Consider the following 115,343-nt stretch of genomic DNA (forward strand, 5'->3'; position numbering starts at 1 on the left):
GTAGCGGCGGCAACGGTGAACGGTTGGTGGAAATTGGCCAGCAGGCCCGGCCCTTTCGCGGGTAAACCCGCTCCTACGGGCTGTTGCAGGGGCGGCCTTGTGTTGCGTTAGGGCCGCAAAGCGGCCCTACGGCACCGTTATTCCACCAGTTCGACCAGCACAGTCCCTTCGCTGACCATGTCCCCCTCCAGGCAGAACAGCGCCTTCACTGTGCCGGCATGCGGCGCACGAATGCTGTGCTCCATCTTCATGGCCTCCAGTACCACCAGCGCAGTACCGGCTTCCACCACCTGCCCAGGTTCGACCAGCACCCGCACGATACTGCCGTTCATGGGCGCACCCAGCCCACCCTGATGGCTGTGGCTGGCTTCGGCCTCGGCAATCGGGTCGAAGGCTTCGATGGCATGCATTTCGCCATCCCAGTGCAGGTACAGCGTGCCACCCCGACGGATTGCCAGATGCTGGCGACGCACGCCGTTCTGGTCATGCACCAACTGCTCACCTTGCAGCTGCCAGGTAGAAGCAGCGCTGCGTTCCAGGGCCACTGCCTGATCGTGCCCAGCACTCACCAGATGCAAGCTGCTGCGTGCCGGCAGGCCCAAGCGCAGTCCATTACGCCCGCTCCACGGCGAATGGCGATCGTCTTCGCGCTGATGCCCCGCCTGGCCCTGCAGCCAGGCTTCGGCTGCCGCCTCCCAAAAGCCAGCCGGCAGCGCACGTGCCGCCGGCAGCAGCACATCCTGGTGGCGGGGAATGAAGCCGGTGTCCAGCTCTGCCGCCGCGAACGCAGGGTGCGCGAGAATGCGGCGCAGGAAGGCGATGTTGGTCTTCAACCCGCCAATGGCAAACTCGTCAAGCATGGCCAGCAAGCGCAGGCGTGCCTGTTCGCGGTTTTCACCCCAGGCAATCAGCTTGCCCAGCATCGGGTCGTAGAACGGCGACACCACATCGCCTTCGCTGACCCCACTGTCCACCCGCCGACCTTCGCCAGGTGCCGATTCACGGTACAGCGCCAATTTGCCGGTCGCGGGTAAAAAATCGTTGGCCGGGTCTTCGGCATACAGGCGCACTTCGATGGCATGGCCGATCAGCGGCACCTGTTCCTGTGTGATCGGCAGGGCTTCGCCGCAGGCCACGCGAATTTGCCAGGCAACAAGGTCCAGGCCGGTGATGGCCTCGGTGACCGGGTGTTCCACCTGCAGGCGGGTGTTCATCTCCATGAAGAAGAATTCGCCACGTGCATCAAGCAGAAACTCCACGGTGCCAGCACCCACGTAACCGATAGCCTGGGCGGCACGCACCGCCGCTTCGCCCATGGCCCGGCGCAGTTCGGGTGACAGGCCGGGGGCAGGGGCCTCTTCCACTACCTTCTGATGGCGACGCTGAATGGAACAGTCGCGTTCGTTAAGGTACAGGCAGTTACCGTGCTGGTCGGCAAACACCTGGATTTCGACATGGCGTGGCTTGAGCACGTACTTTTCCACCAGCATGCGCGCATCGCCGAACGACGACTGTGCCTCACGCTGGGCCGACGCCAGGGCGTCGGCCAACTGGCTTTCTTCCTCGACCACTTTCATGCCCTTGCCGCCGCCGCCAGCGCTGGCCTTGAGCAGCACCGGGTAGCCGATGCGTTCGGCCGCGGCGCGGAAGGTGTCCAGGTCCTGGGCCTCGCCGTGGTAGCCCGGAACCAACGGCACGCCGGCGGCCTCCATCAGCGCCTTGGCTGCCGATTTGCTGCCCATGGCGTCGATGGCGCTGGCCGGTGGGCCGAGGAAGATCAGCCCGGCCTGCTCGATGGCGCGGGCGAAACCTGCGTTCTCGGACAGAAAGCCATAACCTGGGTGGATGGCCTGGGCGCCGCTGGCCTTGGCGGCGGCCAGCAGCTTGTCGACCAGCAGGTAGCTTTCGGCAGCCTTGGTGCCGCCCAGGTCGACGCGGATGTCGGCTTCGCGGCTGTGACGGGCGTCACGGTCGGTGGCGCTGTGCACGGCGACAGTGGTCAGGCCCATGGCCTTGGCGGTGCGCATCACCCGGCAGGCGATTTCGCCGCGGTTGGCGACCAGCAGGGTGGTCAAAGCGGGGCGGCTCATGGGCGCGGCTCCTTCTTGTCAACGGTTTGCCAGGCAGGGCGGCGTTTTTCCAGGAAGGCGCGCAGGCCCTCCTGGCCTTCGGCGCTGACGCGGATGCGGGCGATGGTGTTTTCGCAGTAACGGCGCAGGGCCGGGCTGAGTTCGCCGTCGTCCACTTCGCGCAGCAAGTCCTTGGTGGCGCGCAATGCTTGTGGGCTGTTCTGCAGCAGGTTGCTTACCCAGGCTTCGACGTGGTCGTCCAGTTCGCTGGCCGGGTACACCTCGGCCAGCAGGCCCAGCTCGCGGGCGCGCACGCCAGTGAAACGCTCGGCGGTGAGGGCGTAGCGGCGCGCGGCGCGTTCGCCAATGGCCTTGACCACGAACGGGCTGATGACCGCCGGGGCCAGGCCGATGCGTACTTCCGACAGGCACAGTTGGGCGTCTTCGGCGCCGATGGCCATGTCGCAGCAGCTGATCAGGCCCAGCGCGCCGCCAAAGGCTGCGCCTTGCACCACGGCCAGGGTCGGGGCCTTGAGGCGATGCAGGGCGTACATCAGCTCGCCCAGTTCGTGGGCATCATCCAGGTTGGTGTTGAAGTCCAGTTGCGCCGACTGCTGCATCCAGGCCAGGTCGGCACCGGCGCTGAAATGCCGGCCACGGCCACGCAGCAGCACAAAGCGCAGGCTGGCGTCTTCGGCCAACTGGTCGATGGCCACGATCAGCTCGCGGATCATCTGCGCGTTGAAGGCGTTGTTCTTGTCCTCGCGGCTTAACCACAGGGTGGCAAAGCCGCGCGGGTCGCGGATCACTTCAAGGGTGCTGAAATCGCTCATGGGTCACATCCGGAAAATGCCGAAGCGGCTCTGTTCGATCGGCGCGTTCAGCGCGGCAGACAACGCCAGGCCGAGGACGTCGCGGGTCTGTGCCGGGTCGATGACGCCGTCGTCCCACAGGCGGGCGCTGGAATAATAGGGGTGGCCCTGACGCTCGTACTGGTCGAGGATCGGCTGCTTGAGCCTGGCTTCGTCTTCGGCACTGAATGGCTGGCCGCTGCGTTCGCTCTGCTCGCGCTTGACCTGGGCCAGCACCCCGGCGGCCTGTTCGGCGCCCATCACGCCAATCCGTGCGTTGGGCCACATCCACAGGAAGCGCGGGTCGTAGGCGCGGCCGCACATGCCGTAGTTGCCGGCACCAAAGCTGCCGCCGATGATCACCGTGAACTTCGGCACCTGGGCGCAGGCCACGGCGGTGACCAGCTTGGCGCCGTGCTTGGCGATGCCGCCTTCTTCGTACTTCTTGCCGACCATGAAACCGGTAATGTTCTGCAGGAACAGCAGCGGGATGCCGCGTTGGCAGGCCAGTTCGATGAAGTGCGCACCTTTTTGCGCGGCTTCGGCGAACAGGATGCCGTTGTTGGCCAGGATCGCCACCGGGTAGCCATGCAGGTGGGCGAAACCGCACACCAGCGTGGTACCGAACAGCGCCTTGAACTCATCGAACACCGAGCCATCGACCAGGCGGGCGATCACCTCGCGCACGTCGAACGGTTGCTTGGCATCGGCCGGCACCACGCCGTACAGCTCATCGGCCGCATACAGCGGTGCCACCGGTGCCAGGCGTTGTAGCTTGCCCTGCTTGTGCCAGTTGAGGTTGGCCACGCTGCGCCGGGCCAGGGCCAGGGCATGTTCGTCGTTGTCGGCATAGTGGTCGGCCACGCCGCTGGTGCGGCAATGCACATCGGCGCCCCCCAAGTCTTCGGCGCTCACCACTTCACCGGTGGCGGCTTTTACCAACGGCGGCCCGGCGAGGAAGATGGTCGCCTGCTGGCGCACCATGATCGCTTCGTCGGCCATGGCCGGCACGTAGGCGCCGCCAGCGGTGCACGAGCCCATCACCACGGCGATCTGCGGGATGCCTTGCGCGCTCATGTTGGCCTGGTTGAAGAAGATGCGCCCGAAATGCTCGCGGTCGGGGAACACTTCGTCCTGGCGTGGCAAGTTGGCGCCGCCGGAGTCCACCAGATAGATGCACGGCAGGTGGTTCTGCAGGGCGATGGTTTGTGCACGCAGGTGCTTCTTCACCGTCAGCGGGTAGTACGAACCGCCTTTTACCGTGGCGTCGTTGGCCACAATCATGCATTCCACGCCTTCCACGCGGCCGATGCCGGCAATCACGCCCGCCGCTGGCACGTCTTCGCCGTACACCTCATGGGCGGCCAACTGGCCGATTTCGAGGAACGGCGAGCCCGGGTCCAGCAGGCGGTCGATACGCTCGCGCGGCAGCAGTTTGCCACGCGAGGTATGCCGTTCCTGGGCCTTGGGCCCGCCGCCCTGGGCAACCTGGGCGAGCAAGCCGCGCAGGGCCTGGACCTGTTCGAGCATGGCCGCGCTGTTGACGGCAAATTCTGCCGAACGCGGGTTGATCTGGGTGTGCAAGGTAGCCATGTGCGCCCGTCCCTTATGTTCAGCGGGTTTCGTTGAACAGTTCGCGGCCGATCAGCATCCGGCGGATTTCGCTGGTGCCGGCACCGATTTCGTACAGTTTGGCGTCGCGCAACAGGCGCCCAGCCGGGAATTCGTTGATATAGCCGTTGCCGCCAAGAATCTGGATCGCCTCCAGGGCCATTTGCGTGGCGCGCTCGGCGGTGTACAGGATCACCCCGGCAGCATCCTTGCGGGTGGTCTCGCCACGGTCGCAGGCCTGGGCCACGGCATACAGGTAGGCGCGGCTGGCGTTCAGCTGGGTGTACATGTCGGCAATCTTGCCCTGGATCAGCTGGAACTCGCCGATGCTCTGGCCGAATTGCTTGCGGTCGTGGATATACGGCACCACCAGGTCCATGCAGCTTTGCATGATGCCGGTCGGGCCGCCGGACAGCACCACACGTTCGTAGTCCAGGCCGCTCATCAGGACGCGCACGCCGCCGTTAAGCTGGCCCAGAATGTTCTCTGCCGGCACTTCCACGCCGTCGAAGAACAGCTCGCAGGTGTTGGACCCACGCATGCCCAGCTTGTCGAACTTGTTGCTGCGGCTGAAGCCTTTCCAGTCGCGCTCGACGATGAACGCGGTGATACCGTGCGCACCCTTGTCCAGGTCGGTCTTGGCGTAAATCACGTAGGTGTTGGCGTCGGGACCGTTGGTGATCCAGGTCTTGCTGCCGTTGAGCACGTAGTGATCGCCGCGTTTTTCTGCGCGCAGTTTCATCGACACCACGTCGGAGCCGGCGTTGGGCTCGCTCATGGCCAAGGCGCCGATGTGCTCGCCGCTGATCAGCTTGGGCAGGTACTTGAGCTTCTGCTCATGGGTGCCGTTGCGGTTGATCTGGTTGACGCACAGGTTGGAATGGGCGCCGTAGGACAGCGCCACCGAGGCGGAGCCACGGCTGATTTCTTCCATCGACACCACATGGGCCAGGTAGCCCAGGCCAGCGCCGCCGTACTCTTCCGGTACGGTGATGCCCAGCAGGCCCATGTCACCGAACTTGCGCCACATGTCGGCGGGGAACAGGTTGTCGTGGTCGATCTGCGCGGCCCTTGGGGCCAGTTCAGCGGCGACGAAGGTGCGCACCTGGTCGCGGAGCATGTCGATGGTCTCGCCCAGGGCGAAGTTCAGGGAGGGGTAATGCATGCTGGGGCACCTTCTTGTTCTTGGAAATTGGGTAACACCGTAGCTCAAAGCCTAATCGCCGACCCCTGTAGGAGCGGGCTTGCCCGCGAATGCGTCAGCAGGACCACCGTCATTGCCTGGGTGATCGCATTCGCGGGCAAGCCCGCTCCTGCAAGGGTCGGCGTCATGCCGGAGGTTCCGGTATCGTTCATCACCTTTACGTTAACGTAAACCTGCTGGGAGGCACTGTCAATCCACTCGTCACCTTTACGTAAACGTAAATCTGCGCCAGAGTATTCCCGCTTGCTTCAGCCGTGCCCAAAACAACCACAAGAAGGGACACCCATGAGTCAACCGAGCTATACCCGCGGTCGCCAGGACCGACCCTTGCTGACCCAGACCATCGGCCAGGCCTTCGATGCCACCGTGGCCCGCAGTTGCGACAGCGAGGCCCTGGTGTCCCGCCACCAGGGCCTGCGTTACAGCTGGCGGCAGTTGGCCGAACAGGTCGAAATATATGCCCGCGCCCTGATCGCACTGGGCGTGAACACTGGCGACCGTGTTGGCATCTGGTCGCCCAACTGCGCCCAGTGGTGCATCTTGCAGCTGGCCAGTGCCAAGGTCGGTGCCATCCTGGTCAACATCAACCCGGCCTACCGTGTGGGCGAACTGGAATACGTGTTGCGTCAGTCCGGCTGCCGCTGGCTGGTCTGCGCTGAAGCCTTCAAGACGTCTGATTACCACGCCATGGTGCAGGCGCTGGTGCCTGAGCTGGCCAGCGCCCGGCCTGGTGAGCTGGCCAGTGAATGCCTGCCCCAGTTGCGTGGCGTCATCAGCCTGGCCGCCAACCCGCCTGCCGGTTTCCTGCCCTGGCACGCACTGGCCGAGCGGGCAGGGCAGACGTCTGCCGAAGCCTGCACAACCCGTCAGCAAAGCCTGCAATTCGACCAGCCGGTGAACATCCAGTACACCTCCGGCACCACCGGTGCGCCCAAAGGGGCCACGCTCAGTCACTACAACATCCTCAACAACGGTTTCATGGTGGGTGAAAGCCTAGGCCTGACGGCCCGCGACCGTATGGTGATCCCGGTGCCGCTGTACCATTGCTTCGGCATGGTCATGGCCAACCTCGGCTGCATCACCCACGGCAGCACCATGATCTACCCCAACGACGCCTTCGACGCCGAGCTCACCCTGCGCGCCGTGGCCGAGGAGCGTGCCAGCATCCTGTACGGCGTGCCGACCATGTTCATCGCGATGCTTGATCACCCCTCGCGTGCGCAGATGGACCTGTCCACCCTGCGCAGCGGCATCATGGCCGGCGCCACCTGCCCGATCGAGGTGATGCGCCGGGTCATCGACCAGATGCACATGGCTGAAGTGCAGATCGCCTACGGCATGACCGAAACCAGCCCGGTGTCACTGCAGACCGGCCCGGACGACGACCTGGAGCTGCGCGTGACCACCGTCGGGCGCACCCAGCCGCAGCTGGAAAACAAACTGGTGGACGCCGATGGCTGCATCGTCGCCCGCGGCGAGATTGGCGAGCTGTGCACCCGCGGCTACAGCGTGATGCTGGGCTACTGGGACAACCCCCAGGCCACGGCGGATGCCATCGACCCGGCCGGCTGGATGCATTCGGGTGACCTGGCGGTGATGGACGAGCAGGGCTATGTGCGCATCGTTGGGCGCAACAAGGACATGATCATTCGCGGCGGCGAGAACATTTACCCGCGTGAGCTGGAAGAGTTTTTCTACACCCACCCGGCAGTGGCCGATGCGCAGGTGATCGGCATTCCGTGCAGCCGCTATGGCGAAGAGATCGTCGCCTGGATCAAGCTGCACCCTGGGCACAGCGCCACGGCCGAGGAGCTGCAGGGCTGGTGCAAGGCGCGCATTGCCCACTTCAAGGTGCCGCGGTATATCCGTTTTGTCGACGAGTTCCCGATGACGGTGACGGGGAAGGTGCAAAAGTTCCGGATGCGTGAGATCAGTGTGGCGGAGATTGCGGCTGCATCTGCGGGTTGATGTGCTGGCGCGGCCGGCCTCTTCGCGGGTAAACCCGCTCCTACACCGACCGCGCCGCATTCAAGGCCGGCACGGTCCCTCGTAGGAGCGGGTTTACCCGCGAAGAGGCCGGCCCGATCAATGCAAGATCTTCACCTTGCCAAGCACCTGGTCATCCTCAACCTCTCAACGAAGCAGTGGAGATCGCTGTTCATGCCGGTGCCCTGGTCTACCCTTAAGCTTTCACCGGTGGCTCCTGACTCGGCGGGTCACCAACCGTCGGCGGCACGGTCGGCTTGATCGGCAGCTCGTCCGGGTCTTCTTCCGGTACGGGTGGCGGCAAGCTTGGGTCGTCGATGTTGGGATCGGGGGTTTCCGGTGGAATGGGAATGTTCATGGCCTGACCTCGCGTGGGTGGGTGAAGAGGTGCTGTAGGCTCTGACCGCTGGCAGCTGCCGTTCGCTCAATTATTTTGAACCCCCCGCCTGTGCCCGGCTCTGAACCCTTACCGCCACCAGCCTGAGGGAGCAAGGTCGATGTCACGAAACGAGCCCTTTGAAAGCGTGCCCATGGCGAACGATCACCCGGACCAGGCCATTAGCCTGGCCCAGGCGCTGTTGGCGCCACGCATCGTGATCGAAGACACCCAACCTGTGCTCGACGCTGGCAGCTTCGCCGCCAAGGCCGTCAGCGGCCAGCCCGTGACAGTCAGCACCAAGGCCTACAGCGACGGCCACGACCGCCTGGCGGTGATGCTCAACTGGCGCCAGGCGCACAGCAGGCGCTGGCATTGCGTGTCGATGCAGGCGGCGGGCAACGACCTGTGGCTGGCCGAATTCACCCCCACCGAGCTGGGCCCGCACTTGTTCAGTATCGAGGCCTGGATCGACCCGTTTGCCACCTATTGCCACGACCTGGAGAAGAAGTACCACGCCGGCGTCGAGGTAAAACTGGAATTGGAAGAAGGCCGTTTGATGCTGGGCAAAGGCATCGAGCTGTGCAGCGGCGCCCTGCGCGAAGAGCTCGAGGCCGTGCAACACCGCCTGGCCACCCTCAGTACCGATGACCAGGTAGCCGTCTTTCTCGACCCGACCACCGCCCGCCTGATGGGCGAAGCCGAACATCGCAGCTACCTGACCCGCAGCCCTGAGTTTCCCCTTGATGTCGACCGCCCGGCCGCCCTGTTCGCCAGCTGGTACGAGCTGTTCCCGCGCTCGATGACCGACGACCCGCAGCGCCACGGCACCTTCAACGACGTGCACGAACGGCTGCCGATGATCCGCGACATGGGCTTCGACGTACTGTACTTCCCGCCCATCCACCCCATCGGCATGCAGCATCGCAAGGGCCGCAACAACGCCCTCAAGGCCGAGCCGGGCGACCCGGGCAGCCCTTATGCCATCGGCAGCCCGGAGGGCGGCCACGAGGCCATTCACCCGCAACTGGGCAGCCGCGATGACTTCCGCCGTCTGGTGGCGGCGGCGGCGGAACACGGCCTGGAAATCGCCCTCGATTTCGCCATCCAGTGCTCCCAGGACCACCCCTGGCTCAAGGAACACCCGGGCTGGTTCAGCTGGCGCCCGGACGGCACCATCCGCTACGCTGAAAACCCGCCGAAAAAGTACCAGGACATCGTCAACGTCGATTTCTATGCGCCGGAGGCCGTGCCCTCGCTGTGGCTGGCCCTGCGCGATGTGGTGGTCGGCTGGGTCGAGGAGGGCGTAAAGACGTTCCGCGTCGACAACCCGCACACCAAGCCGCTGCCGTTCTGGCAATGGCTCATCGCCAATGTGCGCAGCCAGCACCCCGACGTCATCTTCCTTGCCGAAGCCTTTACCAAACCGGCGATGATGGCGCGCCTGGGCAAGGTCGGCTACGCACAGAGCTATACCTATTTCACCTGGCGCAACCACAAGCAGGAGCTGCGCGAATATTTCGAGCAGCTCAACCAGCCGCCGTGGAGCCAGTGCTACCGGCCCAACTTCTTCGTCAACACGCCGGACATCAACCCGTTCTTCCTGCACACCTCCGGCCGCGCAGGTTTTCTTATCCGTGCCGCGCTGGCGACCATGGGCTCAGGCTTGTGGGGCATGTATTCGGGCTTCGAGCTGTGTGAGGGCACGCCGTTGCCGGGCAAGGAGGAGTACCTGGATTCGGAGAAGTACGAAATCCGCCCACGCGACTTCACCCAGCCCGGCAACATCATCGCCGAGATCGCCCAGCTCAACCGCATCCGCCGGCAGAACCGCGCCTTGCAAACCCACCTGGGTGTGGCCTTCTTCAATTGCTGGAACGACAACATCCTGTACTTCGCCAAGCGTACGCCCGAGCGTGACAACTACATCCTGGTGGCCGTCAGCCTCGACCCGCACAACGCCCAGGAGGCGCATTTCGAGTTGCCACTGTGGGAGCTGGGGCTGGACGACAACGCCGAAACCCAGGGTGAAGACCTGATGAACGGCCACCGCTGGTCGTGGTACGGCAAGACCCAATGGATGCGCATAGAGCCCTGGCACCTGCCGTTCGGCATCTGGCGCATCGAGAAAGCCGGGTAAAACCGGTCTGTAGCCTTTTCCCCTGTGGGAGCGGGCACGCCCGCGAACACCGGCAGAGCCGGTGCCAAGCACCGCGGTGGCTGATTCGCGGGCACGCCCGCTCCCACAGCGATGGTGCAAGAAGGGTAAACATGCAATTGAAAGGAGTCGCACATGGCCAAGCGTTCCCGCCCGGCAGCCTTCATCGACGACCCGCTGTGGTACAAGGACGCCGTCATCTACCAGCTGCACATCAAGTCGTTCTTCGACTCGAACAATGACGGCATCGGCGATTTCGCCGGGCTGATCAGCAAGCTCGACTACATCGCCGAGCTGGGCGTCAACACCCTGTGGCTGCTGCCGTTCTATCCCTCGCCACGCCGTGACGATGGCTACGACATCGCCGAATACAAGGCCGTGCACCCCGACTACGGCAGCATGGCCGACGCCCGCCGTTTCATCGCCGAGGCCCACAAGCGCGGCCTGCGGGTGATCACCGAGCTGGTCATCAACCACACCAGCGACCAGCACCCGTGGTTCCAGCGCGCCCGCCACGCCAAGCGCGGCAGCAAGGCGCGTGAGTTCTACGTGTGGTCGGACGATGACCAGAAGTATGACGGTACGCGCATCATCTTCCTCGACACCGAAAAGTCCAACTGGACCTGGGACCCGGTCGCCGGCCAGTACTTCTGGCACCGGTTCTATTCCCACCAGCCGGACCTCAATTTCGACAACCCGCAGGTGCTCAAGGCGGTGATCGGCGTCATGCGCTTCTGGCTCGACCTGGGTGTAGATGGCCTGCGCCTGGACGCGATCCCTTACCTGATCGAGCGCGACGGCACCAACAACGAAAACCTCGCCGAAACCCACGACGTGCTCAAGGCGATCCGCGCCGAGATCGACGCCAACTACCCCGATCGCATGCTGCTGGCCGAAGCCAACCAGTGGCCGGAAGACACGCGCCCGTACTTCGGCGAAGGCGACGGCGACGAATGCCATATGGCCTTCCACTTTCCGTTGATGCCGCGCATGTACATGGCCTTGGCCATGGAAGACCGCTTCCCGATCACCGACATCCTGCGCCAGACCCCGGAAATCCCGGCCAACTGCCAGTGGGCGATCTTTTTGCGCAACCATGATGAACTGACCCTGGAAATGGTCACCGACCGCGAGCGCGACTACCTGTGGAACTATTACGCCGAAGACCGCCGCGCGCGCATCAACCTGGGCATTCGCCGGCGCCTGGCGCCCCTGCTGCAGCGTGACCGTCGGCGCATAGAGCTGCTGACCAGCCTGCTGTTGTCGATGCCCGGCACGCCAACCCTGTATTACGGCGACGAACTGGGTATGGGCGACAATATCTATCTGGGTGACCGCGATGGCGTTCGCACACCCATGCAGTGGTCGCCAGACCGCAACGGCGGTTTTTCCCGCGCCGACCCGCAACGCCTGGTGCTGCCGCCGATCATGGACCCGCTCTACGGTTACCAGACGGTCAACGTCGAGGCGCAAAGCCACGACCCGCATTCGCTGCTGAACTGGACCCGGCGCATGCTGGCGGTGCGCAAGCAGCAGAAGGCCTTTGGCCGCGGCAGCCTGCGTACCCTCACGCCCAGCAACCGGCGCATCCTTGCCTATATCCGCGAGTACACCGACGCCGACGGCAATACCGAGGTCATCCTCTGCGTGGCCAACGTGTCCCGTGCCGCCCAGGCTGCCGAACTCGAATTGTCACAATTCGCCGACAAAGTACCGGTGGAGATGCTGGGCGGCAGCGCGTTCCCGCCAATCGGCCAACTGCCGTTTCTGCTGACCTTGCCACCTTATGCCTTCTACTGGTTCCTGCTGGCCAGCCGCGATCGCATGCCCAGCTGGCACATCCAGGCCACCGAGGGGTTACCCGAATTGACCACATTGGTACTGCGCAAGCGCATGGAAGAACTGCTGCAAGCCCCCGCAAGCGATACGCTGCAAAGCACCATCCTGCCGCAGTACCTGCCCAAGCGCCGCTGGTTCGCCGGTAAGGAAGGGCCGATCGATGCCGTGCGCCTGTGTTACGGCGTACGTTTCGGCACCGCCACCACGCCGGTGCTGCTCAGCGAAATCGAAGTACTCAGCGACGGCACGGCTACCCGCTACCAGCTGCCGTTCGGCCTGCTGCGTGAGGAACAGATCCACACCGCACTGCCGCAGCAGCTGGCGTTGTCGCGGGTGCGCCGTACCCACCAGGTTGGCTTGATCACAGACGCCTTCGTCCTTGAGCCGTTCATTCACGCTGTGATGCAAGCCTGCCAGGATGGCCTGCGTCTGCCGTGTGGCGACAGTGAGGGTGAATTGCGCTTTGAATGCACAGAGCAGCTGGCCGGCCTGGCGCTCGATGACGAGAGCGAAGTGCGCTACCTCAGTGCCGAGCAGTCCAACAGTTCGGTGGTCATCGGCGACCGCGTGGTGCTCAAGTTGATCCGCCGGGTCAACCCGGGCATCCATCCAGAGCTGGAAATGAGTGCCTACCTGACCGCCGCCGGCTTTGCCAATATCTCGCCGCTGCTGGCCTGGGTCAGCCGGGTGGACGAGCAACACGCGCCGCACCTGCTGATGATTGCCCAGGGTTACTTGAGCAACCAGGGCGATGCCTGGGGTTGGACCCAGAACACGCTGGAACGGGCCATCCGCGACCAGATGGAGCCCACCCGCAACGACGCCGAAGCGCACACTGACGCGTTGGCCGAACTCAGCGGCTTTGCGGCCTTGCTTGGCCAGCGTCTGGGCGAGATGCACCTGCTGCTGGCCGCCCCCACCGAAGACCCGGCCTTCCAGCCGCGCCCCAGCGATGCGCGGGACAGCGAGCGCTGGCGTGCACAGATCAGCACCGAACTGACCCACGCCCTCGACCTGCTGGCGCAGCATCGCGACACGCTGGACAGCGACAGCCAGTCCTTGGTCGACGACCTGCAGCAACAGCGTGACGGCCTGGCCCAGCACATCGACACCCTGAGCAAGCAGGCTCAGGGTGGCCTGCTGATGCGTGTGCACGGCGACCTGCACCTGGGCCAGGTGCTCGTGGTGCAGGGTGATGCCTACCTCATCGATTTTGAAGGTGAACCCGCCCGGCCCCTTGAAGAGCGCCGGGCAAAACACAGCCCCTACAAGGATGTCAGCGGCGTGCTGCGTTCCTTCGACTATGCTGCTGCGATGATCTTGCGCAGCGCGTCTGCGGTGGACCTTTCCGAGCCGGCGCGGCAAGCCCGGCAGCGGGTTGCCCGGCAGTACCTGCACCAGTCCCGGCATGCCTTTGTCGAAGCCTATGGGCTGGCCACCGCCGCCATGCCTCACGCCTGGCAGCACGCCGAGGGCGAGCGCGCGGCGCTGGAACTGTTCTGCCTGGAAAAAGCCGCCTACGAGATTACATACGAAGCCGAAAACCGTCCGAGCTGGCTGGCCGTGCCTTTGCATGGTCTGCATGGACTGATCAGTACCTGGGGAGAGTCAGAATGAACGTTACAACGCGTGAAAACGGTGGCCTTCGGCAACGGGACCTCGACGCCCTGGCCCGCGCCGAACACGCCGATCCTTTTGCGGTACTCGGCCCCCACGGCGACGGCGCAGGCGGGCAGGTGGTCCGCGCCTTTCTGCCCAATGCCCTGAAAGTGCGCGCTCAGGCCCGGGATGACGGGCGGGTCCTTGCCGAAATGGAGCAGGGCAGCCTGCCTGGGTTGTTCAGTGCGCACCTCGATGAGGCACAGCCCTACCAGTTTCATATCGTCTGGGCCGGTGGCGAACAGGTTACCGAAGACCCCTACAGCTTCGGCCCGCAACTGGGTGACATGGACCTTCACTTGTTCGCGGAAGGCAATCACCGCGATTTGTCCGGGCGCTTCGGTGCCCAGCCGACTCAGGTCGATGGCATCGACGGCGTGTGTTTCTCGGTCTGGGCGCCGAATGCCCGGCGGGTGTCGGTGGTGGGTGATTTCAACAACTGGGATGGCCGCCGCCACCCCATGCGCCTGCGGCATGGCGCGGGGGTGTGGGAGCTGTTCATTCCGCGCCTGGGCGTGGGCGAAACCTACAAGTTCGAAGTGCTTGGCAAGGACGGCATACTGCCGCTGAAGGCCGATCCGCTGGCCCGTGCCACCGAGCTGCCGCCGAGCACGGCGTCCAAGGTAGCCGGTGAACTCAGCCACGCCTGGCAGGATCATGACTGGATGGCGCAACGCGCCCAGCGCCATGCCTACAACGCGCCGTTGTCGATCTACGAGCTGCACCCAGGGTCATGGCGCTGCGAGCTGGACGAAGCGGGCGAAGTCGGGCGTTTCTACAACTGGCGCGAGCTGGCCGAACGGCTGGTGCCCTATGTGCAGGAACTAGGCTTTACCCACATCGAACTGCTGCCGATCATGGAACACCCGTTCGGCGGCTCCTGGGGCTATCAACCACTGTCGATGTTCGCGCCCACCTCGCGCTATGGCAGTGCCGAGGATTTCGCCGCGTTCATCGACGCCTGCCACCAGGGAGGCATTGGTGTGCTGCTGGACTGGGTGCCGGCGCATTTTCCCACCGACGAACATGGCCTGGCGCGCTTCGATGGCACTGCGCTGTACGAATACGATAACCCCCTGGAGGGCTACCACCAGGACTGGAACACGCTGATCTACAACCTCGGCCGCAATGAAGTGCGCGGCTTCATGATGGCTTCGGCGCTGCACTGGTTGAAGCATTTCCACATCGACGGCCTGCGCGTCGATGCGGTGGCCTCGATGCTGTACCGCGACTACTCGCGCAAGGCTGGCGAATGGGTACCCAACCGTCACGGCGGGCGCGAGAACCTGGAAGCCATCGACTTCATCCGCCACCTTAACGGCGTCGCTGCCCACGAGGCCCCGGGTGCGCTGATCATCGCCGAAGAGTCCACCGCCTGGCCTGGGGTCAGCCAGCCTACCCAACAGGGCGGCCTGGGTTTTGCCTACAAGTGGAACATGGGCTGGATGCACGACACCCTGCACTACATCCAGAACGACCCGGTGCACCGCACCTACCACCACAACGAGATGAGTTTCGGGCTGATCTATGCCTATTCCGAGCACTTCATCCTGCCCATTTCCCATGATGAGGTGGTGCACGGCAAGCATTCGCTGATCGACAAGATGCCCGGCGACCGCTGGCAGAAGTTCGCCAACCTGCGCGCCTACCTCACCTTCATGTGGGCACACCCGGGCAAGAAGCTGCTGTTCATGGGTTGCGAGTTCGGCCAGTGGCGTGAGTGGAACCACGACAGCGAACTGGACTGGTACCTGCTGCAGTATCCCGAGCACCAGGGCGTGCAGCGCCTGGTGGGCGACCTCAACCGCCTGTACCGCGAAGTGCCGGCGCTGCACGAGCAGGATTGCCAGCCGCAGGGCTTCCAGTGGCTGATCGGTGACGACGCGCAAAACAGCGTGTACGCCTGGCTGCGCTGGAGCAGCAGCGGCGAGCCGGTGCTGGTGGTGGCCAACTTCACCCCGGTACCCCGTGAGGGTTACCGCATTGGCGTGCCGTTCGGCGAGCGTTGGCAGGAGCTGCTGAACAGCGATGCCGAGCTGTATGCCGGGTCGAACGTGGGTAATCTGGGGGCGGTGGCCAGTGAGGCAGTGGCCAGCCACGGGCAGCCATTATCGCTGGCCCTGAACCTGCCGCCGCTGGGGGTGTTGATCATGAAGCCCGCCTGATCGGTTGGCTGTACGGGCCCCTTCGCGGGTAAACCCGCTCCTACGCAGGCCGCACCCGGCGGTGATCGTTGTAGGAGCGGGTTTACCCGCGAAGAGGCCGGCCCTGCCTACCACCGCATCCGCACCAAGGCTGGCAATCAAACCGTTCAGTTCATTACCCGCGCCACCAGCCGCCACTGGCGCCGCTTGGGGGCTTGGTGATGAGGCCCGCCTGATCGGTTGGCTGTACGGGCCTCTTCGCGGGTAAACCCGCTCCTACGCAGGCCGCACCCGGCGGTGATCGTTGTAGGAGCGGGTTTACCCGCGAAGAGGCCGGCCCTGCCTACCACCGCATCCGCACCCCAAGGCTGCCAATCAACCCGTTCAGGTCATTGTCATCCACATCGCTGCTGTAATCGGCGCTGACGAACATGGCCACCGAAGGCGTCACCCGCGCCACCAACCCCAACCCTAACTCCACGGTAGTCGAGTAGCGCGAGCTGGAAATCTTGTCGACCTGGTCCAGCTTCACCTCATCGGCATTGCTGAAGTCATACCACACGTTGGTCCGCACATAGGGTTCGATGGGCATGCCGCGCACTTCGTAGCGCCCGGACAACTTGGCACCGACCCGGCCGCTCCAGCTCGGCTGGCTATCGAAGGCTTGCAAGGTCTCCTCCTGCACCTGGTTGCCAGGGAAGAACTGCTGGTTGATCAACTGTGCCTGGGGCTCGATGACCCAGTTGCCACCCAGGCGGATCGGGTAACCGCCCTCTACCGAGAAGGTCATTGCGTGGCCACTGTCGTCCAGGCGCTGGCCGTTTTCGCCACGGCCCATCACGTCGATCCGCGAGCCCATGGCCACGGCATCCAGGTGCCAACCCTGTTCGTGGGTCATGCTCCAGTACACCCCCAGGCTTTCACCGCTCAAGTTCACCGCTTTGCGCTGCTTGTCGCCCAGCAGAGGGCGCGCGCCTTTGAAGCTGCTTTGCAGGTTGTTGTGCCCCACGAAAATCCCTGCGCGGTGCACATCGCCCGCTGCAGTTTCACGCACGAACAGGTCCGGGCCGATCATCAGTTGCTGGCTGGGCGCCTCCAGCTGTGCTGGGGGCAGCGCGCGGCCGCGCGCACGGGTGGGGAAGAACTGCGCCCACTGACTGGCAATCAGGTCCGGTGCCGGCTGCTGGTGGCGTTCGCTCATTTGCTGCGAAAACGCATTGAGGGTGCCGAGACTCAACCCACTGGCACTGAGCGGGTCGAGCGACAGTTGCGCCGCCACGGGTTGCTGCAGAAAGCCGGGGGAGGTGGGGTCACCCTGCAGTTCGTACGCGATCGTTTCCACCGGGGTTGCCAGAAGCAGCGACGTGGAAACCGCGTAGAAAATGCTGTCGAAGCGCGAGGGGTTCGAGGTGCTTTTCATGGCGGATCTCCTTTGTTTTTGTGGTGCAGCCCGAGAACCTGGCCTGTTGTCACGAGCTGTACGGCAAAAACAGTGGGCGACCCAAACCAGCGCGCCAGTTATCGCAAACGCGCACGAAGGCGCGAGCTAGAGGCCCGGCGCAAGTTTTTTACAGCTTGGTATCGTTCAGCTAAGGAGAGGTCACCGCTTGCGTCAAGAAAGCGTGAAGGAAGTGTTCAAGGTATGTCGTAACGCTCAACCTGTTGTTTTATTGGTAAAAACAGCAGGGTATAGCGGGGATCGCTATTTGCCGTGCCGTGGCTATGAAGAATGATTGCTAAAGGCGCACTTCCACTGCCAGCGGCAGATGATCTGACAGGTGCGACCAAGGTTTGTGCCCCAGAATCCGCGGCCCATGGCTTTCGGCATTACGCAGGTAAATGCGGTCCAGTCGCAGCAGTGGCAGGCGGGCAGGATAGGTGCGGGCGAGGTGGCCGTGGTGGCGTTCGAAGGCTTCGTGCAAGTCGCATTGCAGGCCAAGGGTGCGGTTGCCGTGGCTTTTCCAGTCGTTGAAGTCGCCGGCGATGATCACCGGGGCGTTGGCCGGCAGGGCGTCCAGCAGTTTACGCAGCAACTGCAGCTGCTTTTGCCGGTGGCTTTCCAGCAGCGACAGGTGCACGCAGACCGCATGCACCTGGCCTTGCCCCGGCACCTCCAGCACACAGTGCAACAGGCCGCGGCGTTCGGGGCCGGTGATCGACACGTCCAGGTTGCGGTGCTCGATGATCGGGTATTTGGACAGCAGCGCATTGCCGTGGTGGCCGTCAGGGTAGACCGCATTGCGGCCGTAGGCAAAGTCGCTCCACATGCTGTCGGCGAGGAATTCGTACTGCGAGGTCTGTGGCCAACCGGGGTAGCGCGCGGCGTGGCGGTCGTGGCTGCCGAGCACTTCCTGAAGGAAGACAATGTCGGCCTGGGTGCTGCGCACGGCCTCGCGCAGCTCTGGCAAGATAAAGCGCCGGTTGAAGGCGGTGAAGCCCTTGTGGGTGTTCACCGTCAGTACCCGCAGGCGTTTCACGGCTGGGGCCTGGCTGACGCTGGCGAAACCATTACTGCCGGCTTCGAGGCTCACAAATCCTCCTGAAGTTGACCCTGCCTTACTGTCGCCGCTAAAACCTGTGGCAGCGGGCAAACCCGCTCCCACAGGTATGGCGTAGCGATCAAAACGTAAGACCTGCCTGGGTTATCACGGTTCACTCCTCGTCGCGCTGCAACACCATCAGCAGCATCGACCGGCCCTTCACCTCGAAGGTACTGTCGAACTGCAGGTGCTGCCCCTTGCGCAACTCCGGCCGGTCGGTATCGACCAGGCAGCTCCAGTAATCGCCTTCGGGCACGGCCGGCAGCTTGAATGGCACCACGTCATGGTGGGCATTGACGATCAGCAGCACGGTGGCCTCGGCACCTGGCCGGGCGATACCGCTGACCTGTGCCCGACCATCTATCAGCATGCCCAGGCAACGCCCGTGTGGGTCTTCCCATTGCTCAACACTCATCTCGTTGCCATCGGGTGCCAGCCAGGTCACGTCCTTGACCCCAATTGCCTCATTGTAGTCACCCACCAGAAAGCGTGAGCGGCGCAGCACCGGGTAGGCCAGGCGCAGACGCGTCAGGCGCTTGACGAAGGCCAGCAGCTCCTGGCCTTCCTCGTCCAGGTCCCAGTTCACCCAGCCGATCTCGCTGTCCTGGCAGTAAGCGTTGTTGTTGCCGTGCTGGGTGCGGCTGAACTCGTCGCCGGCAACGATCATTGGCGTGCCCTGGGCCAGCAGCAGGGTTGCGAAGTAGTTGCGCATCTGGCGCATGCGCAGGGCATTGATCGCCGGGTCGTCGGTCGGCCCTTCGACGCCGCAGTTCCACGACAGGTTGTTGTCGGTGCCGTCCTGGTTGTTTTCGTCGTTGTCTTCATTGTGCTTGTGGTTGTAGGACACCAAGTCGCGCAGGGTGAAACCATCGTGGGCGGTGATGAAGTTGACCGAGGAATAGGGCCGGCGCCCGCGGTTGTTGAACATGTCGCCCGAGGCGGTCAAGCGTGCGGCAAAATCGGCCAGCTGGCCTTCGTCGCCTTTCCAGAAGGCGCGTGCGGTATCGCGGAAGCGGTCGTTCCATTCCGCCCAGCCCGGGGCGAAGTTGCCCACCTGGTAGCCGCCGGGGCCGCAATCCCATGGTTCGGCAATCAGCTTGACCTGGCTCAGCATCGGGTCCTGGCGGCAGGCGACCAGGAAGCCATGACGCTCGCTGTAGCCATCGTGGTAACGGCCAAGGATGGTCGCCAGGTCGAAGCGAAAGCCATCCACGTGCATTTCGCCGGCCCAGTAGCGAAGCGAGTCGGTGACCAACTGCAGCACGCAGGGGTGGCTCAGGTCCAGGGTGTTGCCGGTGCCGGAGTCGTTGATGTAGTAGCGCTTGTCGTCCGGCATCAGGCGGTAGTACGAGGCGTTGTCGATGCCGCGCATCGACAGGGTCGGGCCGCGCTCGTTGCCTTCGGCGGTGTGGTTGTAGACCACGTCCAGGATCACTTCGAGCCCGGCGTCGTGCAGGTGCGCGACCATCTCCTTGAACTCGGCGATCTTGCCGCTGGCCAGGTAGCGCGGGTGCGGGGCGAAAAAGGCGATGCTGTTGTAGCCCCAGTAGTTGTTCAGGCCCTTGTCCAGCAGGTGCTGGTCGTTGACGAAGGCGTGAATCGGCAGCAGCTCGATGCTCGACACGCCAAGGTCCTTGATGTGCTTGAGCAACTCGTCGTTGGCCAGGCCGGCGAAGGTGCCGCGCAGTTCTTCAGGCACAGCCGGGTGGCGCATGCTGATGCCGCGGGCATGCGCTTCATAAATGATCGTGCGCTCCCATGGGATCTGCACGCGCTGGTCGCGGCCCCAGGTGAACGCTGGGTCGATGACCTTGCATTTGGGCACGAAAGGCGCGCTGTCGCGCTCGTCGAACGACAGGTCACCGTCCGGGTGGCCGATGGTGTAGCCGAACAGTGCCTCGGACCATTTCAGGCTGCCGACCAGTTGCTTGGCATACGGGTCGATCAGCAGTTTGTTGGGGTTGAAGCGGTGGCCGTTTTCCGGCTCGTAGGGGCCGTACACCCGGTAGCCATAGACCAGGCCGGGGTGAGCGTCGGGGAGGTAGCCATGGTAGATCTCATCGGTGTATTCGGGCAGCTCTATGCGCTCGATTTCCTGCTCGCCGGTGGAGTCGAACAGGCACAGCTCGACCTTGGTGGCGTTGGCCGAGAAGAGGGCGAAGTTGACCCCAAGGCCATCCCAGGTGGCGCCGAGGGGGAAGGGCATGCCTTCGCGGATGCGCGATGGTGCGACCGAGCGGGTTTTCTTTGGGGTGCGGGGGCTCATGACGATCCTCGAGTGGCCGTGATGGAAGGGGAATTGTGCTGTCCTGCATTGGCCACTTCGCGGGTAAACCCGCTCCTACATGCGCCTGTGATGAACCTGTAGGAGCGGGTTTACCCGCGAAGAGGCCCGGACAGGCTTAACCGGCAGTAGGCTTTTTCACCGCCCGGGGCTTTTTCACCGCAGCGGGCTTAACCCCCGGCAGGGCAGCCGCCTTGGGTTCTGCAGGCGCCTTCGGCTTGGCCGCTGCTTTCTTGCGCGGGGCTGCCTTGGGCGCCAGTGCTTCGGCCTCGGCCAGCTTGCGGGCCATTTCCCAGTGGCGCTCTTCTTCCCCTACGGGCTTACCTTCGGATTCCCAGATCTGGTAGGCAAATTCGCGAATACGCTTTTCATCGACACTCATCATGACGCTCCTGATGCTCAAGATTGTTGTATCAACACGTTGACCGGAAACTCCGCCAGCACGGCGCTCAACAGCAACTCCTTTGAAGAGCTGACCGCCGCACAGGCGAAAAGTCCCGTCGAGTTGGCAGGTGACAAGGCAAACGGCAATACCAGCCGGGTGTCGTCCCAGTTCTGCGCCGGGATCAACGGTGTAGCGGCACCTCCGAGCAGGCTGCTGGCCAGGCGCGGGGCGACGACGATGGCGTGCTCGCCTTCCCCCAGGCGAGCAAAGGCAATGACTTTGTCAGCGTGCCGGCCCTGTACGGTCAGTGGCAGGTAGGCACCGCGGCGGAACAGCTCGGCGTGGGCCTGGCGGCAGTCCAGCACCCGGGCGATCAAGGCCTGTTTGACGCGGCCGTCGCGCCAGTGCGCCAGCAGCTCGGCTGCCGGCGTGGCGTCGTCCAGCGTGCGACGCCTCGACGCGTAGTCCACGGCGCGGCGGTTGTCCGGGTCGACCAGGCTGAAGTCCCAGTATTCGTTGCCCTGGTAGAGGTCGGGCACACCGGGTGTGGTCATGCGCAACAGGGCCTGGACCAAGCCATTGAGTGCGCCGGGGCAGGCCAGCAACTGCGCCGCGTCGGCCAGCGACTTGCGCAGTTGCTGGTTCTCGCTGTCCAGCAGCAGGCCGTCGAGGTAATGAGCACAGGCGGCTTCGTAGGCCTCGTTCGGTGCGCTCCAGCTACTGCGCAGCTTGCCCTCGCGCAGGGCCTTCTGCTGCCACTGGCGAACACGCTCGGCGTATTGGCGCAGGGCATTGTCGTCGTTCAGGTCGAGGTCCAAGGGCCAACTGCCGAGCAGGGTTTGTAGCAGCATCAACTCGTCGCCGGGGCTGGGTGCCAGCCCGTCGTCCAACTGCGCACGCAGAGGGGCGGCCAGCTCACGCCAGTGCTCCACCCGGCTGGCCAGCCACGTGCCGCGCTCGCTGAGTACGGCCAGGCGTGCACGCGTGTCTTCGCCGCGCTTGTGGTCGTGGGTGGCGGTGGTCAGCAGGTTGTCGGGGAAATCGCGCAGGCGCCGCTGGGCCTCGTTGTGGAAATGCATGGGGGGGGCGCTGAAGCGCTCGGCCTCAAAACCCACGTCGTTACGCGACAGCAGCCGCGCGCTGCGGTAGAAGGCGGTGTCTTCCACGGCTTTGGCGGCGCTGGGCGCAGTCAGTTGCTGGAAGCGCACGCAGGCGTGGCGCAGTTGCTTGCGGGCGCGCCCCGGTGGCAGATGCCGCCAGGCTTGCCCGCCCAGCCACCGTTCAAGTTGGTCCAGTAGCGGCCAGTCAGCTTCGGCAAGGTCTTGCCGGGCGTTGGTCAGGGCCTGCTGGAAGAACGTTTCGTCCTGCGCCGGGCGCCCGCAGGCATTGAAGTAGGTTCGGTAAACCGGGTAATGCGCCACCAACGCCTGCAAGGCCCGGCGAATCGCGCCCAGGGTCAGGTCACGGGTCATCAGGTCGTTGCGCGCCACCTGCAACAGTGCCTGGGCCACTGACTCGCAGTCACCGGCCAGGCTGGCGTTGAGCACCAGGTGACGGGCCTGGCGCACTTCTTCGGTGAACGCCGGGCGCTCGCTGACGTTGCTCCACAGTTCGCTCAGCGGCGCTTCGCCGGCCGGATCATGCTGCAGCAGCGACACCTGGTTCATGAACTCGTAGCCGGTGGTGCCGTCGGTAAGCCAGTCGCGGTGCAGGTGCTCGTCGGCACCCAGGATCTTTTCCACGTACAGGGGGAAGTGCTCCAGCCCTGCATTCAGCGGCCGCCGCGCCAGCAGGCCATCAACCCGCCGGCGCAGTTTGCGGCAGTAGCCACGCGGGTCGGCAAGGCCGTCGATATGGTCGATGCGCAGGCCGTCCACCAGGCCACGTTCGATGAGTTCGAACAGCTTGGCATGGGTGGCTTCGAACACCACGGCGCGCTCCACGCGCAGGCCGCCCAGCTCGTTGATGTCGAAGAAGCGCCGCCAGTTGATGTCGTCGGCGGCGGTGCGCCAGCTGGCCAGGCGGTAGGTCTGGCGCTCCAGCAGCAGGTGCAGGCGCTTGAAACCGGCCTCGCTGCGGCTGTCGAAGGCCACCAGGGCCGATTCGAGGTCGGCACCTTCGCGCACCAGGCGTGCCAGTTCGGCTTGGAGTGGCAGGCTATCGGCCAGCGGGGTGGCCGAGTCGCCCAATGCCGTGAAGCGCTCGGCCAACACCTTGAGCGCAGGCTCTGGGCTGAGCGCGAGAATCCAGCCGTAATCGACCGGACAGATCGGGAAACGATGCGCGTAATGGGCCACTTGCAGCAGCCCCTGCTGTTTGTCGAACTGCAGCGGTATCTCACCCTTCTTGAGCGCCACGCCGTAGTCGCTGCCGAGGAACGGCAACAGCAGTTGCCCGGCCAGCAGTGGGTCGCTGGAGTGCCACTGGATGTCGAAGAACGCTGCATACGGGCTGCGCCGTCCCCAGGCCAGCAGGCTTTGCCACCAAGGGTTGTCGGCACCGCCCACGGCCATGTGGTTGGACACCGTGTCGAGGATCAGCCCCATGCCATGCTGGCGCAGGGCGGCGACCAGGCGCTCCAGCGCGGCCTCGCCGCCCAGCTCCGGGTTGACGCAGGTAGGATCGACCACGTCGTAGCCATGGCGCGAGCCAGCGCGGGCCTTGAGGATGGGCGAGGCATACAGGTGGCTGATGCCCAGCTGGGCGAAATACGGCACCAGCGGTACAGCGTGATCGAGGGTGAAGTCGCTGTGAAATTGCAGGCGCAGGGTCGCGGTCAGTGGCTTCATCGGTCACGCTCCCACGCCTGTTCGCGGGCCTGGGCCAGCAGCTCCAGGCGCCGTGCGGCGTCCTCATCGTCGAGCAGTTCGCGTACTGGAAGGGCAAAGCGCCGCCGCCAGTTGGGATGGCCATTGGTGGTGCCCGGCAGGTTGGGTTGCTCGTCGCAACCCAGCAGGTCTTCCAGCGGTACCAGCACCAGCGGCGCACGGGTATGGCCAACGAAGCGGATGGCCGCATCGATCAGCGCGTCGTTGTCCTTCAGTTCGCCGTAGTTGGCCTCCAGGATGCGGCGCAGGCCGTCGCGTTCTTTCTGACGCTCGTGTCGCCAGTGCAATTCGGCAGCAGCATCAATCAGTTGCAAGCGGTGTCTCCAGTCGATGTCGCGGTTTGCCAGCCAGCCGGCCAGTGGCGCCAGGTCGTGGGTGCCGGTTGTGGCCAGGGCGTTGTCTGGCCAGTCGAGAATCGGCTTGAACTGGCCCGGCTGGGTCTGCTCGAACGGCAGCACGCGCATGCCCAGCACCGCCTTCTCGGCCAGCTTTTCACGCAGGCTGTCGGGCACGGTGCCCAGGTCTTCGCCGAGGATGATCGCCTGGTGACGCACCGACTCCAGCGCCAGCAGGCGCAACAGGTCGTCTAACGGGTAGTCGAGGTAGGCGCCTTCGCTGGGTTTGGCCCCCTGTGGGATCAGCCATAGCCGGCGCAGGCCCATCACATGGTCGATGCGCAGGCCGCCAGCGTGGGTGAGGTTGGCCCGCAGCATCTCGATAAAGGCGCGATAGCCATTGCGCTTGAGGCCCTCGGGCGAGAAGGCGCAAATGCCCCAGTCTTGCCCGACGTGGTTGAGGATGTCGGGCGGCGCACCCACGCTCAGGCCGGCCAGCAGTTCGTCCTGGCGGCTCCAGGCCTGGCTGCCGGCACCGTCGGCGCCCACCGCCAGGTCGGCGATCAGGCCCACGGCCATGCCATTGCTGCGGGCCGCTTCGTGAGCACGTTGCAGGCCACGTTCGGTCAGCCACTGGCAGAACGCGTGGAACTCGACCTTGGCCGGGTAGGCATTGGCTAAAGCCTCCACTTCCGGGTGGTAGGGGTCATGCCAGGCTTTGGGCCAGTTGCGCCAGTCGGCACCGAGACCGTGCTCCACCGCCTGGGCCTGCAGCACCTCGAAGCGGCAGTGGTGCTCCAGGGTCTGGCCGCCGGCTTCGCGGAAGCTGTCAAAATCAGTGCGTAGTGGGTGGTCGCCTTGGCTGAAGCCTTGATAAAGCGCTTCAAGCAAACGCAGCCGGGCGCTGGCGGCGCGTGGCCAGTCGACCAGAGGGCGCTGCTCCAGCTCTTCGAGTTGTTGCTCCAGCCCGCAGGCTTCGATGGCCATGCGCACCTCCCGTTCACCCAGCAGGGCTGCGGGGCTGGTGTACAGGGTGTTGAGCAAGAGGCGACTGGAAGGTGAGTAGGGGCTGTAGTGTTCCTGGTCGATGGCCGACAGGGCGTGAATCGGGCTGATAGCCAAGGCATCGGCGCCGCGCTCGGCGGCCGAGCGGGCCAACTGCTCCAGCGCCAGGCAGTCGCCGAAGCCACCATCGCCGGGGCGGCGCAGGCTGTACAGCTGCACTGCCAGGCCCCAGTAGCGTGGTGGCGGCTGTTGCACCTTGTCTTCCAGGCTGTGGCAGCGTGTTGGCGCCACCGCAACGGTGAAGCGGCGGCTGTCGATTTCCACCTGGTGATAGCCGATGGGCAGCTCGCCGGGCAGGCGCGCCTGGTCATCGAGGCTGAGGGTGACCGAGGTGTGATCTTCCAGGGTGCAGTGGGCCACGCTGGCGGCACTGAAGTAGCGCGCCAGCGCTAGCGGCTGGCCTAGGTCGGCGGTCAGCAAAGGCGGCAGGTGTTCGCTGTCTTCGGCGGTTTCCACCGCACGCAGGCTGGCGGCAACGGCCGCGTCATCGCCGGCCGGGTGGCCAAGGCCTTCGAGGACGTTGCGCAGCACGTCGTCGCTGACACGCTGGGGCCTGGCATTGGCGTCAATCCAGTCGCGGTTCAGCCCGACGCTGGTTGCCAGACGGTGCAGGGCGGTTTCGCTCATGGGCGCTCCTGGGCAGGGGGAAGCAGGCTGACCACGCAGCTGTAGGCAGCCAGGTGGGTATCCGGGTGGCGGGTGTCGCTGCTGTCGAACAGCCGTGTGGATGGCGCGGGCAGTTCGACCGCCTGCGGGGTGTCGGCCAGGTTCAGGTCGATGCGCAGAGTGTTGCCGTTGCCCAGCTGCCAGCGCGCGGTCAGCGCTTTGTCAGCGTGCACCTCGGCGCCCAGCGCACGGCTGCCGGGCAAGTGCGGGATGATGTGGCGGCGGCGCAGGTCGAGCAGTTGCTGGTAAAGGCCGTGCCAGCCGGCGATCACCGCTTTGTTCTGCGGGCGTGAGGACGCGAACGTCTGTTCGGCGTTGGGGTCGGGAATGTGCTCACGCTGCTCGGGGTCGGCGAACGCGGCGAAGTGGGCGAACTCGCCACGACGGCCTTCGCGGACGGCGTCGGCCAACGCGTCATGGAAGTCGGTAAAAAACAGGAACGGCTGGCAGCTGCCGGCTTCGTCGCCCATGAACAGCAGCGGAATCATGGGGGCCAGCAGCAACAGGCCGGTGGCTGCACGCAAAGCTGGCGCGGGGCATAGGCGGGTCAGGCGCTCACCCAGCGCGCGGTTGCCGACCTGGTCGTGGTTCTGCAGGAACAACACGAAGGCACTGGGCGGCAAATGCCCGCTGGGTTCGCCGCGTGGTTTGCCATGCCGGTTGGCCTGGCCCTGGAACACGAAACCTTCGCCAAGGCACCGGGCCAGTTGGTCGATGGGGCGATGCTGGTAGTCGGCGTAGTAACCTTCGGTTTCACCAGTCAGCAGCACGTGCAGGGCATTGTGGCCGTCGTCGTTCCACTGGGCATCGTAACCCTGTTCCAGCAGGCCTGCCTGGTTGTGCTCGTTCTCCAGCACCAGCCACACGTGCCGGCCCGGTTCTACGGCGGCGCGTACCCGTTGGGCCAACTCGATCAGGAAATCGGGCTGGTCGATGGCATGCACGGCATCCAGGCGCAGGCCGTCGCAGCGGTAGTCGCACAGCCACATCAGGGCATTCTGGATAAAGTACTCGCGCACCTGCGAGCGGCGAAAGTCGATGGCCGCACCCCAGGGTGTCTGCCGGTCTTCACGGAAGAAGGGGCTGGCGTACTGGTGCAGGTAATTGCCGTCAGGTCCGAAGTGGTTGTACACCACATCGACCAGCACCATCAGCCCGTGGCCGTGGGCCTGGTCCACCAGTGCGCACAGCTGCTCGGGGCTGCCGTAGGTGTTCTGTGGGGCGTAAGGGAGTACGCCGTCGTAGCCCCAGTTGCGTTCGCCGGGGAACTGCCCCAGCGGCATCAATTCGATCGCGCTGATGCCCAGTTCGGCCAGGCGCGGCAGTTGCCGGGCAACCCCGGCGTAACCCCCGAGCAGGCCGACATGCACCTCCTGGATCACGGCCTCATGCCAAGGCCGGCCCAGCCACGGGTGTTGCCAGGCATAACCGGCCACATCCACGACCTGGCTTGGCCCGTGTACGCCGTCGGGCTGGTAGCGCGAGGCCGGGTCGGCCACCTGCAGCTCACCGTCGATACGGTAGTGGTAACGGTCACCGGCCTTGCATGGCACCACGCCGCTGTACCAACCCTCATCATCCGGCAGCAGTTCGATGGCCGGCTGCTGCTCCAGTTCCACGCTCACGCTGCGCGCATCCGGCGCCCAGAGGGCGAAGCGCGCCGACGTGGCGTCCAGCAAGTGTGCGCCATGTCTGTGCATCTTCTGACCCCCGCTCAGTAGTGGCTCAGTTGTGTCTGCTTGACCAGGTCCTCGTACAGGCGGGCATAGGGTTCAACCGCCTGGCACCAGTTGAACGGCTGGGTCATCGACAGGCAGCGCATGGCGTTCAGCAGGTCCTTCTTGCCGTAAACATAGAAGGCGCGGCTGAGTGCCTCGCGGTAGCTCTCGACGGTGGACTCGTTGAACAGGAAGCCCGTTACGCCGCACTCGATGGTGTCGGCCAGGCCGCCGGTATTACGTGCTACCGGCAGCGAGCCGAAGCGTTGCGCGTACATCTGGCTGAGGCCGCACGGCTCGTAGCGCGATGGCATCAGCAGGAAATCGCTGCCGGCGAACATGCGCCGGGCATCGGTTTCATTGAAACCAATACGCACACCGATGCGGCCCGGGTGACGCAGCGCCAGCTCGCGCATGGCCTGTTCCTCTTCCGGCTCGCCGCGGCCGATGATCGCGATCTGCCCGCCTTGCTCGACGATGTAGTCGGCCACGCCCAGGGTCAGGTCCAGGCCCTTTTGATAGACCAGCCGCGACACCACGGCGAATAGTGGGCCTTCGGAATCGTCCAGGCCGAACAGTTCGCGCACCTCCTGGGTGTTACGCGCTTTGCCCTCCCAGTCATTGATGCTGAAGTTGTGTTGCAGGTGCTTGTCGGTGGCCGAGTCCCAGCTTTCGTCGATGCCGTTGGGGATGCCACCGAGCAGGCCTTGCTGGGCCTTGCTGGCGAGGAAACCGTCCAGGCCGCAGCCGAATTCCGGGGTGGTGATTTCCCGGGCATAGGTGGCGCTGACTGTGGTGATGTGGCTGGAGTAGGCCAAGCCGGCCTTGAGGAACGACAGCTTGCCGTAGAACTCCATGCCTTCTTGCTGCATGGCATGTTCGGGTATCGCCAGCTCCGGGCTGCAGCCGCGGCTGTACACCCCTTGGTACGCCAGGTTGTGGATGGTGAACAGCGTGGGCGTATTCAGGCCGCGCCAGTGCATGTAGGCCGGGGCCAGGCCGGCGGGCCAGTCATGCGCGTGCACCACTTCTGGCGTCCAGTGGATCTTGCCTTCGCCGGCAGCGATTTCGGCGGCAGCCAGGCCCAGGCGGGCGAAGCGGATGTGGTTGTCGGGCCAGTCGCGGCCATTGTTGGCACCATAGGGTGTGCCGTCGCGCTGGTACAGTTCGGGGCAGATCAACACATAGATGACCAGGCCGTCGGCCATGTCCATGCGCCCGATCTTGCAGGGCGGCAGGGCCGCATGGCCGCCCAGTTCACCCACGATATGTATAGGGTTGTCGCTTTCCATCACCTGGCGGTAGCCGGGGATAAGTACCCGCACATCGTGCAGGTGCGCCAGGGCACGGGGCAGGGCTGCGGACACGTCACCCAGGCCACCGGTTTTCACCAGATCAGCGATTTCCGAGGTCACGAACAGAATCTTGCGCATGTTCGGGTTTTGCTGGCGCTGGGCGCCGGGTGCCTTGCCTGTCGTGGCGAAATCCGGGGTGAGCGGCTCGCGGTTATCCGGTTTGAAAGCGTCTACGTGAGGCTCGACAGCGGCACTGATCATACTTCTCTCCGTCCCTATGCTTGGTCGGGTGCTGGCACCCGTGGCGATGTTTCGTGCTGGTTCTCTCTAGTTTGAATCTGCTTAGTGCGTTCCATGCCCCAGGGTCGTGCGCGCAGGCACTACGCGATCAGCATTCCGGCCGAAGGCGCTTGGACTGGTTGGGGTGTGTGGGCCGAGGATCGGGAATAGCCCAATGCGCCTGGCCTACTTATGTTCATGACCTGCCGGGTTTCCTGAAAGTTCGACTTTTTTGGGGTCACTCTTCCGTTGAGCAAATGGCGGGCCGAAAACTGAGTGTAGGAGAGAAAGTGCTAAAAAGGTGACCCACTGGTCACTATTGTTATGTGCGCAATAGACGCAAACGTTGGCGTTTGTGACGGGTTGTGAAAAGGGGTGGGCGAGTGTGGGGCAGAGGGGTTTCGAGCTGCGCCAAATTGTGGCTCGTTCCGCGCAATGCACCTTTTGGGTGCGTAAGCGCAAGCGTGGCTTTAGGCTGCGAAGAGGTGGGTATGGGCGCAGGATTCTGCTTTCAGTGCTGGCCCTTTTTGGGCACAAGGCCGCTTCGGTTGCCCGATAGGGTTCAAGGACGGCGACTGGATTCAGGATCGGGTGGGAGCCATGCAGCTCCCACAGGCGAAAAAGGAATCGATCAGAGGCTGACCGCTTTATCGCCAGCGCGCTGTTGCGCCAACAGCAGGTTCAACTGGGCGACCTGCTGACGCAGCTGGTCACGTTCGTCCTTCAGTTTACGCAGCTCATCACGGCGCACGGAGACATAGAGGGTCTGGGGTGGGGTTGCTGGCATCAATGTACCCATGAGCACACCTCGCGGTTTTGGCTGGTGACAAGTCAAAGCGTAGACGCTTCACGCGGGGCGCATTCTGAATTCTTTCACCGGGCTTGGGAACTTTTTTGTTTATTGTGGTCTTGCCGTTCGTCGCTGAACCCTCGGGCGGCATGCTGGACTAATCTGAAAAGCTGGACTGTCGTCATCCATTTCGAAAAGGGAGCATTGGCTCATGCAACTGGGAATCATCGGGCTGGGCCGTATGGGCGGCAATATCGCAAGGCGCCTGATGCGCGCCGGTCACCGCACCGTGGTGCACGACCGCAACCGTGAAGCCATCACCGGCCTGGAGGGCGAAGGCGCTCAGGGTGCGCATGACCTCGGTGCACTGGTACAAAAGCTGAAAGCGCCGCGCGCGGTATGGGTGATGCTGCCGGCTGGTGACGCCACCGAGCAGACCATCGCCCAGCTGGCCGAAATGCTGGAGCCGGGCGATGCGATCATCGACGGCGGCAACACCTTCTACAAGGACGACATGCGCCGCGCTGCAGAACTGGCCAAGCGCGGCCTGCATTATCTGGACGTCGGGACGTCCGGCGGCGTGTGGGGCCTGGACCGCGGCTACTGCATGATGATCGGCGGCGAAAAGGACGTGTTCGAGCGCCTGGAACCGCTGTTCAAGGCGCTGGCACCGGGCGTGGGCGACATCCCGCGTACCCATGGCCGCAGCGGCGAGCACCAGCGTGCCGAGCACGGCTACATCCATGCCGGCCCACCCGGCGCCGGGCACTACGTGAAAATGGTGCATAACGGCATCGAGTATGGCCTGATGCAGGCCTATGCCGAAGGCTTCGACCTGCTGCGCAGCAAAGGCGGCAACGAGCTGCCCGAAGACCAGCGCTTCAACCTGAACGTGGCCGAAATTGCCGAAGTGTGGCGACGCGGCAGCGTGGTGACCTCGTGGCTGCTCGACCTCACCGCCGATGCGTTGGTAGCCGACCCTCAGCTGTCGCAATTCAGTGGCTCGGTGTCCGACAGTGGCGAAGGCCGCTGGACCATCGACGCCGCCGTCGAGCAGGCGGTGCCGGTGCCGGTGTTGTCCAGCGCACTGTTCGCGCGCTTCCGTTCGCGCCAGCAACAGGGCACCTACGGTGACAAGATCCTCTCGGCCATGCGCCTGGGCTTCGGTGGCCACGTCGAGAAGAAAGGCGAATGACTAAACAAACCCTTGCGGCCGCCCCTCCTTGTACCCTGTTCCTGTTCGGCGCCAATGGCGACCTGGTCAAGCGCCTGCTGATGCCCGCGCTGTACAACCTCAGCCGCGACGGTTTGCTGGACCGTAACCTGCGCATCGTCGGCGTTGACCATAACCCGGCCAGCGCCGAGGACTTCGCCGCGCGCCTGCACGCGTTCATGGTCGAGCGTGACAAAGGAAGCGAGGGCAGCGCCAAGTGCCTGGACGAGAAACTATGGGCCCGCCTGGCCAAGCGCCTGGATTATCAGACGGGCGACTTTCTCGATCCGGCCACCTACCAGGCCCTGGCCAGGCGCATCGACAAGACCCGCCACGGCAATGCCATTTTCTATCTGGCCACGTCGCCGCGCTTCTTCCCCGAGGTGGCGCAGCGCCTGGGGCAGGCCGGCCTGCTGGACGAGTCTGCCGGCGGCTTTCGCCGGGTGGTGGTTGAAAAACCGTTCGGCACCGACCTGGCCAGCGCCGAGGCGCTCAACGCCTGCCTGCTGAAGGTGATGGGCGAGCGGCAGATCTACCGCATCGACCATTACCTGGGCAAAGAGACGGTGCAGAATATTCTGGTCAGCCGCTTTTCCAACGGCCTGTTCGAATCGTTCTGGAACAATCACTACATCGACCACGTGCAGATCACCGCAGCGGAAACTGTCGGTGTCGAGACCCGGGGTGCGTTCTATGACAGCACCGGCGCCCTGCGCGACATGGTGCCCAACCACCTGTTCCAGTTGCTGGCGATGGTGGCCATGGAGCCGCCGGCCGCGTTCGGCGCCGATGCGGTGCGCGGTGAAAAGGCCAAGGTGGTCGGTGCTATTCGCCCATGGTCGGCAAAAATGGCCCTGAAGAACTCCGTGAGAGGCCAGTACAGCGCTGGCAAGCAGGGGCGCAGGCCGTTGCCAGGCTACCGGCAGGAGGCCAACGTCGCGCCGGATAGCCAGACCGAGACCTACGTGGCGCTGAAGGTGATGATCGACAACTGGCGCTGGGCCGGCGTGCCATTTTACCTGCGCACCGGCAAGCGCATGAGCGTGCGTGACACCGAGATTGCCATCTGCTTCAAGCCCGCACCGTATGCGCAGTTTCGCGAGTCGGAGCTGGAACGGCCCAAGCCCAACTACCTGAAAATCCAGATCCAGCCCAATGAAGGCATGTGGTTCGACCTGCAAGCCAAACGGCCCGGGCCAGAGCTGGTGATGGAGAATGTCGAGTTGGGTTTTGCCTACAAGGACTTCTTCAAGATGACCCCGGCCACTGGCTACGAGACGCTGATCTATGACTGCCTGACCGGTGACCAGACCCTGTTCCAGCGGGCTGACAACATCGAAAACGGCTGGCGAGCGGTGCAGCCGTTTCTCGATGCCTGGGCCCAGGGCGGCGAAGTGCATGAGTACTCGGCTGGCGAAGATGGGCCTGAGGCCGGCAATGAATTGCTGACCCGCGACAAGCGGGAGTGGCACCGGTTGGGGTGAGAGTTTTGCAAGCCTGTGCCGGCCCTTTCGCGGGCAAGTCCGCGCCTGCAGGGCATTCCATTTCCCTCAGGCACCTGCTAAGAGGCCAGCACAGGCAACCACACAAAGGAGACTCGATGCCTGCCCATATCGAAGATTACGCCCTGCTGGGCAACTGCCGCAGTGCGGCGCTGGTCAGCCGCGATGGCGCGCTGGACTGGCTGTGCCTGCCACGCTTCGACGCCCCCGCCGTGTTCGCGGCCCTGCTGGGCAACGAAGAAAATGGCCGCTGGCGCCTGGCCCCTTGCGACCCGGTAACGCACAGCAGCCGCCAATACCTGGGCGACACCCTGGTGCTGGAAACCACCTGGGTCACCGCCAGCGGTCGTGCCCGGGTGCTCGACTTCATGCCCTTGGGCGAAGTCAATTCGGTGGTGCGCATCGTCGAAGGCTTGTCTGGCGAAACCCATTTCGAAATGGACCTGGTCATGCGCTTCGACTACGGCCGCAGCGTGCCCTGGGTGGAACGGCTCGACCCACTGACCCTCAGTGCCGTCGCCGGCCCTGACCGTTTGATCCTGTGCAGCACCGTGCCCCCGCAAGCCCGCGACCACCATACCGGCTGCCGCTTTCGCGTCAGCATGGGCCAGCGCCAGGTCTTCAGCCTGCGTCACCAGCCCTCGCACTTGCCGGTGCAGCCTGACTGCAACAGCGACCACGCCCTGGCAAACACCTGTGAGCAATGGCAAGCCTTCGCCGACCGCTGCCCGCAGGTAGGGCCATATACCGCCCTGGTGCGTCGTTCGCTGCTCACCCTCAAGGCCATGACCTACGCCCCCACCGGCGGTATTGTCGCTGCCGTCACCACTTCGTTGCCTGAGCGTGTGGGTGGCGAGCGCAATTGGGACTACCGCTTCTGTTGGCTGCGCGACGCGACCATGACCCTGCTGGCCTTCATGAACCTTGGCTACTTCGACGAGGCCCAGGCTTGGCGTGAGTGGCTGCTGCGCTCGGTGGCCGGCAACCCCGAGCAGATGCAGATCATGTATGGCCTGGCTGGCGAGCGTGACCTGCAGGAGTACACCTTGCCGTGGTTGGCCGGTTATGAGCATTCGCAGCCGGTGCGGGTGGGCAACGCCGCCTCGGCGCAGAGGCAACTGGACATCTATGGCGAACTGGCCGATGCGATGACCCAGGCGATCAAGGGCGGGTTGCCGCGCCACCCGCGCAGCGCCGCCATTTCGCGCTTGATATTGCCTTATGTCGAACGCATCTGGCGCGAGCCGGACGAGGGCATCTGGGAAGTGCGTGGCGGCCGGCAGCAGTTCGTGCACTCCAAGGTGATGGCCTGGGTCGCCTTCGACCGCGCCGCAGGGCTGGCCGACACCACAGAAGAAGGCCGCGAGCGCGGGCAGCATTATCGCCAGGTGGCGGACGAAATTCACCGCGACGTGTGCGAGCACGGCCTGGACCCCAGCGGCCGGTTCTTCGTCCAGGCCTATGGTTCGACCGAAATGGACGCCAGCCTGTTGCAGATCGCCCTGACCGGCTTCCTGCCGGCGGATGACCCACGCTTCATGCGCACCCTGGAACAGATCGAACAGCGTCTGATGAAGAACGGCCTGTTGCTGCGCTATGACAGTGACAGCTGCAGCGACGGCCTGACGCCGGGAGAGGGCACCTTCCTGGTGTGTTCGTTCTGGCTGGCTGACGTCTATGTATTGCTGGGGCGCCAGGCCAAAGCCGAAGCGCTGTACCAACACCTGACCGGCCTGTGCAACGACCTCGGCCTGCTGGCCGAACAGTACGACCCGGCCGGCCAGCGCATGCTCGGCAACTTCCCCCAGGCCTTCAGCCAGATAGGCATCATCAACACTGCGCTGAATCTGCACCGCGCACAGTGCCCGGCACGTGACCGGGCGAGTTGTGGGTAGCGAATGAGTGGGGCGACTGCCTTGCTCAAACGCTAGAACCGTGTGGGGGCCCCCGTAGGAGCGGGTTTACCCGCGAACACCGGCAAAGCCGGTGCCATACACCGCGTCGCATGCTTCGCGGGTGAACCCGCTCCCACAAATCGATACGCCTGTGATTACCCGGCTGTTTGAGGCCGCCTGATATAAAACTGTGAAACGACCGGAGTAGACTAGGCCAAACACCCTTTCGGCACGGAGCATACATGGGCATTCGCGGTACTGACCGGCAGATCGACAATATCGAGTTCAATGTCAGCGACATCTCACGGAGCAAGGCCTTCTATGGCAGTGTATTTGGCTGGGCGTTCACCGACTACGGGCCGACTTACACCGAGTTCAGCGATGGCCGGTTGACGGGGGGCTTCACCACAGGTGAGCCGGTGCGCCCGGGCGGGCCGCTGGTCATCCTGTACGCTGACGACCTGGAGGCCACGCAGCAACGGATCGAAGCTGCCGGGGCGAAAATCAGCCGGGCGACCTTTGCCTTCCCCGGCGGGCGGCGCTTTCATTTCATCGACCCGGACGGTTATGAGCTGGCGGTGTGGACGGCCCAAGCTTGATGGCCAATCACAAGATCGAAATCCGCCGACGCAATATCGAAAAAATCCTGCAAGCGGCGGAAAAGGTGTTTGCCGAGAAGGGCTACGGCGCCACCTCCATGGGGGATATCGCCGAACAGGCGGCGTTGCCACGCTCCAACCTGCATTATTACTTCAGCACCAAGGACGAGCTGTTCCGCGCGGTGCTGCAGGACCTGCTGGATGTGTGGAAGCAGGACGCCCTGTGCTTCGAGAACTTCGACGACCCGCGTGTGGTACTGACCAGCTACATTCGGGCGAAGATGGGCCATTCGCGCTCGCGGCCGCTGGGCTCGAAAATCTGGGCCGAAGAGATGCTGCACGGGGCGCCGGTGCTGGGGGTGAACCTCGACGAAAGCCTGGTGCCCTGGGCGAAGATGAAAGAAGCCAAGATCCGCTGCTGGGTGGAAGAGGGGCGTATTCTGCCGGTAGAGCCTTCGGCGTTGCTGTACATGATCTGGGCGTCTACCCAGCACTATGCTGACTTTGGTTACCAGGTGCAGTTGCTCAACGGCGGCGAGGTGCTGTCTGACATGGCCTTCGAGAATGCGGTGCAGACGGTGACCAGCGTGATCTTGCGGGGAATAGGGCTGGAGCCGTGATCCGGCATTCCAGGTGGACGTGGTCTTTTTGTGGTAGCGGCCTTGTGTCGCGATTGGGCCGCGAAGCGGCCCCTCGATGTCTGCATTGCGGCAAAGATTGCGGGGGCCGCTGTGCGGCCCAATCGCGACACAAGGCCGCTCCCACAGGGATCGCGCCAGCTTTTAGAAATTGAGCAAGACAGATGCTCCCACAGGGGCCGCGTCAGCTGTTCAGGCGGTGACCCGCTTCAACTGGCCTCACGGTAGGGGTTACGCGGATCCTGCGTCCAGTTCAGGTACGGCTTGCCGGTGTCCTGCGCCTCCATTTCGATGCAGTTTTCCACCGGGCAGGTGATCTGGCACAGGTTGCAGCCTACGCATTCCTCTTCGATCACACTGTAGGCATGCGTGCCGTCAGCCTTCAGCGTGCTGGCAATCGCCTGGTGCGAGGTGTCCTCGCACGCAATGTGGCAGCGCCCGCAGCCAATGCACGCCTCCTGGTCAATGTGCGCGACCGACTTGTAGTTGATGTCCAGGTATTTCCAGTCGGTGGTATGCCCCACCGCCTGCCCGCGGAACGCTTCGACAGTGGAATGCCCATGCTGGTCCATCCAGCGTGCCAGGCCGTCCTGCATGTCCTCGACGATACGGAAGCCATGCAGCATCGCCGCCGTGCACACCTGCACGGCGCCACTGCCCAGGGCCATGAACTCGGCGGCGTCACGCCAGTTGCCGATGCCGCCAATGCCACAAATCGGCAAGCCCCGCGTTTCCGGGTCGCGGGCGATTTCCGCCACCATGTTCAAGGCGATCGGCTTCACTGCCGAACCGCAGTAACCGCCATGGGTACTCTGGTCCCCGACAATCGGGTGGGCCACCATGCGGTCCAGGTCGACGCTGGTGATCGAGTTGATGGTGTTGATCAACGACACGGCATCGGCCCCGCCTCGGTGCGCGGCACGGGCCGACTGGCGGATATCAGTGATGTTCGGCGTAAGCTTCACGATCACCGGCAGCGAGCAGTAGGTCTTGCACCAGCGGGTGACCATTTCCACATATTCCGGCACCTGGCCGACGGCCGCCCCCATGCCGCGTTCCGGCATACCGTGCGGGCAACCGAAGTTCAGCTCGATGCCATCGGCACCGGTGGCTTCCACCAGCGGCAGGATGAACTTCCACGACTCCTCTATGCACGGCACCATCAGCGAGACGATCAATGCGCGGTCGGGCCAGTCCTTCTTCACCTGGGTGATTTCACGCAGGTTGATGTCCAGTGAGCGGTCGGTGATCAACTCGATATTGTTGATCCCCTGTACCTGACGGTTGGGGCCATAGTGCGCCGAGTAGCGCGACGACACGTTGACCGCCGCAGGGTCTTCGCCCAGGGTCTTCCAGACCACGCCGCCCCAGCCGGCCTCGAAGGCGCGGACCACGTTGTAGGCCTTGTCGGTTGGCGGTGCTGAGGCCAGCCAGAAGGGGTTGGGTGCCTTGATGCCGGCAAATACGATAGACAAGTCGGCCATTTACGCTGCCTCCACGTTGAGCATGAGTTGGGCATGGATGGCTTCGGCGGCCAGCTTGCCGTGTTGCACGGCCTGCACGGTAAGGTCCTGCCCCAGCGCGGTGCAGTCGCCGCCTGCGTACACGCCCGGTAGGCTGGTCTGCAGGTTTTCGTCCACGCGGATGCGCTCACCCTCGCGGGCCAGTTGCGCAGCCACCGGGTCGCCGAGGCTGGCATCGTCAAAGCGTTGGCCAATGGCCTTGAAAATGGCGTCCGCAGCCAGCTCGAAGGTTTCGCCGGTATCGCGCAGGCGGCCTTCCGCCAGCTCGGTGCGGGCAAAACGCATGCCGCGGACCTTGCCGGTGTCATCCAGCAGTACGGCATCAGGGCGGGCCCAAGTGTGCAGGCGCACCTGGTTGGCTTTGGCAATGTCCTGCTCGTGGCCGGTAGCACCCATGTCGGCGTGGCCACGGCGGTACACCAGGTTGACGTCGCGGGCCCCCAGACGGCTCATCTGCACGGCCATGTCGATGGCCGTGTTGCCAGCACCGATCACCAGGCAGCGGTCGGCCAACGGTAGCTGGCTCAGGTCATCGGCCTGGCGTAGTTCACGGATGTACTCGGTGGCGGCGAGCACGCCGGGTGCTTCCTCGTCGGGCAGCCCTAGCTGGCGCACGGCATTCAGGCCGAGGCCCAGGAACACCGCGTCGTACTGATCGCGCAGTTCGCCCAGGCTGAGGTTGCCACCCAAGCGCTGGCCATGGCGGACTTCGATACCGCCAATCCCCAACAAGAAATCCACTTCACGCTGGGCATAGTCGTCTACCAGCTTGTAGCGGGCGATGCCGTACTCGTTGAGGCCACCGGCCTTGTCGCAGGCCTCGAAAACCACCACGTCATGGCCGTGCATGGCCAGGCGGTGGGCGCAGGACAGCCCTGCCGGGCCGGCGCCGACCACGGCGATACGCTTGCCGGTGGCTGCCGAGCGCTTGAATGGGTGTGCGCTGAACTGGGCGTTGTCCAAGGCGTAACGCTGCAACTGGCCGATCAGCACCGGCGCGCATTCCTGGGCATTGTTGCGCACGCAGGCTTGCTGACAGAGGATTTCGGTGGGGCACACGCGGGCGCAACTACCGCCAAGGATGTTGGCCGAAAGAATGCGCTCGGCGGCGCCTTGCAGGTTTTCGTCACTGATGCGGTGTATGAACGAGGGGATGTCAATTTCGCTGGGGCAAGCGTTGACGCAGGGGGCGTCGTAGCAGTACAGGCAGCGTGCACTTTCCAGGGCGGCCTGGCGCGCGGTGAGGGGTGGGGCCAGGTCGCTGAAGCGCTCGGCCAACTGTTCGGCGCCGGCCCGGGGGCGCGGCAAATGGTTCAGGGCGTTGGTCACGGTTGTAGCCTCTCTATTTTTTTTGGTGCAGGCGACAGGTATTGCGGTCGATTCTGGGGCCGCTCCCACAGGCGATCGAGGTCCTTGTGGGAGCAATTGTCTTGCTCAATTTCTAAAAGCTGGCGCGATCCCTGTGGGAGCGGCCTTGCGTCGCGATGGGCTGCACAGCAGCCCCAATGGCTTCAGCGCTGAACAGGCATCGGCCGCTGATGCTCGGCCCGGCGCCCCAGCACCTCATACACCGCCGGGTACGCCGGCCGTTCCACATACCGCCCCGCACCCGGCTCGGCGCGCAGGTCGCCATCGGCCCAGAGCACCTTGCCCTGGCTGATGGTGTGGCTTGGGATGCCGCGCACGGTGCGGCCTTCGAAGATGTTGAAGTCCACCTGCTGGTGGTGGGTTTTGGCGGAGATGGTGCGGGTGCCCTGCGGGTCCCACAGCACCAGGTCGGCATCGGCACCCACGCGGATAGCGCCCTTGCGCGGGAACAGGTTGAAGATTTTCGCCGTGTTGGTAGAGGTCAGCGCGACGAATTCGTGCATCGACAGACGCCCGCTGTTGACCCCGGCATCCCACAGTACTGCCATGCGGTCTTCGATGCCGGCGGTGCCGTTGGGGATGCGGCTGAAGTCGTCGCGGCCCATGGCTTTCTGCTCGGCGCAGAAGCAGCAGTGGTCGGTGGCGGTGGTGTGCAGGTTGCCCGACTGCAAGCCGCGCCACAGCGCCTCCTGGTGCTCGCGTGGGCGGAACGGCGGGCTCATCACATAACCGGCGGCGGTGGCCCAGTCCGGGTCACGGTAGACACTGTCGTCCAGCAGCAGGTGACCGGGCAGTACCTCGCCATACACCGGCTGGCCCTTGCCTCGGGCATAGGTGATTTCATCCAGTGCCTCGCGGCTGGAAATGTGCACCAGGTACAACGGTGTGCCGAGGGTTTCGGCAATGCGGATGGCGCGGCTGGCCGCTTCACCTTCAACCTGCGAGGGGCGCGACAGCGGGTGGGCTTCCGGCCCGGTCATGCCCTGGGCGAGCAGTTTTTTCTGCAGGTGGTACACCAGCTCGCCGTTTTCGGCATGCACGGTGGGCACCGCACCCAGTTGCAGGCAACGCTCGAAGCTGGCCACCAAGGTATCGTCGGCGGCCATGATCGCATTTTTGTAGGCCATGAAGTGCTTGAAGCTGTTCACCCCGTGCTTGGCCACCAGCTCGCCCATCTCTTCGGCCACCTGCTCGCTCCACCAGGTGATGGCGACGTGGAAGCCATAGTCGCTGGCGCTTTTCTGCGCCCAGCCACGCCAGGTGTGGAAGGCCTCCAGCAACGACTGCTGCGGGTTGGGAATGACGAAGTCGATGATCGAGGTGGTGCCGCCAGCCAGGCCCGCAGCGGTGCCGCTGAAGAAGTCCTCGCTGGCCACCGTGCCCATGAACGGCAACTGCATGTGGGTGTGCGGGTCGATGCCGCCGGGCATCAGGTACTGGCCGCTGCCGTCGAGGATCTCGCAGTCGGTGGGCGGTTCGAGGTTTTGCCCGATGGCACGGATCAGGCCATCGGCACACAGGACATCGGCGGGATAACGCTCTTCGTGGGTAACCACGGTGGCGCCACGGATCAACAGGGACATGCCGTTTTCCTCGCAGGCTGACCGGTCTTGGCCGGTTCTTTGCATTGTCATGGATGCCAGGGCGGGCAGGGTGGTCAATCCTGTCAGGCCTGACAAGATTCGAGGCTAGATGCTGATTCTGGATTCAGCAAGAAAATTTTCCCATTAAATCTTTGGTTTTTAAGTTGCTGATATTTAAAGGAAAAAATTAACGAACGAATGGGCGGCGGGGTTTTCAGGGTATTTGACTAACTTGACAAGATGAAAATCTGGTCGAGATTTCTAAGCACAATTCCGCGTGCGAACTCCGGTCATCGAATCAGCCTGATGAGCGAAAAAATAGAAGAAAAAACTGGAGAAGGGCCTATGCAACAGAGCAGATCGGAAGTGGTCGAGCAAGATGGCCTGTTCGAGCTGTCCGAGGGCAGCGATGTTCTCGACAGCCCGCGCTACAACCCCGACATAGCACCGACCAAGGTGCACCAGCGCACCTGGAACAAATGGCACATCACCGCCCTGTGGGTGGGGATGTCCATCTGCGTACCCACCTACACCCTCGGCGGTGTCCTTACCGCCTACTTCGGCCTCAGTGTTGGCGAAGCGCTGCTGGCGATCCTGCTGGCCAACGTTATCGTGCTGATACCGCTTACCCTCAATGCCTTTCCCGGTACCAAGTACGGCATCCCGTTTCCGGTGCTGCTGCGTTCGTCGTTCGGCATTCTTGGCTCCAACGTACCGTGCCTGATCCGCGCGGTGGTTGCCTGTGGGTGGTTCGGTATTCAGACCATGTTCGGCGGGCTGGCCATTCACCTGTTCCTGGGTTCGGTGTTTGACGGCTGGAAGGCGCTGGGCGGGACAGGCGAGGTGATTGGCTTCATGATCTTCTGGTGCCTGAACCTGTGGGTGGTGCTGCGCGGCGCCGAGTCGATCAAGTGGCTGGAAACGCTGTCGGCACCGCTGCTGGTGGCAGTGGGCGTCGGTCTGCTGTTCTGGGCCTTGCCGCACATGTCGATGACCGAACTGTTGGCACAGCCGCCCAAGCGCCCAGAAGGGGCGAGCGTGGTCAGTTACTTCTGCGCCGGGCTTACGGCCATGGTCGGCTTCTGGGCCACACTGTCGCTGAACATTCCCGACTTCAGCCGCTACGCCCGCAGCCAGAAGGACCAGATTCTCGGGCAGATCTTCGGCCTGCCGCTGACCATGTTCCTGTTCGCTGCGCTGGGTGTGGTGCTGACCGCCGCTTCGGCGTCGCTGGTGGGCGAGACGGTGTCCGACCCGGTCAGCCTGATCGGCAAGATTCAAAGCCCGTTCTGGGTGGCCCTGGCCATGGCGCTGATCGTGATTGCCACGCTGTCGACCAACACCGCGGCGAACATCGTGTCGCCCACCAATGACTTCCAGAACATTGCCCCACGCCTGATCGGCCGAAGCCGCGCGGTATGGCTGACCGGCTTTATCGGCCTGGCGCTGATGGGGCATGAACTGCTGAAGAAACTGGGCCTGATTGTCTCCGACCTTAGCCTGGAGAGCGTGTATTCCAACTGGCTGCTGGGCTATTCCAGCTTGTTGGGGCCCATTGCCGGCATCATGGTGGTGGACTACTTCCTGATCCGGCGGCAGAAGCTGGACCTGGCCGGGCTATACCGCGACGACGTGTATCCCGCGTGGAACTGGGCCGGTTTTGCCGCCTTCGCCTTGCCAGTAGGGCTGACGGTAATGGCGATTGGCAACAGCAGTTTCAGCTGGTTCTACGACTATGGCTGGTTCACCGGCTCGTTGCTGGGCGGTGCACTGTACGCCGCGCTTGGCGGTTTGGCGGCACGCAACCCGGTGCGGTTGGTCAAACCCTTGCCTTGAGGCCTCGAAGAGGCCCGTACAAACAATAAGAAGCCTGAAGGAGAAGCCCGTGACCCCCGTCAAAGAGATCCTGAAGACCAACGCCCGTCACGTCGACAGCACCCGCCTGTGGCAGTCGCTGATGGACCTGGCCCGGCTCGGCGCCACTGCCAAGGGCGGTGTCTGCCGCCTGGCCTTGACCGACCTCGACCGCCAGGCCCGCGATCTGTTCGTGCAGTGGTGTGAGGCGGCCGGTTGCTCGGTCAGCATCGACGCTGTCGGCAACATATTCGCCCGCCGTCCGGGCCGTAACCCCAAGCTGCCGCCGGTGATGACCGGTAGCCATATCGACACCCAGCCCACCGGCGGCAAGTTCGATGGCTGCTTCGGGGTGATGGCCGGGCTGGAGGTGATCCGTACCCTCAACGACCTGGGCGTGGAAACCGACGCGCCGCTCGAAGTGGTGGTGTGGACCAACGAAGAAGGTTCGCGTTTTGCGCCGTGCATGATGGGTTCAGGGGTGTTCGCCGGCAAGTTCACCCTGGAAGACACCCTGGCCAAGCGCGATGCCCAGGGTGTCAGCGTTGGCGAAGCGTTGAACACCATTGGCTACGCCGGTCCGCGTGCCGTGTCGGGGCACCCGGTGGGGGCGTATTTCGAAGCGCATATCGAGCAGGGTCCTATCCTTGAGGACCAGGCCAAGACCATCGGCGTGGTCCTCGGCGCGCTGGGCCAGAAGTGGTTCGACCTGACCCTGCGCGGTGTTGAAGCCCATGCCGTCCCTACGCCGATGCACCTGCGCAAGGACGCCCTTGTGGGGGCAGCCGCTGTGGTAGAGGCGGTCAACCGCACGGCGCTTGCCCACCAGCCCCACGCTTGTGGCACGGTGGGTTGCCTTCAGGCGTACCCGGGCTCGCGTAACGTGATCCCGGGCGAAGTGCGCATGACCCTCGACTTCCGCCACCTGGAGGGCGAGCAGTTGAATGCGATGATTGCCGATGTGCGCGGGGTGATCGAGGCGACCTGTGCCAAGCATGGCCTGAGCCATGAGCTGGTGCCCACGGCCGACTTCCCGGCGCTTTACTTCGACAAAGGCTGTGTCGACGCCGTGCGCGAGTCGGCCAAGGCGCTGGGCCTGCCGCACATGGACATCGTCAGTGGCGCGGGGCATGACGCGATCTTCCTGGCCGAGCTGGGGCCGGCGGGGATGATTTTCGTGCCGTGCGAAAACGGCATCAGCCATAACGAGATCGAGAACGCCACGCCCGATGACCTGGCGGCGGGCTGCGCAGTGTTGTTGCGGGCGATGCTGGCGGCGTCGGAGGCAATTGCCAGCGGGCGGCTGGCGGCCTAGGCACTGGCCTCAAGACGGCCGTTACGGCCAAGGTGATAGCGCTGCAGGTCCTGCGCCAGGGTCAACTGCCCGCTGTAATGGGCGAGGGCCTCGTCGCGCACGGTGTCGATGTGCGGGCTGCGCCGTGGGTCGTTCTGGTAGCGGGCGCTGAAATGCGTCAGTACCAGGTTGCGCACGCCAGCGGCCTCGGCAAAGCGTGCCACCTCAGCGGCGGTGCTGTGGCCGAACGTGCCCCCGGTGCGTTCGACCACCGCCTGGGTGAAGGTGGCTTCGTGCACCAGTACATCCGCCCCCCTGGCGACGGCTGCCAGCAGCGCTGGTTTGTCGTTGTCCCCGCACACGATCACCCGCTGGGGCGGACGCGAAGGGCGCAGGTAGTCGTTGCCGTTCAGCAGTTGCCCATTGAACGTCACGGTCAACCCCTTGGCCAGCTCGCCCCACAGCGGACCACGCGGTATGCCCTCGGCGTCCAGGCGCTGGATGTCCAGGCGTGGCTCAGGGTTGATTTCGGTGAATACGAAACCCACGCTGGGCACCCGGTGCGACAGTTGCACGGTGGTCACCTGCAGGGTCTCGCTGCGCCATGCGATCAGCGCTTCCACGGGCAACAGGCGTAGCTCGAACGGCAGGAAGGTGTCGCTGGCAATCAGGCCCTGGCGTACCCAATCGTGCAGTACGGCGGGCAGGATCACTTCCAGCGGCTGGGTGCGCCCGCTCATGCCCGCGCTGGCCAGCAGGCCGGGCAGGCCGAAGCAATGGTCACCATGCACGTGGGTGATGAAGATCGCGCGCAGGTCGCGGATCGAAAGCGGGGTGTGCAGCAGGCGGTGCTGGGTGCCTTCGCCGCAATCGACCAGATACCAGTGGCTGCCACTGGCTTCGATCACGGCTGTGGCGCTGACATTGCGTGCCTTGGTGGGCACCCCGGCGGAGGTGCCGAGGAACAGCAGGTCCATGCTCAGGCTCCTGTTTCAGGCCAGAAGCGGCCAAGGTGATACGGGGCGCACACCTTAGCCGGATTGCCACCCGCCGTCGACGGCCCGCTAGTTATCCTGTCGCCAGATGAGCTTGCTGGTGTCATACCCTTGCTCTCGGGCGATTGTCAGCAGTTGCTCGCGCTGCTGGTCGGTGACCGCTGGCGTGCGCGAAAGCAGCCACAGGTACTCGCGGTTGGGGTGGCCGACCAGTGCCACGCGGTAGTCCTTGTCGTGGTACAGCACCCAGTACTCGCCCTTGGTCAGGCCCGGTGCCAGGCGGCTGAACCAGTTGTCGAAGCGCACCCACAGCTTGTCGGTACTGCCCGGTTGCTGAGCCTCGGCGATGCCCTTGGCTTCATTCCACTGGCCGTCCTTTTCCTGGCAGCGGTTGGTTACATCGATACGGCCGTCCTCGCGCAAGCCATAGCGCGCCTCGGACTTCACGCAGTTACGCTGGAAGAACATCGGCAGTCGCGCCAGTTCATACCAAGTGCCCTGGTAGCGTTGCAAGTCGACCTGCTGGGTGCGCGGCGGTGCCGGGTGATCGTTGCCGGCGCAGCCGAGCAGGGCCAGGGTCATGCAGGAAAGCAGCAGTGTAGTGCGCAGCGCCATGGGTGACCTCCTTGGAGCGGATGGGGCGTACCTGTGTTTCGACGCCTGTGCGGGGAAAAAGTTGTAGGCGATATTGCCTGCGGGTAAACCCGTGCAGGAGCGGGTTTACCCGCGAAAGGGCCCGCACAGGTCCGCACAGGCCTGCCTCACAGCCAGTACGTCACCGCCCACCATCCCAACCCGCCCATCACCACGGTATAGGGCAGCGCCATCCACACCATCCGCCCATACGACAGCCGGATCAGCGGCGCAATGGCCGAGGTCAGCAGGAACAGGAACGCCGCCTGCCCGTTCGGCGTCGCCACGCTTGGCAGGTTGGTGCCGGTGTTGATCGCCACCGCCAGTGTTTCGAAATGCTCGCGGCTCATGCTGCCGTTGAGAAATGCCTGCTTCACTTCGGTGATGTAGATGGTGGCAACGAACACATTGTCGCTGATCGCCGACAGCAAACCGTTGGCCAGATACAGCATGCCCGGTTGCTGTTCGGCCGGCAGCGTCAGCACCCAGCTGATCAATGGGCTGAACAATTGTTGCTGATGAATCACCGCGACCACGGCAAAGAACACCACCAACAGCGAAGTGAATGGCATGGCGTCCTGGAAGGCACGGCCCAGGCGGTGCTCGTCGGTGATGCCGGTGAAGGCTGTGATCAGTACGATCACCATCAGGCCGATCAGGCCGACCTCGGCCACATGCAGCCCCAGGCAGATGATCAGGATCAGGGCAGCAAGCCCTTGTACCCACAGCGCGATGCGCTGGGCCTGGGTACGTGCGGCATCGTCCTCGGCGGCATAGGCAGCCAGTACCTGGCGCACTGTCTCAGGCATCAGCGTGCCGTAGCCGAACAGGCGCAGCTTCTCCAGCAACACGCAGGTCAGCAGGCCGGCACCCAGCACCGGTATCGACACGGGCGCCACCTTGAGGAAGAAGTCAGCGAAGTGCCAGCCCATCTCGTGGCCGATCAGCAGGTTCTGCGGCTCGCCCACCAGCGTGCACACGCCACCCAGGGCGGTACCCACTGCGCCGTGCATCAGCAAGCTGCGCAGGAACGCGCGGAACTGGTTCAGGTCGTCACGGTGTAACTGCGCCACTTGCTGGTCGCTGTCCAGTGCGCTGTCTTCACGCGGGTTGGCGCCGGACGCCACGCGATGGTAGACCGCATAAAAGCCGACCGCGGCGCTGATGATCACGGCCGTCACCGTCAGCGCATCGAGAAACGCCGAAAGGAATGCCGACAGTACGCAGAACAGTAGCGACAGCATGGCTTTTGAACGCACACCCAGCAGAATGCGCGAGAACAGGAACAGCAGCAGTTCCTTCATGAAATGGATACCGGCGACCATGAACATCAGCAGCAGGATTACCGGGAAGTTGTGCTGCAGTTCTTCGTACAGTGCCTGCGGCGTGGTCATCTGCAACAGCAGGGCTTCGATCAGCAACAATCCGCCGGGCATCAGCGGGTAGCACTTCAGCGCCATGCCCAGGGTGAAGATGAACTCGATTACCAGCGCCCACCCGGCTGCAGCCGGGCCAATGGTTGCCAGCAGAAGCGGATTGAGCACCAGGAACAGGCAGATGACCGCTTTGTACCAAAGCGGCGACTGGCCCAGGAAACCGTGAGCGAGGGCGCCGGTCAGGGAGCGCGACATGAATATGTATCCTTATGATTCAGCGATGGCGCACGGTGCCGGATCATTGCGCCTTAGGCAAGGCATACAGTCCCGTTTTTGGCACAAGTACGGTCATCGGCATGAGTTAACATCCGGACCATGAACTTTTCGCCCGCAGGAGTGCCGCCCGTGACCGAGTACAGTGCATTAAAGGTCGAACTGACCGACAGCGTCGCCCATGTTCAGATCAATCGCCCAGAGAAGGTCAACGCGATGAATGCGGCCTTCTGGGAGGAAATCGTCGACACTTTCCAGTGGATCGATGACACCGATGCCGTGCGCGCGGTGGTGATCAGCGGCGCTGGCAAGCACTTTTCCGCCGGTATCGACCTGATGATGCTGGCCTCGCTGGCTGGGCAGATGGGCAAGGACGTGGGCCGCAATGCACGCTTCCTGCGTAAGACCATCCAGCGGCTGCAGGCCTCGTTCACCGCTGTGGACACGTGCCGCAAACCCGTACTGGCGGCCGTGCAAGGCTACTGCATCGGCGGCGCCATCGACCTCATCTCGGCGTGCGACATGCGCTACTGCAGCAGTGACGCGCAGTTCTCGATCAAGGAAATCGACATGGGTATGGCGGCCGATGTTGGCACATTGCAACGTTTGCCACGCATCATTGGCGACGGCATCATGCGGGAGCTGGCGTTTACCGGGCGTAATGTCGAGGCCGACGAGGCGCTGCGCATCGGCCTGGTCAACCGAGTCTATGATGATCAGGCCGCACTGATGGACGGCGTCTTTGCCATCGCCCGCGAGATTGCCGCAAAATCGCCGATCGCTGTAGCCGGCACCAAGGAAATGCTCAGCTACATGCGTGACCATCGCATCGACGATGGCCTGGACTACATTGCCACTTGGAACGCCGCAATGCTGCAGTCCGAAGACCTGCGCGTGGCTGTGGCGGCGCACATGAGCAAACAGAAACCGACGTTCGCCGACTGATCGGGCCGGGGGACGCGCAGTAAAGGAACCCCCGACATGTCAGCACGCTGGACTACTGCAGTACTCGACCCACAGATGACCGGGGGGCTGGCCGTGGCCCGCAGCCCTGAAGGGTTTCTGGTGGACGCCAACGGCGCGCTGTTCCCCCGCGACTGGCTCAAGCGCCAGGACCTCGACGTGCTGTGCGAGCACGGCATCGGCCACTTTGACGGCCAGCCGGTGTTCCTGCTGGAACTGCGCAGCGCCACTGATGTGCCTGGCTGCAGCTGGCGCGGCCTGCGTGCGTTCATGCTCGAAGGCGACTTCGACACCTACAAGGTGCTGGGATATGCCGCACAAATCGGCACCTGGGCCCGCGAGCATCGCTTTTGCGGCAGTTGCGGCCAGGCGATGACGCAAATTCGCTGGGAGCGGGCGATGTACTGCCAGCCCTGCGACCTGCGCAGCTATCCGCGCATTTCACCCAGCATGATCGTGCTGGTGACCCGCGGTGACGAAATCCTGTTGGCGCGTTCGCCACGCTTCGTTACCGGGGTGTACAGCACCTTGGCAGGTTTTGCCGAGCCGGGTGAATCGGCCGAAGACTGCCTGGTGCGCGAAGTGCGCGAAGAAGTGGCGCTGGAGGTGCGGAACATCCAGTACGTCGGCAGCCAGTGCTGGCCGTTCCCGCATTCGATGATGCTGGGTTTCCATGCCGAGTATGCCGGGGGCGAGATTGTCATGCAGCCGGACGAGATCGAGGACGCCAAGTGGTTCAGCGTCCACGACCTGCCGCCGCTGCCGGCCGGGCGGTCCATTGCCCGTTACCTGATCGATCTGTATGTTGCGCGGCGGCTGGGCTGTGATATCCCTGCTTTCCCGTCCTAGCTGCAGTGAACAATGTGCTCCGACTAGGCGCAGGGCGCAGGCAATGGTCATTCCATTGCCAAAGCCCCTCAGGCCTGCCCGAACCAGTGTTGCCACGCTAAGCGCACGGTCAACGCCAGCACCACGGTGATGAACACCGGGCGGATGAACTTGCTGCCGCCGCTGATCGCCGTGCGTGCGCCGAAAAAGGCGCCGACCATGACCGACAGGCCCATGCACAGGCCGACGATATAGTCCACCTGCCCGGAAATGATGAACACCGTCAGCGCCGCGATGTTGCTGACGAAGTTCATGCTGCGCGCCACGCCGCTGGCGCGTACCAGGTCGATGGGGTACAGCAGCAGGGTACTGACCGTCCAGAACGCACCGGTACCCGGGCCAGCTACGCCGTCGTAGAAGCCCAGGGTGAAGCCTTGCGGCACTTGCCACTTTTTCTTGATCGGTGCATCGGCATCCAGCGGCGCCTTGGGCGTGCCGCCGAACAACAGGTAGATGCCACAGGCGAAGACGATCACTGGCAGCATCTTGTTCAGCCATTCGGCTGGCATGTAGTGGGCGATGACGGCGCCGAGCAACGCCCCGGTCAGGGTGGCGAACAACGCCGGGCGCCACTGCGCCGGATGGAACAGTTTGCGTTTGTAGTAAGTGAAACCTGCAGTGGCCGAGCCGAAGGTGGAACTGAGCTTGTTGGTGCCCAGTACCAGGTGCGGTGGCATGCCGGCGGTGAGCAGGGCCGGGGTGGTGAGCAGGCCCCCGCCACCGGCAATGGCATCGATGAAACCGGCGACGAAGGCGACCAGCGCCAGGATCAGGAGGGTGAGGGGTTCTACGGTGAGTTCGAAGGGCATGGGGTTTTGGGCGCAGGGAGAAAGGCAAAAGGTGAGCAAAGGTCGCTCTGAAGGCGGAGATGGTAATACTCACCGGTTAGGCTTGCCAGTGCCAGGTGTTTGCGAGATTGCCCTTGCGCTTTAACGCCTGGCAGTTCACTTGGTTTGACCTCTCACGCTCGATTGTTTGGGCTGAAATGAAAAATTCGCAGGGGGTGTTGGTAGTTTATGAATGACGACGGCCTGTTCTGGAGGGCTATATAGTTTCTCAATGATTTGTGCGGTTTCATAAACTTCTTGAATATAAATGGTGGTTATATTGTCTGCTTGTGCCTCATCGTTGAGCATGTATCTGATATCATTATCAGGTTCCCAGTTCTCTAGCGTTTCTTTGTGTTTGATTAGTTTTGCAGCTTTCTTTAAATGTCTTCCTTGCGTGTGTGGGCTATCATACCACTTGGGGAATTTGGCCAATGCAGGGAAGTTTTCTGTAGCCTTGACAGCATCGTTGTAGTACTTGTTTTTGTTGTTTGGTGAGAGCGTCGAGGTGTCGCGTTTTAACTTGAAGAAATTCAAAAATTTCCTCAGCATCTGGCCGGAGGGGTCCAGATTGTTCGTTGGGTCGCCCTCGCAATAGGCATATGCATTTCGCCCCCCCTTGCCAAAAGGGCTGAGGTTGTCAGGCGAATAAAAGCGCATGAGACACGGGCTATACGCACGGTAGCCGTTGCCAAGGAGGTACAGGTTCGTGAAGGGATCACAACGTTGCCCTGTGTATCCCAGGATATGGTCAATGTGGCTGTGCCCATAAGCGCTGTAGGTCAGACTTTGAAGACGGTCACTATGTAAGCTGTTAGTTATGGAGTTCTGCGCATTTACTGCCGTTATCAGCGTTTCGGCACACCGCTCCGCGAGTGGAGTACCTGAGGCTGAAAATAGTGTAATGGATTGGTCTATACCAATTGCTGCTGATAAGTGGCCAAGGTTATAGAATAAATGCTGCTTTGGATTTTGTTGCATGATCAGTCTGCCGGTGCAGTGATTTTATTGATGCTACCTTCGGATAAAGTAGCCGTGCGTACAACTGGTATATTTGTCAGTTGCATGCAGGCGCTATGTATGCGTTGCCAGTGCCGGCCCTTTCGCGGGCAAGCCCGCTCCTACGAAGATGGCGTAATCCCGCGAGTTTACCCGCGAAAGGGCCGGTACAGGCTATCGCATCAGCTACGGATAAACGCCAGCAAATCCGCATTGATCACATCGGCATGGGTGGTTGGCATGCCATGCGGGTAGCCTTTGTAGGTTTTCAGCGTGCCATTGGGCAACAGCCTGGCCGACAGTACCCCGGAATTTTCGTATGGCACGATCTGGTCATCGTCGCCGTGCATCACCAGCACCGGTTGCTGGATGCCCTTCAGGTCGTCGGTGAAATCGGTCTGGGAAAACGCCACGATGCCATCGTAATGGGCCTTTGCACTGCCGATCATGCCTTGGCGCCACCAGTTGCCAATGATGCCTTCGCTGGCTTCGACCCCTGGGCGGTTGTAGCCGTAGAACGGCCCTGCAGGTACATCCCGGTAGAACTGCGCCCGGTTGCTGGCAACCTGGGCCTGGAAGCCGTCGAATACCGACTTGGGCAGGCCACCGGGGTTGCCGGGGGTTTGTACCATCAAGGGGGGGACGGCCGCGATCAGCACGGCCTTGGCCACCTTGTCTTCAGGGTGCCGGGCCATGTAGCGCACCACCTCGCCGCCGCCGGTCGAGTGGCCGACATGCACGGCACCCTGGGTGCACAGGTGGGCGACCACGGCGGCTACGTCGTCGGCATAGTGGTCCATGTCGTGGCCGTCCCATACCTGGCTGGAGCGGCCATGGCCCCGCCGGTCGTGGGCGACCACGCGGTAGCCTTCAGCGAGGAAGAACAGCATCTGCGCGTCCCAGTCATCGGCACTGAGCGGCCAGCCGTGGTGGAAGTGGATCACCGGCGCATCGCGCGGGCCCCAGTCCTTGTAGAAAATCTGTACGCCGTCCTTCGTGGTTACATAGCTCATGGTCGTGTCTCCTGAGTGCAGGAAGCGAAGGGAGCTATTGAGAATAGGAAGAATTTTGGCAGGTATCAGGAAGTTGTGTTGCCTGTGTGGGCCTCTTCGCGGGTGAACCCGCTCCTACACTGTGAGGTCCCTTTCACCCGCGAAGAGGCCCGCACAGGCAATACTGATGCCCTTCAGACGCGGTCGCGCATGCGGTACCAGGCCTTTGCCGCCGCTTCCAATGGCGCAGCCAGCAGGTCGCCACCGGGGAAGCGGCCGTTGTCGATGCCTTGGTACAGCGCCAACAGGTCTTCATCGCCGAGAATGGCATCACTCACCGCCCGCGCCGCCGCCAGGGTCGGCAGTACACCATGACCGGAGAAGCCCTGCAGCCAGTAGCGCTGGCCCTCGCGACCGACGTCCGGGGTGCGCTTGATGCTGCAATCGATATGGCCGCCCCAGGCATAGTCGATGGCCACCCCGGCCAGTTGCGGGAACACCCGCTCCAGGTACGGGCGGGTGGCGCTGGCGACGTCCTTGGGAATGCCGCCCAGGTAGGTGCAGCCGCCACCGAACAGCAGGCGGTGGTCTGGGGTGAGGCGGAAGTAGTCGGGTACGAACTGGTTGTCGATCACGCAACTGTTGCGAGGTAGTAACGAATGGGCCAAGTCGGCATCCAGAGGCGCAGTGGCGACCTGGTAGGAACCGACTGGCAACAGGCGACGCGACAGGCTGCGGTCAAGGCGGTCGATGTAGGCGTTGCAGGCCAGCACCAATACCTGGCAGCGAACTTCGCCACGGTCGGTACGGGCGACATAGCCGTCGCGAGCCTGCTGGTAGCTGAGCACCTGGCTCTGTTCGTAGATTCGCCCGCCAGCAGCCTCGATGGTACTGGCCAGGCCTTGCGCCAGTTTCAGCGGGTTGAGGTGGGCACCTTTGGCGTCGTACAGCGCGGCCTGGTAGCGCGGGCTGTCGATCCATTGCGGCAACTCGTCACGGCCGATCAGGCGCAGGGCGTCGTAACCCCATTTATGCTCGGCATCATGCAGGGCCTCTTCGAGCATTTTTACCCGGCGCGGCAATACCGCAGTCCACAGGCTGCCCTGCCGGTAGTCGATGTCGAAGCCGTGGCGCTGGGGCAGTTCGCGCATCTCTTCGGCGGCCCAGCACATGCTGGCCCATAGCCGTTGGGTGCGTTCCAGGCCAAGGGCCTGCTCCAGCGGCGGCATGTCGCACGACCAGCCCAGCAGCGCCTGGCCACCGTTGCGTCCGGAGGCCGCCCAGGCAACCCGGCTGGCTTCCAGCAGCGTTACGCGTTTGCCGGCCTGGGTCAGGCGCAGGGCCGTGTGCAGGCCGCTGAAACCGGCGCCGAGGATCAGCACGTCGGTGTCCTGGGGGCCTTGCAGGGTAGGGCGTAATGGGATGTTGGCGGGGTAGGTCTGGGCGTAGTAACTGGCGACGTGCTGGGCGGATTGTTTGAACATGCCGGGTTTCCGTGAAAATTATTGTGTTTATTTTCATGAAAAGTTAGCAGTTAAATTTCACGCTGCCAATGTGTTGGTCGGGTTTTGTGGTTTGCCTGTTGTTAATGTGTTGCCTGGGCTGGCCTCTTCGCGGGTGAACCCGCTCCTACAGGGGGCACGCGCAGAGAGACCGGACGTGAGAAGGCGGAAATTTCAGGACGTTGCCTTTTTCCGCGGCTGTCGTGGCTTGCTCGGAGTTGTCTTGTTTCCGGCCGCTTTGCTTTTCCCACCTCCACCGCGACGTTTCTTCTTCCAGGGCGGGGCCGCCCCGGCCGCTGGCCCGCTGATGGTCATGCGCATGCCGCTGCAACGCTCGACCAGCTTGCCCATCCACGCCGACTGCCGGGCAACGAACTCTTCCAGGGTCATCTCGCCGCTTTGCACCATGTCCAGCGCCTGCTCCCAGATCGCCGTGGTGCCGGGATCGGCAATGGCGCGGGGAACGGCGTCGATCAGGCTGAAGGCCGCAGGTGTGGCCGACAGCGCCTTGCCGTTCTTTACCAGGTAACCGCGGTCGAGCAGACCCTGGATAATGCTGGCGCGGGTGGCCTCGGTGCCGATGCCGGTGGTTTCCTTGAGTTTCTGCTTCAGCCGAGGGTCATCCACCAGCTTGGCCACGTTTTTCATCGCCTTGATCAGGTCGCCTTCGGTAAACGGTTTGGGTGGCTGGGTCCACAGGTCTTTCAGTTGCAGGCCGTGTACGTTGCAGTCCTGGCCTTCGCGAAGCGCCGGCAGCACCTGGGCCGGTGGTGCCTCGCGGCCTTTGGCCGGGGTGAGCGCCTCGGGCAAGGCGCGGCGCCAGCCCGGCTCGACGATCTGCTTGCCCACAGCACGCAGCGCATGACCGGTGCAGTCGAAGTCGGCCTGGGTGCGGTCGTACTCATGGTTGGGCAGGAACTGCGCCAGATAGCGGGCGCGGATCAGGGTATACACGGCCTTGTGCTTGGCCGGCAGGCGCGAGGGGTCGCTGGCGGCGGCCGTGGGGATGATGCCATGGTGAGCGCTGACTTTGGCGTCGTTCCACGCCCGCGAGCGGCGTTGCGGCTCCAGGTAGGGCTGCAGCGGTGCCAGGCTGGCATCGGCCCGTTGCAGGGCGGCGAGGATGGCGGGTGCCTCGGCGTGCTGGCTTTGTGGCAAATAGCCGCAATCACTGCGCGGGTAGGTGATCAACTTGTGTGTTTCGTACAGTGCCTGGGCAATGTCGAGGGTTTCCTGGGCGCCGAGGCCGAACTTTTTCGAGCACAGCTCCTGCAGGGTGCCAAGGTCGAAGGGCAGCGGTGCTGCTTCGCGCACACGCTCGGTCGCTACCTTTACCGCTCGGGCAGTGCCGGCATGGCCGATGTCGGTGGCGGCCCGCTGTGCCAGGTCTTGCTTCAGGCAGCGGCCTTGGTCATCGCAGACGTCTTCGGGGGCGCGCCATTGGGCATTGAAGCGTTGGCCGGCGTGTTCCAGCTGGACGTCGATGGCCCAGAACGGCACCGGTACGAAGTTGGCGATGCTGCGGTCGCGGTCGACCACCAGGCGCAAGGTCGGCGTTTGCACGCGGCCTACCGGCAGCACACCCTGGTAGCCGGATTGGCGGCCCAGCAAGGTGAACAGCCGGCTCATGTTCATGCCGATCAGCCAGTCGGCGCGCGAGCGGCCCAGCGCCGAGTGGTACAGGTTGAACGTCTCGTGGCCTGGCAGCAGGCGCGCCAGGGCCTTGCGGATGGAGGCGTCATCCAGCGCCGACAGCCACAGGCGCTGCACCGGGCCTCGGTAGCGGCAGTGCTCGACCAGCTCGCGGGCAATCATTTCGCCTTCGCGGTCGGCGTCGGTGGCAATCACCAGCTCCCGCGCTTCACCGAGCAGGCGCTTGACCGCCTTGAACTGGCTGGCGGTCTTGGGCTTTACCAGCATCTTCCACTTGTCTGGAATGATCGGCAGGTCGGCCAGGTTCCAGCGCTTGTAACGTTCGTCATAGCTGTCGGGCGGGGCGGTTTCCAGCAGGTGGCCAATGCACCAGGTGACGCAGATGTCGGTGCCTTGCCAGCAGCCGTCGCCTTTGCGGTTGGCGCCGAGCACTTTGGCGATGTCTTTTGCCTGGGAGGGTTTTTCGCAGAGAAACAGGCGCATGGCCGGGGACGCTTCATCGGGGTGGTGGGCCATAGGATGCGCAAGCGGGGGCGCAGAGGCAAGTTTTATCTGGATGGATGTACAGGTTTTTTGTCAGCGGGGATGTAGATGGCCTGTGCCGGCCTCTTCGCGGGTAAACCCGCTCCTACAGGGAAGCGTGATGCTTGTAGGAGCGGGTTTACCCGCGAAGCGGCCGGCACAGGTGATGGATCAGGGGCGCGAGTCGCGCACCATGTCGACATGCGGGATGCCAGCTTCGAGGAATTCCTCGCTGACTACGCGAAAGCCCAACCGCTCATAGAACGGCGTGGCGTGTACCTGGGCGCTGAGCATCTGCTGTTTCAGGTCGCGGTTCTGCGCTTCGACGATGACCGCATTGACCAACGCATCGCCCACCTTCAGGCCACGCCAGTCCTTGAGCACCGAGATGCGCCCGATGGTGCCGTCGGCCAGCAGGCGCGCAGTACCGATCGGATAGTCGCCTTCCAGGGCCAGGAAGTGCAGGGCATCCTGGTCTTCCGAATCGAACTCCAGCTCTGGCGGAATGTGCTGCTCGGCGACGAACACGGCTTCACGGATTCGGCGGATGTCGGCGTTGTCTTTGTGCCAATCGGCGAGGCGAACGCTGATCTTATTCATTGGCGAATCCCAGGCTCCCTTGTTTGACCAACTGCTGTACCAGCATAAGGCCATCTTCGTCCTGCAGCCACTCGGCCAGGTTGTCGATGTGCAAGGCGTCGGCCGCACATACCAGCTTCAGCAGCTCTCGCAGTTTGCCGGGCAGTGGGCAACTACGGCCGCTGGCGAACAGCAGCAGGTCGTCTTCGAATTCCGACCAGGCCAGGCGTGCGCTGGGGTTGCGGATCAGGATGGCGCCCTGCTCAAGGGCGTCGATCAGCTCTTCCTCGCTCAGCTCTTCGCCAACGATCTGCTCGGGGTAGCGCGGCTCGGTCATGAACTGGCCGAACCAGGTCAGCAGCAGGTCCTTGTCGCCCATGTGCTTGTCGAGCAGCGCCTTGAGGCGGTCGAGGGCATCGTGCTGGATCTGGTGCGGGTCGCTGACCGGCTGGGCGTCGGCGTCGCTGTAGCGCTCTTCGTCGGGCAGGAACTGGCCGAGGAAGTCGGTGAAGTGGGTCAGCACTTCGGCAGCGCTCGGTGCGCGGAAGCCGACCGAGTAGGTCAGGCAGTCATCCACGGCTACGCCGTAGTGGGCCAGGCGCGGTGGCAGGTAGAGCATGTCGCCGGGCTCCAGGGTCCACTCTTCACTCTGCTCGAACTCGGCCAGGATACGCAGGTCGGCGTGCTCCAGCAGCGGGCTGTCACTGCTGCACATCTGGCCGATCTTCCAGTTGCGCTGGCCGTGGCCCTGCAGCAGGAACACGTCGTAGTTGTCGAAGTGCGGGCCGACGCTGCCACCCGGGGCGGCGAAGCTGATCATCACGTCATCGATACGCCAGCTGGGCAGGAAGCGGAAGTTTTCCAGCAGTTCGGCCACTTCCGGAACGAACTGGTCAACGGCCTGTACCAGCAGGGTCCAGTCTTTTTCCGGCAGTTCGGCGAAGGTGTCTTCGCTGAACGGGCCGCGGCGCAGTTCCCACGGGTGCGCGCCGTGCTCCAGCACGATACGCGACTCGACCTCGTCTTCCAGGGCCAGGCCGGCGAGCTCGTCGGGGTCGATCGGGCTGATGAAGTCCGGGAAGGCCTGGCGTACCAGCAGCGGCTTCTTCTGCCAGTAGTCGCGCATGAATTCGCGGGCCGAGATGCCGCCGAGCAGCTGCAGTGGAGTATCAGGATTCATGTTCAACCTATTGAAAAAACGTAATTTTCGTACGGGAATAAAAACGCCCGGCCAGGCCGGGCGTTGTACGCGACGCTCAGCTTAGATGCGTTTGGCCTGGGCCGCCGCGTTACCGATGTAGGTAGCGGGGGTCAGCTGCTTGAGCTCGGCCTTGGCTTCGGCTGGCATGTCCAGGCCGTCGATGAAGGTCAGCAGCGCTTCTGGGGTGATGCCCTTGCCACGGGTCAGCTCTTTGAGCTTCTCGTAGGGGTTTTCGATGTTGAAGCGGCGCATCACGGTCTGGATCGGCTCGGCCAACACTTCCCAGCAGGCGTCCAGATCGGCGGCGATGCGAGCTTCGTTGACTTCCAGCTTGCCGATGCCTTTCAGGCTGGCCTCGAAGGCGATCACGCTGTGGGCAAAGCCCACGCCCAGGTTGCGCAGCACGGTGGAGTCGGTCAGGTCACGCTGCCAGCGCGAGATCGGCAGCTTGCTGGCCAGGTGCTGGAACAGCGCGTTGGCGATACCCAGGTTGCCTTCGGAGTTTTCGAAGTCGATCGGGTTGACCTTGTGCGGCATGGTCGACGAACCGATTTCGCCGGCAACGGTCTTCTGCTTGAAGTAACCCAGCGAAATGTAGCCCCACACATCACGGTCGAAGTCGATCAGGATGGTGTTGAAGCGGGCGATGGCGTCGAACAGCTCGGCGATGTAGTCGTGCGGCTCGATCTGGGTGGTGTACGGGTTGAACTGCAGGCCCAGTTCGTCTTCGATGAAGGCGCGGGCGTTCTCTTCCCAGTCGATCTGCGAGTAGGCCGACAGGTGGGCGTTGTAGTTGCCCACGGCGCCGTTGATCTTGCCCAGCAGCGGCACGGCGGCAACCTGGGCGATCTGGCGCTCCAGGCGGTACACGACGTTGGCCAGTTCTTTACCCAGGGTGGTCGGGGAAGCCGGCTGACCATGGGTACGCGACAGCATTGGCACTTCGGCGTGGGCGTGGGCCAGGGCGCGGATGGCGTCGGCGACCTGGCGCATCAGCGGCAACAGCACTTCGTCACGGCCAGCGCGCAGCATCAGGGCGTGGGACAGGTTGTTGATGTCCTCGCTGGTGCAGGCGAAGTGGATGAACTCGCTGACCTTGGCCAGCTCAGGCAGCTTGGCGGCCTGCTCCTTGAGGAGGTATTCAATGGCCTTGACGTCGTGGTTGGTGGTGCGCTCGATTTCCTTGACGCGCTCGGCGTGCTCCAGCTTGAAATCGTTGGCCAGGCTGTCCAGCAGGGCGTTGGCTTCGGCGGAGAACGCCGGCACTTCGCCGATTTGCGGGTGGGCGGCCAGGCGCTGCAGCCAGCGCACTTCGACCAGGGCGCGGAAACGGATCAGGCCGAATTCGCTGAAAATGGGGCGCAAGGCCTGGGTTTTGCCGGCATAACGGCCGTCTACAGGGGAAACCGCAGTGAGCGAAGAAAGCTGCATGGGGTGTTCTCGGACAGTCAGGCTTTTGGAAGGGCGCATATCATACATGAAAATTGCGCCTGGGTCGGGTGGCTGACCAAAGGTCGGCCCAATTTGGATCTGGTGGCAGCCCCTGTGGGAGCAGGCGTGCCCGCGAACACCGGCGTAGCCGGTGCCATACACCTCGTCGCCTGCTTCGCGGGCACGCCCGCTCCCACAAAGGGCCGCCCAGCCCGTCAGGTGGGGCTGCGCATCATGTCGTACAGTTCGTTCAGCAACTTGCGCCGGCTAAACACCAGCTGCCAGCGGTGCCCGCCCAGTTGCCGCCACAGTCGCGCGGCGCGGATGCCGGCCAGCAGCAAGGCGCGGATCTTCGAGGCGTTGTTGGGCTGCTGCAGGAAGCGCATGTCGCCGTGCACCTGAATGCGCTGGCGCAAGGTGCTCAGGGTGTCTTGATACAAGGCTCCACTGGAAGCGATGACGTTTTCGTGAACCAGGCCGAAATGCTCGGCCTGCGACTGGATTTGCGGCAGTCGGTTGCCGATGGTGTCCAGCAGGTCACCACGCTTGTTCAGCTGGCGTTCCAGGCCCAGCATCGACAGGGCGTAGCGCAGTGGCTCGCGCTGCAGGCTGTTGGGGTCGCGCTCGAGGGCGCCGATCAGCGCTCGGTAGCCGTCGCGCAGGTTCAGGTCGTCACCGCCGAACACCTCCAGGGTGTCTTTGGGGTCACACACCAGCAGGCTGCCCAGCATGCAGCCGATATTGGCTTCACTGGCCTGGCCGGTGCGGGCGATGCGGTCGACAAGCACGGCGGCCTGGAACACACCGCCCAATGCGATCAGCTGCTCCTGCAGGTTGCTCATGCGCGCGGGCTCCACGGCTCGGCAGCCTCGATCACGCCACCGCCCAGGCACACTTCGCCGTCATAGAACACCACTGACTGGCCCGGCGTTACGGCGCGCTGAGGCTCGTCGAACACGGCGCGGTAGCCGCTGGCGGTGCGTTCCAGGGTGCATCGCTGGTCGCTCTGGCGGTAGCGCACCTTGGCAGTCAACTGGCGTGGGCTGCCGAGGTCGACCGGGTTGACCCAGAAAATGTCCGAGGCCAGCAGGGCGCGGGAGAACAGCCATGGGTGCTCGTTGCCCTGGCCGACCACCAGCACGTTGCGGGCCAGGTCCTTGTGCAGCACGTACCACGGCTCGTCACTGGCATCTTTCAGGCCGCCAATGCCCAGGCCCTGGCGCTGGCCGATGGTGTGGTACATCAGGCCATGGTGGCGGCCGATCACTTCACCTTCGGTGGTTTCAATGTCGCCCGGCTGGGCCGGCAGGTACTGCTTGAGGAAGTCGCTGAAGCGGCGCTCGCCAATGAAGCAGATGCCGGTGGAATCTTTCTTCTTGGCGGTGGCCAGGCCGTGCTTTTCGGCGATGGCGCGTACTTCGGGCTTTTCCAGTTCACCGACCGGGAACAGCGTGCGGGCGATTTCCTGGCCGCCGACGGCGTGCAGGAAGTAGCTCTGGTCCTTGTTCGGGTCCAGGCCCTTGAGCAGTTCGGTGAGCGCGCCAGTATCGCGGCGGCGCACATAGTGGCCGGTGGCGATCAGGTCGGCACCCAGCGACAGGGCGTAGTCGAGGAACGCCTTGAACTTGATTTCGCGGTTGCAGAGGATGTCGGGGTTGGGGGTGCGGCCAGCCTTGTATTCCTCAAGGAAGTGCTCGAACACGTTGTCCCAGTATTCGGCGGCGAAGTTGGCGGTGTGCAGCTTGATGCCGATACGGTCGCACACGGCCTGGGCGTCGGCCAGGTCTTCACGGGCGGTGCAGTATTCGGTGCCGTCGTCCTCTTCCCAGTTCTTCATGAACAGCCCTTCCACCTGGTAGCCCTGCTCGATGAGCAGAAGGGCTGAGACGGAAGAGTCCACGCCGCCGGACATGCCGACGATGACGCGGGTCTTGGCGGGGTCTTTAAGTGCTGGGCTGGTCATGGGTACCGGTGTGTATCAAGGGGGAAAAACGCCGATTCTATCAAAACCGCGGCGCTGCGTCAGTCGCGTAGCAGGTTGAGGCTGTGCAGCGGGCCTTTGAGGTAGTCATCCAGGCAGCGCGGCACCAGCTCGCTGCGCCAGCGAGTAGGGTCGGCCAGCAGTTCGTCGCGGGTCAGCCACACGGCGCGGACGATGTCGCTGTCCAGTGCCAGGTCGGCGTGATGGCGCACGGGGCGGGCGGCGAAGCAGATGCGCTGGTAGGTCACGCCGTTGCTGGGGGCGGTGTACAGGTAGATGCCGACCACGCCGGTCAGCTCGACTTCCCAGGCGGTTTCCTCCAGGGTTTCGCGCAGGGCGGCCTGGGGCAGGGTCTCGTTGGGTTCGAGGTGGCCGGCCGGCTGGTTGAAGACGTGCTGGTTGGCTTTGAATTCCTCGACGAAGAGGAACTTGCCTTCGTGTTCGACGATGGTGGCGACGGTGATGTGGGGTTGCCAGGTCATGAGCATCTCCTCAACGGTCTGCAGGGCCCTGTAGAAGCGGGTTAACCCGTGAATGGGGCAGTGGTTTCACCACCGTATTCGCGGGTAAACCCGCTCCTGCAGGGACCGCGCTTGTTTTCCAGAAAGCACAAACCCCGGTGCGTGGCCGGGGTTTGTGCTGTTACTTCAAGCGAACCTTACAGGGCAGCGATGGCGCTGTTCAGGGTCTGGCTTGGGCGCATCACCTTGGCGGTCAGCTCGGCATCCGGGGCGTAGTAGCCGCCGATGTCGGCTGGCTTGCCCTGAACGGCGTTGAGCTCGGCGACGATGGTCGCTTCGTTCTCGGCCAGGGTTTTTGCCAGTGGTGCGAAGCGTGCCTGCAGGGCTGCGTCGTCCGTCTGAGCGGCCAGGGCCTCGGCCCAGTACAGGGTCAGGTAGAAGTGGCTGCCGCGGTTGTCGATACCGCCGACTTTGCGCGACGGCGACTTGTTGGTGTCGAGGAACTTGCCGGTAGCCTGGTCCAGGGTGTTGGCCAGAACCTTGGCGCGCGGGTTGTCGTAGGTGTTGCCCAGGTGCTCCAGGGAAGCGGCCAGGGCCAGGAATTCACCCAGCGAATCCCAGCGCAGGAAGTTCTCTTCAACCAGCTGCTGCACGTGCTTCGGAGCCGAACCGCCGGCGCCGGTTTCGAACAGGCCACCGCCGCTCATCAGCGGTACGATCGACAGCATCTTGGCGCTGGTGCCCAGCTCCATGATCGGGAACAGGTCGGTCAGGTAGTCACGCAGCACGTTGCCGGTCACCGAGATGGTGTCCTTGCCTTCGCGGATGCGGGCCAGGGAGAACTTGATGGCGTCGACCGGTGCCAGGATGCGGATGTCCAGGCCGGTGGTGTCGTGATCTTTCAGGTACTTCTGCACCTTCTCGATCATGACGCCGTCGTGGGCGCGAGCCGGGTCCAGCCAGAACACCGCCGGGGTGTTGCTCAGGCGGGCACGGTTGACGGCCAGCTTGACCCAGTCCTGGATCGGCGCGTCCTTAGTCTGGCACATACGGAAGATGTCACCGGCTTCGACGTTCTGCTCCAGCACCACGTTGCCCTTGCCATCGACTACACGAACCACGCCGTCAGCCTTGACCTGGAAGGTCTTGTCATGGGAGCCATACTCTTCGGCCTTTTGCGCCATCAGGCCAACGTTCGGCACGCTGCCCATGGTGGTCGGGTCGAAGGCACCGTTGACCTTGCAGTCTTCGATGGTGGCCTGGTAGATGCCGGCGTAGCAGCGGTCCGGGATCACGGCCTTGGCGTCTTGCAGTTCGCCTGCGGTGTTCCACATCTTGCCCGAGTCACGGATCATGGCCGGCATCGAGGCGTCGACGATCACGTCGCTCGGCACGTGCAGGTTGGTGATGCCTTTGTCGGAGTTGACCATGGCCAGGGCCGGGCGCTCGGCGTACAGGGCCTGGATGTCGGCTTCGATCTCGGCCTGCTTGTCAGCTGGCAGGTCCTTGATGCGGGCGTACAGGTCGCCGATACCGTTGTTGGCGTTGAAGCCTACTTCGGCCAGGGCAGCGGCGTGCTTGGTCAGCACGTCGTTGTAGAACTCTTCGACGATGACGCCGAACATGATCGGGTCGGAGACCTTCATCATGGTAGCTTTCAGGTGCACCGACAGCAGCACGCCGGCGGCCTTGGCATCGGCGATCTGCTCGGCGATGAAGGCTTTCAGGGCCTTGCGGCTCAGGGTGGCGCAGTCGATGACTTCAGCAGCTTTGACGGCGGTTTTTTCTTTCAGCACGGTGGTGCTGCCGTCTCTGCCGACCAGCTCGATGCGCAGGCTGTCGTCAGCTTCGATCAGCGCGGCTTTTTCGCTGCCGTAGAAGTCGCCTTGAGTCATGTGGGCAACGTGCGACTTGGAGTCGGCGGCCCAGGCGCCCATCTTGTGTGGGTGCTTGCGGGCGTAGTTCTTGACCGACAGCGGCGCGCGGCGGTCGGAGTTGCCTTCGCGCAGCACCGGGTTCACGGCGGAACCCTTGATGCGGTCGTAGCGGGCACGGGATTCTTTTTCTTCCGCGGTGGCCGGCTCGTCGGCGTAGTCAGGGATGTTGAAGCCCTTGCCTTGCAGTTCCTTGATCGCGGCTTTGAGCTGCGGTACCGAGGCGCTGATGTTTGGCAGCTTGATGATGTTGGCTTCAGGGGTGGTAGCCAGCTGGCCCAGTTCCGCCAGGTGATCGCCTACTTGCTTCTCTGCGCCCAGTTGCTCCGGGAAGGCGGCAAGGATACGGCCAGCCAGGGAGATGTCGCGAGTTTCGACAGCGATGTCAGCCGAAGCGGTGAACGCTTCGATGATCGGCAGCAGCGAGTAAGTGGCGAGGGCGGGGGCTTCGTCGGTGAAGGTATAGATGATCTTGGAACGGGTGGGCATGCGGGTTAACTCTCTGTGTGCTGAGCGTGCTCGAGTCTCGTGGTGCGCAGGGTAGGCGCATCGCCCTGGCAGCGCCATGAGCGGAAAGTCGAGAGGCTGCGAGCGGTGATGGTGGATGCATCAGTCGAGCGTCAAGTGCTGAGCTGCGGTAACAACCCAGGCTTTATGGCCATTCATGGCCTAGGGCGGTCCGCATTTTCCTGGGATTCGCCCCGATGACCCTTCGGTCGCGGCGGAGTATACCAAACCATTCGGGCTAATCAGCAAGGCCAAGTGATATCGGCCCATTTATAAGACCAAAGACTAAGCGGCAATGCGGCGGGTTGTCGCATGCCTTGCAGGTCGGCAGATGTGGTTTAGGCTCAGTGGATCGCACGATGTCCAAACCACACCCGACAGCGGAGTAGTGCAAGCATGGGATACCAGAAAATCAAGGTTCCGACCGACGGCACCAAAATTACCGTCAATGCAGACCATTCGCTTAACGTGCCTGATCATCCGATCATTCCTTACATTGAAGGCGACGGGATCGGCGTCGATGTTTCGCCGGTAATGATCAAGGTGGTCGATGCCGCCGTGGAGAAGGCCTACGGCGGCAAGCGCAAGATCGCCTGGATGGAGGTATACGCTGGCGAGAAAGCCACCCAAAAGTATGACCAGGATACTTGGTTGCCGCAGGAAACCCTCGATGCCGTGCGTGATTACGTGGTGTCGATCAAGGGCCCGCTGACCACCCCGGTCGGTGGCGGCATCCGCTCGCTCAACGTGGCCCTGCGCCAACAACTGGACCTGTATGTATGCCTGCGGCCGGTGCTGTGGTTCCAGGGTGTACCGAGCCCGGTGAAAAAGCCGGGCGACGTCGACATGGTGATCTTCCGCGAGAACTCCGAAGACATCTATGCCGGCATCGAGTGGAAGGCCGGGTCGCCCGAGGCGAACAAGGTGATCAAGTTTCTCAAGGAGGAAATGGGGGTCACCAAGATCCGCTTCGACCAGGATTGCGGCATTGGCATCAAACCGGTGTCTAAGGAGGGTACCAAGCGTCTGGTGCGCAAGGCCCTGCAATACGTGGTGGATAACGACCGCGAATCGCTGACCCTGGTGCACAAGGGCAACATCATGAAGTTCACCGAGGGCGCGTTCAAGGACTGGGGGTACGAGGTGGCGCGTGACGAGTTCGGCGCTGAACTGCTCGATGGTGGCCCGTGGATGAAATTCAAGAACCCCAAGACCGGTCGCGAGGTCATCGTCAAGGACGCCATTGCCGACGCCATGCTGCAGCAGATCCTGCTACGCCCGGCCGAGTACGACGTGATCGCCACCCTCAACCTCAACGGTGACTACCTGTCCGATGCCCTGGCGGCGGAGGTGGGCGGTATCGGCATTGCCCCGGGCGCCAACCTGTCCGACACCGTGGCCATGTTCGAGGCCACTCACGGCACGGCGCCCAAGTATGCCGGGCAGGACAAGGTCAACCCGGGCTCGGTGATCCTCTCGGCAGAGATGATGCTGCGCCACATGGGGTGGACCGAGGCCGCCGACCTGATCATCAAAGGCACCAATGGTGCCATTGCGGCCAAGACCGTGACCTACGATTTCGAGCGGTTGATGGAAGGCGCCAAGCTGGTAAGCAGCTCAGGCTTTGGCGATGAAATGATCAAACACATGTAAGGCAACAGAAAACCGGCCGCCTCCTGTAAAGAAACGGCCGGTTTTTTCGTCTATCGGCACAGCGCAGGCAGTCAGGCTTTTGCAGTTTCGCTTTGCGGCTCACCCAGGGGTCTGGCAGCCTCTGCCGCGGCGGCCGCAGCATCTTTGATTTCAACGGCGTGCAAGCCTTTGGGGCCCTGGACGATGTCGAACACCACGGCCTGGCCAGCCTTCAGGGTCTTGTATCCGTCCATTCGGATGGCGGAATAATGGGCGAACAGGTCATCGGATTTACCTTCCTCATTGATGAATCCATAGCCCTTGGCATTGTTGAACCACTTGACTTTACCGCTTGCCATCCCTATGTCCCTCTGCAAAGGACTCCATCACTGGAGTATCATCCACTTCATCCGCATACGAACCTTGCGAAAAATCTGGTTGACTGCGCGGATCTTTATCGACCACGGTGGGTTCTTATTGGTTGTAACACCGTTTTGCCGATAGTCAAGGTCACGCGGCGCCTGCGCCGGCGGTGGCCTGTGCAGTCAACCCGCAACCTTAACCTGACGCTCATGATGAAATTCTTTCCATGCATGCACCTAGTGAGATTCGACTAACATTCAATCAGGATCGCCCGCAATCGAATGAGGACGACGGCTCAGGTCTTGCAGTTCAGGAAGCCAAGCCGATCCTGCAGGCGCCACCGATGTACAAGGTGGTTTTGTTCAACGATGACTACACACCAATGGATTTCGTCGTCGAAGTGCTCGAGACGTTCTTCAGTCTGAACCGCGAGCTGGCGACCAAGATCATGCTGACCGTCCATACCGAGGGGCGGGCAGTGTGCGGATTGTTTACCCGTGACATCGCCGAAACAAAGGCCATGCAGGTCAACCAATACGCCAGGGAAAGCCAGCATCCGCTACTCTGTGAAATCGAGAAGGACGGTTAATCGCCGACCACTTGGGTATGAGGTGAAGCTATGTTAAACCGCGAGCTCGAAGTCACCCTCAATCTTGCCTTCAAGGAGGCTCGTTCGAAGCGTCATGAGTTCATGACCGTCGAGCATCTGCTGCTGGCACTCCTTGACAATGAGGCTGCCGCGACCGTTCTGCGCGCCTGTGGCGCCAATCTCGACAAGCTCAAGCATGACCTGCAAGAGTTCATCGACTCCACCACGCCGTTGATCCCTGTCAACGACGAAGACCGTGAAACCCAGCCAACCCTGGGCTTCCAGCGCGTGCTGCAGCGTGCCGTGTTCCACGTGCAAAGCTCTGGCAAGCGCGAAGTGACCGGCGCCAACGTGCTGGTGGCGATCTTCAGCGAACAGGAAAGCCAGGCCGTGTTCCTGCTCAAGCAGCAGAGCGTGGCCCGTATCGACGTGGTCAACTACATCGCCCATGGCATCTCCAAGGTGCCAGGGCATGGTGCGCAGTCTGAAAGCGAGCAGGACATGCAGGACGAAGAGGGCGGCGAAACCTCCTCTTCGAGCAACCCGCTGGACGCCTACGCCAGCAACTTGAACGAGCTGGCCCGTGCCGGCCGTATCGACCCGCTGGTAGGTCGTGAGCAGGAAGTGGAACGCGTGGCGCAAATCCTGGCCCGTCGGCGCAAGAACAACCCGCTGCTGGTGGGTGAGGCTGGCGTGGGCAAGACGGCCATCGCCGAAGGCCTGGCCAAGCGCATCGTCGATGGTCAGGTGCCTGACCTGCTGGCACAGAGCGTGGTGTACTCCCTCGATCTGGGCGCCTTGCTGGCCGGTACCAAATACCGTGGTGACTTCGAGAAGCGCTTCAAGGCGCTGCTCGGTGAGCTGCGCAAGCGTCCGCAGGCCATTCTGTTCATCGACGAAATTCACACCATCATCGGCGCCGGTGCGGCGTCGGGCGGGGTGATGGATGCCTCCAACCTGCTCAAGCCGCTGCTGTCGTCGGGTGAAATCCGCTGCATCGGTTCGACCACGTTCCAGGAGTTTCGCGGCATCTTCGAGAAGGACCGTGCCCTGGCGCGGCGCTTCCAGAAGGTGGATGTCAGCGAGCCATCGGTCGAAGACACCGTGGGCATTCTGCGCGGCCTGAAAGGGCGTTTCGAAAGCCACCACAACATCGAGTACAGCGACGAAGCCCTGCGCGCCGCCGCCGAACTGGCTTCGCGCTACATCAACGACCGGCACATGCCTGACAAGGCCATTGATGTGATCGACGAGGCTGGGGCCTACCAGCGCCTGCAGCCAGAGGCCAATCGCGTCAAGCGCATTGATGTGCCGCAAGTGGAGGACATCGTCGCCAAGATTGCGCGAATTCCGCCGAAGCACGTCACCAGTTCCGACAAGGAGCTGCTGCGTAACCTTGAGCGCGACCTGAAACTGACCGTGTTTGGCCAGGACCAGGCAATCGACTCGCTGGCCACCGCGATCAAGCTGTCCCGTGCCGGCCTCAAGTCGCCAGACAAGCCGGTGGGTTCGTTCCTGTTCGCCGGCCCTACCGGCGTCGGCAAGACCGAAGCGGCGCGGCAACTGGCCAAGGCGCTGGGTGTGGAGTTGGTGCGTTTCGACATGTCTGAGTACATGGAGCGTCACACCGTGTCGCGTTTGATTGGTGCGCCGCCGGGTTATGTTGGTTTTGACCAGGGTGGCTTGTTGACCGAGGCGATCACCAAGCAGCCGCACTGCGTATTGTTGCTCGATGAAATCGAGAAGGCCCACCCGGAAGTCTTCAATCTGCTGCTGCAGGTGATGGACCACGGTACCTTGACCGACAACAACGGGCGCAAGGCCGACTTCCGTAACGTGATCCTGATCATGACCACCAACGCCGGTGCAGAAACCGCCGCGCGGGCGTCGATCGGCTTCACTCATCAGGACCACGCGTCCGATGCCATGGAAGTGATCCGCAAGAGCTTCACGCCAGAGTTCCGCAACCGTCTGGATACCATCATCCAGTTTGGCCGCCTGAGCACGGAGACGATCAAAAGCATCGTCGACAAGTTCCTTATCGAATTGCAGGCGCAACTGGAAGACAAGCGTGTGCTGCTGGAAGTCAGCGATGAAGCGCGCGGTTGGCTGGCGGTTTCGGGCTATGACGTGCAGATGGGTGCGCGGCCAATGGCGCGGCTGATCCAGGACAAGATCAAGCGGCCGCTGGCCGAGGAGATCCTGTTTGGCGAGCTGGCCGAGCATGGTGGCGTGGTGCATGTCGACCTGCGCGATGGCGAACTGGTGTTCGACTTCGAAACCACCGCTGAGGTCGCGTGATGTGCAGGGGCTGCTTTGCAGCCCCTGCAGTTTCAAAAGGCACAAAAAAGCCCGGCACCTGGCCGGGCTTTTTCATGGCTTGAGTTTAGCGCGCACGGTAGGTGATGCGGCCCTTGCTCAGGTCGTACGGCGTCAGCTCGACGCGGACCTTGTCGCCAGTGAGAATACGGATGTAGTTCTTGCGCATCTTTCCGGAGATGTGCGCGGTTACGACGTGCCCGTTTTCCAACTCCACGCGGAACATGGTGTTGGGCAGGGTGTCGACGACAGTACCTTCCATTTCGAAGCTGTCTTCTTTCGACATGCAGTTGAGCCCTCGGATCCAGTGTTAGCCCGACGCATATCCGCACCGGGCAAAAAAGTGGCGTGGATTATGCCGGAAAACTGCGTGTCAAGCCAATGCTTTCAGTTGAGGGTGACCCAGCGCTGGTTTATCAGCAGCTCGATAGGTCGGTACTGCGTCTTGTAGTTCATCTTCTTGCAGTTCTTGATCCAGTAGCCCAGGTAAACCGCCTCCAGGTTCTGGCGCAGCGCTTCGGTGATCTGCCAGAGAATGGCGAAACGGCCGAGGCTGCGGCGCTCCTCGTCCGGCTCGTAGAAGGTGTACACCGCTGACAGGCCATTGGGCAGCAGGTCGCACACTGCCACCGCCATCAACCGGCCTTCCAGGCGAAATTCGTAGAACCAGCAGAACGGCAGGTCGCGTACCAGGAAGGTGGAAAACTGATCGCGGCTGGGCGGGTACATGTCGCCATCGGCGTGGCGCGTTTCGATATAGCGCCGGTACAGCTCGAAGTACTCTTCCTTGAACGCCGGGCGCGCTGCGGTTACGGTCAGGTCGGCGTTACGTTTGAGTATGCGACGCTGCTGGCGGTTGGGGATGAAACGCGCCGCCGGGATGCGCGCCGGCACGCAGGCATTGCAGTTCTGGCAGTGTGGGCGGTACAGGTGGTCGCCACTGCGGCGAAAGCCCATTTCCGACAAATCGGCGTACACGTGCACGTCCATCGGCTGGCTGGGGTCGAGGAACAGCGTGGTCGCCTGCTCCTCCGGCAGGTAGCTGCAGGAGTGGGGCTGAGTGGCATAGAACTTCAAGCGCGCCAACTCTGTCATGATCAACCCCTTCGGTGAGACTTTGTTTTAAGTGTAAGCCAGCTACGGGAACTCGCCTAGGCAACCCATGAAGCACTGTTGGGTTGGTCAAGGTGGCGTGCCAGGTAGCTAGCGAACTCGGCACGGCTGATGGCGTGGGCGCCCAGGCTGTGCAGGTGGTTGGTCGGCATCTGGCAGTCGATAAGCACGAAGCCGGCGTCTCGCAGGTGGTTGACCAAGGTCACGAAGCCGACCTTGGAGGCGTTGTCGGCGCGGCTGAACATCGATTCGCCAAAGAACAGCTGGCCCATGGCGAGGCCGTACAGGCCCCCGACCAGTTCGCCGTCCTGGCGAACTTCGACCGAATGGGCGATGCCACGGCGGTGCAGTTCGCAGTAGGCGTTGCGCATGGTGTCGGTGATCCAGGTGCCGTCAGCGTAGTCGCGAGGCGCGGCGCAGGCGGCGATCACGGCCGGGAAGTCGGTGTCGAAGCTGACCTGGTAGCGGCCTTGGCGCATCAGCTTGGCCAGCGAGCGTGACACATGCAACTGGTCAGGCAACAACACCGTGCGCGGGTCGGGTGACCACCACAGGATCGGTTGGCCGTCCTGGTACCACGGGAAGCAGCCATGGCGATACGCCTGCACCAGGCGCTCGGGGCTCAGGTCACCGCCGGCGGCCAGTAGGCCGTTGGGGTCGTGCAGCGCCTTTTCCAGGGGCGGGAAGGTCAGCGAGTCGCGGGTCAGCCAGGTGAGCATGGTCTATCGTGCGGTGGGGGAGGGGAGAGGGCAGCATGGCTTGGGTCAAAAGCGGGGTCAATCTCTTTGGGTGCCTCAAAGCCAGCGCGGTAACCTGCACAAGCTACCTCCTACAGGGAGGTGAGGCCGTTTTGCGGCAATTCAGGGCAATTTCCTACACATTCATCAAACCGCAGGCACCATCCGCTACATTTGCTGTCACACCTGTGCAAAAACACAGCATAAGCCTTTGTCACAAAAGAAAATGCATGCTCAAATTGCAGCTATATGAATTCGCCCCCGGCCAAACCCCCATACGGCGTGCCGCCATGGCGGCTGGCGGGCAGTAATGTTAAAAGTAGTGGTTCGTTGGTCGCGCAGCGGCCGATCACTATTGGACGCGCACCACGCGCAGGAATAGACGCGTTTTGAAGAAATCCACCGCAACTCCAGCTCCATTGCCTGTGCCACTGTGGCGGCAGCAGCTGCATTATCGCCTCAAGGAAGGTGCGTTGATCGCTGTCGGCGCGCTGTGCCTGTACCTGTGGATGGCGCTGCTGACCTACGATACGTCGGACCCGGGCTTCAGCCACACCAGCAACGTCGACCAGGTGCAGAATGCGGCCGGGCGTGCCGGTGCCTACTTCGCCGACATCCTGTTCATGGTGCTGGGTTACTTCGCCTATATTTTCCCGCTGCTGCTGGCGGTCAAGACCTGGCAGATTTTCCGCGAACGCCACCAGCCGTGGGATTGGAGCGGCTGGCTGTTCTCCTGGCGGCTGATTGGTCTGGTGTTCCTGGTGCTGTCGGGGGCAGCGCTGGCGCATATCCACTTCCACCCGCCCGCCAGCCTGCCGTTCTCCGCCGGTGGTGCACTGGGCGAAAGCCTGGGCGACCTGGCGCGCAACCTGCTGAACGTGCAGGGCAGCACGCTGATGTTCATTGCCCTGTTCCTGTTCGGCCTGACCGTCTTCACCGACCTGTCGTGGTTCAAGGTGATGGACCTGACCGGCAAGATCACCCTCGACCTGTTCGAACTGGTGCAAGGGGCTGCCACCCGCTGGTGGGAAGCGCGCAACGAGCGCAAGCGCCTTGAGGCACAGCTGCGCGAGGACGAACCGGTGTTCAAGGCCGCGCCGATGGCTGCCGAGAAGCGCGAGCCGGCCAAACCGTCACTGCGCGAGCGCATCCTCAAGCGTGAAGAGCCACCCGCTCAGCCGGTCGAGCCACGTGAGCCAACCCTTGCACGCGAACCGATTGTGCCGCCACGTGAAACGGCGCCTGAGGCATTGGCGCCGCGTGAAACCGTGGTGCCCCGCCAGCAGCACGCAGCGCCCACCATTGTGCCGCCGTCAGCCGCCAAGGCGCCGGAGCCGAGCAAGCGGGCGATGAAGGAAAAGCAGGCGCCGCTGTTCGTCGACAGCGCCGTGGAAGGCACCTTGCCCTCGATTTCCATCCTCGACCCGGCCGAACAGAAAAAGATCGAGTATTCGCCAGAATCCCTGGCCGGCGTCGGCCAGTTGCTGGAAATCAAGCTCAAGGAATTCGGTGTGGAAGTGGCGGTGGATTCGATCCACCCCGGCCCGGTGATTACCCGTTACGAAATCCAGCCGGCCGCCGGCGTGAAGGTCAGCCGCATCGCCAACCTGGCCAAGGACCTGGCGCGTTCGCTGGCCGTGACCAGTGTGCGAGTGGTCGAGGTCATCCCTGGCAAGACCACGGTGGGTATCGAGATACCCAACGAAAACCGCCAGATGGTGCGCTTCTCCGAAGTGCTGGCCACGCCGCAGTACGACGAGCAGAAATCGCCCGTCACGCTGGCGCTGGGCCACGACATTGGCGGCAAGCCGGTGATCACCGACCTGGCCAAGATGCCGCACCTGTTGGTGGCCGGTACTACCGGCTCCGGTAAGTCGGTGGGTGTGAACGCGATGATTTTGTCGATCCTGTTCAAGTCCAGCCCGGAAGACGCGCGGCTGATCATGATCGACCCGAAAATGCTTGAACTGTCGATCTACGAAGGCATCCCGCACCTGCTGTGCCCGGTGGTCACCGACATGAAGGACGCCGCCAACGCCCTGCGCTGGAGCGTGGCCGAAATGGAGCGGCGCTACAAACTGATGGCGGCCATGGGCGTGCGTAACCTGGCCGGTTTCAACCGCAAGATCAAGGACGCCCAGGAAGCTGGCGAAATCATCCATGACCCGCTGTATCGCCGTGAGAGCATGGACGATGAGCCGCCTGCGCTGAAAACCCTGCCGACCATCGTGGTGGTGGTGGACGAATTCGCCGACATGATGATGATTGTCGGCAAGAAGGTCGAAGAGCTGATCGCCCGTATCGCGCAGAAGGCACGGGCGGCCGGTATTCACCTGATCCTCGCCACCCAGCGCCCGTCGGTGGACGTGATCACCGGCCTGATCAAGGCCAACATCCCGACCCGTATGGCGTTCCAGGTGTCGAGCAAGATCGACTCGCGTACCATCATCGACCAGGGCGGTGCCGAACAGCTGCTGGGCCATGGCGACATGCTGTACATGCCGCCGGGCACCAGCCTGCCGATCCGGGTGCACGGGGCATTCGTGTCCGACGACGAAGTGCACCGCACGGTCGAGGCGTGGAAGCTGCGTGGCGCCCCGGACTACAACGACGACATCCTCAACGGCGTCGAAGAGGCCGGTAGCGGCTTTGACGGCGGCGGCGGTGGCGAGGGTGACGATGCCGAAACCGACGCCCTGTATGATGAGGCGGTGCAATTCGTGCTCGAGAGCCGTCGCGCCTCCATTTCTGCCGTGCAACGCAAGCTGAAGATCGGCTACAACCGTGCCGCGCGCATGATCGAGTCGATGGAGATGGCCGGCGTTGTCACCCCGATGAACAGCAACGGCTCGCGGGAAGTGATAGCCCCGGGCGGCCCGCGCGACTGATGAACACCCTGCCGGGCGCCAACGGTGGCGCCCGGCCTTTTCAACGCTCAATGAGGATTCCCATGCGCGCGATTCGCATGCTGTTGGTTTCTGCCCTTACCCTGGGCTCGGTTACTGCTTATGCCGGTGAGCAAGACGTACAACGCCTGACCCAGTTGCTGGAAAAGTCGCAGACCATCGAGGCCAACTTCTCCCAGCTGACCCTGGGCGCCGATGGCACCAGCCTGCAGGAAACCTCGGGCAAGATGACGGTCAAGCGCCCGGGCCTGTTCTACTGGCACACCGATGCACCGCAGGAGCAGGTGGTGGTGTCGGACGGCAAGAACGTCACCCTGTGGGACCCGGACCTGGAACAGGCCACCATCAAGAAGCTCGACGTGCGCCTGAACCAGACCCCGGCACTGCTGCTGTCGGGTGATGTGTCGAAGATCAGCCAAAGCTTCGACATCGCCTCGAAGGAGCAGGGTGAAGTGATGGACTTCACCCTCAAGCCAAAGACCAAGGACACCCTGTTCGACTCGCTGCGCGTGTCGTTCCGCAAAGGCCTGATCAATGACATGCAGCTGATCGACAGCGTCGGCCAGCGCACCAACATCCTGTTCAATGGCGTCAAGGCCAACCAGGCGGTGCCGGACAGCAAGTTCAAGTTCGACATCCCCAAGGGCGCGGACGTGATCAAGGAGTAACCAGAGCTCGCCATGGACCTGTTTCGAAGCGAACCTGTCGCCCAGCCCCTGGCCGCCCGTCTGCGCCCGTCCAGCCTGGATGAGTACGTCGGCCAGGAGCACCTGCTGGCGCGCGGTAAACCGCTGCGCGAAGCGCTGGAACAAGGTGCGCTGCACTCGATGATCTTCTGGGGGCCGCCCGGGGTCGGCAAGACCACGCTGGCGCGGTTGCTGGCGCAGTTCTGCGATGCGCACTTCGAAACGGTGTCGGCGGTGCTGGCCGGGGTGAAAGAGATCCGCCAGGCGGTGGAGGTGGCCAAACAGCAGGCTGGCCAATATGGCCGTCGCACCATCCTGTTCGTTGACGAGGTGCACCGCTTCAACAAGTCGCAGCAGGACGCCTTTTTGCCCTATGTCGAGGACGGCACCCTGCTGTTCATCGGTGCCACCACCGAAAACCCGTCGTTCGAGCTGAACAACGCGCTGCTGTCGCGGGCGCGGGTGTATGTGCTCAAGAGCCTGGACGAAGCGGCCCTGCGCAAGCTGGTCAACCGTGCGCTGACGGAAGCGCGTGGCCTGGGCAAGCGCAACCTGCGGGTGGGCGACGACGCCTTCAAGATGCTGATGGCCGCCGCCGACGGCGATGGCCGGCGCATGCTCAACTTCCTTGAGAACGCCTCGGACCTGGCTGAAGACGGCAGCGAGATCGACGTCGAGATGCTACAGAGCCTGCTGGGTGACAGTCGCCGCCGCTTCGACAAGGGCGGCGAGGCGTTTTACGACCAGATATCCGCACTGCACAAGTCGGTGCGCGGCTCCAACCCCGATGGCGCCCTGTACTGGTTTGCACGCATGCTCGACGGCGGCTGCGATCCGTTGTACATCGCCCGTCGCGTGGTGCGCATGGCCAGCGAGGACATCGGCAACGCCGACCCGCGTGCGCTTAGCCTGTGCCTGGCAGCCTGGGATGTGCAGGAGCGCCTTGGCAGCCCCGAGGGCGAGTTGGCGGTGGCACAGGCCATCACCTACCTGGCCTGTGCACCCAAGAGCAACGCGGTGTACGTGGGGTTCAAGACCGCCCTGCGCGAAGCGGCCGAGCATGGTTCGCTGGAGGTGCCGTTGCACCTGCGCAATGCCCCGACCAAGCTGATGAAGCAGTTGGGCTATGGCGACGAGTACCGCTATGCCCACGATGAACCTGACGCCTACGCCGCCGGTGAGGATTACTTCCCCGACGAGCTGGAACCGCGCCAGTACTATCAGCCGGTGCCCCGTGGCCTGGAGCTGAAAATTGGCGAGAAGCTGCGCCATCTGGCCGACCTCGACCGCAACAGCCCCCGCCAGCGGAGAAAACCGTGATTGCACTCATCGCCGCGGTCAGCGCGGGTGGTATTGCCGGCACCTTGTTGCGCTTTGCTACCACCAACTGGGTAGCGGCCCACTGGCCACGGCACTTCTATGCCGGTACGCTGGCGGTCAACCTGGTTGGCTGTCTGCTGATCGGCTTGCTCTATGGCTTGTTCTTGCACAAGCCGCTGGCGCCGGTCGAACTGCGCGCCGGCCTGATTGTCGGCTTCCTCGGGGGCCTGACGACCTTTTCCTCCTTCTCGCTCGATACCGTGCGCCTGATGGAAAGCGGGCAAGTGCCCCTTGCCTTGGGCTATACCAGTATCAGCGTGGTGGGCGGGCTGCTCGCAACCTGGGCTGGCCTGTCCCTGACCCGATTCTGAACCAACACCTACACATAACGAGAGAACGATATGCTCGATTCCAAACTGTTACGCGGCCAACTTCAGGAAGTGGCGGATCGCCTGGCCTCCCGTGGCTTCAGCCTGGATGTCGCGCGCATCGAATCACTGGAAGAGCGCCGCAAGGCGGTGCAGACCCGCACCGAACAGCTGCAGGCTGAGCGTAACGCCCGTTCCAAGTCCATCGGCCAGGCCAAGGCCAAGGGCGAAGACATCGCCCCGCTGATGGCGGACGTCGAGCGCATGGCCAACGAACTGGCTGCCGGCAAGGCTGAGCTGGACGCCATTCAGGCCGAGCTGGATAGCATCTTGCTGACCATTCCCAACCTGCCGGACGCCAGCGTGCCGGTCGGCGCCAGTGAAGACGACAACGTCGAAGTGCGCCGTTGGGGCACGCCGAAGGCGTTCGATTTCGAAATCAAGGACCATGTGGCCCTCGGTGAAATCAGCGGTGGCCTGGACTTCGAAGCGGCTGCCAAGCTGTCCGGTGCCCGTTTTGCTGTGCTGCGTGGTCCGGTTGCCCGTCTGCACCGCGCCCTGGCGCAGTTCATGATCAACCTGCACACCGGCGAACATGGCTACGAGGAACACTACACCCCGTACATGGTGCAGGCGCCCGCGCTGCAGGGCACTGGCCAGTTGCCGAAGTTTGAGGAAGACCTGTTCAAGATCACCCGCGAAGGCGAGGCTGACTTCTACCTGATCCCGACCGCCGAAGTGTCGCTGACCAACCTGGTGGCGGGTGAAATCCTCGACGCCAAGCAGCTGCCGCTCAAACTGGTTGCCCACACCCCTTGCTTCCGCAGCGAAGCCGGCGCTTCTGGCCGTGACACCCGCGGCATGATCCGCCAGCACCAGTTCGACAAAGTCGAGATGGTGCAGGTGGTAGAGCCGTCCAAGTCGATGGAAGCCCTGGAAGGCCTGACCGCCAACGCCGAGCGCGTGCTGCAGTTGCTTGAGCTGCCATACCGCGTGCTGGCCCTGTGCACTGGCGACATGGGCTTTGGTGCGGTGAAAACCTACGACCTGGAAGTGTGGGTGCCGAGCCAGGACAAGTACCGCGAAATCAGCTCGTGCTCCAACTGTGGTGACTTCCAGGCGCGCCGCATGCAGGCTCGCTGGCGTAACCCGGAAACCGGCAAGCCAGAGCTGGTACACACGCTCAACGGCTCCGGTCTGGCCGTAGGCCGTACCCTGGTGGCTGTGCTGGAAAACTACCAGCAGGCCGACGGTTCGATCCTGGTGCCGGAAGTGCTGAAGCCTTACATGGGCGGCGTCGAGGTCATCCGCTAAATGGATTACCTGCCGCTGTTCCACAAGCTGCAGGGCGGCCGCGTGCTGGTCGTCGGTGGCGGTGAGATCGCCTTGCGCAAGGCACGCCTGCTGGCCGATGCCGGCGGTGTGCTGCGCGTGGTGGCGCCGGACGTCGACGGCCAGTTGGCGGCGTTGGCCCGGGAAGGTGGCGGTGAGGTGCTGGTGCGTGGCTATCAGGCAGCCGACCTGGTTGGTTGCCGGCTGGTGATCGCGGCGACCGACGACCCTGCGCTGAATGCCCAGGTGTCGTCTGATGCGCAGGCACTTAGCCTGCCGGTCAATGTGGTGGATGCGCCGGCCCTGTGTACGGTGATCTTCCCGGCGATCGTAGACCGCTCGCCGCTGGTTATTGCTGTTTCCAGCGGCGGTGACGCCCCGGTACTGGCGCGCCTGATTCGAGCCAAGCTCGAGGCATGGATCCCTTCGGCCTATGGTGAGTTGGCCGGGCTGGCGGCACGCTTTCGGCACAAGGTCAAATCCCTGTACCCGGATGTCAACCAGCGTCGGGGCTTCTGGGAAACCGTATTCCAGGGGCCGATCGCCGAGCGTCAGTTGGCCGGGCAGGGTGCTGAAGCCGAACGTCTGTTGCAGGCGATGGTAGACGGCGCACCGGTGCAGCAGGGTGGTGAGGTGTATTTGGTTGGTGCAGGCCCGGGTGATCCGGACTTGCTGACCTTCCGTGCCTTGCGCCTGATGCAGCAGGCCGACGTGGTGCTGTACGACCGCCTGGTTGCGCCCGCCATCATCGATATGTGTCGTCGTGATGCCGAGCGCATCTATGTAGGCAAGCGCCGCGCTGACCATTCAGTGCCGCAGGACCAGATCAACCGCCTGTTGGTCGACCTGGCCCGGCAGGGCAAGCGGGTGCTGCGCCTGAAGGGTGGCGACCCGTTCATCTTCGGCCGGGGCGGCGAAGAGATCGAAGAGCTGGCCGAGCATGGCATTCCGTTCCAGGTGGTGCCGGGCATTACCGCGGCCAGCGGTTGCTCGGCGTATGGCGGCATTCCGCTGACTCACCGCGACTATGCCCAGTCGGTGCGCTTCGTCACCGGGCACCTCAAGGATGGCACCAGCAACCTGCCGTGGAATGACCTGGTTGCGCCGGCGCAGACCTTGGTGTTCTACATGGGGTTGGTGGGCTTGCCGACCATCTGTGCCGAGCTGATTCGCCACGGGCGTGCCGCGAGTACCCCGGCGGCGTTGGTGCAGCAGGGGACCACGCGTAATCAGCGCGTGTTCACCGGCACCTTGGCGGACTTGCCAGACCTGGTGGCCCAGCACGAGGTGCATGCGCCGACCCTGGTGATTGTGGGGGAGGTGGTGCAGTTGCGTGACAAGCTGGCCTGGTTCGAAGGTTCGCAGAACAGCTGAAATCGTTGGGGCCGCTTTGTGGCCCATCGCACATGCCCCAGGCATTGCAAGGCCCTTGTGTGTGGGCCTTGTGTCGCGATGGGTTGCAAAGCAGCCCCGGCTTTCTCAAGCCTGCCAAATCCCTTTGCCCACCAACCGCTCTCGATCATGCGGCAAGCCAAAATCCTGCAAAGGCCCTTTAGGCACAATCCCGTTCGGGTTGATGGTCTTGTGGCTCATGTAATAGTGCTTCTGGATATGCTCCATGTTCACCGTACCCGCCACCCCAGGCCACTGGTACAGCTCACGCAGCCAGTTCGACAGGTTGTGGTAGTCGCTCAGGCGGCGCAGGTTGCACTTGAAGTGCCCGTGGTACACCGCATCGAAGCGCACCAGTGTAGTGAACAGGCGTACATCAGCCTCGGTCAGGTACTCACCCGCCAGGTAGCGATTGCGGCCTAGCAAGGCTTCCAGGTAATCCAGCTCGTTGAACACGTCGTCGAAGGCAGCCTCGTAAGCGTCTTGCGTGGTAGCAAAGCCTGCGCGGTACACGCCGTTGTTCACCGCGGGGTAGATACGCGCGTTCAGTGCTTCGATGGTCGGGCGCAGCGATGCGGGGTAAAGGTCCAGGGTATTGCCGGTCAGCTCGTTGAATGCGCTGTTGAAAATGCGGATGATTTCTGCCGACTCATTGTTGACGATGCGCTTCTCTTTCTTGTCCCACAGTACAGGCACCGTCACGCGTCCTGTGTAGTGCGGGTCATCCTGGGTGTAGCGCTGGTGCAGGTACTGCAGGGCGTCTAGGTGGTCCCCGCTGGAGCCTTGCTGCTGATCGAAGGTCCAGCCATGGTCCTGCATCAGCCAGCTGACCACCGACACGTCGATCAACGGCTCCAGGCCTTTCAGCGCGCGAAAGATCAGGGTGCGGTGGGCCCACGGGCAGGCCAGCGACACATACAGGTGGTAGCGGCCGGCCTCGGGGGCGGGCAGCTGATTGCGGCGCTGGGCATTCTCACGCTTGAACGTGCCATCCTTGCCGTTTTCATACCACTGGTCGTGCCAGCGGCCGTCGATCAATAGGCCCATTGTGAGCTCCTGAAACAAAGTTGTTTGTCGTTGGAGCCCAGTCTAGGCCAAATCGTTCGAAGAAATAGCGCAAAGATCGGGGTTCTATTATCGGCTAAATCGATCTATTTCGAGTATCCCAATAGCCTTGCGCTGTTACGAAGGCCTGCTCGCGATGCTGTCCCAAGCCACGCAGGGCCAGCGCCATGGTCGCAATCAGGGCCTTCTCGCCATAACTGTCTTCCACTTCGCCACGCCAGAACGCCAGCAAGTGCTCTGCCTGCAGGCTGGGCGGCTTGACATGGCGGCGTTCGCTCAACGCTGGCCACTCTTCATCCCACGCCTCACCCGCCGTGGTGCCGTAGAGATGGCTGATGACATCGGGATTGACCTCGATTTCGCCGCCATCACCCTTGATCACCACGGCATGGTCGCCCAGCAAGCGGCTGGCCTCGCGGTGCACGGCCTGGTAACCGGGGTGAAAGATGCTCTGCAATCCACAGCGAGCGCCCAGCGGGTTGAGCACTCGCGCCAGCGAGTGGATGGGCGAGCGCAGGCCCAGGGTATTGCGCAGGTCGATCATGCGTTGCAGCTGCGGCGCCCAGTCGTGCAGCGGGAAGAATGCCAGCTGGTGCTGGTCCAGCGCGTTGCCGACGGCGGCCCAGTCGCGGCACAGCGGAATCTGCAGCAGGTCGAGCAGTTGCTCTGTATACATACGCCCGGCAGTGTGTGCGCCACCGCCGTGCATCAGGATGCGCACGCCATTGTTGGCCAGGCACTTGGCGGCCAGCAGGTACCAGGGCAGGTGACGCTTCTTGCCGGCGTACGTGGGCCAGTCCAGGTCAACGGCGATGCGCGGCGCCTGCAGGTGGGCGCGCAGGGCCTCGGTGAAGCCGGCCAGCTCTTCGGCGCTTTCTTCCTTGTGCCGCAGCAGCATGAGGAAGGCACCGAGCTGGGTGTCTTCGACCTTGCCTTCCAGCAGCAGGGTCATGGCTGCACGGGCCTCCTCGCGGGTCAGGCCACGCGCGCCGCGCTTGCCTTTGCCGAGAATGCGCACGAATTCGGCGAACGGGTGTTCGGCGGGGGTTTCCAGAGTGAGCGGACGAGGTTCAGTCATATGCAGTTGGTCGGCTTGGGCAGGCCCGCCAGCTTGGCGGCAAGTTTGGCGGGGGTGCCGTTGAACAGGCGGTTAAGGTGCGGGCTGTTGCCCTTTTCAGGGCCCAGCTTGAGGGCTGTGTACTTGATCAGCGGGCGGGTGGCCGGAGACAGCTGGTATTCCTGGTAGAACTGACGGAGCAGTTCGAGGATTTCCCAGTGGTCCGCCGTCAACGGGATACCCTCGCGCTTGGCCAACGCCTCGGCGGCGTCGTGGGACCAGTCTTGCAGGTCGACCAGGAAGCCATCCTTGTCCAGGGCGATCGCCTGATCGCCAACGGTGAGCGTATTCATAGCCAGCTGTTGACCTTATCGTATTGCAGCGACAGTTCGACGAACCCGGCGTAGTCCACGGCCTTTGCCAGGTCGTTGCCGACCGCGCGGGCCTGTACATCCTCGTCCAGGGCGAACAGGCGCTGGGCCAGGCCGGCGGCTTGCAGATGGCCATGCGGCTCGCTGCCGCTGCGCAGGGCATACACGGCATCGCCGCACAGCAGCAGGGCATCTTCGGCACCGAGCAGGCGCAGGCAACTGGCCAGGCGCTCGTCGCCAAACGGGGAATGGGCAATTACATGCAGGGTCTTCATCAGAGCGTTATCACCTGGTCGAAACGGGCTATCAGCGCGGTCAGCGCTGCGTCATCGAGCACTTGCACCGGCAGCGCCAGGGTCTCGGCTGCCAGGCCGCGGCGGGCCAGGCTGTGGTTGCAGGCGAACAGTTCTTCGACACCGAACATCGGCAGCGCCTGCAGGTTGGCGGCCAGGTTCTTCTGTTGCACGGCGGTGGGTTGCTGGTCCGGCGCGAGCTGGAACACACCATCGTCGAGGAACAGCATGCCCAACGGCAGGTCGAACGCGCCGCCGGCCAGGGCGATGTCCAGCGCCTCGCGGGCAGAGGGGCCATTCCACGGTGCCTGACGGCTGATGATCAACAAAGACTTGGCCATATCAGTCGCCTCCGAAGCAGACAAGACGATCGGCCACTTGCGCGGCCTCGTGCAGTTGGCCCAGCCCCGACAGTTCCCAGGGCTTGGGCAGGTTCACGGCCGGGCGCTGGTAGCGGTTGGCCTCGGCTTCGTCGAGCACGCCACGGCGCAGGGCGGCGGCGATACACACCACGGCGTCCAGCTGATGGGTCTGTATGAACGTGCGCCACTGGCCAGCCACGTCCAGTTCGTCCTGGGGGGCGACGACGTTGGCCGAGGCACTGTGCACCCCGTCCTGATAGAAGAACAGTCGGGCAATCTCATGCCCGCCGGCCAGCACCGCCTCGGCGAAGCGCAGGGCGCGTCGCGAAGAGGGCGCATGGGCCGGGGAGAACACCGCGATAGCGAATTTCATGGCTAACTCATGCAAAGGAATGGTGCCATGATAAAGCAAAAAAGCCCGCACCCGCTTGTGCAAGCGGGCGCGGGCTTATCATTCACTCTCCAGGTTCAAGCCTGCTCCTTGCCCTCCGGCAAGAACCAGTTCAGCACCAGCGCACAAATCCCCCCGGTAGCCACGCCCGACTCCAGCACGTTGCGAATCGCCGCCGGCATGTGCGCCAGGAATTCCGGCACCTGCGCCACGCCAAGCCCCAGCGCCAACGACACCGCAATAATCAGCAGCGCCCGACGGTCCAGCCGGGTGCTGGCCAGAATATTGATACCCGACGCCGCAACCGCGCCAAACATGACCATCGCCGCGCCGCCCAGCACCGGCTCCGGCACGGCCTGAATCACCCCGGCAACACTCGGGAACAGACCCAGCAACACCAGCATTACGGCAATCCACATACCGATATGACGGCTGGCAATACCGGTCAGCTGAATCACCCCGTTGTTCTGGGCAAAGATCGAGCTAGGGAAGGTGTTGAACAGACCGGCCAGCAGCGAGTTGGCGCCGTTGACCAGCACGCCCCCTTTGATCCGCTGCATCCACACCGGCCCTTCGACCGGCTGGCGCGACACCTTGCTGGTGGCGGTAACGTCACCGATGGCTTCCAGCGAAGTGACCAGGTAGATCACCAGCATCGGAATGAACAGCGCCCACGAGAAGCCCAGGCCAAAGTGCAGCGGTGTCGGCACCTGGAACAGCGCGGCCTCGTGCATGCCGGTAAAGTCCAGGCGGCCCAGGAAACCGGCCAGCGCATAGCCGACCGCGAGGGCGATGACGATGGCGCAGCTGCGCATCCACACCACCGGGATACGGTTGAGAACGACGATGATCGCCAATACCACGCCCGACATCAGCAGGTTTTCGCCATTGGCAAAGGTGCCATTGGCCATGGCACCAAAGCCACCGCCCATGCTGATCAGGCCGACCTTGATCAGCGTCAGGCCGATCATCAACACCACGATGCCAGTCACCAGCGGGGTGATCAGGCGTTTGACGAAGGGCAGGATGCGCGACACGCCCATCTCGACGAACGAGCCTGCGATTACCACACCAAAAATGGCCGCCATTACGCCCTCAACCGGCGTACCTTGCTTGACCATCAGCGCACCGCCGGCAATCAGCGGGCCGACGAAGTTGAAGCTGGTGCCCTGAACGATCAGCAGCCCCGCGCCAAATGGGCCGAAGCGTTTGCACTGGACGAAGGTGGCGATACCCGAGATCACCAGCGACATCGAAACGATCAGATTGGTATCACGTGCAGATACACCCAACGCCTGGCAGATCAGCAGGCCAGGGGTGACGATAGGTACGATGATCGCCAGCAGGTGCTGCAGGGCTGCCAACAGGCCGATCAACAGCCGTGGCTTGTCCTCCAGACCAAGCACCAGTTCATTGGCAGGCGCCGCTGCGCCTGGGCTGTGTTCGTGTGAGCTCATTGCTGAAAGCCGCCCCGGAAGAAAAAAGGAGCGCATTCTACGGGGTGATGAAAGATAGCGGTAGAGAAAAGCAGGATGGCGGCATGATCGGCGACCATTTGCCTTGTTATCTGACTTTTTGGTCAGTTATTGCGGTTGCCGGCATAATTGGCTCGAAACTGATGTAGGAGCGAACTTGCTCGCGATGCGCTGCGCGGGCGCCGCTCGATCTATCAGGCGCTGAACCTCTTCCGACGAACATCCCGCAGCCCGCCCCATTTCCAGCGCCTACAAAAAAGCCCGCCTAAGCGGGCTTCTTGCGGTACAGCAATCAATCAGTCGTCACGACCCATGATGCCAAACAACTGCAGCAGGCTGACAAACAGGTTGTAGATCGACACATACAGGCTGATGGTCGCCATGATGTAGTTACGCTCGCCGCCATGAATGATCGCGCTGGTCTGGAACAGGATGCAGACCGACGAGAACAGCACGAAGCCAGCGCTGATTGCCAGTTGCAGGCCGCTGATCTGGAAGAAGAAGCTGGCAACGACAGCACCCAGCAGAACGAAGAAACCTGCAGTGATGAAGCCGCTGAGGAAGCTCATGTCCTTGCGGGTGATCAGCACGTAGGCCGACAGACCACCAAATACCAGCGCAGTCATGGCGAACGCGGAGCTCACTACCTCGGCGCCACCGGCCATGCCCAGGTAACGGTTGAGGATCGGGCCGAGGATGAAGCCCATGAAGCCGGTAAGCGCGAAGGTGGACACCAGGCCCCAGGCCGAATCACGCAGTTTGTTGGTAAGGAAGAACAGCCCGTAGAAGCCGATCAGCACCACGAACACGTTCGGGTAGCCGACGCGCATCTGCTGGGCAACGAAAGCCATGACACCGCTGAAGGCGAGAGTAAGCGCCAGCAGGCTGTACGTGTTGCGCAGGACCTTGCTGATCTCCTGCTGCTCGACCTGCTGGCCGTGGTGGACGGCGTAATCCTGTTCGCGCATGGCGATACTCCTTGGTAAACCTGTGGTTTCGGACGTTCAGATGCTAGGAGTCTACCATTGCTCCTGCAACCCACGACACAGAGAGTTTGACAGCGTGTTTCATTAAGGTATTATGGCGGCCGCAAAACGAGCTGGAAGCGTGGCCGAGTGGTTTAAGGCAACGGTCTTGAAAACCGTCGATGGGCAACTATCCTAGAGTTCGAATCTCTACGCTTCCGCCATATTCAAAGCCCTGATTATTCAGGGCTTTTTGCGTTTTTGGGGTATAGAAAAGCCAACCATGGGAACGCCATCGGGAGCGCCATCTCCCCCGTACATTCCCGCTACCTGACTACCCGTTAACGTCTGGCAGGGCAGGCTTGGTGCTGCTCAAGGTTTTTCGGTAGCGCTCGGTTGGCGAGCGGCGGGTTCTGTGGAAGAAGACGCGGCAGCATGAAGCTTGTCGGTAATCTGCTTGGCCAAGGCATGGTAAAGCGAGACTGGAGACACCCATCCAGAGATCGCCGCCGCCATCAGTGTCGCGGCCAACATGGGAATGGCCAGGTCCGGGCTGTGTGTCAGTTCAAGCACGATGACCGAGGCGGTCAGTGGCGAGCGTGTCACACCGGCCAGGTATGCGCCCATGCCGAGAAGTGCGGCTGCCTGAGGGTCAATATCGGGCAGCAAGCTCAACAGCGGCGCAAAGGCGGCGCCGATGCTCAGTGACGGCGAAAAGAGCCCGCCTGGAATCCCGGAGAGATAGGACGCGACGTTGGCCAGAAACTTCAACAGGAGAAAGCTTGTGTCCGTGATCGGCTGCCCCTCCAGCAACGCACGTGTTTCTTCATACCCGGTGCCGAATACATGATTCCCAGAGACGAGCCCCAAGGTGGCCAGCAGCAACCCACAGATGGCAGCAAAGCGCACTGGATAGCGTCCGCGTAACGTACAGACCTGGCCGAGTATGCCCTTGTCGGTGGGCAGCACAAGCTTGGCGTAAAAACCACCCAGCAGCCCGCCCAGCACTGCACAGGCAGGAACGACGCTCCAGCCCCAGCCCACCGGCATCCGACCGCTGATCTCTCCAAAGTAGGCGTAATGCCCCATCAGCCCCAGCGTCACGACCCCGCCGATCAGCACCGCAGTGAGCACCAAGCCACTGAAACGTTGCTCGAACGTGCGGCTCAATTCCTCAATGGCAAAGACTACCCCCGCTAGCGGTGTATTGAAGGCTGCCGCAATACCCGCAGCGCCTCCGGCTAGAACCAGGCCAGCGATGGTGCGCCGGCCGTGCAGGCCTAGGCGTCGGCCAAAGGAATAGAGCACTGCGGCGCCGATGTGGACGGTCGGGCCTTCCCGGCCAACCGAACCGCCGACCAGCAGGGCGCCCAACGTCAGACTCATGCGTGCTGCCGCCACGGGGAGCGAGAGTAATCGAGCGCGCAGCCGGCGAGAGGGCATTTCCAGGGCGGCGATGACTTGGGGAATGCCGCTACCCTTGGCATTTTCAAACCATCGTTGCGTCAGATAAGCCAGGGCCGCGAAACCCAGCGGAGTGATGAGAAGAGGTGACCAGGGGGCCCATTCCAGCAAGCGCTTGAACGAAGCGAACGCCGCGTCGGCTAGCCAGGCGAATGCCAGCGCAACGAGCCCCACCAGCAATGCCCCGATCCAGAACGCCAGTCGCTGACGCCATTCTCGCCAGCGTGAACGGCGGGGGAGTGAAGGAGCAGGTCGGGTAGGGTCGGACATTGTCCACACATGGCTGACTTGGAAAACCGAGAGTATGGCGTGTTTTCCCGCACAGGCCTACCCGACACAGGTTGTAGCCGCGCCGGGAGTGGCGATCCGCTTGCCCGACTGCAAGGGATCGCCAGTCTCGAAACGTGGCTAGGTGGGCGAACCTGCTTTGGTAGCAGACGCTGCGCTACGCAGGCTCCACACCCCCCAGGTCAACCCCAGCACGGCCGCGATCAACGACGCGGATAGCACGCCGAGTTTCGCTGCCCCAAGTGAGCCAGGGTCGACGAACGCGAGGTTGGCGATGAAGATCGACATGGTGAAACCGATACCTGCCAGCAGCCCGACCAGGACAATGCTACGCCAGTTGACCTCGGCGGGAAGCACGCACCAGCCCAGGCGGACCATCAGCCAACTGACGCTGACGATGCCCAACGGCTTTCCTGCTACCAGGGCGACAGCGACGGCGATCATGACCCACTGGGGGCCTTCAACGGACAGGTCGACACCCGAAAGGCTGACCCCGGCGTTGGCCAAGGCAAACACCGGCATGATGCCGAAGGCTACCCAGGGGTGCAGGGTACCTTGCATGCGCACCACCGGCGGCAGCAGTTCGCGCTGGGCCAGGCGCAGTCGTTTCAACGGGTCCATGAGCTCGCTGGCATCTTGCTCAGGCGCCTTGGCGCGCCCCAGCAATTCGCCGGTGAAGCGGGTAATGGCATCCAGTGGGCGCTCACGCATCGGCATCGCGGTCACAGGTGTCATCAGGCCCAGCACAACGCCTGCAAGGGTCGGGTGGGCTCCGGTCAACAAGATGCCCAGCCAGACGATCGCACCGGGAAGGACATAGGCGTAGGCTGAACCCACTCCGATCTTTTGAAGCCCGATTACCATTAGCAGGCCGATCAGTGCAACGCCGAAACCGGTGTAATCAAGGCCGCCTGAGTAGAAGAACGCGATGATCAGGACTGCGATGATGTCATCGATGATTGCCAGGGCGAGGAGGAACACACGTACGTTGGACGGGATCGACTTGCCGAGCAAGGCCAATACGCCCACCGCAAAGGCGATATCCGTCGCCGTTGGCACGGCCCAGCCTTGCTGGTCTGCCGACGCGTGACCAAAACTCAGGTAGAGGAGTGCGGGTACCGCTACGCCGCCGACAGCGGCTGCCATGGGGAGTGTGGCTTGGCGCAGGCTGGACAGTGCACCTTCGTGGATTTCGCGGCGGATCTCCATGCCCACGACCAGGAAAAAGATGGTCATCAAGCCATCATTGATCCAGAAATGCAGAGACTGCGAATAGACATGCGAGCCTACGCCGAACGTCAACGGCGTATGCCAAAGGGCTTCATAACTGTCGGCAGCCGGGGAATTCGCCCAAATCAATGCAGCGACTGCGGCAATCAACAGAACGATGCCGCTGACCGCTTCAATGTGCAAAAAGCGTTCAAGGTTGGCGAAGGCACGCTCAGCCAGTTTCTGGGCGCGAGGTAATTCTACTTTATGCATAGGCACAGGTACTCCCGCATGGCGGCCCGACCTGCGCTGTTCTTTAACCTGCCCCACTGCACCGTGCAGCTGGCACCCGTGCGGTAGTCTACCGAATAACCACTCGCAGATGAATAAAAAGCGCCAAACCATTCACTCCAATGGGGCATCGGTTTGAGATTTTTTCCTGCAGACGGTAGGGTTTATGGTTGTTTTTGAGCACGCCGAGCTTGGCGGACGGGAGTTTATCCAGCTGCTAGCCTTGGTAAATGTCGTCGTGCCCAGGCACGCTGTGCTCATCGCCTTGCAAGGAGAACTGCCGCTATGACTGCAGCCCCCAAACCCAGGAGCACCCTCAATCCACCTGTCTTCTACACCAGTGCGATACTTGTTTTTCTGTTGGTCTTGTACGCCACGGCATTTCAGGAGCATGCCCAAACGCTGTTCGAGCAAGTCCAGCGATGGATCATCACCAATGCCAGCTGGTTCTACATTCTTGTCGTAGCGTTGGTATTGATCAGCGTGGTGTTTCTGGCCGTCAGCCGCTATGGCGACATCAAGCTAGGCCCTGACCACAGTGAGCCGGATTACCGAAAGAGCAGTTGGTTCGCCATGCTGTTCTCGGCAGGAATGGGGATTGGCCTCATGTTCTTCGGCGTGGCCGAACCGGTCATGCATTTCTCCACGCCACCCGTGGGCGATCCCGGCACCGTCGCCGCGGCGCGCGAAGCCATGAAAATCACCTTTTTCCACTGGGGCCTGCATGCTTGGGCGATCTATGCCATCGTCGCGCTGATCCTGGCCTACTTCAGCTTCCGCAATGGCCTTCCGTTAACCTTGCGTTCGGCACTCTATCCGCTGATCGGTGAGCGAATCTATGGCCCTATAGGACATGCCGTGGATGTCTTCGCCATCCTCGGCACGGTGTTTGGTGTGGCCACCTCGCTGGGTTATGGGGTCTTGCAGATCAACAGCGGGTTTCATCATGTGTTCGGTTTGCCGGTAAACACCACCGTGCAAGTCATCCTCATCACCGCCACCTGCGCATTGGCGACGCTTTCGGTGGCTAGCGGCCTGGATAAAGGTATTCGCATCCTGTCCGAACTCAACCTGAGCCTGGCGGTGATCCTGATGCTGTTCGTGCTGCTGCTTGGGCCTACGGTGTTCCTGCTGCAGACCTATGTACAGAATACCGGCGCCTACCTTTCGGACATCGTCAATAAAACCTTCAATCTCTACGCTTACGAGCCCACCGACTGGATCGGCGGCTGGACCTTGCTGTACTGGGGCTGGTGGTTGTCCTGGTCGCCCTTCGTGGGTTTGTTCATCGCACGTATTTCGCGAGGGCGGACCATCCGCGAATTCGTCTGCGGCGTACTGTTCGTGCCTGCGGGTTTCACCTTGCTGTGGATGACCGTGTTCGGCGACTCGGCAATCCATATGATCCTCAACGATGGCGTGAAGGATCTGGCTGCTGTGGTCAGTGAGGACAGTTCCCTCGCGTTGTTTGCTTTCCTGGAGCATTTTCCGTTCTCCAGCATCATTTCGCTGGTCGCGGTGCTGATGGTGGTCGTGTTCTTTGTGACCTCGGCGGACTCTGGTGCGCTGGTCGTGGATATGCTCGCCTCCTCCGGACAAGGTCACTCACCCCTGTGGCAACGGATCTTCTGGTCAGTCTGCATAGGCGCAGTCGCGATCGCGTTGCTGCTGGCGAACGGTCTGAAGGCGCTGCAGACCGCGACCATTGCGAGCGCTTTGCCGTTCGCGGTCATCCTGCTGGTTGCGATTTGGGGCTTGTTCAAGGCGCTGAGTCTTGATGCGACTCGCCGCGGGTTGCGCAATCAAGCCTTGCCGGGCCCACGCCATACCCGCCACCCACACGGCGGCTGGCAGCGGAGGCTGCGCAATATTGCATTGATGCCTCGCCGGGTTCATGTCACGCGCTTTATCGCCGAGGTGGTGAGGCCGGCCTGTGAAGAGGTCGCCCAGGAGTTGCGCAAGCAAGGCTACGAGGTGAGCGTGAATGAGCGCGATGATGGGCGGGTATCTCTGGAGCTCTCCCATGCCGGTGAAGGACGTTTCCTCTACGAGGTGCGGCCAAGGGCCTTCAATACGCCAAGCTTCGTCATGCGGGACACCGAAGACGGTGCCGATGCCCGCAAGTATTTCCGCGCGGAAGTGCATTTGCGAGAAGGGGGCCAGGACTACGACATCATGGGGTGGAGCCGTGACGATGTGATTGGCGACATCCTGGATCAGTACGAACGCCACCTGCATTACTTGCACGTGGTGGGCTGAAGTGGATTCGGCCCTGCCCTGGCGTAGTCAGGGCAGGGCGGATTACCTACCGTCCAGAGGTCTTCTGGCTGATTGGTTGTATGACTCCAGGCCTAGAATCGCCAGAAGGCCGGCGAGACCAGTACCAGTACGGTGAGGATCTCGAGCCGTCCAAGCAGCATGCCAACCGTCAGCAACCATTTCGCTGCGTCCGGCAACGAGGCGAAATTACCTACAGGTCCGATAATCGTCCCCAGGCCTGGGCCGACGTTGCACACCGCGGTGGCCGCCCCGCTCAACGCCGTCATCCAGTCGAGCCCTATCAGAGAGAGGCCAAGGGCGATGACTGCGATGGTGACGGAGAAGAAGAAGGAGAACGTCAGCAGTGACCGTACGATCTCTTCATCGATGGGGTGGCCATTGTATTTCTTCGAGATCGTTGCCCGTGGATGGATCAACTGTTTCAGGCTGCTGACAAGCAAGGCAGCGGCCACCTGGAAACGGAATATTTTCAAACCGCCGGCGGTGGAGCCCGAGCACCCGCCGACGAACGTCAGGTAAAAGAACAGCATGACGGCGAAGCTGCCCCAGAGCGTGTAATCACCCAAGGCAACGCCTGTGGTGGTCACCACCGAGGTCACATTGACCGCAACGATACGAAACGCATCCCACCAAGCCAGGTCGCTGTGCAGGCAGAGCCAGGTTCCTACGGTGAGCCAGACGAAGACGAGAAAACCAATGAAACCGCGAACTTGATGGTCCGTGAGCAGGATGCGTCGATGGCCACGCAGCGTGGCGACATAGAGTGTGAAAGGCAGGCTGCCGAGTATCATGATGACCACAGCTACCCAATGCACCGCAGGCTGTGGCCAATGAGCCAGCGAGGCATCCGAGGTCGAGTAACCGCCGGTTGAAATCAGCGACATCGAATGATTGATGGCTTCGAACGGGGTCATGCCAGCAGCCCACAACGCACATGTCCCCAATGCAGTCAGGCCCAGGTAGACCAGCAGGATCATCTTGGCTGCCACATGCGAACGCGGCGTCACTTTGTCAGACCAATCCGAAGACTCGGTCTGGAACAGGCGCATACCGCCCACGCGCAGCAGTGGCAGGATCGCCACGGCCATGCCGATAAAACCAATGCCTCCCAGCCAGTGCAGCAGGGAACGCCATATCAGCAGCCCCGGCGATGCACTGTCCAGGCCGGTCAGCACGGTCGAGCCGGTGGTGGTGATTCCCGACATGGTTTCGAAGAACGCGTCCGTGTAACTGATGTCGCGAATTAACACCATCGGCAGCGCCGCAAATGCACACACGATGACCCAGCTTGCCGTCGTGAGGAAATACATGTCCCTGGTCCGCAGTTGCGGTATGTCGGGGACGCCCCGGGCTACCATGACCAGGCCGACGCACAGAACGATCAGGCTCGACCAGACGAATGCACCGAGGTCGTCGCTGCGGTCGTACCACAGCAACGTCAGCATCGGAATCACCATGCTGACGGCCAATGTGATCAGGAATACACCGATAATGAAGGCGATGAAACGCAATGCAGGCAGCGGCATTGAGGGAGCTCGTTGGGACAGTGCCGGCAGTATTGCTTGCTTTACGGTAATGTCGAGTAAAAAAGGCGTAAAGTCGCGGCCGGGGATTTTGCACGCCGCTGTCTGGCTCTCGCTCGATGGCTCATTGGGCTGATCTCTACGTCTTTCAGCTCCCAAACGGTTGGAAGAGAGGCCTCAACGCCGCGCGCCCCCTTCGCGGGTTGGCGAAAACAGCGCAAGCCTTGTGTCGCGAAAGGGCTGCGGAGCAGCCCCCGGATTTCAGCGTGGATACACGAATTGCCGGGGCTGCCGTGCAGCGCTTGTGCGGCACTGTTGATAGTGCCGCAGTGGGCATGGAAAGCCCCGCTGGCTTTCTGGATTACTTGATTAGCGGTACGCCACTGAGCTTCTGCAGCTCGTCAAAATCAATGTCAGCGCAGATCTCGACCACTTTCAGCCCTTCAGGTGTCACTTCCAGTACGGCCAGGTCGGTGTAGATGCGGCTGACGCAAGCGATACCGGTCAGCGGGTAGGTGCACTCGGGCACCAGCTTGCTTTCGCCGGTCTTGGTCAGGTGGTCCATCATCACGAACACCTGGCGGGCGCCGGTGGCCAGGTCCATTGCACCGCCTACGGCCGGGATCGAACCTTCGGCGCCCGTGTGCCAGTTGGCCAGGTCGCCCTTGACCGACACCTGGAAGGCGCCCAGTACAGCGATGTCCAGGTGGCCACCACGCATCATCGAGAACGAATCGGCATGGTGGAAGAAGGCACCACCGGTCAGCAGGGTGACGTGCTGCTTGCCGGCGTTGATCAGGTCATCGTCTTCCTCGCCCGGCGCAGGGCTTGGGCCCATGCCCAGCAGGCCGTTCTCGCTGTGCAGGAACACTTCCTTGTCGCCCAGGTAGTTGGCCACCAGGGTCGGTGCGCCGATACCCAGGTTTACATACGCGCCTTCCTGGATGTCTGCGGCCACGCGTTGGGCCATCTCGGTGCGGGAGAGCTTTTTGGTGATGGTCATGGCAGGCCTCAGACAGCTTTGGCAATCGAAGAAGCGGCAGCACCGGTGACGGCGACCACGCGCTGGACGAAGATACCCGGGGTGATGATGTGTTCCGGGTCCAGTTCACCAAGTTCGACGACTTGGTCGACCTGGGCGATGGCGGTCTTGGCAGCCATGGCCATGATCGGGCCGAAGTTGCGGGCGGCCTTGCGGTAGGTCAGGTTGCCCCAACGGTCACCCTTGTGCGCCTTGATCAGTGCGAAGTCGGCGTGCAGCGGCATTTCCAGCACGTACATGCGGCCGTCGATCTCACGGGTTTCCTTGCCCTCGGCCAACAGGGTGCCGTAGCCGGTCGGTGAGAAGAACGCACCAATGCCGGAGCCTGCGGCGCGGATACGCTCGGCCAGGTTGCCCTGCGGGACCACTTCCAGTTCGATCTTGCCGGCGCGGTACAGTTCGTCGAACACGTAGGAGTCGGACTGGCGCGGGAACGAGCAGATCACCTTGCGCACGCTGCCTGCCATGAGCAGGGCGGCCAGGCCGATCTCGCCGTTGCCGGCGTTGTTGCTGATGATGGTCAGGTCGCGGGCACCGGTGGCAATGAGGCCATCGATCAGCTCGGACGGCATGCCAGCCGTGCCGAAGCCACCGACCATGATGGTCGAACCGTCGGTGATCCCTTCCACCGCGCTGGCGATGGACTCGTACGTTTTATTGATCAAGGCGAGCTCCTGGTTGTTCCTGGAGTTGTGGTTGTCGGGCTGGCCGGAGCGCGTGAAGCGATGGGGCCTGTCAGCACTTGAAATGGCTTGCTGACTTTCGCTATAGCGTGCCGCAAGATAGGGCAACAGTAGAGAGGGTTTGGCTGAATTTGTGCGATTATCGAACTGTTGTGCGATCTGCGAGCAGTTCTGGAGGCTATTTGTCTCATTTCAGTTGAATGCTTAAACCCCTCATTTTTGCCCCTGTCTGGTGCGCTCCGGGGTTTACCTGTCGGCACCTTGCACTGATGAAGTGCATCCACTCCGCGGGATGGCCGATTAATCACGCCTCCCGCCGTTGGCGTGCGACTTGCTGTCAGATTGCCATTCGATGTCGCGTATGGTGAAGATAATGTCGCTTTCCAGTGGTTCGATGCAGTTATCGTCGAGTGAAAAGGGTTGGCTGCCGTGGTTTGGCAAAAACGGCAAATTCAGCATGGGCTGGGCGTGCCGCCTTAATCGGGCCAGTTACCCGCAGGTCGAGCAAACGTTCGAAGCCATCGCCCAGACCCGCGTGCAGTTGCTGCATGAGTGGGTGCGCGAGCAGTGGGAACACCTGGCCGACCTGGCCGAGCAGGTGGCGCCCGGGCTCGCTCAAGTCGATAGCGCAATGTTGCGCAACACGCTGGCCCAGGCTGAGGACTTTTCCGAGCTGTTTGTCGTCGATGCCCACGGCATTGTCATCGCTTCGACCTGGCCCCAGCGTGGCACGCCACGCATCGAGCACTTGGCAGCCCTGGCGCAAGGGCTGAAAGCACCGTTTCTGCACGGGCCCTACAGCGACCCGCTGACCTTGCAGGTCGGCCCGTCTTCCTCGCGCTTCCACGACGAAGTCACGTTGATGTTCTACCAGCCCCTGATGCACGAGAGCAAAGTGCTAGGTTGTTTGTGTGGGCGGGTGCCCAACGATGTGCTGGGTGACCTGATCCAGCGCGAGGCAGGGCACATTTACCCCGAGTCGGGCGACAACTACCTGTTCATGGCGCAATCGCGCTTCGACCCTGGCATACAGCCCGGTACCGCGTTGTCCCGCTCGCGCTTCGAGGACGCCACCTTCACCCATGGCGAAAACCTCAAGAACGGTGTGCACACCCCCTGGACCACCGTGCAGGTCCAGCGTCATACCGAGCTGGAGCTTCGTTTCACCGACCCTTCCACGCGGGAACTGCACCCAGGCGTGAGGGAGACGATCAGGCGGGGTGCCAACCTGTTCGTGACCTACCCCGGCTATTCCGACTACCGTCATGTGCCAGTGGTGGGCAAGGGCGTGACCTTCCAGTTGCCAGGCTCACCCGACCGCTGGGGCATGATGTGCGAGGCAGACCTAGAGGAGGTCTATCGCCGGCGTTCGCTGAGCTACGGGTTGATGAAACCCTATGTAGCGATCATGGCGGGGCTGTTCGGCTGCAATTACTGGGTGCAGCACTATGCAGGCCTGCCGCAAGGGCTGACTGACGCGATCGAGGCCTTGAGCATGCTGGGCGCCACCTTGTTGTTCGGCGTGCTCGGGCCCAAGCGCCTGGCCGCCAGGTTGAATGGCATGAGCAGTGTGCTGTGCACCATCGCCGAGGGTGAAGGCAACCTGCGCCAGCGCCTGGATACCAGTACCTTGGCCAATGATGAGAGCGGCGACATGGCGCGCTGGATCAACAGCTTCATCGACCGCCTGGACACGGTGGCCGGGCAGGTGGTCAAGGCCAGTCGCACGGTTGGCAGCACCAACCAGATGATGCTCGGGCGCAGCCAGGAGGCCAGCGTAAGCTCCGCCGACGTGGCCGACGCCGTGCACCAGATGATGATCATCATGGAAGAGCAACTCGGCGAACTGCAGCAGGCCTCGGTCAGCGCCGAGCAGATGAAACAGGCCATGGACGAAGTGGTCAGCCGCGCACGCGCGCAGTACCAGGCGGTGCAGGCGGGCACCCAGTCGATCCGCGATGTGGTGGCGCGCTCATCATCCAGCGTGCAGCGGCTCGACAGCCGCATGGTCGAGATCGACAACATCACCGGGTTGATCAGCGAAATCACCAACCAGACCAACCTGCTGGCGCTCAATGCCGCTATCGAGGCGGCACGGGCCGGGGAGCATGGTCGTGGCTTCGCGGTGGTGGCCGACGAGGTGCGCAGCCTGGCCGCACGCACCTCGCGTGCCGCCGACGACATTCGCCATATGGTCGAGAGCCTGCAGGGCGAAACCCGGCAGGCGGTAAGCTTCATGGAGCAGGGCGTGCAGGATGTCGACAACAGCCTGCGCCTGGCGGAGGACGCGTCTTCCGAAAATGTGCAACTGCACCAGACGGTGGAGGGCATGTTCGCCATCATCCAGCAGCTCAACCGTCGCAGCGTGGAATACGGCAAGACGATCGAGCAGGTCAACCAGTCCTCCAGCGAGATGCGCCAGACCGCCCTGGTGCTGCAAAGCAGTGCGCAGAAGGTGAAGGTGGATGCTGGCAAGTTGCAGAAGCTGGTGGGGCAGTTCGAAGTCAGCGATGATGGCGAACGAGGCGTCGCTGCTTGAGTAACGCACCTGTCCGGTAACCCGGGAGTCCGTCATGATCCGGCTGGCTGTACGTGCCACTCATCAGGTGCAAGCCAGCCCCGATGGCTGCTGACTTCCAGGCCGGTAGCGGACGAAGGGCGGGTTTGCCCGCGAAGAAAGCAAAACGATCAATGGTAGCGGCTCTGCTGGTGTGAGCCGGTCCGCCATCTCCGCCATCTCCGCCATCTCCGCCATCAGCCCAGCCGAAAAAGCCGCGCAATGGCTCAAGGTCTGTGGCAGTGTTGGCTATCTGGCCAGCCCCACAGGGACCGACATGCAAATTCGCAAAACCGGTGTTCGCGCCCAGCAGGCCGACCGCACCCGGGACAATATTCTCAAGGCCGCAGTGAAGGTCTTCAGCAAGGAAGGCTTCACTGGCGGGCGCATCGAGCAGATCTCCACGCTGGCCAAGTCCAACGACCGGATGATCTATTACTACTTCGGCAGCAAGGAAAAGCTGTTCATCAGTGTGCTGGAGCACATCTATGCCAGCTTCAACCAGGCCGAAGCGAAGCTGCGCCTCGACCTCGCCGACCCTGAGCAGGCCCTGCGCGAACTGGTGGCATTCATCTGGGACTATTATGTGCGCCACCCCGAATTCGTCACCATCCTCGCCACCGAAAACCTTCACCAGGGCTTGCACGCGCGCAAGTCGCAAAACCTCAGGGCGCTGTCCGGCGAGGCGGTCGGCGTGCTGCGGCCGATCATCGAGGCCGGACAAGTAAAGGGCCTGTTCCGCGACGATATCTGCATTACCCACGCCTACCTGATGATTGCCTCGCTCTGCTATTTCTATAACTCCAACCGCCATACGCTCAGCTCGTTCCTGGCCGTGGACCTGGCGGACAAGCAGGCCAAGGCCGATTGGCTGGCCTTCATCAGTGACCTTGCGCTGCGCGGCTTGCGCCGCTGAGCCTCAGTGGCTGCCAGGGTTGGCGCGTACCTGCGCAGCCTTGGACGCCAGCCCTTGCCAGGCCGGTTTGTCGGCGGCAAAACGATGGCGCAGGTAGGCCGCGAGGTCGGCTACCTGGCGGTCCGACAGGCTGTCCTTGAAACCGGGCATGTAGCCCAGGTCGCGGGTTGCCGGGGTCGGAATGCCGTGCAGCACCACGCGCAGCAGGTTGTCCGGCAGGTCACTATGGACGTTGCTGTTGACCGCCATCGACGGGCTGACGCCAAACAGCTTCGGCCCCAGCCCATCACTGTGGCAGGCCAGGCATGCACCTTTGAATACCCGCTCGCCGTTGCTCAGCGACACTGGCGAGTCCACCTGAGGCGCGGCATTGGCGGCCAGTGCCTGCGGCTCGCCATCCAGGGAGCTGAGGTAGTGGGCGATAGCGCGCACGTCGCTTTTTGGCAGGGTGGCAAGCTCACTGACCACCGGGCCCATGGGGCCGGCCGCCACGCCATGTTTTTCGGAGAAGCCAGTGCTGAGGTAGTTGAACAACTCGTCTTCGCTCCACGGCGTCGATGACTTGCCCAGGGCATTCAAGGCCGGGGCCTCCCAGCCATCGACCATGCCGCCGGCAAGGTAGCTGCTACCGCCTTTTTCTGCGCCCATCAGGTTGCGCGGCGAATGGCAGGCCGTGCAGTGGCCCAGGCCGTCGACCAGGTAGGCACCGCGGTTCCACTGTGCGCTGCGCTGCGGGTCGGGCTGGTATTCGCCGCGTTGCAGAAACAGCGCATTCCAGCCGGCCATCAGCGCCCGCTGGTTGAACGGGAAGCGCATCTGGTTGGCGGGCGCTTCCTGGCGTACCGGGGGTTGCGACATCAGGTAGGCATACAGCGCTTGCAGGTCGGCGTCGTTGATGTTGCGAAACGAGGTGTAGGGAAACGCCGGGTACAGGTGCCGGCCATCGCGGCTGATACCTTCGCGCATGGCCCGCTCGAAGGCAGCGAAGGACCAGCGGCCGATACCGGTTTCTGGGTCGGGGGTAATATTGGTGCTGTACAACGTGCCAAAAGGCGTATCCATTGCCAGCCCCCCGGCATTGACCTTGCCGCCGCCGACCGTATGGCACACGGCGCAGTCGCCGGCCGCCGCCACCTGGCGCCCGCGCTCGAGCATGGCGGCGCTCCAGCTGCCGACACCAGGTGGCGTTACCGGGGCGATTTCGGCGCGCCAGGGCAAGGCGGTGGCAAGCATGCCCAATGCGGCGCCGAACACTCCGGCCAGCGAGCCGAACCACCACTTCGAACGCTTGGTTGACGGCTGCGCTGGCGCGGGGGCATCTGGCCCTTGGCCTTCGCCACCGAGCGCAGCGCGCACGCGTTCGGCAGTGATCGGCAGCTCGCGAAAACGAATGCCGGTGGCGTCGAAAATGGCATTGGCGATGGCCGCTGCGCTGGGTACCGAGGCTGACTCGCCACTGCCCATTGGCGGCTCGTGCTGGCGCGGCAGCATCATTACGTCGATAGCTGGCACCTCGGGGAAGGTCAGGATCGGGTAGCCGCCCCATTCCTTGCTCGCCACCGTCGACTCTTCGAAGCTGACCTGCTCCTTGAGCGCCCGGCTGGTGGACTGGATGACGTTGCCGTGGATCTGGTGACGCACGCCCTCGGGGTTGACCATCATGCCGGCATCGTGGCCGATCACCACGCGGGTGACGGCGACTTCGCCTGTGCGCCGGTCCACTGCGACATCAGCCACCCAGGCTGCCCAGGCCGCGCCGAAGCCGGGGAATTTACTGTGGATATAGCGCGCATAGGCAAAACCCCGGCCGCGCAGCACATCACCTTCGGCCTGTGTCTGCATGGGCCGGGTATGTGGCTGCCATTGCGCGCGTTCAGCGGTGGCTTTGACCAGGTCGATGGCGCGCGGGTCGGACAGGTGCTTGAGGCGATATTCGACCGGGTCGACGCCAGCGGCGAAGGCCAGCTCATCAATGTACGACTCGTGGGCGAAGCTGTTGGGCATGGCCGACACACCTCGCATCCATGAAGCACGCACCAGTGGCGTCATGTCATTGATGGTGACGCGCATGTGTTCGTAATCGTAAGGCGGGATCGACGTGCGATCGCCCATCTCGAACAGCGCCGGCACCGGTTCCACGGCACCAGTCAGCAGCAGGGCCAGGGTGGGCGCGCCATTGGACGGGTAGCTGGTCTGGAAGTCATAGGCAGCCACGCTGCCATCGGCGTTCAGGCCACCGTCGATTTCCATCAACTGCGCGGTGCCCTTGGGCTCCCAAACGTGTTCCTGTTCGCGGGTCAGCTGCACCCGCACCGGGCGCTGCACCGCACGCGACAGCAGCACCGCGTCGGCGCACACGTCATCGGCGCAGTTGCGGCCATAACAGCCGGCTGCTTCCATGCGGATGATCTCGATGCGTGCTTCGTCGCACGCCAGCAGCCAGGCCAGGTCTGCGCGCAGCAGGTGCGGGTTCTGCGTACCTGACCACACGCGGATCTGCCCTGCGGTGAAGTCGGCCAGCGCACATGATGGGCCAATCGATGCGTGCAGCTGGTACGGCCACAGGTAACTGCGGCTCAGGCGCTGGCTGGCATTGGCGATGCCGCCGTCGACATCGCCCTGGTCCAGCACGGTGCGCTGCACGCGCGGGTTGTCGCGGATGGCCTGGGCGACATCGCTAAGGTCGGGCAGCTTGCCTGTGAATGGCTTCCAGCTGATTTTCAGCTCATGGGCTGCACGGATGGCTTGCTCTTCGCGCTCTGCCACCACGCCGACGAAGTCGCGGATGACCACCACGGCGACCACGCCGGGTAGATGGGCGATGGAGGATTCATCCACCGCCAGCAGGCTGTTGCCGACAAAGTCGCCGCTGTCATGGCCGGCATAGGGCGGGCGGATGACCCGACCGTGAAGCATGTCGGGCAGGCGCATGTCGTGCACATAGGTCAGCTCGCCGGTGGCCTTGCCAGGGATGTCTACCCGTGCGGCGCTGCGCCCGACCAGGCGGTAGTCCTCGAGGGCTTTCAGTGGGGCATCGTCGGCGATGCGCAGTGACTGGTTATCACCTTGCACCAGTTCGGCGAAGCTCAGGGTGTTGCCGTTGCCGTCGACCACAGTGCCTTCTTCAATGCGCAGGGCCTGGACCTCGCAGCCGAGCCGTTGTGCAGCCTGTTGCAAAAGGTAGCGCCGCGCGGTGGCCGCAGCCTTGCGCAAGGGCACGGCGGAAATCTGCAGGGTGGCGCTGGCAATGGTCGCGCCCTGGTTGGGTGCCCGCTCGGTGTCGCCCAGCACCATGTGCACCTGGTCCATGCGCAGGTCCAGCTCTTCGGCGACGATTTGCGCCAGCGAGGTGCGGATGCCAGTGCCCAGGTCGACATGGCCATTGAAGGCGTAGACCATGCCGTCGTCGCTGACCGCGATGAACAGCGCCAGCTCACGTTCCTTGACTGCAGGTGTCACGCCCTTGGCCACAGGGCCTGAGGGTGGGGTGATCTGGTCGACGATCAGCAACACGCCGGTCTTGGCCAGCATTTGGTCGCGGCTGGGCACCTGTTGTGAGTGGTTCATGGCTTTCTCCGGGTCTCGGCAGCGCGGCGCACGGCGCGCAGGATTTCGACGTGGGTGCCACAGCGGCACAGGTTGCCGGACAGCTCATTGCGAATCTGTTCGTCGCTGGGCTCGGGAATGCGATCGAGCAGGGCCTTGGCAGTCATGATCATGCCGTTCATGCAGTAACCACACTGGGCCGCTTGCTCATCGATGAACGCCTGTTGCACCGGGTGCGGCGCGGCCTTGCTGCCCAGCCCTTCGAGGGTGGTGATATCGCGGCCGGCGGCGCCGGCCAAGGGGATGACGCAGGAGCGGGCGGCCACGCCATCGATGATCACCGTACACGCCCCACATTCGCCCAGGCCGCAGCCGTACTTGGGGCCGTTCAGGCACAGGTCGTTGCGCAGGATCAGCAGCAGCGGGGTGTCAGGCATGGCGCTGACTTCGACGGGCTGGCCGTTGACCTGCAGGGAGATGGTTGTTTGCATTATTGGCTCATCTCTGGAGGTTGCTTGCGCTACCAAAGGACTCAAATGACGCGAGCGTTTCGGTAAGTACTCACTACATGAAATGAGTGAGCAAGAAGCAGGCCAGGGATGAATTTGCAGAGCGCTGTGGTGGGGGCAGGGAGGAAGATTGTCGGCGCCCGGGAAATCGAGCGCCGCCCGCGCGGCGCATCGCGCTGTGCCGAACCCCCGATGCGTGTGTGTAGGAGCGGGTTTACCCGCGAATACGGTAGCGGCGGCAACGGTGATCGGCGGGTGGAGATTGGCCAGCAGGCCCGGCCCTTTCGCGGGTAAACCCGCTCCTACGACGGCCTGTGCCGAACCCCCGATGCGTGTGTAGGAGCGGGTTTACCCGCGAATACGGTGGCGACGGCAACGGTGAACGGCAAGTGTAAATTGGCCAGCAGACCCGGCCCATTCGCGGGTAAACCCGCGCCTACGACGGCCTGTGCCCAACCATCGATGCGTGTGTAGGAACGGGTTTACCCGCGAATACGGTGGCGGCGGCAACGGTGAACGGCAAGTGTAAATTGGCCAGCAGGCCCGGCCCATTCGCGGGTAAACCCGCGCCTACGACGGCCTGTGCCGAACCCCCGATGCGTGTGTAGGAGCGGGTTTACCCGCGAATACGGTGGCGACGGCAACGGTGAACGGCAAGTGTAAATTGGCCAGCAGGCCCGGCCCATTCGCGGGTGAACCCGCTCCTACGACGGCCTGTGCCGAACCCCGATGTGTGTGTAGGAGCGGGTTTACCCGCGAATACGGTGGCGGCGGTAACGGTGATCGGCGGGTGGAGATTGGCTAGCAGGACCGGCCCATTCGCGGGTGAACCCGCTCCTACGGCGGCCTGTGTCCAACTACCGATGCGTGTCCAATGTGAGCGAGCTTGCTCCCGATCCGCTCGATCTCTCAGGCCGCGTATCTGTGACGGCCACCGCGGCAGTCACAACAAATTTCAGCCCGCGTTTTCGTCGCTGTCGATCATCTTGCGCAGCAAGTACAAAATGGCTACACGTTCGCCGGCATTCAAGCTGCCCATGCTCAGTTCGCTGATCTGCCGGGCGCAGGGGATCATTGCATCGAGCAATGCCGCGCCGCTTTCGGTGAGTTCGACGATGACCTTGCGCCGGTCGCCTGGGTCTGGCGAAAGCTGCACCAGCTCACGGGCCTTCAGGCGCTCGACGATGCCGCGGATGGTTGCCTGGTCCACCGCGGTGGCCTTGATCAGCTCAGCCTGGGAGCTGGGGCCGTGGTCGCGCAGGGCGCACAGCGTGACGAACTGGATCGAGGTAAGCTGCGGGTCGCAAGCCTGTTGCTGGAAAATCGCCGTGTGCCGCTGGTAGGCCTTGCGCAGCAAGTGCCCGACCTGTTCGGTAACGTCGTAGGGGGTGTTGTCGAGCGGGGCGCTGCTGGGGGTGGTTTTTTTCGACATAGGATGGCTTGGGCTGGGTGGAAAGAGGCTGGCCGGCCGCCAATAGCGGAGCGCCCGGCCAGTATAACCCCTATCGCGCTCGCGACTCCTCTGGTGCAACCACGTCGCCGGCCAGCACGACCGCCTTGTCATCCAGGTAGATATCGCAGTTGCGCAGCGGGATGTCCAGGTGGCACGGGGTCTTGCGCTTGCCGCCGACCTCGGTGTTGGGGCCAGTGGAGAACAGGAAGTTGCCGTAGAACGCACGGGCATCCATGCACATGCCGTCGTTGCGGTCGTGCAGGCCCATGGCCGTCCATTGCGCGCGCGGCTGCAGGCCCCAGCCTATGTGCGAGATGCCGTATACCTCGGGGTCGTTGAAGTACTTCATGTAGTCACGCAGGTACTCGGCCTCGAAGCCGCCATGTATGCCGGTGATGAAGCCTTTTTCGATTTCCAGGGTGATGCGCTCGCGGCAATAGTTCTTGAACGGCAGGATGATGTCGCCCACGTCCAGCACCAGCGTGCCCTCGGCGCTGTCCTCGTTCGGCCAGGTGAACAGAAAGCCGCTGGGCCAGTGGTCCCAGCGCCCCGGTTCGTCGGCATAGCCGTACTCAGTCACGGCCGGGTACTGGCCGAGCGGGGCGTGGAAGTCGCTACCGGCCTTGGACCGCACATGCAGGCTGCGCGCCTGTTTCAACAGGGTTTCGGCAGCCAGCACCCGACGTTTGTCGTCTTCGGTCGGCAGCATGCGCGCCAGTACCTCGGGTGGTTCCACGGCCAGCAGGATGCGCGTGCCGGTCTTGAGAATCTGCTCCTGCTCGGGTGAGTGCAGCAGCATCATGGTGTCGACGACCAGGTCGGCGGCTTCCAGCGCCCGCTGCGCCGCCAGGTTGCCGGTCAGCGCGGTGTCGCCGCAGTAGGCCGTCATGTCGTTGCCCATGGCGGTCGGGTGGTTGAACGCCGGCAGCTCTACCGCATACACCTTGGCCTTCAAACGCTGGGCGGCCTCCATGGCGGCGTTGACCGTGCGCGGGTCGGAGTAGTGGCTCTTGAGCACGGCCACGCTCTGCGTTTCGTCCACGCGAGACAGCTTCAGTACGTGCTCGAACATCTGGGTCAGTTGTGCATTGCTCACCGGCATCGGGGTTCTCCTGGGTGGCGTTGACAGGGGCGCACCATGGCAGTGCCTGGTGCTTCATCTCGGTGCAAAATAATAGTGTGTACACCCTACTTTTGCAGATGAAAACGCATCCTGCCAGCGAGCGCAAGTTATCTGTTCAAACGTTACATATCCACACATCACCCAGTATTTACGGTAACAATCAGCCGAGTGTTGTTTCGATCAGCTGTTTGAAAAATATTTTCAGCGGGCTCTTTTCAAAGGTTATTTGTAGCGTATACGCTCTAAATCGTCAGGCGGTTGAACCGCTGGCCACCTATCAGAACAAGAGGAGACATACCCATGCGGGGTAGGCAGAAAATCGCAATCGTCGGTGCAGGTCTGGGTGGGGCAGCCGCCGCCACGTTGCTGCAACAGGCCGGGTTCGATGTCGAGGTATTCGAACAGGCTCCGGCGTTCACCCGCCTGGGCGCGGGCATTCATATCGGCCCTAACGTGATGAAAATCTTCCGCCGCATGGGGCTGGAGCAGAAGCTGGAGCTGATGGGCTCGCACCCGGACTTCTGGTTCAGCCGCGACGGCAATACCGGTGATTACCTGTCGCGCATTCCGCTGGGCGAGTTTGCCCGCCGCGAATACGGCGCCGCTTACATCACCATCCACCGTGGCGACCTGCACGCCCTGCAGATCGAGGCCATCCAGCCGGGCACCGTGCACTTCGGCAAGCGCCTGGAAAAGATCGTCGACGAAGGTGATCGGGTACGCCTGGACTTTGCCGATGGCACCCACACCGTGGCCGACATCGTCATTGGGGCCGACGGCATCCATTCGAAGATCCGTGAAGCGTTGCTGGGGGCTGAAGCGCCGATCTACAGCGGCTGGGTCGCGCACCGTGCACTGATTCGCGGGGTGAACCTGGCACCGCATGCCGATGTGTTCGAGCCCTGCGTCAAATGGTGGTCCGAAGACCGCCACATGATGGTCTACTACACCACCGGCAAGCGCGACGAGTATTACTTCGTCACCGGCGTGCCACATGAAGCCTGGGACTTCCAGGGTGCGTTCGTCGACAGCAGCCAGGAAGAAATGCGCGCAGCCTTCGAAGGCTACCACCCCACCGTACAGAAGCTGATCGACGCTACCGAATCGATTACCAAGTGGCCGCTGCGCAACCGCAACCCGTTGCCGTTGTGGAGCCGTGGCCGCCTGGTGCTGCTGGGCGACGCCTGCCACCCGATGAAACCGCACATGGCCCAGGGCGCGTGCATGGCCATCGAGGACGCGGCCATGCTGACCCGCTGCCTGCAGGAGACCGGGTTGTCCGACCACCGCACGGCGTTCGCCCTCTACGAGGCCAACCGTAAAGAGCGGGCATCGCAGGTGCAATCGGTATCCAACGCCAACACCTGGCTCTACACCCAGGAAGACCCAGCCTGGGTTTACGGCTACGACCTCTATGGGCAGCAGCTTGAAAGCGGGGAGGCGGCATGAGCACCTTCGTCGCTGGCGGTAACGTGAGCGCGAATGGCATCCGCCAGCATTACCTGCGCTATGGCGGCAAGGGCCATGCGCTGATCCTGGTGCCGGGCATCACCAGCCCAGCGATCACCTGGGGCTTTGTTGCCGAGCGCCTTGGGCAGTATTTCGACACCTATGTGCTGGATGTGCGCGGGCGCGGCTTGTCTTCAAGCGGCCCCGAACTGGACTACGGCACCGACGCTTGTGCTGCGGATATTCCCGCCTTTGCCGCCGCGCTGGGCCTGGATGGCTACCATCTGGTCGGGCACTCGATGGGGGCGCGTTTTGCCATCCGCGCTGCCGCCCAAGGGGCACCGGGACTGCAGCGGCTGGTGCTGGTCGACCCACCGGTGTCCGGTCCGGGCCGCCGCGCCTACCCGAGCAAGTTGCCGTGGTACGTTGATTCGATCCGCCAAGCCACGGTTGGCATGAGCGGCGATGACATGCGCGCCTTCTGTGCCACCTGGAGCGACGAGCAGGTGGCCCTGCGTGCCGAGTGGCTGCACACCTGCTACGAGCCGGCGATCGTGCGGGCCTTCGACGATTTCCACGAGGTCGATATCCACCAGTACCTGCCCGCAGTGCGCCAGCCGGCATTGCTGATGGTGGCTGGGCGGGGGGGAGTGATCGAGCCCCGTGACATTGCTGAAATGCGCGAGCTAAAGCCGGATATTCAGGTCGCGTACGTGGACAACGCCGGCCACATGATTCCCTGGGATGACCTGGACGGTTTCTTCGCCGCCTTTGGCGACTTCCTCGACCACCCCCTCGTCTGACGGAGCACGAGACATGACCCAGCTATACCGCATCGGCCAGATCGTGCCGAGTTCGAACACCACCATGGAAACCGAAATTCCGGCGATGCTCAACGCACGCCAGGCGATCCGCCCCGAGCGGTTCACCTTCCATTCCAGCCGCATGCGCATGAAGCAGGTGAAGAAGGAAGAACTGGCCGCGATGGACGCCGAGTCCGACCGCTGCGCAGTGGAGCTGTCTGACGCCAAGGTCGATGTGCTGGGCTATGCCTGCCTTGTGGCGATCATGGCCATGGGGCTGGGCTATCACCGCCAATCTGAAAAGCGCCTGCAGCAGGCCACCGCCGACAATGATGCGCTGGCACCGGTGATCACCAGCGCCGGGGCGCTGGTCGAGGCCTTGCATGTGATGAAGGCCAAGCGCATTGCCATCGTCGCACCGTACATGAAGCCGCTGACCGAGCTGGTGGTGAACTACATCCGCGAGGAAGGCTTCGAGGTGCAGGACTGGCGCGCGCTGGAAATCCCCGACAACCTCGCCGTGGCCCGTCACGACCCGGCCAACCTGCCGGGCATCGTCGCCGGCATGGACCTTGAAGGCGTCGATGTGGTGGTGCTGTCGGCGTGCGTGCAGATGCAATCGCTGCCGGCAGTGGCCAAGGTCGAGGCGCAAACCGGCAAGCCGGTGGTCACCGCTGCAATCGCTACCACCTACGCCATGCTCAAGGCGCTGGACCTGGAGCCGATCGTGCCGGGCGCCGGTGCCTTGCTGTCGGGCGCCTACTGAAATCGGGAGACGGACATGAGCGACGCACAAAGCGCCCGTGACAACTACCAGGGTGTGTGGGGCCAGCGCATCGGCTTTGGCCGCAAGCCGGCCCTGCTGATGATCGACTTCATGCAGGGCTACACCACCCCGGGCGCACCGCTGTACGCCCCGGGCGTGGTCGCAGCGGTCGAGCAGGCCGCCGGCCTGCTGGCGCTGGCCCGCGACTGCGGTACCTTGGTGGTGCATACCAACATCCGTTACCAGCCGCCGCATTTTGCTGACGGCGGCGTGTGGGTGCGCAAGGCGCCGGTGATGAAGGACATGGTCGAAGGCAACCCGCTGGCAGCCTTTTGCGAGGCCGTTGCGCCACAGGCAGGGGAGGTGGTGCTGAGCAAGCAGTACGCCAGCGCTTTCTTCGCCACCAGCCTGGCCCCGCTGCTGCATGCACAGGGGGTAGATACCGTGGTGCTGGCTGGCTGCTCGACCAGCGGCTGCATCCGCGCCAGTGCGGTGGATGCCATGCAGCACGGGTTTCGAACCATCGTGGTGCGCGAGTGTGTCGGTGACCGCCACAGCGACCCGCACGAAGCCAACCTGTTCGACATCGACAGCAAGTACGGCGATGTCGTCACCCGGCAGGATGCCATGCAGCAACTCAGGCACCTGGCCGGCTGAACGCCGGGCAGCGCCTATCCAATAACAATCAAGGACCGGTGCGGGAAGCCCGTCCATGACCGCCTGCTGTCCGGGTGGTCGCCCCGCAGGAGCACTCGGGGTCTTCAGGCGCTGTCCAGGCCCGCCGCGTAGAATGCGCGGCGTGCCCGGCGCGTCGAAAACTGCTGGCCTTAAAACAACCACAAAGTCGCCCGCCAGGAGACAGGAAATGCCAATTGCGAATGCAACCACGGTCCACAGTGACATCGACCATGGCACGAAAGCGCTGTACAGCAAGATCACCTGGAGGCTCATCCCCTTCTTGTGTTTCTGCTACCTCGCAGCTTATCTGGACCGCATCAATGTCGGCTTCGCGAAGCTGCAGATGCTCGAAGACCTGCAGTTCAGCACAGCGGCCTATGGCCTGGGTGCCGGGCTGTTCTTCGTCGGCTACATCATCTTCGAAGTACCGAGCAACCTGATCCTGCAGCGCGTTGGCGCCAAGCTGTGGATCGCCCGCATCATGATCACCTGGGGCCTGCTGTCGGCCTGCACCATGTTCGTCACCAGCACCACCCAGTTCTATATCCTGCGTTTTCTGCTGGGTGCGGCCGAGGCCGGCTTCCTGCCAGGCGTGTTGTACTACCTGACCATGTGGTACCCCACCTATCGCCGCGGGCGCATCATTGCCCTGTTCATGATCGGGCTGCCGTTGTCGAGCGTGATTGGCGGGCCGATTTCTGGCTGGATCATGGGGCATTTCGACCAGGTTCAAGGTTTGCATGGGTGGCAGTGGCTGTTCCTGCTGGAGGCGATCCCCAGCGTTTTGCTCGGCATCCTCACGTTCTGGGCATTGCCTAACCATTTTCAGCAGGCTAAGTGGCTGTCGGCTGACGACAAGGCACAACTGGCGGCAGACCTGGCCGCCGACGATGCCGAGGGCAAGGACAGCAAACACAGCTTCCGCGATGGCTTCTTCAACCTTAAGGTGTGGATGCTCGGTGGTATCGACTTTTCGATCCTGCTCAGCGCCTATGCGATGGGCTTCTGGATGCCGACCTTCATCCGCGATGCGGGCGTCAGCGACACCTTCCATATCGGCCTGCTCACGGCCATTCCAAGCCTGGCCGCGCTGGCTGGCATGCTCATGATCGGGGCCAGCTCCGACCGCCACCGCGAGCGCCGCTGGCACATCATCGTGCCGTTCATCATTGGTGCAATCGCCATGGCCAGCAGCACCTTGTTCAGCCAGAACCTGGTGATGACCGTGGTGCTGTTCGCCATTGCCTCGGCGGCGATCATCGGCGCGGTGCCGGTGTTCTTCAGCCTGCCGGCGACCTTCCTCAAAGGCACCGCAGCCGCCACCGGCTTTGCCCTGGCCTGTTCGGTAGCCAACATCGCCGGCCTGGTGAGCAACTCACTGATGGGCGTGGTCACCGACCTCACCGGCACCTCGCACGCTGCGCTGTGGGTGTTTGCCGGCTGCCTGATCCTCAGCTGCTTCCTGGTCATCGCCTTGCCGGCCAAGCTGGTCAACCGCTAGCGGCCCAGCGCTTCACGCAACGGCAGGGCAGGCGGGCCGGGGGCCCGCCTGCCGACCTCTCTCGATGCAACCCGCACGCCGGTGGCCATGCAGTGCCGCCGCGCCGGGTTGCTGTTGCCCAAATCCAGGAGTAGCCCTTATGCAAGGTTTCACTGCGCCGCGTTTTTCTTCGTCTGCACGCCTGGCCGGCGGTTGTATTGCCGCCGCTTTGTGTGCAGAGGCCACGGCAGAAGAGGCCGGTTTCATCGAAGGTGCCCGCGCCACGCTGCAGGCGCGCAATTACTTCTTCAGCCGCGACTATGCCGATATCAAGGGTGCCAGCACCCAGTCGCGTACCCAGGAATGGGCGCAGGGGTTTATCCTCAATGCCAGCTCCGGTTATACCCAGGGCACCGTTGGCGTGGGTGTGGATGTTACCGGCCTGCTGGGTTTCAAGCTCGACAGCAGCCCGGAACATGCCCGGTCCGGGTTGCTGCCCAGCCTGGACAGCGGCAAGTCGGCGGACGAATACAGCCGCCTGGGTGCGGCGATCAAGTTCAAGGTGTCGCAAACCGAGCTGAAGGTGGGCGAGTTGATGCCCAACCTGCCGGTGCTGCTGTTCAGCGATTTGCGCCTGCTGCCGCCGACTTACCAGGGCACGATGCTGGAGTCGCGCGAGTTCGCCGGGTTGACCCTGAGCGCCGGCCAGTTCCGCTCCACCAGCCTGCGCGACTCGTCCAACAGCCAGAAGATGTACGCGCTGGTCAACGACCCGATCAACCCGGCGCGGCTGGCGCGCTTTACCAGCGACCGGTTCAACTACGTGGGTGCCGACTATGCCTTCAACGACAACCGTACCAGCGTCGGTGTCTGGCAGGCGCAGTTGGAGGATATCTACCAGCAGCGCTTCTACAGCTTCAAGCATGCCGAGCCGATCGGGGGCTGGACGCTGGGGGTCAATGCCGGTTACTTCGATGCCCGCGAGGACGGGAGCAAGGTGGCTGGCGACTACGATAACCATGCGCTGTTCAGCCTGTTCTCGGCCAAGACCGGCGGGCATACCTTCTATGTGGGCTATCAGCAGATCGGCGGGGATGACGGCTTTATCCAGGTAGGCGCCAACACCAACCCGATGGGTAATACGCTGCCGACCTATGAGTTCTCGGCACCGGGTGAACGCTCGTGGCAGGTGCGCCATGATTACAATTTTGTCGCGTTGGGGCTTCCGGGGCTGACGTCGACCCTGCGTTATGTAAAGGGGCGAGACGTGGAAACAGGGCTGGGCTTTGAAGGGCGTGACCGCGAGCGTGACCTGGACCTGGCCTACGTGGTGCAAAGCGGGCCGTTGGCCGGGCTTGGGATACGGGTGCGCAACGTGATGGCGCGCTCCAACTACCGGACAGATATCGATGAGAACCGCTTGATTCTGAGTTACACGATCAAGGTGTTCTGAGGGGGTAGATGGCCCGGCGCCAGCTCGGTTCCCGAAGCAACCCTGTGCTGCGAAGAAGCAATCACGGCCTAAGGCAGTCGTTTGCCTGACCGCCCTCTTCGCAGCGCAAGGCTGCTCCTGCACGGTGATGGGTAGGTTTGAGCTGTGGAGCATGACAATTGCCCTTGCAGGTCACTGCAAGGTGTCGGGCTTCAGGTTATCTGGCAGTTGCCGAAGGGCCTCCTCAAGCCGAGCGATCGGCCCAGTGAGTTGATCCGCTTCCTTGTCCTTGCCTTCACCTCTTAAGCGCTCACGCTCAACGCGTAGGTTAAGCAGATTTTTCTGCAACTTCAGTGCAGAGGTTTTGAACGAGTCCATGCTTTTCTCACGCTGTAGGCTTCCGTACCGTTGTAGGAAAAATGGACCGTAGCAGCTCGAATTTGCCGGAGAAACTGATGTTTCATACAGGCAAGACTCATTGCAACGCCCTTTCCTACAGCGTGCGGTAAACAATCCTACAAGCCGTGTTTCAGATCGTGTCCTCCCAAACAAGCTCAATCTACCGTATTGGCTGGGTTCAGGCGCTTTCGAGGGGCAGCGCACTTAACGCAGGTACTGCAGGCGTGTTTAGAAACTTCATGTATCAATTCCCGGCCCGCGAGCGACAGGTGCTCAGCGTCAACCACTGCGGCTCAATTCACCCCAGCGGCATCTGCGCATCACATCTGATCCGCTTTTTTTCCATAAACCTGAATCTGTAACCGTATCAGCCCAAGCTCGACAATGTGCCCATTCCCGCATCACAACTGTAGAGGTTCCAATGGGCAAGCTGGCGCTGTTCCTGGGTGGTTTTCTGCTGCTGACCATTCTGATTGGTATTCTTGGCACCATTCCGCCAAGCTGAGTTCACTGCTTTTTCCCCTGCGCGGCCCGTCCACTTCAAGCGACGGGCCCAATCCATCGGCAAATGGCCGGTAATCTCTTTGATTGCACTGCTGGATCAGCAGTAGGTGCAAGTCATTCTCAAGTGCAGAAGCCTCGTTTAGCTCCCGCCGCCGCGCATTCGGTGGAGTTTGGCCTTGGCGTCGATACGCGCGGTACGCAGGCGTGGATCGAGCTGGTCAAATTGGCCAATTCGGCGTGTCTGCTTGTGCGATAAGTCGTTCTTTACGCTGGGAAATCTGTCCACAAAAAACGTGGGTAGGTCTGTGGATAAAGTGCTGCAAGCCAGACCCGCGGCGGGCTCTGTTAAATTGAGCAGAAATTGAACAGTTGTTTTATGGCCTGTTTCAGTGGAGCGGGCCGGCTCGGCGTATGGCTGCCAGCAAGTCACGTACCCGCGTCGGCAACTCGCCGGCAGGGTACACAGCGTGCATCTGTGGGTCCTGGCCGCTGCTGGACGTCAGGCGGTACTGCGGACACACCCGCACCAGGCGGCCGGCCTTGACCTGTGCTTCGCCGACCCAGGCGGCAAGGCGGGCGATGCCGGCGCCAGCCAGGGTGCTGTGGTATACCGCGCCTCCTGAGCCCAAGCGAAGCCTGGGCCTGGGGCGCAGGCTGGTGATCTGGTCATCGTGGCAAAAGTGCCAGGCCTTGAGGATGCGTGGCGCGGTATGCAGGATCAAGGTGTGTCCCTCTAGGTCTTCCGGGTGTTGCGGTGTGCCAGCCAGGGCCAGATATGCCGGGCTGGCATACAGGTGGCGCTGGTAGGGCCAAAGCGGGTAGCCGATAAGCTCGCTCGATTGCGGGAAGGCACCGCGCACCACGAAATCGAATTTACCTTGCAGCGGGTCAAGGGCTTCGTCGCTGTACTGCACGTCCAGGGTCACCTGAGGGTGGCGGCGGGAAAACTCGGCAAGCACTTGCGGTAGCACATGCTCTCCCAGCAGTTGCGGCGCGGCAAAGCGAATCCAGCCTTGGGCGCTGCCGCTGAGCGCGGCCAATTCGTCGGCTGCATCGCGTTGCACATCCAGCAAGCGTTCGGCATGCGGCAGCAAGCGCTCGCCGGCCTCGGTCAGGGTGACGGCGTTGGCGTTGCGGTTGAGCAGTTTGCTTCCCGCATTGTCTTCCAGGGTTTGCACCGCGCGTGTAACTGCGCTGGGTGAACGCCCCAGGGCGCGGGCGGCAGCAATGAAGCTGCGCTTGTGTGCCACGCTGACGAACGCTTGGATTTCCCGCAGCATGTCCAGTGCCATTGCCTGCTCCTCGTTGCATTTATCGCAATATGGCATTTCAACACAAGTGTGCCACTTTGATTAGCCTTGCAGGCGTCTTCACTGCCTGGAACCGCGTCATGATGGATATTGCTGTGCTTTCTGTGTTCGCCTTCGCCGCTGGGTTGATCGACGCTGCGGTGGGTGGCGGCGGGCTGATCCAGATCCCGGCCTTGTTCAACGTATTGCCCTCCGCGCAACCGGCCGCATTGCTCGGCAGCAACAAATTGGCGTCCGTGTGCGGCACGGCCTTCGCGGCCCGCTCGTTCATCCGTAAAGTGACGCTGGATTGGGGGTTGATCGTACCGGCGGCACTCAGTGCCTTTGTCATGTCGTTCGCGGGGGCCGCCACGGTGTCGCTGGTACCCCCCAGCGTGATGCGCCCGGCGGTGCTGGTGCTGATCGTGCTGATGGCTGTCTACACTTTCTGCAAGAAGGACTTCGGCACCTTGCACACACCTGCCCAGGTCGGCCGCAAGGAGCAGTGCCTGGCAGTGCTGATCGGCGGCGCTATCGGCTTCTACGATGGCCTGTTCGGCCCGGGTACCGGTAGCTTCCTGATCTTCCTGTTCATCCGCTTCTTCGCCCTGGACTTCCTGCACGCCTCGGCTTCGGCCAAGGTGGTGAACATTGCCACCAACCTGGCGGCACTGGTGTTCTTCGTGCCGACGGGCAACGTGCTGTACGCCATAGCCTTGCCCATGGCGGCGTGCAACATTCTCGGCGCGCTGACCGGTACCTGGCTGGCGGTACGCAAGGGTGCCGGGTTTGTCCGCGGGCTGTTCCTGGTGCTGTTGTGTGTGCTGATCGCCAAGCTGTCGTGGGACCTGCTGGCCGGCTAGTTCAGATCACCAGGCGCTGTACTTCGGCCTGTTCGACGCGGTTGCGGCCCCGGGCCTTGGCCCGGTACAGCGCCTGGTCGGCACTCGCCAGCAGTTCGTCGAGGCTGGGGGCCGGCATGTCCGCGTCGCAGCCTGCCACACCGATACTCACGGTAATCTGCAGACGCTGGTCGGCCTGTACCACGTGCAGGTCTTGGATGGCGCGGCGCAGGCGTTCGGCGATGAAGTTGGCCCGCTCTGGCGCAAGTCCGGGCAGGATGACAACGAATTCTTCGCCACCCAGGCGTGCGATCAGCTCATCGTTGTGCAGCTGGTCCTGGAGGGTGCTGGCGAATTGGCGCAGCACCTGGTCACCGACTGCATGGCCGTGGGCATCGTTGATTGACTTGAAGTGGTCGATGTCCAGCATCATCAGGGTCAGCGGCAGCGCCTGGGCGTGCTGTTGGCGGCTCTCCAGCAGCGCGTTGGCGCGGCGTGTGAAGGCGCTGCGGGTGAGCACACCGGTGAGGTGATCGACGGTGGCCTGGTGCGCCAGGCGGGCCATGAGGCTACGGTTGGCCTGGCTGACGCAGGCCACCACCAGCGGCCCGAGCACCAGCATGGCGATGCCCAGGCGCGCCGACATCAGCGTGGTAACCCCAGGTTCGCTCTGTGGCACGCTGAAATGCATGAGGTTTTGCGCCACGGCCACAATCAGCGTACTGCCGGCCGTGAGCGTCAGCAATGAAACCAGGAACGGTGAGTAGGTCCAGGCACACCACAGTAACGCGGCAATCGGGAAGGCAATGGCCCCAGGGCCACCAAAGGCGATGCTGAATGCCAGCGAGGCCAGCAGCACCAGCAACGGCGCCAGGCGGATGGGTTGCGCGCCGCCGCGCACCAAGGCCCGCACCGAGGGCGCTGTAAGCAGCACCGGCAGTACCAGCACACCGGTCGAGAACTGTTCGCTGAACCAGGCTAGCCAGGTGGCGCGCAACGACTGTTCGAACCACGGTGCGGCCATTACCGCTGCCATGCTGGCCGCCACCATGGCAGCGGCGGCGCAGGCAGCGAACACGCTAAGCACGCCACGCGGGCTGCGCATGCGCCGGTGCATGCGAGGCAAGCGCGACATCAGCTGCCATAGGGTGACCACCACGCCAAGATTGCACAGGTTGAACCACAGAGCCGGCCCCCAGGCGCTGCCACACAGCAGGTCGGCCCCCACCATGGCCAGCCACACCAGGCAAAAGCCCGTAAACGTGGCTTGACGGGGGTAGCGCAGGAGTACGCCGGCCAGTACCGCATTCACTGGCCAGAATAGCGACAGCGATTCGATCGGGCGTGCCAGGATGCCGCCCAGGGTGAGGGCGAAGGTCACGCCAAGTACAACGACATAAGGCAACACGCGCGATTGGGCTGGAAAAACCATGAACTCGACCGGCAAGCGGAAACGAAATCCAGGACAACGCGATAGAGCACCTGGGACAATTACCCGCAGTGTGTTGGGTCAGGGTGGTTGATGTCAATCTGCCGCGATTGGCTGCGATAATGTCAAATTGCCTCTATTCCTGGCCGCTTTCCTCACAACCCGAAGAACCACGGCACCATCACGACGGTAACCAGCATCACCAGCACGGTGAACGGCACGCCAATCTTGACGAAGTCAGCAAAGCGGTATTGCCCCGGCCCAAGCACCAGCGTGTTGACCGGCGATGACACCGGCGTCATGAATGCCGCCGACGCGGCCAGCGCGACGGTCATGGCGAACGGGTAGGGCGACATGCCCAGCTGCACTGCAGTGCTGACAGCCACCGGTGCCATCAGAACGGCGGTGGCGGTGTTGGAGATGAACAGCCCGATCACTGCGGTGACGGCGAACAGGCAGGCAAGAATGGCGCTGGGGCCGGCATCCCCCAGCACGTTCACCAGCCCACCCACCGCCAGGTCGATGCCGCCGGTTTTCTGCAGCGCCTGGGCGAAGGGCAGCATGCCCACGATCAGCACCAGGCTTTGCCAGTGGATGGCGCGGTAGGCACTGTTCATGTCGATGCAACGGCCTGCGCCCATCAGCAGGCAGCCGATCAGCGCTGCCATGACATTGGGTACGGCGCCGCTGACCATTAGCCCGACCATTACCGCCAGGCTAAGCAACGCTTGCGGTGCGCGGGTGCGGGCTGGTGCGACCAGGTCGATCTCGGCGGGCAGGCTCAGGACCAGGAAGTCTTTGGGCTTGCTCTGCAACTGGCGTACCGCCTTCCACGGGCCGACCACCAGCAGGGTGTCGCCAAGGCGCAGCTTTTCTTCCACCAGTTGCTCTTCGATAGCGGCCTGATCGCGGCGCAGGCCGACCACGTTAAGGCCATAGCGGGTGCGAAACGCCAGTTCGAGGATGCTCTTGCCGATCAACTGCGAGCCGGGTGGCAGCGAGACCTCAGCCATTCCCAAATCCTGGGACTGGTCGATGAAGTAGGCGGCCTTGAAGTGCAGCGGCTCCAGGTGCATGGTTTGGCACAGGCTGCGCAGGTCGTCATGCTTGGCGAACAGGTCGAGCAGCAGCACGTCGCCCTGATGCAGTACGGTGCCCGAGTCGGCCGCGATCACGCGCGTGGTGAACTTGTGTTGGCGCTCGATACCGATCACGTTGGCGCCGTGTCTGGTGCGCAGTTTCAGCTCGCCAAGGTTGTGGCCGATCAGCGGCGACTGAGGGCGGATGCGCAGGCGTCGTTCACGGCCGTTGAGCTTGTAGTCCAGGACCAGGTCCAGCAAGGTGCGGCGGCTTTCCACCCGGCCGTCCTTGCGCACTTCACCGT

89 protein-coding genes and 1 tRNA gene (1 of these 90 running past the window's edge) are annotated in these 115,343 nt (G+C 63.0%); 33 read left to right on the forward strand and 57 right to left on the reverse strand.

From position 1 onward, the window contains the following. Positions 1-137 precede the first annotated feature (137 nt). Genes ACK59Z_RS07085 through ACK59Z_RS07100 form a run of 4 tightly spaced genes read right to left on the reverse strand, consistent with a single transcriptional unit; the run spans position 138 to position 5,696 of the window. The gene (locus tag ACK59Z_RS07085; RefSeq protein WP_108191711.1) at positions 138-2,090 is read right to left on the reverse strand and encodes an acetyl/propionyl/methylcrotonyl-CoA carboxylase subunit alpha; all 1,953 of its coding nucleotides are present in this window, start codon (positions 2,088-2,090) and stop codon (positions 138-140) included. Further along, on the reverse strand, positions 2,087-2,902 hold the full coding sequence (locus ACK59Z_RS07090) for a gamma-carboxygeranoyl-CoA hydratase (RefSeq protein WP_003251320.1): 816 nt from the start codon (positions 2,900-2,902) through the stop codon (positions 2,087-2,089). Before ACK59Z_RS07090 ends, ACK59Z_RS07085 begins: the two co-directional genes overlap by 4 nt. A 3-nt stretch (positions 2,903-2,905) precedes the next feature. Continuing rightward, positions 2,906-4,513 (reverse strand): carboxyl transferase domain-containing protein, encoded by a 1,608-nt coding sequence (locus ACK59Z_RS07095; protein WP_108191712.1) that lies wholly within the window; start codon positions 4,511-4,513, stop codon positions 2,906-2,908. 19 nt (positions 4,514-4,532) lie between these two features. Then, a complete protein-coding gene (locus ACK59Z_RS07100) occupies positions 4,533-5,696 on the reverse strand; it encodes an isovaleryl-CoA dehydrogenase (protein WP_003251317.1) in 1,164 nt (387 codons plus the stop codon). A gap of 324 nt (positions 5,697-6,020) precedes the next feature. Between ACK59Z_RS07100 and ACK59Z_RS07105 the strand changes: the two genes are divergently transcribed. After that, positions 6,021-7,703, forward strand: a complete 1,683-nt coding sequence (locus ACK59Z_RS07105) for an AMP-binding protein (RefSeq protein ID WP_108191713.1) — start codon at positions 6,021-6,023, stop codon at positions 7,701-7,703. A 214-nt stretch (positions 7,704-7,917) separates the two neighbouring features. On the opposite strand, the gene ACK59Z_RS07110 is transcribed toward ACK59Z_RS07105, so the two are convergent. Beyond that, the gene (locus tag ACK59Z_RS07110; protein ID WP_003251307.1) at positions 7,918-8,079 is read right to left on the reverse strand and encodes a hypothetical protein; all 162 of its coding nucleotides are present in this window, start codon (positions 8,077-8,079) and stop codon (positions 7,918-7,920) included. Positions 8,080-8,218: 139 nt separating this feature from the next. Between ACK59Z_RS07110 and ACK59Z_RS07115 the strand changes: the two genes are divergently transcribed. The 3 genes from ACK59Z_RS07115 (at position 8,219) to glgB (ending at position 15,918) form a co-directional block, all read left to right on the forward strand. Further along, positions 8,219-10,237, forward strand: a complete 2,019-nt coding sequence (locus ACK59Z_RS07115) for an alpha-1,4-glucan--maltose-1-phosphate maltosyltransferase (RefSeq protein WP_409292690.1) — start codon at positions 8,219-8,221, stop codon at positions 10,235-10,237. 153 nt (positions 10,238-10,390) lie between these two features. Further along, entirely contained in the window at positions 10,391-13,711 is a 3,321-nt protein-coding gene (gene treS / locus ACK59Z_RS07120; protein WP_108078329.1) for a maltose alpha-D-glucosyltransferase, read from the forward strand. After that, positions 13,708-15,918, forward strand: a complete 2,211-nt coding sequence (glgB, locus tag ACK59Z_RS07125; RefSeq protein WP_108191715.1) for a 1,4-alpha-glucan branching protein GlgB — start codon at positions 13,708-13,710, stop codon at positions 15,916-15,918. Before treS ends, glgB begins: the two co-directional genes overlap by 4 nt. Before the next feature lie 322 nt (positions 15,919-16,240). Here the strand turns inward: glgB and ACK59Z_RS07130 are convergent, their stop codons facing one another. The 9 genes from ACK59Z_RS07130 to ACK59Z_RS07170 all read right to left on the reverse strand — a co-directional run bounded on the left by ACK59Z_RS07130 (position 16,241) and on the right by ACK59Z_RS07170 (position 30,091). Then, on the reverse strand, positions 16,241-17,317 hold the full coding sequence (locus ACK59Z_RS07130) for an autotransporter outer membrane beta-barrel domain-containing protein (protein ID WP_108191716.1): 1,077 nt from the start codon (positions 17,315-17,317) through the stop codon (positions 16,241-16,243). A 316-nt stretch (positions 17,318-17,633) separates the two neighbouring features. Beyond that, on the reverse strand, positions 17,634-18,428 hold the full coding sequence (locus ACK59Z_RS07135; RefSeq protein WP_108191717.1) for an endonuclease/exonuclease/phosphatase family protein: 795 nt from the start codon (positions 18,426-18,428) through the stop codon (positions 17,634-17,636). 121 nt (positions 18,429-18,549) lie between these two features. Beyond that, a complete protein-coding gene (gene glgX / locus ACK59Z_RS07140) occupies positions 18,550-20,703 on the reverse strand; it encodes a glycogen debranching protein GlgX (RefSeq protein WP_004576083.1) in 2,154 nt (717 codons plus the stop codon). Between the two features lie 136 nt (positions 20,704-20,839). Then, a complete protein-coding gene (locus ACK59Z_RS07145) occupies positions 20,840-21,106 on the reverse strand; it encodes a DUF2934 domain-containing protein (RefSeq protein ID WP_064614872.1) in 267 nt (88 codons plus the stop codon). A 14-nt stretch (positions 21,107-21,120) separates the two neighbouring features. Continuing rightward, complete coding sequence (locus ACK59Z_RS07150; RefSeq protein ID WP_409292694.1) at positions 21,121-23,895, reverse strand: malto-oligosyltrehalose synthase; 2,775 nt, start codon at positions 23,893-23,895, stop codon at positions 21,121-21,123. After that, positions 23,892-25,961 (reverse strand): 4-alpha-glucanotransferase, encoded by a 2,070-nt coding sequence (malQ, locus tag ACK59Z_RS07155; RefSeq protein WP_108191719.1) that lies wholly within the window; start codon positions 25,959-25,961, stop codon positions 23,892-23,894. The genes ACK59Z_RS07150 and malQ overlap by 4 nt, the downstream gene beginning before the upstream one ends. After that, positions 25,958-27,700, reverse strand: a complete 1,743-nt coding sequence (gene treZ, locus ACK59Z_RS07160) for a malto-oligosyltrehalose trehalohydrolase (RefSeq protein ID WP_409292697.1) — start codon at positions 27,698-27,700, stop codon at positions 25,958-25,960. Before treZ ends, malQ begins: the two co-directional genes overlap by 4 nt. A gap of 14 nt (positions 27,701-27,714) precedes the next feature. Then, the gene (gene glgA / locus ACK59Z_RS07165) at positions 27,715-29,274 is read right to left on the reverse strand and encodes a glycogen synthase GlgA (protein ID WP_012051800.1); all 1,560 of its coding nucleotides are present in this window, start codon (positions 29,272-29,274) and stop codon (positions 27,715-27,717) included. Positions 29,275-29,923: 649 nt separating this feature from the next. Next, complete coding sequence (locus tag ACK59Z_RS07170; RefSeq protein ID WP_003251280.1) at positions 29,924-30,091, reverse strand: DUF6026 family protein; 168 nt, start codon at positions 30,089-30,091, stop codon at positions 29,924-29,926. Positions 30,092-30,293: 202 nt separating this feature from the next. Between ACK59Z_RS07170 and gnd the strand changes: the two genes are divergently transcribed. The 5 genes from gnd (at position 30,294) to ACK59Z_RS07195 (ending at position 35,911) form a co-directional block, all read left to right on the forward strand. Continuing rightward, positions 30,294-31,277, forward strand: coding sequence for a phosphogluconate dehydrogenase (NAD(+)-dependent, decarboxylating) (gene gnd, locus ACK59Z_RS07175; protein WP_104886358.1), 984 nt, complete (start codon positions 30,294-30,296; stop codon positions 31,275-31,277). Beyond that, complete coding sequence (zwf, locus tag ACK59Z_RS07180) at positions 31,274-32,779, forward strand: glucose-6-phosphate dehydrogenase (protein ID WP_108191721.1); 1,506 nt, start codon at positions 31,274-31,276, stop codon at positions 32,777-32,779. Before gnd ends, zwf begins: the two co-directional genes overlap by 4 nt. Before the next feature lie 116 nt (positions 32,780-32,895). Further along, the gene (locus ACK59Z_RS07185) at positions 32,896-34,692 is read left to right on the forward strand and encodes a glycoside hydrolase family 15 protein (protein WP_108191722.1); all 1,797 of its coding nucleotides are present in this window, start codon (positions 32,896-32,898) and stop codon (positions 34,690-34,692) included. A gap of 242 nt (positions 34,693-34,934) precedes the next feature. Next, positions 34,935-35,291, forward strand: coding sequence for a VOC family protein (locus tag ACK59Z_RS07190; protein WP_003251273.1), 357 nt, complete (start codon positions 34,935-34,937; stop codon positions 35,289-35,291). After that, entirely contained in the window at positions 35,291-35,911 is a 621-nt protein-coding gene (locus ACK59Z_RS07195; RefSeq protein ID WP_108191723.1) for a TetR/AcrR family transcriptional regulator, read from the forward strand. The genes ACK59Z_RS07190 and ACK59Z_RS07195 overlap by 1 nt, the downstream gene beginning before the upstream one ends. Positions 35,912-36,138: 227 nt before the next feature. Here the strand turns inward: ACK59Z_RS07195 and preA are convergent, their stop codons facing one another. From preA to hydA, 3 genes are all read right to left on the reverse strand, one after another. Beyond that, positions 36,139-37,413 (reverse strand): NAD-dependent dihydropyrimidine dehydrogenase subunit PreA, encoded by a 1,275-nt coding sequence (gene preA, locus ACK59Z_RS07200; RefSeq protein ID WP_014860806.1) that lies wholly within the window; start codon positions 37,411-37,413, stop codon positions 36,139-36,141. After that, the gene (locus ACK59Z_RS07205) at positions 37,414-38,781 is read right to left on the reverse strand and encodes an NAD(P)-dependent oxidoreductase (protein ID WP_409292701.1); all 1,368 of its coding nucleotides are present in this window, start codon (positions 38,779-38,781) and stop codon (positions 37,414-37,416) included. Positions 38,782-38,963: 182 nt separating this feature from the next. Beyond that, complete coding sequence (hydA, locus tag ACK59Z_RS07210; protein WP_108191724.1) at positions 38,964-40,403, reverse strand: dihydropyrimidinase; 1,440 nt, start codon at positions 40,401-40,403, stop codon at positions 38,964-38,966. Between the two features lie 345 nt (positions 40,404-40,748). Here hydA and ACK59Z_RS07215 point away from each other — a divergent pair, with 345 nt between their 5' ends. Together ACK59Z_RS07215 and ACK59Z_RS07220 are read left to right on the forward strand one after the other, a co-directional pair. Beyond that, positions 40,749-42,239: an NCS1 family nucleobase:cation symporter-1 gene (locus ACK59Z_RS07215; protein ID WP_012051809.1), complete on the forward strand. Its 1,491-nt coding sequence runs from the start codon at positions 40,749-40,751 to the stop codon at positions 42,237-42,239. Positions 42,240-42,288: 49 nt separating this feature from the next. Continuing rightward, positions 42,289-43,572 carry a Zn-dependent hydrolase gene (locus ACK59Z_RS07220; protein WP_409292704.1) on the forward strand — a complete coding sequence of 428 codons (1,284 nt, stop codon included), beginning with the start codon at positions 42,289-42,291 and terminating at the stop codon, positions 43,570-43,572. Here ACK59Z_RS07220 and ACK59Z_RS07225 read toward each other — a convergent pair. The 3 genes from ACK59Z_RS07225 to nhaB all read right to left on the reverse strand — a co-directional run bounded on the left by ACK59Z_RS07225 (position 43,569) and on the right by nhaB (position 46,810). Further along, positions 43,569-44,528, reverse strand: coding sequence for a ribonuclease Z (locus tag ACK59Z_RS07225; RefSeq protein WP_019750906.1), 960 nt, complete (start codon positions 44,526-44,528; stop codon positions 43,569-43,571). The two genes, ACK59Z_RS07220 and ACK59Z_RS07225, sit on opposite strands and share 4 nt — an antisense overlap. Before the next feature lie 87 nt (positions 44,529-44,615). Continuing rightward, positions 44,616-45,161: a lipocalin family protein gene (locus ACK59Z_RS07230; protein ID WP_003251256.1), complete on the reverse strand. Its 546-nt coding sequence runs from the start codon at positions 45,159-45,161 to the stop codon at positions 44,616-44,618. Positions 45,162-45,307: 146 nt separating this feature from the next. After that, on the reverse strand, positions 45,308-46,810 hold the full coding sequence (gene nhaB / locus ACK59Z_RS07235; protein ID WP_003251254.1) for a sodium/proton antiporter NhaB: 1,503 nt from the start codon (positions 46,808-46,810) through the stop codon (positions 45,308-45,310). Positions 46,811-46,960: 150 nt separating this feature from the next. Between nhaB and ACK59Z_RS07240 the strand changes: the two genes are divergently transcribed. Both ACK59Z_RS07240 and nudC read left to right on the forward strand, forming a co-directional pair. Continuing rightward, positions 46,961-47,773 carry a crotonase/enoyl-CoA hydratase family protein gene (locus tag ACK59Z_RS07240; RefSeq protein WP_108191726.1) on the forward strand — a complete coding sequence of 271 codons (813 nt, stop codon included), beginning with the start codon at positions 46,961-46,963 and terminating at the stop codon, positions 47,771-47,773. Positions 47,774-47,809: 36 nt separating this feature from the next. Next, on the forward strand, positions 47,810-48,640 hold the full coding sequence (gene nudC, locus ACK59Z_RS07245; protein WP_108191727.1) for an NAD(+) diphosphatase: 831 nt from the start codon (positions 47,810-47,812) through the stop codon (positions 48,638-48,640). 68 nt (positions 48,641-48,708) lie between these two features. Here nudC and ACK59Z_RS07250 read toward each other — a convergent pair whose 3' ends face one another. The 12 genes from ACK59Z_RS07250 to ACK59Z_RS07305 all read right to left on the reverse strand — a co-directional run bounded on the left by ACK59Z_RS07250 (position 48,709) and on the right by ACK59Z_RS07305 (position 63,250). Next, positions 48,709-49,488 (reverse strand): TSUP family transporter, encoded by a 780-nt coding sequence (locus ACK59Z_RS07250; RefSeq protein ID WP_003251244.1) that lies wholly within the window; start codon positions 49,486-49,488, stop codon positions 48,709-48,711. Positions 49,489-49,623: 135 nt separating this feature from the next. After that, positions 49,624-50,487, reverse strand: coding sequence for an RHS repeat-associated core domain-containing protein (locus tag ACK59Z_RS07255; protein ID WP_108191728.1), 864 nt, complete (start codon positions 50,485-50,487; stop codon positions 49,624-49,626). Positions 50,488-50,687: 200 nt separating this feature from the next. Continuing rightward, positions 50,688-51,518 (reverse strand): alpha/beta fold hydrolase, encoded by an 831-nt coding sequence (locus tag ACK59Z_RS07260; RefSeq protein WP_108191729.1) that lies wholly within the window; start codon positions 51,516-51,518, stop codon positions 50,688-50,690. A gap of 173 nt (positions 51,519-51,691) precedes the next feature. Continuing rightward, positions 51,692-52,981 (reverse strand): FAD-binding oxidoreductase, encoded by a 1,290-nt coding sequence (locus ACK59Z_RS07265; RefSeq protein ID WP_108191730.1) that lies wholly within the window; start codon positions 52,979-52,981, stop codon positions 51,692-51,694. 192 nt (positions 52,982-53,173) lie between these two features. Continuing rightward, on the reverse strand, positions 53,174-55,135 hold the full coding sequence (locus ACK59Z_RS07270; protein WP_108191742.1) for a DNA topoisomerase III: 1,962 nt from the start codon (positions 55,133-55,135) through the stop codon (positions 53,174-53,176). A gap of 210 nt (positions 55,136-55,345) precedes the next feature. Next, positions 55,346-55,774, reverse strand: a complete 429-nt coding sequence (locus tag ACK59Z_RS07275; RefSeq protein WP_019750911.1) for a GNAT family N-acetyltransferase — start codon at positions 55,772-55,774, stop codon at positions 55,346-55,348. Continuing rightward, positions 55,767-56,933 (reverse strand): cupin domain-containing protein, encoded by a 1,167-nt coding sequence (locus ACK59Z_RS07280; protein WP_012051819.1) that lies wholly within the window; start codon positions 56,931-56,933, stop codon positions 55,767-55,769. The genes ACK59Z_RS07275 and ACK59Z_RS07280 overlap by 8 nt, the downstream gene beginning before the upstream one ends. Positions 56,934-57,014: 81 nt before the next feature. Continuing rightward, complete coding sequence (gene purB, locus ACK59Z_RS07285) at positions 57,015-58,385, reverse strand: adenylosuccinate lyase (RefSeq protein ID WP_003251234.1); 1,371 nt, start codon at positions 58,383-58,385, stop codon at positions 57,015-57,017. 215 nt (positions 58,386-58,600) lie between these two features. After that, positions 58,601-59,227, reverse strand: coding sequence for a high frequency lysogenization protein HflD (gene hflD / locus ACK59Z_RS07290; RefSeq protein ID WP_409292708.1), 627 nt, complete (start codon positions 59,225-59,227; stop codon positions 58,601-58,603). Then, positions 59,224-60,348, reverse strand: coding sequence for a tRNA 2-thiouridine(34) synthase MnmA (mnmA, locus tag ACK59Z_RS07295; protein ID WP_003251230.1), 1,125 nt, complete (start codon positions 60,346-60,348; stop codon positions 59,224-59,226). Before mnmA ends, hflD begins: the two co-directional genes overlap by 4 nt. Positions 60,349-60,407: 59 nt before the next feature. Beyond that, entirely contained in the window at positions 60,408-60,848 is a 441-nt protein-coding gene (locus ACK59Z_RS07300; RefSeq protein WP_108191731.1) for an NUDIX hydrolase, read from the reverse strand. A 176-nt stretch (positions 60,849-61,024) separates the two neighbouring features. Then, positions 61,025-63,250 carry an NADP-dependent isocitrate dehydrogenase gene (locus tag ACK59Z_RS07305; RefSeq protein WP_108191732.1) on the reverse strand — a complete coding sequence of 742 codons (2,226 nt, stop codon included), beginning with the start codon at positions 63,248-63,250 and terminating at the stop codon, positions 61,025-61,027. Positions 63,251-63,664: 414 nt separating this feature from the next. Between ACK59Z_RS07305 and icd the strand changes: the two genes are divergently transcribed. Continuing rightward, on the forward strand, positions 63,665-64,921 hold the full coding sequence (gene icd / locus ACK59Z_RS07310; RefSeq protein WP_003251224.1) for an NADP-dependent isocitrate dehydrogenase: 1,257 nt from the start codon (positions 63,665-63,667) through the stop codon (positions 64,919-64,921). Positions 64,922-64,992: 71 nt separating this feature from the next. On the opposite strand, the gene cspD is transcribed toward icd, so the two are convergent. Beyond that, entirely contained in the window at positions 64,993-65,259 is a 267-nt protein-coding gene (gene cspD / locus ACK59Z_RS07315; RefSeq protein ID WP_003251222.1) for a cold shock domain-containing protein CspD, read from the reverse strand. Positions 65,260-65,489: 230 nt separating this feature from the next. On the opposite strand from cspD, the gene clpS reads away from it, so the two are divergent. Both clpS and clpA read left to right on the forward strand, forming a co-directional pair. After that, positions 65,490-65,852 carry an ATP-dependent Clp protease adapter ClpS gene (gene clpS / locus ACK59Z_RS07320; RefSeq protein ID WP_003251220.1) on the forward strand — a complete coding sequence of 121 codons (363 nt, stop codon included), beginning with the start codon at positions 65,490-65,492 and terminating at the stop codon, positions 65,850-65,852. 30 nt (positions 65,853-65,882) lie between these two features. Further along, on the forward strand, positions 65,883-68,153 hold the full coding sequence (clpA, locus tag ACK59Z_RS07325; RefSeq protein WP_003251217.1) for an ATP-dependent Clp protease ATP-binding subunit ClpA: 2,271 nt from the start codon (positions 65,883-65,885) through the stop codon (positions 68,151-68,153). Positions 68,154-68,238: 85 nt separating this feature from the next. Here the strand turns inward: clpA and infA are convergent, their stop codons facing one another. From infA to aat, 3 genes are all read right to left on the reverse strand, one after another. Beyond that, positions 68,239-68,457 carry a translation initiation factor IF-1 gene (gene infA / locus ACK59Z_RS07330; RefSeq protein WP_002553999.1) on the reverse strand — a complete coding sequence of 73 codons (219 nt, stop codon included), beginning with the start codon at positions 68,455-68,457 and terminating at the stop codon, positions 68,239-68,241. Positions 68,458-68,558: 101 nt separating this feature from the next. Continuing rightward, positions 68,559-69,266, reverse strand: coding sequence for an arginyltransferase (locus ACK59Z_RS07335; RefSeq protein ID WP_003251215.1), 708 nt, complete (start codon positions 69,264-69,266; stop codon positions 68,559-68,561). A gap of 56 nt (positions 69,267-69,322) precedes the next feature. Further along, positions 69,323-70,003 carry a leucyl/phenylalanyl-tRNA--protein transferase gene (aat, locus tag ACK59Z_RS07340; protein ID WP_003251213.1) on the reverse strand — a complete coding sequence of 227 codons (681 nt, stop codon included), beginning with the start codon at positions 70,001-70,003 and terminating at the stop codon, positions 69,323-69,325. A 407-nt stretch (positions 70,004-70,410) separates the two neighbouring features. Between aat and ACK59Z_RS07345 the strand changes: the two genes are divergently transcribed. The 6 genes from ACK59Z_RS07345 to cysG all read left to right on the forward strand — a co-directional run bounded on the left by ACK59Z_RS07345 (position 70,411) and on the right by cysG (position 78,007). Further along, positions 70,411-72,909: a DNA translocase FtsK gene (locus ACK59Z_RS07345; protein ID WP_167398634.1), complete on the forward strand. Its 2,499-nt coding sequence runs from the start codon at positions 70,411-70,413 to the stop codon at positions 72,907-72,909. 62 nt (positions 72,910-72,971) lie between these two features. Then, the gene (gene lolA / locus ACK59Z_RS07350; protein ID WP_003251209.1) at positions 72,972-73,595 is read left to right on the forward strand and encodes an outer membrane lipoprotein chaperone LolA; all 624 of its coding nucleotides are present in this window, start codon (positions 72,972-72,974) and stop codon (positions 73,593-73,595) included. 12 nt (positions 73,596-73,607) lie between these two features. Next, positions 73,608-74,933 carry a replication-associated recombination protein A gene (locus tag ACK59Z_RS07355; RefSeq protein WP_003251207.1) on the forward strand — a complete coding sequence of 442 codons (1,326 nt, stop codon included), beginning with the start codon at positions 73,608-73,610 and terminating at the stop codon, positions 74,931-74,933. Then, positions 74,930-75,304, forward strand: a complete 375-nt coding sequence (gene crcB, locus ACK59Z_RS07360) for a fluoride efflux transporter CrcB (RefSeq protein ID WP_003251205.1) — start codon at positions 74,930-74,932, stop codon at positions 75,302-75,304. The genes ACK59Z_RS07355 and crcB overlap by 4 nt, the downstream gene beginning before the upstream one ends. Positions 75,305-75,334: 30 nt before the next feature. Then, positions 75,335-76,615, forward strand: a complete 1,281-nt coding sequence (gene serS, locus ACK59Z_RS07365) for a serine--tRNA ligase (protein WP_003251204.1) — start codon at positions 75,335-75,337, stop codon at positions 76,613-76,615. Beyond that, positions 76,616-78,007, forward strand: coding sequence for a siroheme synthase CysG (gene cysG / locus ACK59Z_RS07370; protein ID WP_409292712.1), 1,392 nt, complete (start codon positions 76,616-76,618; stop codon positions 78,005-78,007). A 105-nt stretch (positions 78,008-78,112) separates the two neighbouring features. On the opposite strand, the gene ACK59Z_RS07375 is transcribed toward cysG, so the two are convergent. From ACK59Z_RS07375 to ACK59Z_RS07410, 8 genes are all read right to left on the reverse strand, one after another. Beyond that, a complete protein-coding gene (locus tag ACK59Z_RS07375) occupies positions 78,113-79,072 on the reverse strand; it encodes a glutathione S-transferase family protein (RefSeq protein WP_004576098.1) in 960 nt (319 codons plus the stop codon). 94 nt (positions 79,073-79,166) lie between these two features. Further along, entirely contained in the window at positions 79,167-80,168 is a 1,002-nt protein-coding gene (locus ACK59Z_RS07380; RefSeq protein WP_010954805.1) for a glycosyl transferase family protein, read from the reverse strand. Further along, the gene (locus tag ACK59Z_RS07385) at positions 80,165-80,500 is read right to left on the reverse strand and encodes a TusE/DsrC/DsvC family sulfur relay protein (protein ID WP_003251195.1); all 336 of its coding nucleotides are present in this window, start codon (positions 80,498-80,500) and stop codon (positions 80,165-80,167) included. The genes ACK59Z_RS07380 and ACK59Z_RS07385 overlap by 4 nt, the downstream gene beginning before the upstream one ends. Further along, complete coding sequence (gene tusB / locus ACK59Z_RS07390; protein WP_003251193.1) at positions 80,497-80,793, reverse strand: sulfurtransferase complex subunit TusB; 297 nt, start codon at positions 80,791-80,793, stop codon at positions 80,497-80,499. The genes ACK59Z_RS07385 and tusB overlap by 4 nt, the downstream gene beginning before the upstream one ends. Next, positions 80,793-81,152, reverse strand: coding sequence for a sulfurtransferase complex subunit TusC (tusC, locus tag ACK59Z_RS07395; protein ID WP_012051832.1), 360 nt, complete (start codon positions 81,150-81,152; stop codon positions 80,793-80,795). The genes tusB and tusC overlap by 1 nt, the downstream gene beginning before the upstream one ends. Position 81,153: 1 nt before the next feature. Continuing rightward, positions 81,154-81,546 (reverse strand): sulfurtransferase complex subunit TusD, encoded by a 393-nt coding sequence (gene tusD / locus ACK59Z_RS07400; protein WP_003251188.1) that lies wholly within the window; start codon positions 81,544-81,546, stop codon positions 81,154-81,156. Positions 81,547-81,641: 95 nt separating this feature from the next. After that, on the reverse strand, positions 81,642-83,021 hold the full coding sequence (locus ACK59Z_RS07405) for a nucleobase:cation symporter-2 family protein (RefSeq protein WP_003251186.1): 1,380 nt from the start codon (positions 83,019-83,021) through the stop codon (positions 81,642-81,644). 314 nt (positions 83,022-83,335) lie between these two features. Continuing rightward, positions 83,336-84,007: a Bax inhibitor-1/YccA family protein gene (locus ACK59Z_RS07410; protein WP_003251184.1), complete on the reverse strand. Its 672-nt coding sequence runs from the start codon at positions 84,005-84,007 to the stop codon at positions 83,336-83,338. A 133-nt stretch (positions 84,008-84,140) separates the two neighbouring features. On the opposite strand from ACK59Z_RS07410, the gene ACK59Z_RS07415 reads away from it, so the two are divergent. Next, positions 84,141-84,228 (forward strand) — tRNA-Ser (locus ACK59Z_RS07415). 148 nt (positions 84,229-84,376) lie between these two features. Here ACK59Z_RS07415 and ACK59Z_RS07420 read toward each other — a convergent pair. Together ACK59Z_RS07420 and nhaA are read right to left on the reverse strand one after the other, a co-directional pair. Next, positions 84,377-85,738, reverse strand: coding sequence for a chloride channel protein (locus ACK59Z_RS07420; RefSeq protein WP_258229850.1), 1,362 nt, complete (start codon positions 85,736-85,738; stop codon positions 84,377-84,379). Between the two features lie 138 nt (positions 85,739-85,876). Beyond that, entirely contained in the window at positions 85,877-87,238 is a 1,362-nt protein-coding gene (nhaA, locus tag ACK59Z_RS07425) for a Na+/H+ antiporter NhaA (protein ID WP_108191735.1), read from the reverse strand. A 303-nt stretch (positions 87,239-87,541) separates the two neighbouring features. Here nhaA and ACK59Z_RS07430 point away from each other — a divergent pair, with 303 nt between their 5' ends. Continuing rightward, positions 87,542-89,515, forward strand: a complete 1,974-nt coding sequence (locus ACK59Z_RS07430) for a choline BCCT transporter BetT (RefSeq protein WP_019750946.1) — start codon at positions 87,542-87,544, stop codon at positions 89,513-89,515. A gap of 92 nt (positions 89,516-89,607) precedes the next feature. Here the strand turns inward: ACK59Z_RS07430 and ACK59Z_RS07435 are convergent, their stop codons facing one another. From ACK59Z_RS07435 to ACK59Z_RS07445, 3 genes are all read right to left on the reverse strand, one after another. Next, a complete protein-coding gene (locus ACK59Z_RS07435) occupies positions 89,608-91,062 on the reverse strand; it encodes a TrkH family potassium uptake protein (RefSeq protein WP_108191736.1) in 1,455 nt (484 codons plus the stop codon). Positions 91,063-91,420: 358 nt separating this feature from the next. Beyond that, on the reverse strand, positions 91,421-92,062 hold the full coding sequence (locus ACK59Z_RS07440) for a 3-oxoacid CoA-transferase subunit B (RefSeq protein WP_003251131.1): 642 nt from the start codon (positions 92,060-92,062) through the stop codon (positions 91,421-91,423). An 8-nt stretch (positions 92,063-92,070) separates the two neighbouring features. Beyond that, complete coding sequence (locus tag ACK59Z_RS07445) at positions 92,071-92,766, reverse strand: 3-oxoacid CoA-transferase subunit A (protein ID WP_003251128.1); 696 nt, start codon at positions 92,764-92,766, stop codon at positions 92,071-92,073. A gap of 1,906 nt (positions 92,767-94,672) precedes the next feature. Here ACK59Z_RS07445 and ACK59Z_RS07450 point away from each other — a divergent pair. Both ACK59Z_RS07450 and ACK59Z_RS07455 read left to right on the forward strand, forming a co-directional pair. Continuing rightward, on the forward strand, positions 94,673-95,323 hold the full coding sequence (locus ACK59Z_RS07450) for a methyl-accepting chemotaxis protein (protein WP_375135894.1): 651 nt from the start codon (positions 94,673-94,675) through the stop codon (positions 95,321-95,323). Between the two features lie 295 nt (positions 95,324-95,618). Continuing rightward, a complete protein-coding gene (locus ACK59Z_RS07455) occupies positions 95,619-96,257 on the forward strand; it encodes a TetR family transcriptional regulator (RefSeq protein WP_029380564.1) in 639 nt (212 codons plus the stop codon). Positions 96,258-96,260: 3 nt separating this feature from the next. Here ACK59Z_RS07455 and ACK59Z_RS07460 read toward each other — a convergent pair whose 3' ends face one another. The 4 genes from ACK59Z_RS07460 to ACK59Z_RS07475 all read right to left on the reverse strand — a co-directional run bounded on the left by ACK59Z_RS07460 (position 96,261) and on the right by ACK59Z_RS07475 (position 102,867). Next, the gene (locus tag ACK59Z_RS07460) at positions 96,261-99,824 is read right to left on the reverse strand and encodes a molybdopterin cofactor-binding domain-containing protein (RefSeq protein WP_108191739.1); all 3,564 of its coding nucleotides are present in this window, start codon (positions 99,822-99,824) and stop codon (positions 96,261-96,263) included. Next, positions 99,821-100,294 (reverse strand): (2Fe-2S)-binding protein, encoded by a 474-nt coding sequence (locus tag ACK59Z_RS07465; RefSeq protein WP_108191740.1) that lies wholly within the window; start codon positions 100,292-100,294, stop codon positions 99,821-99,823. The genes ACK59Z_RS07460 and ACK59Z_RS07465 overlap by 4 nt, the downstream gene beginning before the upstream one ends. Positions 100,295-101,267: 973 nt before the next feature. Then, complete coding sequence (locus ACK59Z_RS07470; RefSeq protein WP_003251120.1) at positions 101,268-101,744, reverse strand: MarR family winged helix-turn-helix transcriptional regulator; 477 nt, start codon at positions 101,742-101,744, stop codon at positions 101,268-101,270. A 70-nt stretch (positions 101,745-101,814) separates the two neighbouring features. Then, positions 101,815-102,867 carry a 2,5-dihydroxypyridine 5,6-dioxygenase gene (locus tag ACK59Z_RS07475; protein ID WP_004577272.1) on the reverse strand — a complete coding sequence of 351 codons (1,053 nt, stop codon included), beginning with the start codon at positions 102,865-102,867 and terminating at the stop codon, positions 101,815-101,817. A 321-nt stretch (positions 102,868-103,188) separates the two neighbouring features. Here ACK59Z_RS07475 and nicC point away from each other — a divergent pair, with 321 nt between their 5' ends. The 6 genes from nicC (at position 103,189) to ACK59Z_RS07505 (ending at position 109,517) form a co-directional block, all read left to right on the forward strand. Continuing rightward, positions 103,189-104,337, forward strand: coding sequence for a 6-hydroxynicotinate 3-monooxygenase (gene nicC / locus ACK59Z_RS07480; RefSeq protein WP_108190558.1), 1,149 nt, complete (start codon positions 103,189-103,191; stop codon positions 104,335-104,337). Beyond that, positions 104,334-105,140, forward strand: coding sequence for an N-formylmaleamate deformylase (gene nicD / locus ACK59Z_RS07485; RefSeq protein ID WP_108190557.1), 807 nt, complete (start codon positions 104,334-104,336; stop codon positions 105,138-105,140). The genes nicC and nicD overlap by 4 nt, the downstream gene beginning before the upstream one ends. 13 nt (positions 105,141-105,153) lie before the next feature. Next, positions 105,154-105,906, forward strand: coding sequence for a maleate isomerase (locus ACK59Z_RS07490; protein ID WP_003251112.1), 753 nt, complete (start codon positions 105,154-105,156; stop codon positions 105,904-105,906). Between the two features lie 15 nt (positions 105,907-105,921). Continuing rightward, positions 105,922-106,563, forward strand: coding sequence for an N-carbamoylsarcosine amidohydrolase (locus ACK59Z_RS07495; protein WP_003251109.1), 642 nt, complete (start codon positions 105,922-105,924; stop codon positions 106,561-106,563). Positions 106,564-106,771: 208 nt separating this feature from the next. Next, the gene (locus ACK59Z_RS07500; protein WP_003251108.1) at positions 106,772-108,085 is read left to right on the forward strand and encodes an MFS transporter; all 1,314 of its coding nucleotides are present in this window, start codon (positions 106,772-106,774) and stop codon (positions 108,083-108,085) included. A 139-nt stretch (positions 108,086-108,224) separates the two neighbouring features. After that, positions 108,225-109,517: an OprD family porin gene (locus tag ACK59Z_RS07505; RefSeq protein ID WP_108190556.1), complete on the forward strand. Its 1,293-nt coding sequence runs from the start codon at positions 108,225-108,227 to the stop codon at positions 109,515-109,517. 171 nt (positions 109,518-109,688) lie between these two features. Here ACK59Z_RS07505 and ACK59Z_RS07510 read toward each other — a convergent pair whose 3' ends face one another. Beyond that, positions 109,689-109,874 carry a hypothetical protein gene (locus ACK59Z_RS07510; protein ID WP_020192496.1) on the reverse strand — a complete coding sequence of 62 codons (186 nt, stop codon included), beginning with the start codon at positions 109,872-109,874 and terminating at the stop codon, positions 109,689-109,691. A 911-nt stretch (positions 109,875-110,785) separates the two neighbouring features. Next, positions 110,786-111,691 (reverse strand): LysR substrate-binding domain-containing protein, encoded by a 906-nt coding sequence (locus tag ACK59Z_RS07515; protein WP_409292719.1) that lies wholly within the window; start codon positions 111,689-111,691, stop codon positions 110,786-110,788. A gap of 98 nt (positions 111,692-111,789) precedes the next feature. Here ACK59Z_RS07515 and ACK59Z_RS07520 point away from each other — a divergent pair, with 98 nt between their 5' ends. Then, positions 111,790-112,551, forward strand: coding sequence for a TSUP family transporter (locus ACK59Z_RS07520; RefSeq protein ID WP_003251098.1), 762 nt, complete (start codon positions 111,790-111,792; stop codon positions 112,549-112,551). Position 112,552: 1 nt separating this feature from the next. On the opposite strand, the gene ACK59Z_RS07525 is transcribed toward ACK59Z_RS07520, so the two are convergent. Both ACK59Z_RS07525 and ACK59Z_RS07530 read right to left on the reverse strand, forming a co-directional pair. Further along, positions 112,553-113,977, reverse strand: coding sequence for a GGDEF domain-containing protein (locus ACK59Z_RS07525; protein WP_108190555.1), 1,425 nt, complete (start codon positions 113,975-113,977; stop codon positions 112,553-112,555). Between the two features lie 137 nt (positions 113,978-114,114). Continuing rightward, on the reverse strand, positions 114,115-115,343 hold the 3' portion of the coding sequence (locus ACK59Z_RS07530; protein ID WP_108190554.1) for an SLC13 family permease. Its footprint extends 601 nt past the window's final position; the window shows 1,229 of its 1,830 coding nt (coding positions 602-1,830); its start codon lies beyond the right edge, outside the window; its stop codon occupies positions 114,115-114,117.

The sequence above is a fragment of the Pseudomonas sp. KCJK9058 genome (assembly GCF_046230975.1).
GTDB lineage: Bacteria > Pseudomonadota > Gammaproteobacteria > Pseudomonadales > Pseudomonadaceae > Aquipseudomonas > Aquipseudomonas alloputida.

Coding starts and splice junctions, on each gene's coding strand:
- ACK59Z_RS07085 (WP_108191711.1), bottom strand. CDS start 2,090: ATGAGCCGCCCCGCTTTGACCACCCTGCTGGTCGCCAACCGCGGCGAA.
- ACK59Z_RS07090 (WP_003251320.1), bottom strand. CDS start 2,902: ATGAGCGATTTCAGCACCCTTGAAGTGATCCGCGACCCGCGCGGCTTT.
- ACK59Z_RS07095 (WP_108191712.1), bottom strand. CDS start 4,513: ATGGCTACCTTGCACACCCAGATCAACCCGCGTTCGGCAGAATTTGCC.
- ACK59Z_RS07100 (WP_003251317.1), bottom strand. CDS start 5,696: ATGCATTACCCCTCCCTGAACTTCGCCCTGGGCGAGACCATCGACATG.
- ACK59Z_RS07105 (WP_108191713.1), top strand. CDS start 6,021: ATGAGTCAACCGAGCTATACCCGCGGTCGCCAGGACCGACCCTTGCTG.
- ACK59Z_RS07110 (WP_003251307.1), bottom strand. CDS start 8,079: ATGAACATTCCCATTCCACCGGAAACCCCCGATCCCAACATCGACGAC.
- ACK59Z_RS07115 (WP_409292690.1), top strand. CDS start 8,219: ATGTCACGAAACGAGCCCTTTGAAAGCGTGCCCATGGCGAACGATCAC.
- treS (WP_108078329.1), top strand. CDS start 10,391: ATGGCCAAGCGTTCCCGCCCGGCAGCCTTCATCGACGACCCGCTGTGG.
- glgB (WP_108191715.1), top strand. CDS start 13,708: ATGAACGTTACAACGCGTGAAAACGGTGGCCTTCGGCAACGGGACCTC.
- ACK59Z_RS07130 (WP_108191716.1), bottom strand. CDS start 17,317: ATGAAAAGCACCTCGAACCCCTCGCGCTTCGACAGCATTTTCTACGCG.
- glgX (WP_004576083.1), bottom strand. CDS start 20,703: ATGAGCCCCCGCACCCCAAAGAAAACCCGCTCGGTCGCACCATCGCGC.
- ACK59Z_RS07145 (WP_064614872.1), bottom strand. CDS start 21,106: ATGATGAGTGTCGATGAAAAGCGTATTCGCGAATTTGCCTACCAGATC.
- ACK59Z_RS07150 (WP_409292694.1), bottom strand. CDS start 23,895: ATGAAGCCACTGACCGCGACCCTGCGCCTGCAATTTCACAGCGACTTC.
- malQ (WP_108191719.1), bottom strand. CDS start 25,961: ATGAGCGAAACCGCCCTGCACCGTCTGGCAACCAGCGTCGGGCTGAAC.
- treZ (WP_409292697.1), bottom strand. CDS start 27,700: ATGCACAGACATGGCGCACACTTGCTGGACGCCACGTCGGCGCGCTTC.
- glgA (WP_012051800.1), bottom strand. CDS start 29,274: ATGATCAGTGCCGCTGTCGAGCCTCACGTAGACGCTTTCAAACCGGAT.
- ACK59Z_RS07170 (WP_003251280.1), bottom strand. CDS start 30,091: ATGGGTACATTGATGCCAGCAACCCCACCCCAGACCCTCTATGTCTCC.
- gnd (WP_104886358.1), top strand. CDS start 30,294: ATGCAACTGGGAATCATCGGGCTGGGCCGTATGGGCGGCAATATCGCA.
- zwf (WP_108191721.1), top strand. CDS start 31,274: ATGACTAAACAAACCCTTGCGGCCGCCCCTCCTTGTACCCTGTTCCTG.
- ACK59Z_RS07185 (WP_108191722.1), top strand. CDS start 32,896: ATGCCTGCCCATATCGAAGATTACGCCCTGCTGGGCAACTGCCGCAGT.
- ACK59Z_RS07190 (WP_003251273.1), top strand. CDS start 34,935: ATGGGCATTCGCGGTACTGACCGGCAGATCGACAATATCGAGTTCAAT.
- ACK59Z_RS07195 (WP_108191723.1), top strand. CDS start 35,291: ATGGCCAATCACAAGATCGAAATCCGCCGACGCAATATCGAAAAAATC.
- preA (WP_014860806.1), bottom strand. CDS start 37,413: ATGGCCGACTTGTCTATCGTATTTGCCGGCATCAAGGCACCCAACCCC.
- hydA (WP_108191724.1), bottom strand. CDS start 40,403: ATGTCCCTGTTGATCCGTGGCGCCACCGTGGTTACCCACGAAGAGCGT.
- ACK59Z_RS07215 (WP_012051809.1), top strand. CDS start 40,749: ATGCAACAGAGCAGATCGGAAGTGGTCGAGCAAGATGGCCTGTTCGAG.
- ACK59Z_RS07225 (WP_019750906.1), bottom strand. CDS start 44,528: ATGGACCTGCTGTTCCTCGGCACCTCCGCCGGGGTGCCCACCAAGGCA.
- ACK59Z_RS07230 (WP_003251256.1), bottom strand. CDS start 45,161: ATGGCGCTGCGCACTACACTGCTGCTTTCCTGCATGACCCTGGCCCTG.
- nhaB (WP_003251254.1), bottom strand. CDS start 46,810: ATGTCGCGCTCCCTGACCGGCGCCCTCGCTCACGGTTTCCTGGGCCAG.
- nudC (WP_108191727.1), top strand. CDS start 47,810: ATGTCAGCACGCTGGACTACTGCAGTACTCGACCCACAGATGACCGGG.
- ACK59Z_RS07250 (WP_003251244.1), bottom strand. CDS start 49,488: ATGCCCTTCGAACTCACCGTAGAACCCCTCACCCTCCTGATCCTGGCG.
- ACK59Z_RS07255 (WP_108191728.1), bottom strand. CDS start 50,487: ATGCAACAAAATCCAAAGCAGCATTTATTCTATAACCTTGGCCACTTA.
- ACK59Z_RS07260 (WP_108191729.1), bottom strand. CDS start 51,518: ATGAGCTATGTAACCACGAAGGACGGCGTACAGATTTTCTACAAGGAC.
- ACK59Z_RS07265 (WP_108191730.1), bottom strand. CDS start 52,981: ATGTTCAAACAATCCGCCCAGCACGTCGCCAGTTACTACGCCCAGACC.
- ACK59Z_RS07270 (WP_108191742.1), bottom strand. CDS start 55,135: ATGCGCCTGTTTCTCTGCGAAAAACCCTCCCAGGCAAAAGACATCGCC.
- ACK59Z_RS07275 (WP_019750911.1), bottom strand. CDS start 55,774: ATGAATAAGATCAGCGTTCGCCTCGCCGATTGGCACAAAGACAACGCC.
- ACK59Z_RS07280 (WP_012051819.1), bottom strand. CDS start 56,933: ATGAATCCTGATACTCCACTGCAGCTGCTCGGCGGCATCTCGGCCCGC.
- purB (WP_003251234.1), bottom strand. CDS start 58,385: ATGCAGCTTTCTTCGCTCACTGCGGTTTCCCCTGTAGACGGCCGTTAT.
- hflD (WP_409292708.1), bottom strand. CDS start 59,227: ATGAGCAACCTGCAGGAGCAGCTGATCGCATTGGGCGGTGTGTTCCAG.
- mnmA (WP_003251230.1), bottom strand. CDS start 60,348: ATGACCAGCCCAGCACTTAAAGACCCCGCCAAGACCCGCGTCATCGTC.
- ACK59Z_RS07300 (WP_108191731.1), bottom strand. CDS start 60,848: ATGACCTGGCAACCCCACATCACCGTCGCCACCATCGTCGAACACGAA.
- ACK59Z_RS07305 (WP_108191732.1), bottom strand. CDS start 63,250: ATGCCCACCCGTTCCAAGATCATCTATACCTTCACCGACGAAGCCCCC.
- icd (WP_003251224.1), top strand. CDS start 63,665: ATGGGATACCAGAAAATCAAGGTTCCGACCGACGGCACCAAAATTACC.
- cspD (WP_003251222.1), bottom strand. CDS start 65,259: ATGGCAAGCGGTAAAGTCAAGTGGTTCAACAATGCCAAGGGCTATGGA.
- clpS (WP_003251220.1), top strand. CDS start 65,490: ATGCATGCACCTAGTGAGATTCGACTAACATTCAATCAGGATCGCCCG.
- clpA (WP_003251217.1), top strand. CDS start 65,883: ATGTTAAACCGCGAGCTCGAAGTCACCCTCAATCTTGCCTTCAAGGAG.
- infA (WP_002553999.1), bottom strand. CDS start 68,457: ATGTCGAAAGAAGACAGCTTCGAAATGGAAGGTACTGTCGTCGACACC.
- ACK59Z_RS07335 (WP_003251215.1), bottom strand. CDS start 69,266: ATGACAGAGTTGGCGCGCTTGAAGTTCTATGCCACTCAGCCCCACTCC.
- aat (WP_003251213.1), bottom strand. CDS start 70,003: ATGCTCACCTGGCTGACCCGCGACTCGCTGACCTTCCCGCCCCTGGAA.
- lolA (WP_003251209.1), top strand. CDS start 72,972: ATGCGCGCGATTCGCATGCTGTTGGTTTCTGCCCTTACCCTGGGCTCG.
- ACK59Z_RS07355 (WP_003251207.1), top strand. CDS start 73,608: ATGGACCTGTTTCGAAGCGAACCTGTCGCCCAGCCCCTGGCCGCCCGT.
- serS (WP_003251204.1), top strand. CDS start 75,335: ATGCTCGATTCCAAACTGTTACGCGGCCAACTTCAGGAAGTGGCGGAT.
- cysG (WP_409292712.1), top strand. CDS start 76,616: ATGGATTACCTGCCGCTGTTCCACAAGCTGCAGGGCGGCCGCGTGCTG.
- ACK59Z_RS07375 (WP_004576098.1), bottom strand. CDS start 79,072: ATGGGCCTATTGATCGACGGCCGCTGGCACGACCAGTGGTATGAAAAC.
- ACK59Z_RS07380 (WP_010954805.1), bottom strand. CDS start 80,168: ATGACTGAACCTCGTCCGCTCACTCTGGAAACCCCCGCCGAACACCCG.
- ACK59Z_RS07385 (WP_003251195.1), bottom strand. CDS start 80,500: ATGAATACGCTCACCGTTGGCGATCAGGCGATCGCCCTGGACAAGGAT.
- tusB (WP_003251193.1), bottom strand. CDS start 80,793: ATGAAGACCCTGCATGTAATTGCCCATTCCCCGTTTGGCGACGAGCGC.
- tusC (WP_012051832.1), bottom strand. CDS start 81,152: ATGGCCAAGTCTTTGTTGATCATCAGCCGTCAGGCACCGTGGAATGGC.
- tusD (WP_003251188.1), bottom strand. CDS start 81,546: ATGAAATTCGCTATCGCGGTGTTCTCCCCGGCCCATGCGCCCTCTTCG.
- ACK59Z_RS07405 (WP_003251186.1), bottom strand. CDS start 83,021: ATGAGCTCACACGAACACAGCCCAGGCGCAGCGGCGCCTGCCAATGAA.
- ACK59Z_RS07410 (WP_003251184.1), bottom strand. CDS start 84,007: ATGCGCGAACAGGATTACGCCGTCCACCACGGCCAGCAGGTCGAGCAG.
- ACK59Z_RS07420 (WP_258229850.1), bottom strand. CDS start 85,738: ATGTCCGACCCTACCCGACCTGCTCCTTCACTCCCCCGCCGTTCACGC.
- nhaA (WP_108191735.1), bottom strand. CDS start 87,238: ATGCATAAAGTAGAATTACCTCGCGCCCAGAAACTGGCTGAGCGTGCC.
- ACK59Z_RS07430 (WP_019750946.1), top strand. CDS start 87,542: ATGACTGCAGCCCCCAAACCCAGGAGCACCCTCAATCCACCTGTCTTC.
- ACK59Z_RS07435 (WP_108191736.1), bottom strand. CDS start 91,062: ATGCCGCTGCCTGCATTGCGTTTCATCGCCTTCATTATCGGTGTATTC.
- ACK59Z_RS07440 (WP_003251131.1), bottom strand. CDS start 92,062: ATGACCATCACCAAAAAGCTCTCCCGCACCGAGATGGCCCAACGCGTG.
- ACK59Z_RS07450 (WP_375135894.1), top strand. CDS start 94,673: ATGGACGAAGTGGTCAGCCGCGCACGCGCGCAGTACCAGGCGGTGCAG.
- ACK59Z_RS07455 (WP_029380564.1), top strand. CDS start 95,619: ATGCAAATTCGCAAAACCGGTGTTCGCGCCCAGCAGGCCGACCGCACC.
- ACK59Z_RS07460 (WP_108191739.1), bottom strand. CDS start 99,824: ATGAACCACTCACAACAGGTGCCCAGCCGCGACCAAATGCTGGCCAAG.
- ACK59Z_RS07465 (WP_108191740.1), bottom strand. CDS start 100,294: ATGCAAACAACCATCTCCCTGCAGGTCAACGGCCAGCCCGTCGAAGTC.
- ACK59Z_RS07470 (WP_003251120.1), bottom strand. CDS start 101,744: ATGTCGAAAAAAACCACCCCCAGCAGCGCCCCGCTCGACAACACCCCC.
- ACK59Z_RS07475 (WP_004577272.1), bottom strand. CDS start 102,867: ATGCCGGTGAGCAATGCACAACTGACCCAGATGTTCGAGCACGTACTG.
- nicC (WP_108190558.1), top strand. CDS start 103,189: ATGCGGGGTAGGCAGAAAATCGCAATCGTCGGTGCAGGTCTGGGTGGG.
- nicD (WP_108190557.1), top strand. CDS start 104,334: ATGAGCACCTTCGTCGCTGGCGGTAACGTGAGCGCGAATGGCATCCGC.
- ACK59Z_RS07490 (WP_003251112.1), top strand. CDS start 105,154: ATGACCCAGCTATACCGCATCGGCCAGATCGTGCCGAGTTCGAACACC.
- ACK59Z_RS07495 (WP_003251109.1), top strand. CDS start 105,922: ATGAGCGACGCACAAAGCGCCCGTGACAACTACCAGGGTGTGTGGGGC.
- ACK59Z_RS07500 (WP_003251108.1), top strand. CDS start 106,772: ATGCCAATTGCGAATGCAACCACGGTCCACAGTGACATCGACCATGGC.
- ACK59Z_RS07505 (WP_108190556.1), top strand. CDS start 108,225: ATGCAAGGTTTCACTGCGCCGCGTTTTTCTTCGTCTGCACGCCTGGCC.
- ACK59Z_RS07510 (WP_020192496.1), bottom strand. CDS start 109,874: ATGGACTCGTTCAAAACCTCTGCACTGAAGTTGCAGAAAAATCTGCTT.
- ACK59Z_RS07515 (WP_409292719.1), bottom strand. CDS start 111,691: ATGGCACTGGACATGCTGCGGGAAATCCAAGCGTTCGTCAGCGTGGCA.
- ACK59Z_RS07520 (WP_003251098.1), top strand. CDS start 111,790: ATGATGGATATTGCTGTGCTTTCTGTGTTCGCCTTCGCCGCTGGGTTG.